Annotated in this window: 112 protein-coding genes, 1 tRNA gene, 4 pseudogenes, 1 riboswitch and 2 other annotated features (2 of these 120 cut by a window edge); of the genes and pseudogenes, 20 read left to right on the top strand and 97 right to left on the bottom strand. The window is 45.0% G+C overall.

Features of this window, described 5'->3' with window-relative positions; all coding sequences use genetic code 11:
• The 3 genes in view from ilvC to ilvB are tightly spaced (at most 23 nt apart) and all read right to left on the bottom strand, a layout consistent with a single transcriptional unit that may run on beyond the window.
• Window positions 1–59 carry the beginning of a ketol-acid reductoisomerase gene (gene ilvC / locus QA442_RS07725; RefSeq protein WP_095432376.1) on the bottom strand. Its footprint begins 970 nt before the window's first position, so the window shows 59 of its 1,029 coding nt (coding positions 1–59); it begins with the start codon at window positions 57–59; its stop codon lies off the left edge, out of view.
• A gap of 23 nt (window positions 60–82) precedes the next feature.
• Window positions 83–601, bottom strand: a complete 519-nt coding sequence (ilvN, locus tag QA442_RS07720) for an acetolactate synthase small subunit (protein ID WP_069150004.1) — start codon at window positions 599–601, stop codon at window positions 83–85.
• The gene (ilvB, locus tag QA442_RS07715) at window positions 598–2,322 is read right to left on the bottom strand and encodes an acetolactate synthase large subunit (RefSeq protein ID WP_069839666.1); all 1,725 of its coding nucleotides are present in this window, start codon (window positions 2,320–2,322) and stop codon (window positions 598–600) included. Before ilvB ends, ilvN begins: the two co-directional genes overlap by 4 nt.
• A 121-nt stretch (window positions 2,323–2,443) precedes the next feature.
• Window positions 2,444–2,688: a binding site (T-box leader), on the bottom strand.
• Window positions 2,689–3,134: 446 nt separating this feature from the next.
• Here ilvB and cotQ point away from each other — a divergent pair.
• The 3 genes from cotQ (at window position 3,135) to QA442_RS07700 (ending at window position 5,084) form a co-directional block, all read left to right on the top strand.
• Window positions 3,135–3,470 (top strand): inner spore coat protein CotQ, encoded by a 336-nt coding sequence (gene cotQ / locus QA442_RS07710; RefSeq protein ID WP_095432377.1) that lies wholly within the window; start codon window positions 3,135–3,137, stop codon window positions 3,468–3,470.
• 159 nt (window positions 3,471–3,629) lie between these two features.
• Window positions 3,630–4,091 carry a GNAT family N-acetyltransferase gene (locus tag QA442_RS07705; RefSeq protein ID WP_095432378.1) on the top strand — a complete coding sequence of 154 codons (462 nt, stop codon included), beginning with the start codon at window positions 3,630–3,632 and terminating at the stop codon, window positions 4,089–4,091.
• A gap of 168 nt (window positions 4,092–4,259) precedes the next feature.
• The gene (locus QA442_RS07700) at window positions 4,260–5,084 is read left to right on the top strand and encodes a YsnF/AvaK domain-containing protein (RefSeq protein ID WP_095432379.1); all 825 of its coding nucleotides are present in this window, start codon (window positions 4,260–4,262) and stop codon (window positions 5,082–5,084) included.
• A gap of 62 nt (window positions 5,085–5,146) precedes the next feature.
• On the opposite strand, the gene QA442_RS07695 is transcribed toward QA442_RS07700, so the two are convergent.
• The 12 genes from QA442_RS07695 to sdhC all read right to left on the bottom strand — a co-directional run bounded on the left by QA442_RS07695 (window position 5,147) and on the right by sdhC (window position 14,067).
• A tRNA-Arg gene (locus QA442_RS07695) sits at window positions 5,147–5,220 on the bottom strand.
• A gap of 129 nt (window positions 5,221–5,349) precedes the next feature.
• On the bottom strand, window positions 5,350–5,859 hold the full coding sequence (locus QA442_RS07690) for a metallophosphoesterase (RefSeq protein ID WP_095432380.1): 510 nt from the start codon (window positions 5,857–5,859) through the stop codon (window positions 5,350–5,352).
• A 15-nt stretch (window positions 5,860–5,874) separates the two neighbouring features.
• Window positions 5,875–6,471, bottom strand: a complete 597-nt coding sequence (locus QA442_RS07685; protein WP_080429044.1) for an XTP/dITP diphosphatase — start codon at window positions 6,469–6,471, stop codon at window positions 5,875–5,877.
• Window positions 6,472–6,483: 12 nt separating this feature from the next.
• A complete protein-coding gene (rph, locus tag QA442_RS07680) occupies window positions 6,484–7,221 on the bottom strand; it encodes a ribonuclease PH (protein ID WP_003246039.1) in 738 nt (245 codons plus the stop codon).
• A gap of 110 nt (window positions 7,222–7,331) precedes the next feature.
• Window positions 7,332–8,432, bottom strand: a complete 1,101-nt coding sequence (gerM, locus tag QA442_RS07675; RefSeq protein WP_014664884.1) for a spore germination protein GerM — start codon at window positions 8,430–8,432, stop codon at window positions 7,332–7,334.
• 113 nt (window positions 8,433–8,545) lie between these two features.
• A complete protein-coding gene (racE, locus tag QA442_RS07670; RefSeq protein WP_095432381.1) occupies window positions 8,546–9,364 on the bottom strand; it encodes a glutamate racemase in 819 nt (272 codons plus the stop codon).
• Window positions 9,365–9,371: 7 nt separating this feature from the next.
• The gene (locus QA442_RS07665; RefSeq protein ID WP_095432382.1) at window positions 9,372–9,812 is read right to left on the bottom strand and encodes a MarR family winged helix-turn-helix transcriptional regulator; all 441 of its coding nucleotides are present in this window, start codon (window positions 9,810–9,812) and stop codon (window positions 9,372–9,374) included.
• Between the two features lie 246 nt (window positions 9,813–10,058).
• Entirely contained in the window at window positions 10,059–10,283 is a 225-nt protein-coding gene (gerE, locus tag QA442_RS07660) for a spore germination transcription factor GerE (RefSeq protein ID WP_003184172.1), read from the bottom strand.
• 115 nt (window positions 10,284–10,398) lie between these two features.
• Entirely contained in the window at window positions 10,399–10,842 is a 444-nt protein-coding gene (locus QA442_RS07655) for an acyl-CoA thioesterase (protein ID WP_095432383.1), read from the bottom strand.
• Between the two features lie 58 nt (window positions 10,843–10,900).
• Window positions 10,901–11,662, bottom strand: coding sequence for a succinate dehydrogenase iron-sulfur subunit (sdhB, locus tag QA442_RS07650; RefSeq protein WP_003229569.1), 762 nt, complete (start codon window positions 11,660–11,662; stop codon window positions 10,901–10,903).
• A 2-nt stretch (window positions 11,663–11,664) separates the two neighbouring features.
• Window positions 11,665–13,425: a succinate dehydrogenase flavoprotein subunit gene (gene sdhA, locus QA442_RS07645; RefSeq protein WP_014664887.1), complete on the bottom strand. Its 1,761-nt coding sequence runs from the start codon at window positions 13,423–13,425 to the stop codon at window positions 11,665–11,667.
• A 33-nt stretch (window positions 13,426–13,458) separates the two neighbouring features.
• Window positions 13,459–14,067: a succinate dehydrogenase cytochrome B558 gene (gene sdhC / locus QA442_RS07640; protein ID WP_003222512.1), complete on the bottom strand. Its 609-nt coding sequence runs from the start codon at window positions 14,065–14,067 to the stop codon at window positions 13,459–13,461.
• A gap of 292 nt (window positions 14,068–14,359) precedes the next feature.
• On the opposite strand from sdhC, the gene QA442_RS07635 reads away from it, so the two are divergent.
• Entirely contained in the window at window positions 14,360–14,806 is a 447-nt protein-coding gene (locus QA442_RS07635) for a YslB family protein (protein WP_003222508.1), read from the top strand.
• Between the two features lie 43 nt (window positions 14,807–14,849).
• Here the strand turns inward: QA442_RS07635 and QA442_RS07630 are convergent, their stop codons facing one another.
• From QA442_RS07630 to zapA, 14 genes are all read right to left on the bottom strand, one after another.
• The gene (locus QA442_RS07630; protein WP_014664888.1) at window positions 14,850–16,076 is read right to left on the bottom strand and encodes an aspartate kinase; all 1,227 of its coding nucleotides are present in this window, start codon (window positions 16,074–16,076) and stop codon (window positions 14,850–14,852) included.
• A 125-nt stretch (window positions 16,077–16,201) separates the two neighbouring features.
• A riboswitch (Lysine riboswitch) is annotated at window positions 16,202–16,381 on the bottom strand.
• A gap of 64 nt (window positions 16,382–16,445) precedes the next feature.
• On the bottom strand, window positions 16,446–18,218 hold the full coding sequence (uvrC, locus tag QA442_RS07625) for an excinuclease ABC subunit UvrC (RefSeq protein ID WP_069150012.1): 1,773 nt from the start codon (window positions 18,216–18,218) through the stop codon (window positions 16,446–16,448).
• Between the two features lie 134 nt (window positions 18,219–18,352).
• The gene (trxA, locus tag QA442_RS07620) at window positions 18,353–18,667 is read right to left on the bottom strand and encodes a thioredoxin (RefSeq protein WP_014664890.1); all 315 of its coding nucleotides are present in this window, start codon (window positions 18,665–18,667) and stop codon (window positions 18,353–18,355) included.
• 305 nt (window positions 18,668–18,972) lie between these two features.
• The gene (gene abfB, locus QA442_RS07615) at window positions 18,973–20,460 is read right to left on the bottom strand and encodes an alpha-L-arabinofuranosidase AbfB (RefSeq protein ID WP_095432384.1); all 1,488 of its coding nucleotides are present in this window, start codon (window positions 20,458–20,460) and stop codon (window positions 18,973–18,975) included.
• Between the two features lie 214 nt (window positions 20,461–20,674).
• Window positions 20,675–21,652 (bottom strand): electron transfer flavoprotein subunit alpha, encoded by a 978-nt coding sequence (gene etfA / locus QA442_RS07610; protein WP_095432386.1) that lies wholly within the window; start codon window positions 21,650–21,652, stop codon window positions 20,675–20,677.
• A gap of 35 nt (window positions 21,653–21,687) precedes the next feature.
• A complete protein-coding gene (etfB, locus tag QA442_RS07605) occupies window positions 21,688–22,461 on the bottom strand; it encodes an electron transfer flavoprotein subunit beta (RefSeq protein ID WP_095432387.1) in 774 nt (257 codons plus the stop codon).
• Between the two features lie 14 nt (window positions 22,462–22,475).
• Complete coding sequence (locus tag QA442_RS07600; RefSeq protein ID WP_071581554.1) at window positions 22,476–23,252, bottom strand: enoyl-CoA hydratase; 777 nt, start codon at window positions 23,250–23,252, stop codon at window positions 22,476–22,478.
• Window positions 23,253–23,266: 14 nt separating this feature from the next.
• The gene (gene fadR, locus QA442_RS07595; RefSeq protein WP_095432388.1) at window positions 23,267–23,851 is read right to left on the bottom strand and encodes a fatty acid metabolism transcriptional regulator FadR; all 585 of its coding nucleotides are present in this window, start codon (window positions 23,849–23,851) and stop codon (window positions 23,267–23,269) included.
• 101 nt (window positions 23,852–23,952) lie between these two features.
• Window positions 23,953–25,632 carry a long-chain-fatty-acid--CoA ligase LcfA gene (lcfA, locus tag QA442_RS07590; RefSeq protein WP_095432389.1) on the bottom strand — a complete coding sequence of 560 codons (1,680 nt, stop codon included), beginning with the start codon at window positions 25,630–25,632 and terminating at the stop codon, window positions 23,953–23,955.
• 189 nt (window positions 25,633–25,821) lie between these two features.
• On the bottom strand, window positions 25,822–26,226 hold the full coding sequence (locus QA442_RS07585) for a DUF350 domain-containing protein (protein WP_003222485.1): 405 nt from the start codon (window positions 26,224–26,226) through the stop codon (window positions 25,822–25,824).
• 14 nt (window positions 26,227–26,240) lie between these two features.
• On the bottom strand, window positions 26,241–28,598 hold the full coding sequence (locus QA442_RS07580; protein ID WP_095432390.1) for an endonuclease MutS2: 2,358 nt from the start codon (window positions 28,596–28,598) through the stop codon (window positions 26,241–26,243).
• Between the two features lie 20 nt (window positions 28,599–28,618).
• Complete coding sequence (polX, locus tag QA442_RS07575; protein ID WP_095432391.1) at window positions 28,619–30,331, bottom strand: DNA polymerase/3'-5' exonuclease PolX; 1,713 nt, start codon at window positions 30,329–30,331, stop codon at window positions 28,619–28,621.
• 72 nt (window positions 30,332–30,403) lie between these two features.
• Window positions 30,404–30,937 carry a CvpA family protein gene (locus QA442_RS07570; protein ID WP_014664899.1) on the bottom strand — a complete coding sequence of 178 codons (534 nt, stop codon included), beginning with the start codon at window positions 30,935–30,937 and terminating at the stop codon, window positions 30,404–30,406.
• Window positions 30,938–30,943: 6 nt separating this feature from the next.
• Window positions 30,944–31,201: a cell division protein ZapA gene (zapA, locus tag QA442_RS07565; protein WP_003229534.1), complete on the bottom strand. Its 258-nt coding sequence runs from the start codon at window positions 31,199–31,201 to the stop codon at window positions 30,944–30,946.
• 133 nt (window positions 31,202–31,334) lie between these two features.
• Between zapA and rnhC the strand changes: the two genes are divergently transcribed.
• Window positions 31,335–32,276, top strand: a complete 942-nt coding sequence (gene rnhC, locus QA442_RS07560; protein WP_014664900.1) for a ribonuclease HIII — start codon at window positions 31,335–31,337, stop codon at window positions 32,274–32,276.
• Window positions 32,277–32,312: 36 nt separating this feature from the next.
• Here rnhC and pheT read toward each other — a convergent pair whose 3' ends face one another.
• Both pheT and pheS read right to left on the bottom strand, forming a co-directional pair.
• Window positions 32,313–34,727: a phenylalanine--tRNA ligase subunit beta gene (pheT, locus tag QA442_RS07555; RefSeq protein WP_095432392.1), complete on the bottom strand. Its 2,415-nt coding sequence runs from the start codon at window positions 34,725–34,727 to the stop codon at window positions 32,313–32,315.
• Between the two features lie 15 nt (window positions 34,728–34,742).
• Window positions 34,743–35,777, bottom strand: a complete 1,035-nt coding sequence (pheS, locus tag QA442_RS07550; protein WP_071581560.1) for a phenylalanine--tRNA ligase subunit alpha — start codon at window positions 35,775–35,777, stop codon at window positions 34,743–34,745.
• A gap of 81 nt (window positions 35,778–35,858) precedes the next feature.
• Between pheS and QA442_RS07545 the strand changes: the two are divergent.
• Window positions 35,859–36,066: pseudogene (locus QA442_RS07545) on the top strand (hypothetical protein).
• Window positions 36,067–36,132: 66 nt separating this feature from the next.
• Here the strand turns inward: QA442_RS07545 and QA442_RS07540 are convergent.
• Window positions 36,133–36,879 carry a TrmH family RNA methyltransferase gene (locus tag QA442_RS07540; protein WP_095432393.1) on the bottom strand — a complete coding sequence of 249 codons (747 nt, stop codon included), beginning with the start codon at window positions 36,877–36,879 and terminating at the stop codon, window positions 36,133–36,135.
• 118 nt (window positions 36,880–36,997) lie between these two features.
• On the opposite strand from QA442_RS07540, the gene sspI reads away from it, so the two are divergent.
• The 4 genes from sspI to QA442_RS07520 all read left to right on the top strand — a co-directional run bounded on the left by sspI (window position 36,998) and on the right by QA442_RS07520 (window position 41,234).
• Window positions 36,998–37,213 (top strand): small acid-soluble spore protein SspI, encoded by a 216-nt coding sequence (sspI, locus tag QA442_RS07535; protein ID WP_003222464.1) that lies wholly within the window; start codon window positions 36,998–37,000, stop codon window positions 37,211–37,213.
• A gap of 68 nt (window positions 37,214–37,281) precedes the next feature.
• The gene (locus QA442_RS07530) at window positions 37,282–38,388 is read left to right on the top strand and encodes a CdaR family transcriptional regulator (protein ID WP_095432394.1); all 1,107 of its coding nucleotides are present in this window, start codon (window positions 37,282–37,284) and stop codon (window positions 38,386–38,388) included.
• A gap of 102 nt (window positions 38,389–38,490) precedes the next feature.
• Window positions 38,491–39,903: a glycolate oxidase subunit GlcD gene (gene glcD / locus QA442_RS07525; RefSeq protein ID WP_095432395.1), complete on the top strand. Its 1,413-nt coding sequence runs from the start codon at window positions 38,491–38,493 to the stop codon at window positions 39,901–39,903.
• Window positions 39,900–41,234, top strand: a complete 1,335-nt coding sequence (locus tag QA442_RS07520) for a (Fe-S)-binding protein (protein ID WP_095432396.1) — start codon at window positions 39,900–39,902, stop codon at window positions 41,232–41,234. Before glcD ends, QA442_RS07520 begins: the two co-directional genes overlap by 4 nt.
• Before the next feature lie 38 nt (window positions 41,235–41,272).
• Here QA442_RS07520 and QA442_RS07515 read toward each other — a convergent pair whose 3' ends face one another.
• The 17 genes and pseudogenes from QA442_RS07515 to QA442_RS07435 form a co-directional block, all read right to left on the bottom strand.
• Window positions 41,273–41,641: a VOC family protein gene (locus QA442_RS07515; protein ID WP_250628924.1), complete on the bottom strand. Its 369-nt coding sequence runs from the start codon at window positions 41,639–41,641 to the stop codon at window positions 41,273–41,275.
• Window positions 41,556–41,743 (bottom strand): annotated as a pseudogene (locus tag QA442_RS07510) (hypothetical protein). Before QA442_RS07510 ends, QA442_RS07515 begins: the two are co-directional and overlap by 86 nt.
• Complete coding sequence (gene cstA, locus QA442_RS07505; protein ID WP_095432398.1) at window positions 41,686–43,482, bottom strand: carbon starvation protein CstA; 1,797 nt, start codon at window positions 43,480–43,482, stop codon at window positions 41,686–41,688. Before cstA ends, QA442_RS07510 begins: the two are co-directional and overlap by 58 nt.
• Before the next feature lie 111 nt (window positions 43,483–43,593).
• Window positions 43,594–44,484 (bottom strand): DUF4097 family beta strand repeat-containing protein, encoded by an 891-nt coding sequence (locus QA442_RS07500; RefSeq protein ID WP_095432399.1) that lies wholly within the window; start codon window positions 44,482–44,484, stop codon window positions 43,594–43,596.
• Complete coding sequence (locus QA442_RS07495; protein ID WP_095432400.1) at window positions 44,481–45,035, bottom strand: HAAS signaling domain-containing protein; 555 nt, start codon at window positions 45,033–45,035, stop codon at window positions 44,481–44,483. Before QA442_RS07495 ends, QA442_RS07500 begins: the two co-directional genes overlap by 4 nt.
• Window positions 45,032–45,358, bottom strand: coding sequence for a PadR family transcriptional regulator (locus tag QA442_RS07490; protein WP_095432401.1), 327 nt, complete (start codon window positions 45,356–45,358; stop codon window positions 45,032–45,034). The genes QA442_RS07495 and QA442_RS07490 overlap by 4 nt, the downstream gene beginning before the upstream one ends.
• Before the next feature lie 151 nt (window positions 45,359–45,509).
• Window positions 45,510–47,012 carry an alpha-L-arabinofuranosidase AbfA gene (gene abfA, locus QA442_RS07485; protein WP_095432402.1) on the bottom strand — a complete coding sequence of 501 codons (1,503 nt, stop codon included), beginning with the start codon at window positions 47,010–47,012 and terminating at the stop codon, window positions 45,510–45,512.
• A gap of 18 nt (window positions 47,013–47,030) precedes the next feature.
• A complete protein-coding gene (araQ, locus tag QA442_RS07480) occupies window positions 47,031–47,876 on the bottom strand; it encodes an arabinooligosaccharides ABC transporter permease AraQ (protein ID WP_040082200.1) in 846 nt (281 codons plus the stop codon).
• Window positions 47,877–48,818 (bottom strand): arabinooligosaccharides ABC transporter permease AraP, encoded by a 942-nt coding sequence (gene araP, locus QA442_RS07475; protein WP_095432403.1) that lies wholly within the window; start codon window positions 48,816–48,818, stop codon window positions 47,877–47,879. It abuts the gene before it with no gap.
• A gap of 35 nt (window positions 48,819–48,853) precedes the next feature.
• Window positions 48,854–50,155 (bottom strand): arabinooligosaccharides ABC transporter substrate-binding protein AraN, encoded by a 1,302-nt coding sequence (araN, locus tag QA442_RS07470; RefSeq protein ID WP_069150032.1) that lies wholly within the window; start codon window positions 50,153–50,155, stop codon window positions 48,854–48,856.
• A gap of 30 nt (window positions 50,156–50,185) precedes the next feature.
• Window positions 50,186–51,370, bottom strand: a complete 1,185-nt coding sequence (egsA, locus tag QA442_RS07465; protein WP_095432404.1) for a sn-glycerol-1-phosphate dehydrogenase — start codon at window positions 51,368–51,370, stop codon at window positions 50,186–50,188.
• Entirely contained in the window at window positions 51,367–52,185 is an 819-nt protein-coding gene (araL, locus tag QA442_RS07460) for a sugar-phosphatase AraL (protein WP_095432506.1), read from the bottom strand. Before araL ends, egsA begins: the two co-directional genes overlap by 4 nt.
• Window positions 52,163–52,852 carry an L-ribulose-5-phosphate 4-epimerase gene (gene araD / locus QA442_RS07455; RefSeq protein ID WP_069839697.1) on the bottom strand — a complete coding sequence of 230 codons (690 nt, stop codon included), beginning with the start codon at window positions 52,850–52,852 and terminating at the stop codon, window positions 52,163–52,165. Before araD ends, araL begins: the two co-directional genes overlap by 23 nt.
• A gap of 16 nt (window positions 52,853–52,868) precedes the next feature.
• Window positions 52,869–54,551: a ribulokinase gene (araB, locus tag QA442_RS07450; RefSeq protein WP_040082188.1), complete on the bottom strand. Its 1,683-nt coding sequence runs from the start codon at window positions 54,549–54,551 to the stop codon at window positions 52,869–52,871.
• Between the two features lie 13 nt (window positions 54,552–54,564).
• Window positions 54,565–56,055, bottom strand: a complete 1,491-nt coding sequence (gene araA / locus QA442_RS07445; protein WP_095432405.1) for an L-arabinose isomerase — start codon at window positions 56,053–56,055, stop codon at window positions 54,565–54,567.
• 179 nt (window positions 56,056–56,234) lie between these two features.
• Window positions 56,235–57,206 (bottom strand): arabinan endo-1,5-alpha-L-arabinosidase AbnA, encoded by a 972-nt coding sequence (abnA, locus tag QA442_RS07440; RefSeq protein ID WP_095432507.1) that lies wholly within the window; start codon window positions 57,204–57,206, stop codon window positions 56,235–56,237.
• A 195-nt stretch (window positions 57,207–57,401) separates the two neighbouring features.
• Complete coding sequence (locus tag QA442_RS07435) at window positions 57,402–58,487, bottom strand: M42 family metallopeptidase (protein ID WP_014664922.1); 1,086 nt, start codon at window positions 58,485–58,487, stop codon at window positions 57,402–57,404.
• 183 nt (window positions 58,488–58,670) lie between these two features.
• On the opposite strand from QA442_RS07435, the gene ysdB reads away from it, so the two are divergent.
• Window positions 58,671–59,063: a sigma W pathway protein YsdB gene (gene ysdB / locus QA442_RS07430; RefSeq protein WP_003229493.1), complete on the top strand. Its 393-nt coding sequence runs from the start codon at window positions 58,671–58,673 to the stop codon at window positions 59,061–59,063.
• Window positions 59,064–59,079: 16 nt separating this feature from the next.
• On the opposite strand, the gene QA442_RS07425 is transcribed toward ysdB, so the two are convergent.
• The 4 genes from QA442_RS07425 to infC are packed head-to-tail and all read right to left on the bottom strand — an operon-like array spanning window position 59,080 to window position 60,530.
• Window positions 59,080–59,349, bottom strand: a complete 270-nt coding sequence (locus QA442_RS07425) for a DUF1294 domain-containing protein (RefSeq protein ID WP_014664923.1) — start codon at window positions 59,347–59,349, stop codon at window positions 59,080–59,082.
• Window positions 59,350–59,404: 55 nt separating this feature from the next.
• Window positions 59,405–59,764, bottom strand: a complete 360-nt coding sequence (gene rplT, locus QA442_RS07420; RefSeq protein ID WP_014114727.1) for a 50S ribosomal protein L20 — start codon at window positions 59,762–59,764, stop codon at window positions 59,405–59,407.
• A gap of 31 nt (window positions 59,765–59,795) precedes the next feature.
• The gene (rpmI, locus tag QA442_RS07415) at window positions 59,796–59,996 is read right to left on the bottom strand and encodes a 50S ribosomal protein L35 (RefSeq protein WP_003222418.1); all 201 of its coding nucleotides are present in this window, start codon (window positions 59,994–59,996) and stop codon (window positions 59,796–59,798) included.
• 12 nt (window positions 59,997–60,008) lie between these two features.
• Window positions 60,009–60,530 carry a translation initiation factor IF-3 gene (gene infC, locus QA442_RS07410; RefSeq protein WP_010886591.1) on the bottom strand — a complete coding sequence of 174 codons (522 nt, stop codon included), beginning with the start codon at window positions 60,528–60,530 and terminating at the stop codon, window positions 60,009–60,011.
• A gap of 58 nt (window positions 60,531–60,588) precedes the next feature.
• Window positions 60,589–60,719: a sequence feature (ribosomal protein L20 leader region), on the bottom strand.
• 267 nt (window positions 60,720–60,986) lie between these two features.
• On the opposite strand from infC, the gene QA442_RS07405 reads away from it, so the two are divergent.
• Window positions 60,987–61,634: a hypothetical protein gene (locus tag QA442_RS07405; RefSeq protein ID WP_095432406.1), complete on the top strand. Its 648-nt coding sequence runs from the start codon at window positions 60,987–60,989 to the stop codon at window positions 61,632–61,634.
• A 31-nt stretch (window positions 61,635–61,665) separates the two neighbouring features.
• Here QA442_RS07405 and lrgB read toward each other — a convergent pair whose 3' ends face one another.
• The 4 genes from lrgB to lytS form a co-directional block, all read right to left on the bottom strand.
• On the bottom strand, window positions 61,666–62,361 hold the full coding sequence (gene lrgB / locus QA442_RS07400) for an antiholin-like protein LrgB (protein ID WP_003229482.1): 696 nt from the start codon (window positions 62,359–62,361) through the stop codon (window positions 61,666–61,668).
• A gap of 20 nt (window positions 62,362–62,381) precedes the next feature.
• The gene (lrgA, locus tag QA442_RS07395) at window positions 62,382–62,822 is read right to left on the bottom strand and encodes an antiholin-like murein hydrolase modulator LrgA (protein WP_069839702.1); all 441 of its coding nucleotides are present in this window, start codon (window positions 62,820–62,822) and stop codon (window positions 62,382–62,384) included.
• Window positions 62,823–62,955: 133 nt separating this feature from the next.
• Window positions 62,956–63,681, bottom strand: a complete 726-nt coding sequence (gene lytT, locus QA442_RS07390) for a two-component system response regulator LytT (RefSeq protein WP_014664926.1) — start codon at window positions 63,679–63,681, stop codon at window positions 62,956–62,958.
• Window positions 63,659–65,440 (bottom strand): two-component system sensor histidine kinase LytS, encoded by a 1,782-nt coding sequence (gene lytS / locus QA442_RS07385; protein ID WP_095432407.1) that lies wholly within the window; start codon window positions 65,438–65,440, stop codon window positions 63,659–63,661. Before lytS ends, lytT begins: the two co-directional genes overlap by 23 nt.
• A gap of 166 nt (window positions 65,441–65,606) precedes the next feature.
• Between lytS and QA442_RS07380 the strand changes: the two genes are divergently transcribed.
• The gene (locus QA442_RS07380) at window positions 65,607–66,389 is read left to right on the top strand and encodes an HAD family hydrolase (RefSeq protein ID WP_095432408.1); all 783 of its coding nucleotides are present in this window, start codon (window positions 65,607–65,609) and stop codon (window positions 66,387–66,389) included.
• A 39-nt stretch (window positions 66,390–66,428) separates the two neighbouring features.
• On the opposite strand, the gene thrS is transcribed toward QA442_RS07380, so the two are convergent.
• The 9 genes from thrS to QA442_RS07335 form a co-directional block, all read right to left on the bottom strand.
• The gene (gene thrS, locus QA442_RS07375; RefSeq protein ID WP_014480529.1) at window positions 66,429–68,360 is read right to left on the bottom strand and encodes a threonine--tRNA ligase; all 1,932 of its coding nucleotides are present in this window, start codon (window positions 68,358–68,360) and stop codon (window positions 66,429–66,431) included.
• A 394-nt stretch (window positions 68,361–68,754) separates the two neighbouring features.
• Complete coding sequence (gene ytxC, locus QA442_RS07370) at window positions 68,755–69,600, bottom strand: putative sporulation protein YtxC (RefSeq protein ID WP_069150044.1); 846 nt, start codon at window positions 69,598–69,600, stop codon at window positions 68,755–68,757.
• Window positions 69,601–69,678: 78 nt separating this feature from the next.
• Entirely contained in the window at window positions 69,679–70,320 is a 642-nt protein-coding gene (locus QA442_RS07365; RefSeq protein WP_095432409.1) for a TVP38/TMEM64 family protein, read from the bottom strand.
• Window positions 70,321–70,353: 33 nt separating this feature from the next.
• The gene (gene dnaI, locus QA442_RS07360) at window positions 70,354–71,289 is read right to left on the bottom strand and encodes a primosomal protein DnaI (protein ID WP_095432410.1); all 936 of its coding nucleotides are present in this window, start codon (window positions 71,287–71,289) and stop codon (window positions 70,354–70,356) included.
• Between the two features lie 26 nt (window positions 71,290–71,315).
• Window positions 71,316–72,734: a replicative helicase loading/DNA remodeling protein DnaB gene (gene dnaB, locus QA442_RS07355; protein WP_069839707.1), complete on the bottom strand. Its 1,419-nt coding sequence runs from the start codon at window positions 72,732–72,734 to the stop codon at window positions 71,316–71,318.
• Between the two features lie 114 nt (window positions 72,735–72,848).
• Window positions 72,849–73,307, bottom strand: a complete 459-nt coding sequence (gene nrdR, locus QA442_RS07350; RefSeq protein WP_040082169.1) for a transcriptional regulator NrdR — start codon at window positions 73,305–73,307, stop codon at window positions 72,849–72,851.
• A gap of 263 nt (window positions 73,308–73,570) precedes the next feature.
• Window positions 73,571–73,951: an adenosylmethionine decarboxylase gene (speD, locus tag QA442_RS07345; RefSeq protein ID WP_003223584.1), complete on the bottom strand. Its 381-nt coding sequence runs from the start codon at window positions 73,949–73,951 to the stop codon at window positions 73,571–73,573.
• Between the two features lie 238 nt (window positions 73,952–74,189).
• Window positions 74,190–75,212, bottom strand: coding sequence for a glyceraldehyde-3-phosphate dehydrogenase (locus QA442_RS07340; protein WP_095432411.1), 1,023 nt, complete (start codon window positions 75,210–75,212; stop codon window positions 74,190–74,192).
• Between the two features lie 204 nt (window positions 75,213–75,416).
• Window positions 75,417–75,797 (bottom strand): winged helix-turn-helix transcriptional regulator, encoded by a 381-nt coding sequence (locus QA442_RS07335; RefSeq protein ID WP_040082166.1) that lies wholly within the window; start codon window positions 75,795–75,797, stop codon window positions 75,417–75,419.
• A gap of 182 nt (window positions 75,798–75,979) precedes the next feature.
• Here QA442_RS07335 and QA442_RS07330 point away from each other — a divergent pair, with 182 nt between their 5' ends.
• Window positions 75,980–77,170 (top strand): MFS transporter, encoded by a 1,191-nt coding sequence (locus tag QA442_RS07330; protein WP_014664935.1) that lies wholly within the window; start codon window positions 75,980–75,982, stop codon window positions 77,168–77,170.
• Between the two features lie 23 nt (window positions 77,171–77,193).
• Window positions 77,194–78,036: an aldo/keto reductase YtbE gene (ytbE, locus tag QA442_RS07325; RefSeq protein ID WP_095432412.1), complete on the top strand. Its 843-nt coding sequence runs from the start codon at window positions 77,194–77,196 to the stop codon at window positions 78,034–78,036.
• 39 nt (window positions 78,037–78,075) lie between these two features.
• Here the strand turns inward: ytbE and coaE are convergent, their stop codons facing one another.
• From coaE to QA442_RS07275, 10 genes are all read right to left on the bottom strand, one after another.
• Complete coding sequence (gene coaE, locus QA442_RS07320) at window positions 78,076–78,669, bottom strand: dephospho-CoA kinase (protein WP_095432413.1); 594 nt, start codon at window positions 78,667–78,669, stop codon at window positions 78,076–78,078.
• Window positions 78,670–78,684: 15 nt separating this feature from the next.
• On the bottom strand, window positions 78,685–79,317 hold the full coding sequence (gene ytaF / locus QA442_RS07315; RefSeq protein ID WP_003229449.1) for a sporulation membrane protein YtaF: 633 nt from the start codon (window positions 79,315–79,317) through the stop codon (window positions 78,685–78,687).
• 166 nt (window positions 79,318–79,483) lie between these two features.
• Window positions 79,484–80,314 carry a DNA-formamidopyrimidine glycosylase gene (gene mutM, locus QA442_RS07310; RefSeq protein ID WP_095432414.1) on the bottom strand — a complete coding sequence of 277 codons (831 nt, stop codon included), beginning with the start codon at window positions 80,312–80,314 and terminating at the stop codon, window positions 79,484–79,486.
• A 22-nt stretch (window positions 80,315–80,336) separates the two neighbouring features.
• Entirely contained in the window at window positions 80,337–82,979 is a 2,643-nt protein-coding gene (polA, locus tag QA442_RS07305) for a DNA polymerase I (RefSeq protein ID WP_095432415.1), read from the bottom strand.
• A gap of 243 nt (window positions 82,980–83,222) precedes the next feature.
• Window positions 83,223–84,962, bottom strand: a complete 1,740-nt coding sequence (phoR, locus tag QA442_RS07300) for a sensory box histidine kinase PhoR (protein WP_095432416.1) — start codon at window positions 84,960–84,962, stop codon at window positions 83,223–83,225.
• A complete protein-coding gene (gene phoP / locus QA442_RS07295) occupies window positions 84,955–85,677 on the bottom strand; it encodes a two-component system response regulator PhoP (RefSeq protein WP_014664941.1) in 723 nt (240 codons plus the stop codon). Before phoP ends, phoR begins: the two co-directional genes overlap by 8 nt.
• Window positions 85,678–85,888: 211 nt before the next feature.
• Window positions 85,889–86,827, bottom strand: coding sequence for a malate dehydrogenase (mdh, locus tag QA442_RS07290; RefSeq protein WP_003237775.1), 939 nt, complete (start codon window positions 86,825–86,827; stop codon window positions 85,889–85,891).
• A 43-nt stretch (window positions 86,828–86,870) separates the two neighbouring features.
• Window positions 86,871–88,142: an NADP-dependent isocitrate dehydrogenase gene (icd, locus tag QA442_RS07285; RefSeq protein WP_003229433.1), complete on the bottom strand. Its 1,272-nt coding sequence runs from the start codon at window positions 88,140–88,142 to the stop codon at window positions 86,871–86,873.
• A gap of 164 nt (window positions 88,143–88,306) precedes the next feature.
• A complete protein-coding gene (gene citZ, locus QA442_RS07280; protein WP_014664943.1) occupies window positions 88,307–89,425 on the bottom strand; it encodes a citrate synthase in 1,119 nt (372 codons plus the stop codon).
• A gap of 333 nt (window positions 89,426–89,758) precedes the next feature.
• Window positions 89,759–90,223 carry a DUF441 domain-containing protein gene (locus QA442_RS07275; RefSeq protein ID WP_004398695.1) on the bottom strand — a complete coding sequence of 155 codons (465 nt, stop codon included), beginning with the start codon at window positions 90,221–90,223 and terminating at the stop codon, window positions 89,759–89,761.
• A gap of 96 nt (window positions 90,224–90,319) precedes the next feature.
• On the opposite strand from QA442_RS07275, the gene ytvI reads away from it, so the two are divergent.
• Window positions 90,320–91,435: a sporulation integral membrane protein YtvI gene (gene ytvI, locus QA442_RS07270; protein WP_069840114.1), complete on the top strand. Its 1,116-nt coding sequence runs from the start codon at window positions 90,320–90,322 to the stop codon at window positions 91,433–91,435.
• 31 nt (window positions 91,436–91,466) lie between these two features.
• Here ytvI and QA442_RS07265 read toward each other — a convergent pair whose 3' ends face one another.
• The 7 genes from QA442_RS07265 to dnaE form a co-directional block, all read right to left on the bottom strand.
• Window positions 91,467–91,850, bottom strand: a complete 384-nt coding sequence (locus QA442_RS07265; protein ID WP_095432417.1) for an FxsA family protein — start codon at window positions 91,848–91,850, stop codon at window positions 91,467–91,469.
• A gap of 93 nt (window positions 91,851–91,943) precedes the next feature.
• A complete protein-coding gene (gene pyk / locus QA442_RS07260) occupies window positions 91,944–93,701 on the bottom strand; it encodes a pyruvate kinase (RefSeq protein WP_040082156.1) in 1,758 nt (585 codons plus the stop codon).
• Window positions 93,702–93,743: 42 nt separating this feature from the next.
• Complete coding sequence (gene pfkA, locus QA442_RS07255; protein ID WP_003229420.1) at window positions 93,744–94,703, bottom strand: 6-phosphofructokinase; 960 nt, start codon at window positions 94,701–94,703, stop codon at window positions 93,744–93,746.
• Between the two features lie 183 nt (window positions 94,704–94,886).
• Window positions 94,887–95,864: an acetyl-CoA carboxylase carboxyl transferase subunit alpha gene (gene accA / locus QA442_RS07250; protein ID WP_014664949.1), complete on the bottom strand. Its 978-nt coding sequence runs from the start codon at window positions 95,862–95,864 to the stop codon at window positions 94,887–94,889.
• Window positions 95,849–96,721, bottom strand: a complete 873-nt coding sequence (gene accD / locus QA442_RS07245; RefSeq protein ID WP_095432418.1) for an acetyl-CoA carboxylase, carboxyltransferase subunit beta — start codon at window positions 96,719–96,721, stop codon at window positions 95,849–95,851. Before accD ends, accA begins: the two co-directional genes overlap by 16 nt.
• A gap of 334 nt (window positions 96,722–97,055) precedes the next feature.
• The gene (gene ystJ, locus QA442_RS07240; protein ID WP_014664951.1) at window positions 97,056–98,288 is read right to left on the bottom strand and encodes an NADP-dependent malic enzyme; all 1,233 of its coding nucleotides are present in this window, start codon (window positions 98,286–98,288) and stop codon (window positions 97,056–97,058) included.
• A 137-nt stretch (window positions 98,289–98,425) separates the two neighbouring features.
• On the bottom strand, window positions 98,426–101,773 hold the full coding sequence (dnaE, locus tag QA442_RS07235; protein ID WP_095432419.1) for a DNA polymerase III subunit alpha: 3,348 nt from the start codon (window positions 101,771–101,773) through the stop codon (window positions 98,426–98,428).
• A 139-nt stretch (window positions 101,774–101,912) separates the two neighbouring features.
• Between dnaE and ytrH the strand changes: the two genes are divergently transcribed.
• From ytrH to QA442_RS07220, 3 genes are all read left to right on the top strand, one after another.
• Window positions 101,913–102,254 carry a sporulation membrane protein YtrH gene (gene ytrH / locus QA442_RS07230; RefSeq protein ID WP_003229410.1) on the top strand — a complete coding sequence of 114 codons (342 nt, stop codon included), beginning with the start codon at window positions 101,913–101,915 and terminating at the stop codon, window positions 102,252–102,254.
• Window positions 102,251–102,754 carry a sporulation membrane protein YtrI gene (gene ytrI, locus QA442_RS07225; RefSeq protein ID WP_003229408.1) on the top strand — a complete coding sequence of 168 codons (504 nt, stop codon included), beginning with the start codon at window positions 102,251–102,253 and terminating at the stop codon, window positions 102,752–102,754. The genes ytrH and ytrI overlap by 4 nt, the downstream gene beginning before the upstream one ends.
• 102 nt (window positions 102,755–102,856) lie before the next feature.
• Window positions 102,857–103,048, top strand: a complete 192-nt coding sequence (locus tag QA442_RS07220) for a YtzJ family protein (protein WP_003229407.1) — start codon at window positions 102,857–102,859, stop codon at window positions 103,046–103,048.
• A 17-nt stretch (window positions 103,049–103,065) separates the two neighbouring features.
• Here QA442_RS07220 and nrnA read toward each other — a convergent pair whose 3' ends face one another.
• A complete protein-coding gene (gene nrnA, locus QA442_RS07215) occupies window positions 103,066–104,007 on the bottom strand; it encodes a bifunctional oligoribonuclease/PAP phosphatase NrnA (protein ID WP_095432420.1) in 942 nt (313 codons plus the stop codon).
• 130 nt (window positions 104,008–104,137) lie between these two features.
• Here nrnA and QA442_RS07210 point away from each other — a divergent pair, with 130 nt between their 5' ends.
• Window positions 104,138–104,440, top strand: coding sequence for a YtpI family protein (locus QA442_RS07210; RefSeq protein WP_095432421.1), 303 nt, complete (start codon window positions 104,138–104,140; stop codon window positions 104,438–104,440).
• An 18-nt stretch (window positions 104,441–104,458) separates the two neighbouring features.
• Here QA442_RS07210 and QA442_RS07205 read toward each other — a convergent pair whose 3' ends face one another.
• The 13 genes and pseudogenes from QA442_RS07205 to QA442_RS07145 all read right to left on the bottom strand — a co-directional run.
• Complete coding sequence (locus QA442_RS07205; RefSeq protein ID WP_040082153.1) at window positions 104,459–105,778, bottom strand: CBS domain-containing protein; 1,320 nt, start codon at window positions 105,776–105,778, stop codon at window positions 104,459–104,461.
• Between the two features lie 119 nt (window positions 105,779–105,897).
• Window positions 105,898–106,582 (bottom strand): annotated as a pseudogene (locus QA442_RS07200) (metal-dependent hydrolase).
• A gap of 62 nt (window positions 106,583–106,644) precedes the next feature.
• Complete coding sequence (locus tag QA442_RS07195) at window positions 106,645–107,412, bottom strand: SDR family oxidoreductase (protein WP_069840119.1); 768 nt, start codon at window positions 107,410–107,412, stop codon at window positions 106,645–106,647.
• Between the two features lie 126 nt (window positions 107,413–107,538).
• Entirely contained in the window at window positions 107,539–107,670 is a 132-nt protein-coding gene (locus tag QA442_RS07190) for a hypothetical protein (RefSeq protein ID WP_041521399.1), read from the bottom strand.
• A 64-nt stretch (window positions 107,671–107,734) separates the two neighbouring features.
• Window positions 107,735–109,120 carry an argininosuccinate lyase gene (gene argH / locus QA442_RS07185; protein ID WP_095432422.1) on the bottom strand — a complete coding sequence of 462 codons (1,386 nt, stop codon included), beginning with the start codon at window positions 109,118–109,120 and terminating at the stop codon, window positions 107,735–107,737.
• Window positions 109,117–110,328, bottom strand: a complete 1,212-nt coding sequence (locus tag QA442_RS07180) for an argininosuccinate synthase (RefSeq protein ID WP_071581151.1) — start codon at window positions 110,326–110,328, stop codon at window positions 109,117–109,119. The genes argH and QA442_RS07180 overlap by 4 nt, the downstream gene beginning before the upstream one ends.
• Before the next feature lie 169 nt (window positions 110,329–110,497).
• A complete protein-coding gene (locus QA442_RS07175; RefSeq protein WP_095432423.1) occupies window positions 110,498–111,010 on the bottom strand; it encodes a MogA/MoaB family molybdenum cofactor biosynthesis protein in 513 nt (170 codons plus the stop codon).
• An 84-nt stretch (window positions 111,011–111,094) separates the two neighbouring features.
• Entirely contained in the window at window positions 111,095–112,282 is a 1,188-nt protein-coding gene (locus QA442_RS07170; RefSeq protein WP_003223511.1) for an acetate kinase, read from the bottom strand.
• Window positions 112,283–112,454: 172 nt separating this feature from the next.
• Window positions 112,455–112,657, bottom strand: a pseudogene (locus tag QA442_RS07165) (hypothetical protein).
• On the bottom strand, window positions 112,629–113,618 hold the full coding sequence (locus QA442_RS07160) for a class I SAM-dependent methyltransferase (RefSeq protein WP_095432424.1): 990 nt from the start codon (window positions 113,616–113,618) through the stop codon (window positions 112,629–112,631). The pseudogene QA442_RS07165 and the gene QA442_RS07160 overlap by 29 nt, the downstream one beginning before the upstream one ends.
• Before the next feature lie 59 nt (window positions 113,619–113,677).
• A complete protein-coding gene (tpx, locus tag QA442_RS07155; protein ID WP_003223506.1) occupies window positions 113,678–114,181 on the bottom strand; it encodes a thiol peroxidase in 504 nt (167 codons plus the stop codon).
• 108 nt (window positions 114,182–114,289) lie between these two features.
• Window positions 114,290–114,745 (bottom strand): GerW family sporulation protein, encoded by a 456-nt coding sequence (gene ytfJ / locus QA442_RS07150; RefSeq protein ID WP_003223504.1) that lies wholly within the window; start codon window positions 114,743–114,745, stop codon window positions 114,290–114,292.
• Between the two features lie 13 nt (window positions 114,746–114,758).
• On the bottom strand, window positions 114,759–115,343 hold the 3' portion of the coding sequence (locus tag QA442_RS07145) for a DUF2953 domain-containing protein (protein WP_095432425.1). 96 nt of this gene lie beyond the right edge of the window; only the last 585 of its 681 coding nucleotides appear in the window; its start codon lies beyond the right edge, outside the window; the stop codon is at window positions 114,759–114,761.

Genomic DNA, 115,343 nt, shown 5'->3' with positions numbered 1-115,343 from the left:
ACTGTTTTGTCTGCCAATACGTTCTCTTTGATATCACCGTTATAATATACTTTTACCATTTCAATCTCTCCCTTGTTATGTTTTATACAATAGATATTGTTTTATTGGATGACGCCTTTTGCTGGGTACCCCTCGCAAAAGCCGTTGTACCTGTTCTCGCGATTTCTTTAATGCCATAAGGTTTCAACAATTCAATAAGCGCTTCAACTTTGTTAGATTCGCCTGTCACCTGAACAACGATGCTGTCTCTGCTGACATCGACGACAGAGGCTCTGAACGGTTCTATGATTCCATTAATCTCTGTTCTCGTTGAAGGTGCGGAGACGACCTTGATTAAGGCCAGCTCCCTCTGGACAATCGATTGATTTGTGATGTCTGTGACTTTCAGCACATCAATCTGTTTGTTGAGCTGTTTTGTTAACTGTTCAACATCATTTTCACCTTCAACGTGAACGACAAAGGTGATTCTGGAAACGCCTGCTGTTTCTGTGTGTCCGACTGTAATGCTTTCAATGTTGTAATGCCTTTTTGTAAATAGACCGGTGATCCGGTTTAACACGCCTGAGCGGTTCACCACAGTCAATGTGATAATTCTTTTCAAGGTTTCACCCCCACCATTTCATGCAGCCCTTTTCCCGGAGCCACCATCGGGAATACTTTTTCTTCGCTGGCAACCCGCACATCAATGACAACAGGTTCTCTAGACGTTAATGCCTCTTCCAGCTTTTCCTTCGCTTCCGCTTCTGATGAAATTCTGATGCCTTTAATGCCGTATGCTTCGGACAATTTGACGAAGTCAGGCTGAGAAGCGAATTTAGATTCTGAATAGCGTTCTTCATAGAAAATTTCCTGCCACTGTCTGACCATTCCGAGACAAGCGTTATTTAAAATCACTACCTTGACCGGAAGATTTAATTCGCGAATGACATCGAGTTCTTGAAGCGTCATTTGGAAACCGCCGTCTCCGACAACCGCGACGACAGTGGCATCTTTATCAGCCAGCTGTGCACCGATCGCCGCCGGAAGGCCGAATCCCATCGTCCCAAGTCCGCCTGACGTAACCCATTTATCTGCTTTTTGGAACGGATAAAATTGCGCTGACCACATTTGATGCTGGCCTACATCCGTGGCGACAATGGCTTCTCCTTTTGTAAATTGATGAATATATTCAATCAATTTCTGAGGTTTAAAACCCTCTTCTTCATTCTCTTCATACCAAAGCGGATACTCTTCTTTCCATTCGGCGAGCTGTTTTTTCCATTCGCTTGAATCACTTGGTTTGCCATCTTGTTTGATCAGCTCCTGCAGGACAATTTTGCTGTCTCCCACTACAGGAATCTGTGTTTTCATGATTTTTCCGATTTCAGCTGGATCAATATCGATGTGGGCAATCTTTGCGTTTCTGGCAAAGTGTTTCAGGTTTCCTGTGACACGGTCATCAAAACGGGCGCCGATGCTGATTAAAAGATCACAATCATGAAGAGCCATATTGGCTGTATACGTACCGTGCATTCCCGCCATCCCCAGGAAAAGCGGATGGTCAGCCGGGAAGCCTCCGAGCCCCAAAAGGGTGTGCGCCACAGGGATTTGCTGCTGTTCGACATAATTTTTTAATTCTTCTGACGCTTTTCCGTGCAGTACGCCCGCACCCGCCAGGATAACCGGTTTCTTCGCACTGCTCACGGCTTCTACTAACTTGCGGATCTGCAAGTAATTCGGCTCTGTTGTCGGCTGGTATCCCGGGAGATTCATCTCATGATCGTAGCTGAATTCTCCTTCAATAGTTGCTACATCTTTCGGAATATCAATCAATACTGGGCCGGGTCTTCCAGTTGTTGCAATATGGAACGCTTCTTTAATGATGCGCGGCAGATCTTCCGGCTGGCGAACCTGGTAGCTGTGTTTTGTCACCGGCATCGTAATCCCTAGAATGTCTGCTTCCTGAAATGCATCACTCCCGATAACAGAGGTTGCCACCTGCCCTGTAAAGACAACTAACGGCAATGAATCAATCATGGCATCAGCAAGGCCTGTAACAAGGTTTGTCGCTCCCGGTCCTGATGTGGCGATGACGACACCCGGTTTTCCAGTGACTCTTGCGTATCCTTCCGCTGCATGAATCGCGCCTTGTTCGTGACGGGGTAGGATATGTACCAACCCTGAATTGTATAGCTTATCGTAAATCGGAAGCACAGCCCCGCCCGGATAACCGAAAATCATTTCTACTTTCTCTTTTTTTAATGATTCAATCAGCATTAATGCTCCGCTCATCGTCTGTGTACATTTGGCAGATGCTGAATCCACCTGTACATTAGTCCTCATTTTAGTTCCTCCTTTTGGATTTTCATCCTTTAAAGATCATCTTTTCATTAGCTAGATAGCTGATTATTCAATAAAAAAAGCCCTTCCACCCACAATCAGCCGCGCAGTAACTGCGATAGCTAAAAGGGGCGAAAAGGCTTTTCTTTCCGCGGTACCACCCTTGTTTACGGCCTTAGTCGGCCGTCTCATGGATATTTCTATCCGCTTTAGTAACGAGTGAATCAAATTCACCCGGCCAAGTCCTACTGTCATTTCAGACTGGCACTCTGAGGCGAGTTCACCTTGTAAAGCTTCGCCGGTTCTCAGCTAACCCGGTTCTCTGTGGAAAGCTTTATCAAGGCTACTTATCCTCATCTGCGCTTTTCATATTCACCCTTCAGAACGGCTTGCAAGCAGTTCAATGAAGGTCGATTGTTTTTCATTTTTTCAGAATCATATTGCGATCATTTTCGCTTGTGAAGCTTGCGTTATCTTTTGTTGAACTCATATTACGCCGCTTTGGACGCAGTGTCAACAGCATTTTTTAAAATTATTAGACAATTTTGATTAATCAATCTATATTGTATACGCTTTCATTATTGGTACAAAAGGAATTGCAAATGTTAAAAGTTTTTATAATTTTTTTATTAATCTATCAAGGATACACCAGAATAATTCATTTTTACATAAACGTGTAAGATTTTATAACACGCTATGATTCGTGTAGGAATTGAGTCTGACAGATCATCTTGCAAACCATTTCATTTCGGATAGGCACTCCTCTTGTTCCCTCGGCATACATTAATGGTATCTTGCAAAGAAAAGGTGATACGATGAATAAATCATTTGCAGACATGCAAGGATTTCCTGCGGGCTTTCCAAGCTTCCCCAGCTTTCCGCAGCAGCATTATCCTGCTACCCCTGCCTTTTACCAGCAAAGCCAGCAGCCATTTGGAGGCTACGGATACGGACAGCCGTTCAGCCAGGCATACAGCCCGTTGACCACTCCCTCTGCTATGTACTCCTCTTATCCATACACTTCAGATTTTTTCGGGCAGCAATTTTCAGGCACTGGCTTCAGCGGCCATAGCGGCGGGTTCAGTATTCCGGCGACACATGTCGGTGGTTTTAGCGGAACAGCCGGTGTGCATGGTGGCTTTAGATATTAAAGAATACTACAAGTGCCGAACAACGATTTCGGCCTCTTTTTTTGCTTTCAAGCATCTTCTGCAACTCATACATTGGCTTCAATACTGTCAGATTTTCTGTCTTTATAGTTGGAAACAGGATGAAATATGATTAAGATCAAAGTTTGAGGAGGAATAAAATTGCATATAAAAATAGACGATTTAACTGGACGTCAGGTGGTCTCACTTGTGAATGAGCATTTACATAGCATGACGCTTATGTCTCCGCCAGAAAGCATTCATGCCTTAGGTTTGGAAAAACTAAGAGAGCCTGAAATAACATTTTGGAGCGCATGGGAGGGCGATGAACTAGCCGGCTGCGGAGCGCTAAAAGAACTGGACAGCCGGCATGGACAAATCAAATCAATGCGAACTTCTGCTTCACATTTAAGAAAAGGCGTTGCCAAACAAGTTCTCCAGCACATCATTGAAGAAGCCGAGAAGCGAGGTTATGAGCGACTAAGCTTAGAAACGGGTTCAATGACTTCATTTGAGCCGGCAAGAAAATTGTATGAAAGCTTCGGTTTCCAGTATTGCGAACCGTTTGCAGACTATGTTGAAGATCCGAACAGTGTGTTTATGACAAAGGAGCTGCAACTATGAAGATAGATAAGACAGGGGAAAGTCTGTCTTATCTATTTTTTTGTATTCACACACTTTTCACCCTTTTGATACCCGCCCAATGTTTTCAATTTTGTTTAATTCAAAGAACAGCGGGAATTACAAACGACATGAACGATATCATGCAAATTCATAAAGGAGGAGATTGATATGAAAAGCATAGTTGGTGTATTCGAAACTCCGCAGGAAACCATCGCAGCGATTGAAGGCTTACTCACAAAAGGCTATGATTCTGACGACATCTCTGTTGTAACAAGCCGGCGAGATACAGATTATTTGGAGTCACGTACAGGAACAGAGGTCAATCAAGCCATCGATGCACATCAGGGCGAATCTGAATCTTTTTTCGATAAACTGAAAGATTATTTCACAATGGATGATACTGCTGCACACAGCAAAGCATTATCCGATTTGGATATTAAAACGGATGAAATAGACAAGTATCAAGAAGATTTGGATGACGGAAAACTCCTGGTAGCCGTCGATACAGATGCAGATGTAAATGCTCCTCTTGATAACGGCAGTGCCCTTTCAGGCGGCTTTTCAAGCACAAATGAAATGGCGGATTATACAACGAAGGAAGAAAAAACGATGCCACTCCGGGAAGAACAGCTGAAAGTCGATAAGGAAGACGTTCAAACCGGTGAAGTAGAGATAGGAAAAGAAGTAAAAACAGAAAAAAGAGATATGGATATCCCGGTGAGACATGATGAAATTTATGTCGAACGCCGGCCAGTGGATGAAAATAAAACGGATGCTTCTCCCGTCAACGATTCGGAAGAAATTAGAGTGCCAATCGTTGAGGAAAAGCTGGAAGTGACTAAAAAACCGGTTGTCACTGATGAAGTGGTTGTCGGCAAACGCACTGTTGAAGAAAATGAGCACATTTCTGAAACCGTGAAGAAAGAAGAGCCTCGCCTGAATAAAGAGGGAAAAGTTGATGGCTTGGATGATGATCCGTTAAATAACAAATGAAAATCATAAGACGACAACAAAAAACCTCAAATCCAATTAGGATTTGAGGTTTTTCTTTGGTACGTCCCAGGAGAGATTCGAACTCCCGACCGACGGCTTAGAAGGCCGTTGCTCTATCCAGCTGAGCTACTGGGACACGTTTTGTTTTTTGTTTTTCGCTTTAACTATCAGCGACAAGATTTATTATATATGGGATGCAACAATAAGTCAACGGTTTTTTAGAATTTTTTTCATGAGGAAGAAAATTTTCTTCCTCATGACATTTTCATAGTGAGACTCGGTTTTGCAGATCCTCAATTTCATTGCCTGCTTGGTCGTAAAAACGGACTGTCGCAGCATCATTTTCTAATGTCAGTATAGCATAGCTTTCTGTCCTGCGCACCCTTGGAAGCCGGATGCTGCCTGGGTTAATCATCAGTTTTCCGCGCAGCACTTCGCTTCCTGCGATGTGCGAATGCCCGAAGCAGATAATATCCGCTCCGAGCTCTTCTGCACGATAGTATACGTTTAACAAGGTCTGTTTTATACCGTGAAGGTGGCCGTGTGTGACCAGTATTTTTCTTGAACCGGCAGTTAGAAGAAGCTCGTCCTTAAAATCGTCGGCAAAATCGCAATTGCCTTTTACAACCGCATAAGGCTCCAATGCAGGATGCCCTGTTTCAAGCTCAGAGTCTCCGCAATGAATCATAAGGTCAACTTCTGCTTCATGCCGTTTCGCAATGGTCTGGAGTTCTTCTTCAAGCCCATGGCTGTCACTGATAATCAGCACGTTCATGTACGAGCTCCCTCCTTATGCCTCCAAAAGCTTAGACAGCTTTTTAAGCGCGTCAGCCCTATGGCTGATTTTATTTTTTTCATCACTGGTCAGTTCAGCCATTGTCTTATCTTTATCTTTCACGATAAAGATTGGGTCATAGCCAAAGCCGTATTCTCCTCTCGGTTCTTCAGCAATATACCCTTCAACATGGCCTTCGACTGTTTTTGTTTCCTCTCCAGGAATACTCACGGCCAATGCGCAGCGGAAACGGGCGGTGCGCTGTTCTTTTTCGATTCCTTTCAGCTCGCTGAGCACTTTATCGATATTTGCCTGGTCGTCTTTCTGTTCCCCTGCATAGCGGGCTGAATAAACCCCGGGTCTGCCGCCAAGATTATCGATGGATAGGCCTGAGTCGTCCGCAATCACCATTTTGTTCACTGCTTTGGCAACAGCTTCTGCTTTCAGAATGGCATTCTCTTCAAATGTATGGCCTGTTTCTTCAATTTCTTCTGTGAATCCAATTTCAGCTAACGATTTGACATCATAGCCTTTTGGCTCAAGAATTTCTTTAAATTCCTTCACTTTTCCCGGATTATGTGTCGCAATAATTGCTTCTTTCATGATGATCAAGCCTTTCTGTCTTTATTTCAGTTCTGGCAGAGAATCCCCCAGCACTTCTTTTTGCTTGTCAATCAGCTCTTGAATTCCTTTTTCCGCAAGACCGAGAAGACCATTCAGATCCTCCCTTGAAAAAGTCGCCTCTTCGCCGGTTCCCTGCAGTTCCACGAAACGGCCGCTGCCTGTCATGATGACATTCATGTCAACTTCAGCAGAGGAATCTTCTTCATAATTTAAATCTAACAAAATTCCCTGTTCCTTATCAATTCCAACAGAGATCGCAGCAAGAAAGTCAGTGATCGGATTTGTCTTGATTGTTCCTGCTTTGATCAGCTTGCCAATCGCAATCGCCATCGCAAGAAATGCACCTGTAATGGAAGCTGTTCTTGTTCCGCCATCAGCCTGAATAACATCACAGTCAATCCAAATCGTCCGTTCACCGAGTTTTTCCAGATCTACAACAGCCCGAAGCGCACGGCCGATCAGGCGTTGGATCTCCATTGTTCTGCCGGAAATTTTCCCTTTAGAAGATTCTCTTATTGTTCTTTGGTTTGTTGCCCGCGGCAGCATGCTGTACTCTGCTGTAATCCATCCTTTTCCTCCGCCCCGCAAAAACGGCGGTACGCGGTCCTCAACAGACGCGTTGCAGATTACCTTTGTATTTCCCGCTGTTATTAGAACAGAACCTTCCGGATGGCTGATAAAATCCAAATCGAATGTGATTGGACGCAGCTCATCGTGTTGTCTTCCGTCATGTCTCATGTTTTACCTCCGATTGTATGTACATAAACCATTTTTGTCCCGGAATTGAATAAAGAAAGAGGCAGCCGGAACGCTAACCTCTTTCTTTCTAGTATATCAAAAATCCCAATTTAAAAACTACCCGTATTCACTTGAGAAGGTCTGGAGACCGGTTCTGTGAGCTTTTCGCCTTTTTCGTTTACAAGCTCTGATTTTCCATTCACTTTAACAGAGACGCCTTTTACATCCGGCTGTTCCGTTAACGTCAGCACAATGCTGTTCAGCACTTCTGAAGAAATCATTTTCGTCTTCTCATCGGCGCTGCCGAATATAGATTGATTGAAATCCAACGTCACGCGCCCGTCTTTCATTTTCGGTTTGCTGACCAGCTTTACATCTTCATTGAAGTCTGTTAACAGCCCGCTCACCTTGCTTGGGCCTTTAGCCAATTCATTGATGGCTGCTGTAATGTCGTCTTTTTCCGAATTGTCGATTCGTTTCGTCACAGGCACGTAGTACTCACTGTCTTCGTTTTCCGCCAAATAGTAGACTGTCAGCGGGTGGGTAGCAGTGAGATCATTTACACCGGCTGTTTCCAAATTAATGCCGTCTTTGCGGCTTAAATCATCTGAGATCGGCGTCCCTCCTACAGGCATCTCCTTCAGTTCATGCCCGTTTATTCTCAGCTTCACTTTATCTATCGAACTGAATTGCGTCAGCGTCCACGTCACAGATTGAACGATTTTCTGTTCGTCCTCTTTCTTATAATTTTTGAACTCATTAGAGAAATCAGCTATCGCGGTTCCATCTTTTTTGATGTCAACGTTAACGGTTGTGTCAGCCGGCAATACCGCTCTGAAGCCATTCGGAAGAATTTCAGACACAGGCCCGCCCTGTACGAGGTATTCAAGCGCCTGCTTAGCCGTGCTCTCACTTTTAGGAAGAGGCAGCGTTTGCGCGACGACATACCCGTTTTTATCAATAAGATATAGCTCCCTCATAACAGCAGATGAGGCTTGATCCGTTTTTGCGGTATCACTCTTTTTATTCTCTGTTTTTTCGGCTGCTGTAGTATTTGACTTAGCCCCCGCTTCATCGTTCACGTATGTAACGTCTTGAGGCGGATCAATTTCCTTGGCTGCCTTATCAGATTGAAACAAACCGCATCCGGATAAAAGCAAGGCAGAGGTGAGACAAGTCGCACCAATGACTGCAGGTCCTTTTTTCAGCATACTTTTCCCTCCTAAGGATGTTTGTACTATTATGTATACGAGCCTCTTTAGGAAATAGACCGAAGAATTCCGGCAAAACAGAAAAAACCCGCAACATTCCGTTGCGGGAAAAACTATCTTTTAATCGGTTCTTGCAGTGAGATACATTCCACATGCCCCACTTCATGGCCAAACCAATCGTCTGCGATTTTTGCAAACTGATCACGCGCCCCTGTTGTCAGGAACTGATGATTCGGGGCAATCGGAGACTGGTTCAGCAGCCCTTTATAAGAGAGAATTGTGCTGACTTCCCGGGCTGTTTCATCGCCGGACGAAATAATGTTTACGTGCTCTCCCATATATCTTTGAATGGCTTCTTTTAAAATAGGGTAATGGGTGCAGCCTAAAATCAACGAATCAATCGATGTGTCTTTTAACGGGTACAGCGAGGTTTTGACAATCTCATCTGCTGTTTTGTCGAGAAACTTCCCGCTTTCCACAAAAGGCACAAGCAACGGGCAGGCAAGGTTTTCAACCTTCAAATCAGGATTTAATGCCAAAAGCGCCTCTTCGTATGCATTGCTCTTAATCGTATTCTCTGTGCCGATGACACCGATATGCTGATTATCCGTCACTTTTATCGCTGCTCTCGCACCAGGCTGGATCACTCCAACCACCGGTATACCGACGCTGCGCTGGATGTCATCCAAAGCGATCGCTGTGGCTGTGTTACAGGCGATCACGAGCATTTTGATGTGGTGGTTTTCGAGTAAATAATTCGTCAGCTCCCACGTATATTGAAGCACCTCTTCTTCAGGGCGCGGCCCGTAAGGACACCGTTTCGTATCCCCGACGTAGATAATATTTTCTTTAGGTAGCTGTCTCATGATTTCCTTCGCAACGGTTAAACCGCCAACCCCGGAATCAATGACCCCTATTGGTTGTTCCAACAAAATCGCCTCATTTTCTCTTCATTTCATGCTGCAGTTTCATCAAAGACTTTTCGAAGATGGCTATTTCTTCATCTGTAAACGATTCGAACATATCACGCAAATATTCCTGCCTTTTTGTAATGACCTCTTGGATAATACGTTCTCCTTCAGGCAGCAGATGTATCCGGACAACACGTCTGTCCGCCGGGTCCTTGACCCGCTCAACAAGCTCATTTTTTTGCATGCGGTCGATTAAGTCCGTTGTCGTGCTGCATGCCAGATACATTTTGCCCGATAGTTCGCCGATTGTCATATCTCCCATTTCATAAAGCCATTGCAGGCCGACAAATTGCGGCGGCGTAATTGCATATTGGTTAAGGATTTCTCGTCCTTTTTGCTTAATGATCGCGGCAATGTGGCGGAGAGACTTTTCAATATCCGCAACATGCTCCAAATGTTTTGATGTCATTTGTCCATCCCTCACTCAAGGATCTCTTACGCACAAAAGCGTTCCGTGTCTATTTTCCTTCTTTTTTGAAGAAAATGCAAGACTCGCAGGAGAGAAATAGAGGACTTTAGTCAAACAACATCAAGCAAAAAAATTCATTTTATGACTTGCCTACGTTTTGCACAGCATTCAGAAATATGGTTTCGAATGTTCCAAACAAACAGCAATAACCGGCTCCTTCCTGAAAAGAAGGAATACCGGCAAGAATTAAAGCTCTAGCTCACCCATTCTAAGAAGCTCAACAACGGCTTGCGAACGCCCTTTCACACCCAATTTCTGCATGGCATTTGAAATATGGTTTCGAACGGTTTTCTCACTGATAAATAGCTCGCTTGCAATCTCCTTTGTTGTCTTATCTTGAACGAGCAATTCGAACACTTCTCTTTCTCTTTTCGTTAGCAGCGGCTTCGATTGAAATTCTTTCTCCTTCAAGTATTGTAACCCTCCTTGCTAAGGTGAGAGCGAATCAGAAACGAATGGGTTTTGATATAGTCGAGATATCATATGTAAGAAGGGCGCAGGAGGTGACGTTTACAAGAGAATTAGTTTATCGTGTATGGAGAAGCGTTTCTTTCTCATCATCCGTCCAGCTGACAGCCTTGCCGCTTTCCTTCGAGACTTGAACCATCACGACTGCTCCGGTGAAGCAAGGTTCGCCTTTGTAGTTCTCTCCGAGATAATGCAAGGTAAGAGATGAACTGCCGACAGCACTTGTTTTCACATAGATACGCAGCTCTTCATAAGGCATGACTTGGCGCAAATAATCGCACTGCTGGCTTGCCACAACTGTCATGGTCTGTTTGTTTTCACTCATCATATTCAGCTTTTTAAAATAAGAAATACGCGCCTCCTCAAAATATATAAAAGGGGTTACATTATTCATATGCCCAAACATGTCCGTCTCGGAAAATCTTACGGATACCTCATTAAAAAAAGAAAAGGATCTTTTCCATTCTGGAAACGGCATATCAATATAAGCGGGAAGCTTCATTTTTTCATCTCCTTCTTGTTTAAAAAAACCTCTCCCATGCGGAAGAGGTTTTTTCTTCTTATACTCTGTCGCTTCCAAAGAAATTGCGGAACGCTTGTAAGTTTGTGTCTCTATTTAAGGCTGCAATCGAAGTGGTAAGTGGAATGCCCTTCGGACAGGATTGGACACAGTTTTGCGAGTTGCCGCAATCTGCAAGGCCGCCTTCATCCATTAATGCTTCTAATCGTTCAGATTTATTCATGGCGCCTGTCGGATGTGCGTTAAACAGGCGGACTTGCGACATCGGTGCCGGCCCCATGAACTTCGATTTGCTGTTCACATTCGGGCAGGCCTCGAGGCAGACGCCGCACGTCATGCATTTAGATAATTCATATGCCCATTGACGGCGTTTTTCCGGCATTCTCGGCCCCGGTCCTAGATCGTACGTGCCGTCAATCGGTATCCACGCTTTTACCTTTTTCAATGAATCAAACATTCTGCTGCGGTCAACCTGCAAATCACGAACGACTGGGAATGTTTTCATTGGTTTTAAACGAATCGGCTGCTCAAGCTGGTCGATAAGAGCCGTACAAGACTGGCGGGGTTTTCCGTTTATGACCATTGAACATGCGCCGCATACTTCCTCAAGACAGTTCATATCCCATGTGACAGGGGTTGTCTTTTCACCTTTGACATTAACCGGATTCCGACGGATTTCCATCAGAGCGGAAATGACGTTCAGATTCGGGCGGTATGGAATCTCAAATTCTTCATCGTAAGGCGTGCTGTCGGCTGTATCTTGACGTGTGATAATAAATCGTATGGTTTTTTGTTCACTCATGATTATTTCGCCACCTTCTTCTTCGAGTAATCCCGTTTCCGAGGCGTTATCAGTGATACATCGACATCCTGATACTCAAATTCCGGCGCTTCATACGGGCTTACATGTTTAGCCATTGTTGTTTTGAGCCATTCATCATCATTACGTTCAGGATAATCCGGTTTATAATGGGCGCCCCGGCTTTCATTACGGTTGTAAGCGCCAAGGGTAATCACCCTTGCAAGCTGGAGCATGTTCGAGAACTGGCGTGTGAACATCGCCCCCTGGTTGCTCCATTTTGTCGTGTCATTGATGTTGATCTTTTTAAAGCGCTCCATTAATTCCTGAATTTTGTCGTCCGTTTTCAAAAGCTTGTCATTATGGCGGACAACCGTTACGTTCGCCGTCATCCACTCACCGAGCTCTCTGTGAAGAACATAGGCATTTTCGGTTCCGTCCATGCTCATAATATCAGCCCATTTTTCTTCTTCTTTTTTAACGTGAGCGTCGAATAAAGAAGAAGACATGTCTTCCGCTGAAGATTCTAAGCCGTTTACATATTTCACCGCGTTCGGTCCGGCCACCATGCCTCCATAAATCGCAGACAGCAGGGAGTTCGCTCCCAAGCGGTTGCCTCCATGCATAGAGTAATCACATTCCCCAGCCGCAAACAGTCCAGGGATGTTTGTCATTTGATCGTAATCCACCCATAAACCGCCCATAGAATAATGGACCGCCGGGAAGATTTTCATTGGAAGCTTGCGCGGGTCGTCTCCCATGAATTTCTCATAAATTTCAATGATGCCGCCAAGCTTAATATCCAGCTCTTTCGGATCTTTATGAGACAGATCGAGATAGACCATGTTTTCACCGTTAATGCCAAGCTTCTGATTCACACACACATCAAATATTTCACGTGTCGCAATATCACGCGGCACCAGGTTTCCGTATGCCGGATATTTTTCCTCCAGGAAATACCACGGTTTGCCGTCTTTATATGTCCACACGCGGCCGCCTTCACCACGCGCTGATTCACTCATCAGTCTTAGTTTGTCATCGCCCGGGATGGCTGTCGGGTGGATTTGAATGAATTCTCCGTTTGCATAGTACGCTCCCTGCTGATAAACGATTGAAGCAGCAGATCCTGTATTAATCATGGAGTTCGTTGATTTTCCAAAAATGATCCCCGGTCCGCCGGTCGCCATAATGACCGCGTCAGAACGGAAGGATTCAATTTGCATGTTTGTCAGGTTTTGCGCAACAATTCCGCGGCAGGTTCTGTCATCATCTAATACAGCGCCAAGGAATTCCCAGCCTTCGTATTTTGTGACCAGACCCGCAACTTCGTATCTGCGCACTTGCTCGTCCAGTGCATAAAGCAGCTGCTGTCCCGTCGTCGCACCCGCATAAGCCGTTCTGTGATGCTGTGTACCCCCGAATCGACGGAAATCAAGCAGGCCTTCAGGCGTCCGGTTAAACATAACACCCATCCGGTCTAATAAGTGGATGATCGAAGGCGCTGCTTCACACATTGCCTTGACCGGCGGCTGGTTGGCAAGAAAGTCTCCCCCGTATACCGTGTCATCAAAATGTTCCCACGGAGAGTCACCTTCCCCTTTTGTATTGACCGCTCCGTTTATGCCGCCTTGCGCACAAACTGAATGAGAACGTTTGACAGGAACGATGGAAAACAGCTTAACCGCCATTCCTGATTCCGCTGCTTTAATTGTCGCCATGAGGCCGGCAAGACCTCCGCCGACTACGATAATGCTTGATTGACTCATGATAGCCCCTCTCCCTCTAGTAATCTAGTACTCTTAAACAAATGCAAAAATCGCTTTTAAGCCTACGTATGACAGTGCAACAAAAATAATCAGCGTAACGTATGTCGAAATTCTTTGAGAACGAGGCGTGACCGTGATGCCCCATGTAACAGCGAAAGACCATAAACCGTTCGAGAAGTGGAAAATTGTTGATAAAACACCGACAATGTAAAAGCCAAGCATAGCCGGAGAGCTCAAAATATTCGCCATCATGTCGAAATTGACCTCAGCGCCCATTTGTGCGGCAATGCGGGTCTCCCACACGTGCCAGCTGACGAAAATAAGAGTGATGATACCGGTTACACGTTGCAGGACAAATAGCCAGTTTCTCATATAGCTGTATTGGCCTGCGTTATTTTTCGCAGTAAACGCTATGTACACACCATAAACTGCATGATAAATTAATGGTAAGAAGATAATAAAAATTTCCAAGGCATACCTGAAAGGCAGGCTATCCATAAAATGAGCAGCGCTATTGAATGCTTCAGCGCCCCTTGCGGCAAACTGGTTGACGACTAAATGCTGAATGAGAAAGATGCCGACCGGTATGACGCCAAGCAAGGAATGCAATCTTCGAAAATAAAACTCTCTGTTCCCAGACATTATTTTACCCCCTGTTTGATAAGTGCGAAATGTGCTAAATCTCTTCCTCCACTTCTTTCAATTGTAAGCACTTTATTAAGATTTATTGACAATTTCATTTTACTCCTCCCTCAAAAGGGCGTCAAGAAAACGCGTACATAAATTATAATTTTCCGAATTGATTAGTTGATTGAAAAATTTTATTTTATCAATATATATTTCCCGCTTAATTTTTCATAAGAATTACAGGATCATTCTGTAATCCTTCCCCCTGTTTGAGCTATAATATACGCAGGAGAGAGGGGAGACAAATATGAAGTCTAAATTTGAAGCATCTATTGACAACCTAAAAGAAATTGAAATGAACGCCTATGCCTACGAACTAATACGAGAGATCGTTCTCCCAGATATGCTTGGCCAAGATTACTCTTCCATGATGTATTGGGCAGGAAAACATCTCGCCCGTAAGTTTCCTCTTGAATCATGGGAGGAATTTCCGGCCTTCTTTGAAGAAGCGGGCTGGGGAACCCTCACCAACGTAAGCGCTAAAAAACAGGAGCTTGAATTTGAACTCGAAGGGCCGATCATTTCCAACCGGCTTAAACATCAGAAAGAACCTTGCTTTCAGCTGGAAGCTGGTTTTATCGCTGAACAAATTCAATTGATGAATGATCAGATTGCCGAATCATACGAACAAGTGAAAAAGAGAGCCGATAAAGTGGTTCTGACTGTGAAATGGGATATGAAAGACCCAGTGTAATCAAAAAGGCGGTGACTGCATAGTCCCGCCTTTTTGATTGTCATTACACAGCTGAAGGGTGTTTTGAAAGCTCGAATGCATCGTGAAGCGATTCGACTGCTTTCACCATATCGTTTTCGCTTACGACGGTTGACACTTTGATTTCAGATGTGCTGACCATTTTGATTAAAATGTTTTTTTGCGCCAGTACAGCAAACATTTCAGCCGCTACACCGGGATTTGAGACCATGCCGGATCCGACAATGGATACTTTGGCCAATTTGCTTTCTGTCTCGATTTTCTCGAATTCCAGCGCGTCTTTATACTCTTCAAGCACCGCAACGGTTTGGTCTGCATCTTCTGTTTTGACAGAGAAGGAAATTCCAGTCTTGTCCTCGGCCTGCGTTTGGATAATGATATCCACGTTTATGTTTCTTTTGGCAAGTGTCGTAAAAATAGTAGACAACGTTGTCAGGCCGCTAGTCAGCCCGTAAATGGTTACCCTTGTGATTTGATCTTCAAATGCAATGCCTCTGACAATTAAATTCTGTTCCATGGATGATTCCTCCTCAATTAATGTTCCCGCTTCGGTTTCTGTACTTGATCGCACTTCTAACGGCACTTGGTAATTTTTCGCGAACTCAACAGCTCTCGGATGAAGAACGCCGGCGCCTAAATTGGCAAGCTCAAGCATTTCATCGTATGAGATGCCGGCAAGTTTTCTCGCTGATTTCACATAGCGCGGATCGGTTGTAAACACGCCGGGCACGTCTGTATATATGTCACATTTATCAGCTTTTAAAGCGGCAGCCAAAGCTACTGCTGTTGTATCTGAACCGCCACGGCCCAATGTCGTAATTTCACAATCCTCTGTCATGCCTTGAAATCCTGCAACAATGACGATTTTTCCTTCTTCAAGCCGGTCTGCTAAAACCGATGTGTCGATATCTGTAATTCTGGCGTTTCCGTGAACGGCCTCCGTACGGATTCCCGCCTGCCAGCCAGTATAAGATACGGCGTCATAGCCTTTTTCCTGCAATGCCATTGAGAGGAGTGAAATCGTGACCTGTTCGCCTGTCGCCAGCAGCATGTCCATTTCGCGTTTGCTCGGCTGGTCAGAAATGGCTTTTGCAAGACTGACCAGTTCGTCAGTGGATTTTCCCATAGCTGACACGACAACAACGACTTGATGGCCTTTCTGTTTTTCTGCAATCGCGCGGTTTGCCGCATTTTGAATTTTTTCGACTGAGCCGACGGAAGTACCTCCGAATTTTTGTACAATAAGACCCATGTATTACCACCCTTTACATTTTGGTTCGTGCGGGTGAGGAGAAAGAGCGCTTTGTCCACAATAAAAAAAGCAATGAGAGGAATACTCTCATTGCTTATCAATTAATCATCATGAATGATTATGAACAACGAGATAGCCCTCCAAGAAAATGATTTCTTGACAGCCTTACATTTATTCAATGCACGGCCAGCAAATAATACCGATGGGGTTTTATTTGCTTCGGCGACGCTCCCCTTTCAGCCTTTTTCACAGAATCCATCTTTCTCCAAAGGCATACTCTTGAAGTTCGCACCTCTATCTTCACCATATAACACGATCTAACTATGAAATTAGTTCACATTTTATCAGATCTTATTGAAAAGGACAACATTATTTTTGCAATTTATCGTAAAGGAGCTGAGCCGCCGCAGCGGGAACACCCGCTTTTTTGATGTCCTCAAGGCTTGCTTCCTTCATTTTTTTAACGGAACCGAAATGCTTTAACAGCATTTTCTTTCTTTTCTCTCCGATACCCGGGATATCATCCAATACGGATTGAAACGCGCTTTTTCCGCGGATTTGCCTGTGAAAACTGATTGCAAAACGGTGCACCTCGTCCTGAATGCGCTGTAGGAGATAAAATTCCTGGCTGTTTCGCTCCAGATACACCACCTCCAGCGGCTCCCCGATCAGTAAGTTTGAGGTTCTGTGCTTTTCGTCTTTCGCTAAACCGGCGATCGGGATATCCAAGCCGAGTTCATTTTCAATGACATCCCTTGCAGCGTTGATCTGCCCTTTTCCTCCGTCAATGATGATCAGATCAGGCAGCGGCAGATTTTCACGAAGCACTCTCGTGTAGCGTCTTCTGACGACCTCTCTCATAGAACCGTAATCATCCGGTCCTGTAACGGTTTTGATTTTATATTTGCGGTATTCCTTTTTGTACGGTTTGCCGTCGATAAACACGATCATCGCGGAAACCGGGTTTGTCCCCTGTATGTTTGAGTTATCAAACGCTTCAATTCTGTGCGGCGTATAAATATTCAATGCCTCACCGAGTTTCTGCACAGCCCCGATTGAACGCTCCTCGTCCCGTTCGATTAAGGAGAATTTTTCTTTCAGTGCAATTTTCGCATTTTTATGGGCCAGCATGAGCAGTTCTTTTTTCTGGCCCTTCTTCGGCTGGTGAACGTTTGTTTCCAGCAGCTGCTCGATCATGGATTGATCTACGCTGTCCGGAACTAAAATCTCCTTCGGAAGGAAGTGGTTGTTTTTTGAATAGAACTGTCCGATGAATGTAAGGAACTCTTCATCCGCTTCCTGATAAAGCGGGAACATGCTGACATCGCGCTCAATGAGCTTCCCTTGGCGGATGAAAAAGACCTGCACGCACATCCAGCCCTTGTCATATGCGTACGCAAATACGTCCCGGTCGACTAGATCGTTCATCGTCATTTTTTGTTTTTCCATCGTTGATTCAATATGGGCGATCTGGTCACGAAGCTCTTTTGCCCGTTCAAACTCAAGATTCTCAGCGGCTTCGTGCATTTTTTCTTCGAGCTCTTTTTTGACCTCATTATAGCCGCCCCTTAAGAAACGGGTAATGCTTTCAACCAGCTCTCTGTTCGTCTCTTCGGAAATGTCCTTTACACACGGAGCAAGACATTGGCCCAGATGATAGTAAAGGCAAACTCTGTCCGGCAGCTTGGAGCATTTTCTGAGAGGGTACAGACGGTCGAGCAGTTTTTTTGTTTCCCTTGCTGCCTGTACATTCGGGTACGGCCCAAAATATCGCCCTTTGTCTTTTTTGACATTGCGGGTGACAATCAGCCTTGGGTGGCGTTCATGGGTGAGTTTTATGAAAGGATAGGTTTTGTCGTCTTTGAGCATGACGTTGTATTTCGGATCATACTTTTTGATCAGATTCATTTCTAAAATAAGCGCTTCAAGATTGGAGGACGTCACGATATATTCAAAATCCTCGATTTCCGTCACAAGCCTTTGGGTTTTCGCGTCGTGAGAACCGGTGAAGTAGGAGCGCACTCTGTTTTTCAGCACCTTTGCTTTTCCTACGTAGATCACAGTCTGCTGCCGGTCCTTCATGAGATAACAACCCGGTTGATCGGGAAGGAGGGCGAGTTTTTCTTTCAGTTGTTTGTTCATATAATACCCTTCCTTATATTTAATCCTTTGTTTCCAGTTTAACACGAACGTTTGTTTTTCTCTATGATTCACAATTGGCGAATAAAAAAAGCGATCCCTCATCGGAATCGCTCTGGCATGTAAGCAGCCGAAAATTAAAGATGTTTGTTTACAAGCTCTTGAAGCGCTTCTTTCGGTTTGAAACCGACTGAAGTTTCAACTACTTCTCCGTCTTTTAAGATAAGAAGTGTCGGGATGCTCATAACGCCGTATTTTCCAGCTGTTTCTTGGTTTTCGTCTACATCGATTTTTACGATTTTCAGTTTGTCGCCCATTTCTTGATCCAGTTCTTCAAGAACAGGTGCAATCATTTTACAAGGTCCGCACCAAGGAGCCCAGAAGTCTGCCAGTACGACGCCTTCGCTTGTTTCAGCTGAGAAAGATTGATCAGTTGCTTTTACGATAGCCATTATTGAATTCCTCCAATGTGAAATGATGATTTTTAGTATAGCATCTCCCATTCGTTCACGCTATCTTAATGCTTACAAATATTTTTTCCTGATCATAACCGGTTTACTCATTTTTATCCGGGTTGAATGGGATGTGTCACTTTTATTAAAACACGAATCTGATAATGGCCCCGATTACTACAATAGCCCCGATAATCATTAGAATAGTACGAAGCATGGGATAACATCTCCTCTTCACTGTCATGTACTTTACCATGCCCTTTTGATGCTGTTTTAAAACATGAAAAAGCGCCGGCGTCTCGCGATTACGAATCAGCACGCACCGTAAGCAAGACGACTGACATTGGCGGGAGTTTTACTTTCAGTTTGTTTTTGCTGAGCGTGTATTGTCTGAACGCTTCCGGTTTGACGTGATGAGGATCGTCAAACGTGTTATGTGCATTCATTTTTTCTGCCGTAAGAATGATTCCGGAATGATCCGCTTGCTTGTGCAGGCCTCTCAGCTCGATCTCAGCCTCTGCTTGGTTTTGGTGATCGATGTTGCAAATCGTGATATTGATATCGCCTCCAGCTTGTTTTGACGCTGACATGCTGATTTGCGGGAGCGTTTCACCCTTCCATTCATAGTCGGCACACAATACCTCTGTATCTAAAAGAGAAGCATCCTGGTGCACCTTAAACATATCAAACACATGGTACGTCGGTGTCAAAAGCATCCGCTCTCTCTCAGTCAAAATCATCGCTTGAAGAACGTTTACTGTTTGAGCGATGTTGGCCATTTGCACCCGGCGGCAATGCTGATGGAAAATGTGAAAATGGGAAGCCGCCACCAGTGCATCACGTATGGTGTTTTGCTGATAAAGGAAACCTGGATTCGTGCCTGACTCAGGATCAAACCACGTGCCCCATTCATCAATAATCAGCCCGACCCGCTGCTCCGGATCGTACCGGTCCATAATCGTGCCGTGTTTTTGAATCAATTCATCGATGTATTTGGCTTTTTTCATTGTAATGAACCATTCATCCTCCGTGAATTCTGTGGCTGATCCTTTGCCCTTCCAGAAATCACCCGGAATCGTGTAATAATGAAGACTCAACCCGTCCATCAGGCCAGCGGCTTTTTTCATAAGCACGTCCGTCCAGTTAAAATCATCGACATTTGCGCCGCCTGCAATTTTATAAATTTCATTCCCGCTGTAATTGCGGACATAAGTCTGAAAACGGCGGTACAAATCTGCGTAGTATTCGGGATGCATGTTGCCGCCGCAGCCCCAGTTTTCATTGCCTACGCCAAAATATTTCAGCTTCCAAGGCTCTTCTCTTCCATTTTGTTTTCTCCAGTCTGACATGGGCGTGCCTTCTTCAAATGTCATGTACTCAATCCATTCCGCCATTTCCTGAACGGTTCCGCTTCCGACATTGCCGCAAATATATGGCTCGCATTCAAGCAGCTCGCAAAGCATCATAAATTCATGCGTTCCGAATTCATTTGATTCAATTGTACCGCCCCAGTGAGTGTTAAGCATTGTTTTACGGTCACCGACACCGTTTGCCCAATGGTATTCGTCCGCAAAACACCCGCCCGGCCACCTGAGAACAGGAATATGCAGCTGTTTGAGCGCTTCCAGCACGTCCTTTCGTATTCCGTTGATATTGGGAATGTCTGAGTCCGTCCCGACCCATATCCCCTCATAAATCCCTCTTCCTAAATGCTCAGCAAAATGACCGTATATATTTTTGTTAATGGTTCCTTTTACGATATCTGTTTGAATCACTGCTTGATGCTCAGACATATCTCTGATCATTCCTTTCATACGAATATGAAAAGCACCACAGTCAAATATGTGATCTGTCGTTTGCCTGAGGAGTCAGCATGAATGTAAGCGCTTTTAAAGTAACCATATTATATATGTTCGTACATGTCAACGATATTTTCTATATTATTTATATTTGTACGTATGTATTTATAAATGTAAAAAACCCGGACTTTAAAAGTCCGGGTTTTCTTTATGAGTGTATATTCAACTGTTTGAATTCCTCAGTTAATAACGGGACGACTTCAAATAAATCTCCGATAATGCCGTAATCGGCTATTTTAAAGATGTCGGCTTCAGGGTCTTTATTGATGGCGACGATCACCTTGCTGTTTGACATGCCGGCCAAATGCTGAATGGCGCCGGAAATGCCGCATGCAATGTACAAATCCGGGGTGACGACTTTCCCGGTCTGCCCGATTTGGAGAGCGTAATCGCAATAATCAGCGTCACATGCACCGCGAGAAGCCCCGACTGCGGCTCCCAGGACCTCAGCAAGCTCCTCCAGCGGCTGAAATCCTTCCTTGCTTTTGACTCCGCGGCCGCCCGCAACGATAATTTTCGCTTCAGAGAGATCGACACCGTCGGCCGTTTTTTTCACGACCTCTTGGATCACGGTACGGAGGTCAGTTAGAGAAACATCAACGCTTTCGATGCTTCCCGACCTGCTTGTGTCTTTTTCTGAGGCTTGAATGTTATTAGGGCGAATCGTTGCAACAATCATCGGATCGGTGGAAATGACCCTTTCAAAAGCTTTCCCCGAGTAAATCGGGCGTGTGAACACAACATTCCCTCCGGTAACGCTTACATCTGTAGCATCAGAAATTAAGCCTGTTTGCAGCCGGGCAGCAAGCTTCGGCGAAAGGTCCTTCCCCATTGCCGTATGCCCGAATATGACTGAATCAGGCTTTTCTTGCTCAATCACACCTCTCATGACCTGGCTGTATCCGTCTGCCGTGTATGATTTCAGCTTCGGATCCTCGGCGGTGAGAACTTTATCTGCTCCGTAATGGATAAGTTCTTGTGCAATGCTTTGTACATTTTCGCCGATCAGAACACCGATAACTTCCCCATCGCCTGAAATGGTCCTTCCTGCAGCTATTGCTTCAAAGGTGACATTTCGTAATTCTCCGTCGCGTATTTCTCCGAGTACGATCACTTTTTTTCCCATTCTAACATCCCCCTGTTTCTTTGAATGTCCAAGCTTTAAATGACTTTAGCTTCGCTGCGGAGCAATGAGACAAGCTCTTTTGCCTGTTCGGCAGGCTCTCCCTGCAGAAGCTTCCCGGCTTCTTTTTTCGGCGGCAGAAAACGTTCAATGGTTTTCAGCTTTGGTTCGGCGTCCTCCTCGTCCAGTTCAAGATCATCAAGCTCAAGCTCTTCAAGCGGCTTTTTCTTAGCCTTCATAATTCCCGGAAGTGAAGGATAGCGCGGCTCGTTTAAGCCCTGCTGAGCTGTGACAAGCAATGGAAGCGTCGTTTTGATTTTTTCAACATCCCCTTCGACATCCCTTTCTGCTTCTGCATCAGTTCCGTTGATGTCGAGTTTGGTGATCGTAGTGATACACGGAATGTCCAGGAGCTCGGCAAGCCTAGGCGCCACTTGTCCTGAGCCTCCGTCAATGGCAACATTTCCGCCGAGAATCAAGTCAAACTCCTGATCCTTCATATAATGGTATAAAACTTGAGAAATGGAGTATTGGTCGGGTTCTTCGAGATCATCTTCTATGTTGATTAAAACGGCTTGGTCACATCCCATGGCAAGCGCAGTACGCAACTCTTTCTCCGCTTCTTCACCGCCGACCGTGACGGCGGTGATCGAACCGCCGTGCTTTTCCTTCAGCTGGATGGCTTCCTCTATTGCATATTCGTCGTATGGATTAATGATCCATTCCGCTCCGTCATCCTGAATCTTTCCTGCTTCAATGACGATTTTTTCCTCTGTGTCAAACGTCCGTTTCATCAGTACAAATAGATTCATGATCATATCCCCTTTTATTCGCCTTTGAACTGAGGCTTTCTTTTTTCGAGAAATGCCTGGATGCCTTCCTTGGCGTCCTCTGACTCAAATGCTTCCCCAAATCGTTTTGCTTCAAGCTTTAAGCTTCCTTCGTAGGAATACACCTTGTTGGAATAAAGAAGCTCAAGCAAAGACGCAAGCGTTTGCGGGCTTTTCTCTGCAAACTTACCGGCAAGTGCTTTTGCTTTTTCAAGCACTTCTGCTTCATCTTTTGCTCCAATTGAGACAAGTCCGAGATCAAGCGCTTCTTTTCCGGATATCGGTTCTCCTGAGCCGATGAGCTCTAGTGCCTTGGCTGTACCGACATATTTCGGAAGACGCTGTGTTCCTGCAAAACCCGGGATGATACCAAGGTTAAGCTCTGGGAGCCCCAGCTTAGCATCTTCTGCCGCGATTCTGATGTGACAGGCCATTGCAAGCTCCAGCCCGCCTCCGAGAGCAGCGCCGTGAATCGCTGCGATAATCGGTTTTGGAAAGCTTTCGATTCTCTCCATTAACTGCTGGCCGCGCTCAGCGAGCAATGAGGAATCCTCATTGCCTTTAAACGATGTGAATTCTTTAATATCAGCGCCGGCTGAGAAAAATCTTCCCTCGCCGTGAATGATAATGCTTCGTACGCCTGCATCTGTCTCACATTGATCAAGACAGGAAGACAGCTCTTCTAATATCTGGCTGGAAAGCGCGTTTGCCGGCGGATTGTGAATCGTCAAGACTGCCACAAATTGATCCACCGCAAGTGAAATTGCATTCATAGGACAGAACTCCTTTACTTATTGTGAATTCCGGATACCAATAATTCTAAAACGCTGTTTGAAAGCGCAACGAGATCGTACTTTTGGTCATTCATCACCCAAGTTGTCACGGTTTCGTCAATCGTTCCAAAAATCATCTGCCGGGCGAGGCGGACATCGAGGCCTTCTTTTATTTCGCCTGATTGTATGCCTTCCGTCAAAATGCCATCTAAAATATTCAAGTAGCCTTTTAATATTTCGTTGATTTTCTGGCGCAGCTCCAAGTTGGATTGGCGTAGTTCAAGCTGAGTGACAATCGCGAGATCATGGTCACCAGCTAAAAGGGAAAAATGCTTTGAAATCACAAGCGCCAATTTCTCCTTCGCTGTTGTTTTTTCTTTAATGTCCTCTTCCATCCGCTCAATAAATTGGCCCATTTTTTCTTTGAAAAGAGAAATTAAAATATCTTCTTTGTTTTTAAAATAGAGATAGATGGTGCCGTCCGCTACTCCGGCTTGTTTGGCAATTTTGGATACCTGTGACTGGTGGTAGCCGTTTTCCGCAATGACTTCTACTGCTGCATCAATAATCTGCATATACTTTGGCCGTTTTTGCTTCAATGTTCATCGTTCCTTCCTATAGAAATGAATGACTATTCATTCATAATTTCATGATAAGAAGGATTTTCGGGTTTGTCAAGTTTATTCATAGACGTTCTTTTTTATTTGATATGATGATTTTCGGCTTCTTCAAGTAAACGCCTTCTTAAAATTTTTCCGACCGCCGTTTTCGGCAGCTCTTCTCTGAACTCATAGGCTTTGGGCACCTTGTATGGCGCCAGTCGGGATCTCGCAAAGGCGTCCAGTTCTTCTGCATCGGCATTTGCGCCTTTCTTTAATACGACAAATGCTTTTACTGTTTCTCCCCTGTAGGAGTCGGGCACACCTGCGACGACAATTTCCTGGACGGCTTCATGTTCATAAAGCGCTTCTTCTACTTCACGCGGGTAAATATTGTAACCTCCGGCAATGATGATATCCTTTTTCCTGTCAGCAATATAGAAAAAACCTTCTTCATCCATATAGCCCATGTCCCCGGTGAACAGCCAGCCATCTCTCAGAACAGCGGCGGTTTCCTCTGGTTTGTTCCAATATCCTTTCATGACCTGCGGACCTTTTACAATGATTTCTCCATGCTCATACGGAGCGGCAAGCTCACCCGTCTCTTCAGAATAGATCGCGGCGTCCGTACTCGGCCAAGGACAGCCGATACTGCCCGGCTTGTTTTTCCCCCAGATAAAGTTGGCGTGCGTCACTGGGGATGCCTCAGACAAACCATAGCCTTCCACAAGTTTTCCGCCAGTCACCTTTTCAAATTTCTGCTTTACCTCCACAGGGAGCGCGGCTGATCCGCTAAGACAGCTTTTAATGGATGACAGATCATAATGCTGCAATTCGGGGTGATGCAAAAGGCCAATGTAAATTGTCGGTGCCCCTGGAAAGAGCGTCGGTCTGTGTTTGTCGATGATTTTAAGTGTTTCAAGCGGATCAAACTTAGGAAGAAGAATCATTTCGAAGCCTAGTTTAATCGAATAGTTCATGACTGCCGTCAGTCCGTAGACATGAAAAAACGGGACAATGCCCAGCACTTTTTCAGCGCCTTCCTTCACATCGAACATCCAAGCGGCGCACATTTCAGTATTGGCCAAAATATTTTGGTGCGTAAGCATGACCCCTTTGGGATCTCCGGTTGTTCCCCCGGTATACTGGAGGACAGCGATATCATGCTCAGGATCGATCTTCGGGATTGTCAGGAGTTCAGTTTTTTCCTGCTTCAAACTGGAAGCGAACGTGTGAATGTTAGCTGTTTTGTCAAAGTCGATATGCACTTTTTGTTTTTGCGTGAGCGGGTAAAGAACATTTTTCGGAAAAGGCAAATAGTCTTTTACGCTGGTGATCAAAATCTGTTCGACTATTGATAACGTTTTCATTTTTATTGCCTTCGGGAAAAGCAAATCTAAGGTGATGATCACACTTACTTCAGCGTCTCTGAGCTGATATTCAAGCTCATGCTCGGTATAAAGCGGGTTCGTCTGCACCACGATGCCGCCAGCAAACAAGACACCATAATAAGAAATCACTGTTTGTGGGCAATTGGGCAGCATAACAGCCACTCTGTCTCCTTTTTGCAGGCCATTGTACTGCAAAAAAGCTGCGAGTTTAAGAGCATCCGTCAGAATGTCATGAAAGGTGAGTTTTTTTCCATAAAAAGATATTGCGGTTTTGTCAGGGAATCGTGCGGCGGAGTCTGTCAGGATGGATTGCAGGGTTTTATTCGGCAACGGAAGCTCATGCGGGATATCGTCGGGATACTCGGCAAGCCACGGCTTTTGAGACTGCATAAAACCTCCCCCTTTCGATTTTAGAGTTCCACCCTATCATTATAGCAGATGGACGGCAAAAAAAAGAAAAAGAAAGGTAAATCTTTCTTTTTCTCATCATACGAACAGATATATAAGACCAATTAATAAAAAGATTCCCGCCGCGGCGAGCAGTACTTTTGCAAGCTTTTCCATCTATTCTCCGTCCCCTTATATTCCGGCTGCCACCACAAATGAAAGCCCGACAGAAATGACAAATGAAATAAAGCCGACAGCCCGATTATCATTTTCGATTTCCTTATCAATTTTAAACCGTGGAGTCAAAAACTCAAAAATAAAGTAGCTTAAAAGAAGCATAACAAATCCGTAAACGCCCCAGCCGATCATTTGCAGCAGCGAATTGTGCTGGGAGATGGAATGCTGGAATACGTTTGCGATTCCTAAAATTTTTCCGCCGGTTGCCATTGCCACCGCAAGATTTCCTTTTTGAATCTCTTCCCAGTTTTTATAAGCCGTCACCAGCTCAAACACAGTCAAAAAGAGGACGAGGCAGAGAACCGCGACACTGTAATACGCCGCGATTTCCACAAGCTCGTTTTCCCAAAAATCACTCATGGCCATACTCCCTTTTATTTTAGTTCAACAACCGTAACGCCTGATCCTCCCTCGCCTGCTTCACCGAAACGGGAGCTTTTGACGCTGCGGTGGTTCTTCAGAAGATCCTGCACGCCTTTTCTTAAAGCGCCGGTTCCTTTTCCGTGAATGATTGACACTCTAGGATATCCGGCTAACACTGCATCGTCCAAATATTTTTCAACACGGCTGAGGGCATTTTCATAGCGTTCGCCGCGAAGATCAAGCTCAAGCGATACATGATAATCCTTTCCCTTGACCGCCGTAATGATTTTTTCTTTTTTTGGCTCCGGAGCTGATTTGATAAACTCCAGATCTTTTTCCTTTACTTTCATTTTCAATATGCCGATTTGTACATTCCATTCATTGCCGCCGGTTTTTTCAAGCAATGTTCCTTTTTGCCCGAAGGTGAGGACTTTCACCTCATCACCTGGCTTGAAGTCACGTTTTTGCGTTTTCGTTTTTTCCGGTTTTTTGGACTTTTCAAAGGTAGGAACTGCGCCTTCTAACCGTTTCTTCGCGTTGATCAGCTCGTGATCCTTGAAGGATTTATGTTCTTCTTTTATGGAGCGCAATTCATGAATAATATCTTCGGCTTCTTTCATTGCCGCTTTTACTTTATCAGCCGCTTGCTCTTCAGCCTCCTCGAGCATTTTGTCTTTTTTGCTGTTAAGCTCGATGATTTGCTGCTGCAGCTCTTTGTGCAGTTTTTCCGCTTCTTTTCTGATCGATTCTGTCTCAGAAAGCTCTTCTTCCGCACGTTTTTTGCTTTGTTCCAGCGACGCAATCATTGTATCAACTTCGTTATGCTCGGCCGTCATTTCTGACTTCGCCTGCCCGATGATATGGTCTGGAAGTCCAAGGCGTTTTGAAATTTCGAAAGCGTTGCTTCGTCCCGGCACACCAATTAAAAGTTTATAGGTCGGTGACAGCGTTTCGATATCAAATTCAACGCTCGCATTCATGACGCCTTCTCTGTTATATCCGTACGCCTTCAATTCCGGATAATGCGTCGTAGCTAACACTCGTGCATTGGTGCGATGCACGTCATCCAGGATGCTCATGGCGAGGGCCGCCCCCTCCTGCGGATCTGTCCCTGCACCAAGTTCATCGAAAAGCACAAGGCTGTTTTCATTGACCTGTTCTAAAATGCCGACAATGTTCACCATATGGGATGAGAACGTACTTAAGCTTTGCTCAATCGACTGTTCATCACCGATATCAGCGAATACGTGCTCAAATACCGCCGCTTCTGACCCTTCATCTGCCGGGATATGAAGACCTGATTGTGCCATTAAGGTTAACAGGCCTAACGTTTTAAGGGTGACTGTTTTCCCCCCGGTGTTTGGCCCTGTAATGACAATGGTTGAAAAATCGCCGCCAAGCTCAATGTCATTGGCAACAACCTGATCAGGCGGAAGCAATGGATGGCGGGCTTTTTTTAAACGGATAAAGCCAGTGTCGTTCATCATCGGTTTTGTCGCTTTGACCGCTTTTGCATATCTTGCTTTTGCAAAAATAAAGTCAAGCCTCTGCAGCACTTGCAAATCTAGAAATAGCTCTTCTGTATGCTCTGCCGTTTTCTCTGTCAGCACACGCAAAATCCGTTCGATTTCTTGCTTTTCTTTCACTTTTGCCTGCTGAAGGGAATTGTTCATATCTACAATTGCCTGCGGTTCAATGAATAGTGTTGCGCCGGAGGACGAAGTATCATGCACAATTCCGCCGTAGCTTGATCTGTACTCCTGTTTGACCGGGATTACAAAGCGGTCATTCCGAATCGTAACAATCGTATCAGACAACATTTTTGAAGCGGAAGAGGAACGCAGCATTGACTCTAACCGGTCTCTGATTCTCGATTCGAGGGTTCTGAGCTGCGTGCGGATTCCTCTCAATTTTTCCGATGCATGATCAAGCACTTCTCCGTGATCATCGATGCAGGAATTAATGTCCCGTTCTAAATCGGACAGCGTGATAAGCTGTTCAGCGTGCTGATGGATCAGCGGAATGTCAACACCGTCTTCAGCCATTTGGGTGATAAAATGTTTCATTTGTTTAACTGCATAAAGCAGTCCAGAGATTTCAGTGAATTCTGAAGGACTGAGAACGCTGCCGATTTCCGCTCGTCTTAATGCTCCTCTGATATCAACAAGACCGCCAAACGGCGCTCGGCCTCTCAGCCGGATAATGGCAGAAGCTTCGTCTACTTCATCCAGCTGTTTTTTGATTTCGTCTATAGAAGCAGAAGGCTTAAGCTGGAGAAGCATTTCTTTTCCGAGCGATGAAGCGGCATGCTCAATAACCTGTTCTTTCACTTTATGAAATTCAAGAGCTGATAATACTTTTTGCTGCACGATTGTGTGAGCCTCCTTACTTAATCGTTGCGCTTCAGGAATGCCTCTACGTCTTCAAGCGACCGGGCATTCAGAACGTTTTTCGTTTCCGTCCATCCTTTGCGCGCGGCAGTAACGCCAGTTTTCATATCGTCTAACATCTCAATGTTATGGGCATCAGTATTAATCACCAATGTAACCCCTTGTTCGTTTGCTTTCAGTAAATGCTCTGTGCGCAGATCGAGGCGCGCAGGGTTAGCGTTGAGTTCAAGCGCCGTATTTGTTTTTTTCGCAAGATCAATCAGCTTATCAATATCGATTTCATAACCGGCCCGTCTGCCGATCAGGCGTCCGGTCGGGTGTGCGATAATGTCAACATGTTTGTTTGTCAGTGCCGTCTCAAGCCGCTTCATAATCACGTGTTCCGGCTGATTAAAACTGGAATGAATCGATGCAATAACGATATCCATTTCCGCCAGCACATCGTCATCATAATCGAGCGTACCGTCAGGCAGGATATCCATCTCGACACCTTTTAAGATACGGAAGTTTTCGAACTCAGCATTCAGCGCGTCAATTTCTTTTGCCTGCTGTTTAAGTCTTTCTGCAGTAAGCCCGTTGGCGACCTTTAAATATTGTGAGTGATCGGTGATCGCCATGTATTGATAGCCTTTTTTGATGCATGCTTCAGCCATCTCTCTGATCGAAAACGCACCATCGCTCCACGTTGAGTGCATGTGGAGATCTCCCTTGATTTGCCCGAGCTCTATCAGCTCAATGCTATCGCTGTAGGTTTCCACTTCCTGTCCGCTTTCACGAATTTCCGGCGGAATCAGCGGCAGGCCGAAGTGCGCATAAAATTCACGTTCGCTCGGAAATGTTTTGATCTCTCCGGTTTCAACTGTCTCAACGCCGTATTCACTGATCCGCTCGCCGCGTTCTTTTGCGATTTGGCGCATCTTAATGTTGTGATCCTTTGATCCCGTAAAATGATGGAGTGTTGTCGGAAACTGCTCTTCCGTCACAAGACGGAAATCGACGCTCGTTTCATATTCAAAGGAAAGGATGACGGATACCTTCGTATCTCCGCTCGCGATCACGCTTTTGATGTTTGGCAGTGCAAGAAGCTGCTCTCTTACTTCAGCCGGCTGATCTGTAGCAATGATATAGTCCAAATCCTTCACCGTTTCCCGCGCTCTGCGAAGACTTCCGGCACGAGAAAATTTGATGATATGCGTAAATTGAGAAAGATGCTCCTCAATATCCCGCGCGATCCGGAGGGCATATCCGATCGGGAACCGCTCAGGCTGTTTTCCGGCTTCTCCGAGCGCCTGTAATATTTTTTCTTCTGATTTTTTGCCAAAACCCGCAAGGCCTTGCACTTTTTGCTGTTCACAGGCTTCCTTCAGAGATTCTGCATCATGTACGCCGAGCTCTTTATACAGCTTTGCGATTTTTTTGCCGCCGAGCCCCGGCAGCTTCAATAAAGGCACGAGTCCTTCCGGGACTTCTTTCTGCAACGATTCGAGCGTGCTTGACTTTCCTTCATCTATATACTCCTTAATGACGCTGTACGTTCCTTTTCCAATGCCGGACAGCGACATCATATCGTCCATTTCTGATAAGCTTCGGTCGTCCTGTTCCAGGGCTGCCGCTGCTTTTCGGAATGCGGACACTTTAAACGGGTTGTCCCCCTTTAGTTCCATATAGACTGCAATGGTTTCAAGCAGCCGGATAATATCTTTTTTATGCATACAATAACCCCCAGACGTTCACATATGTTTCCATCATACTCGAAAAAAACTTCTCCGGACAAGAGAAGTTTTTTATGCCCCGTACTGTGTCCACAGCTCTTCTAAAAGCCCTGACAAGTACGGTGTATGGTTAATGATCACATTTGCGAGAGACGATTGCCCCATCATTTGCTGCAACGCATCTACCGGCAGAACGGATGCGACATACAACAGCACAAATGTAAATAAATAGACTTCTAGAAAACCGAGAACGGCGCCCAGCAACTGGTTGATTTGTTTGATCACCGGAATGCCGGCGACAATACTCAAGAACGAGCCGATGATTCTCAGTAAGATTTTAGCGATGATAAATAAAACGATGAACGCAATCGCATTATAATAGGCCGCTTCTAAATTTCCCGTAAAAAAAGAAAGAGCCGGCTGTCCCGCTGAAAAGTCGGGTGCGGGAATCCACTTTAAATGCGGCGCCACATTTTTATAGAATAAAGCCGCAAAGGCGATCGATAAAATAAAGCTCGTCAAGCGGATAAACTGCAGGATAAAACCGCGTTTTAACCCCAGTAAAGTCCCCATCAGGAGCAAGATTAAGATGATGATATCCAGCATAGTTGTTCAATCCTTTTCTTTAAGCTGACGCTCCAGTTTTTCACATTTCTCTTGTAACTTAACATAATCGTGCACCACATTTACCGCTGTCAGCACTGCAAGTTTATTTATATCAAGGTATGGATTTTTTTCATTGATTTCTCTCATTTTATCATCAACAATTCCGGCGACATACCTCATATGGGCTCTGCTTTCTTCACCGACAATCGTGAAGTGCTGGCCGTAAATGTCAACGGTTGTTTTTGTTTTTTTGCCGTCAGACAACGTTTCTCCTCCATTCCGCGAGAATCCTAGTTCTTATCATAACACGTTTATTAAATGAATGGAAAGACGAGCCTCCCGCTGTTATGATACACTGGTATATACAGTGAAAAGTGTAAAAAAAGGAGATTATTACGTGTCCCATTCAGTGATAAAAGTATCGTTGTCTGCTATTGACCAAATGAAAATGACGTACAGCGGTTCGCTTACCGCCTCTGTTCCACAGGGAGCCGTTTTTCAGGCGAAACCGCCCGGCTGTACCATTACAGCATATCAATCAGGCAAGGTCCTGTTTCAAGGTAAAAACGCAGCGGCAGAATCCGCGCGCTGGGGAACAGCTGAGCCTCAGGAAAAGAAGAAACCGGCCAAAAAGCCGGCTGATCCCCGCTATGCCCCTCCGGCAGATATCGCCGGAATGTCTGTTATCGGTTCTGACGAAGTCGGAACCGGAGATTACTTTGGCCCAATGACGGTTGTATGCGCGTACGTCGACAAAACCATGCTTCCTTTAATGAAGGAACTCGGTGTTAAGGATTCTAAAGATTTAAAAGATCCGCAAATCATCGAGATTGCCCGAAACCTGATCAAAACTATTCCATATAGCCTGCTGGTGTTAAAAAATGAAAAGTATAACAGCATGCAGGAAAAAGGCATGAGCCAAGGGAAAATGAAAGCTTTGCTGCACAATCAGGCGATCACCCATTTATTAAGGAAAATGGATGGAATAAAGCCTGAGGCCATTTTGATTGACCAATTCGCTGAGCCAGGCGTCTACTTCAATCATTTAAAGGGCAGAGACATTGTGAAGGAGCGGACCTATTTTAGCACAAAAGCTGAAGGTATTCACCTGGCTGTCGCCGCTGCTTCAATCATTGCAAGATATTCATTTTTAATGGAAATGGATAAACTATCACGCGAGGCAGGAATGACGCTGCCGAAAGGAGCCGGTCCGCACGTCGATGAAGCGGCAGCCAAGCTGATCCTCAAAAAAGGGGCATCCGCACTCAGAGCCTTTACAAAACTCCATTTCGCCAATACGCAAAAAGCGCAGCGCCTTGCTGATAAAAAACGTTCATAGAAAAAAGCTTGCAGATTGCTCTGCAAGCTTTTTTTATCAGCCTCTTAAAACAGCTTGATATGTGTCTTCTAACGCCTTCAGCACTTTACTGTGCGCTTTTGTCACTTCTTCTTCAGTCAGTGTTTGTTCAGGGTTAACATACTGGAGTGAGAAAGCGACTGACTTCTTGCCTTCCTCCATATGCTCTCCTTCGTATACGTCAAATACGGTTACCTCTTTCAGAAGCTTGCCGCCGGCCTCTTTAATGACGCTCTCGAGCTGGCCGCTTGTGACGGTTTTATCTGTTACAAGAGCGATATCACGTGTCACAGACGGATATTTCGGAATCGCCGTGTAAACAAGCGGTGCTGTTTCTGCTGCAAGTAACGCATGAAGATCAATCTCAAATACGTATGTTTCCTTTATATCCAGTTCTTTTTCCAATGAAGGGTGGACTTGGCCGATGAAGCCGATCAGAGAGCCATTCAGTAAAATGTTCGCTGTTCTGCCCGGGTGCAGCTGTTTGCGTTCAGACTGTACAAATTCAATGCTGTCTAGGACGTTGAGTTTGTCTAACAGCCCTTCGACAATACCTTTGACAACAAAGAAATCAACTGGTTTCTTCTCACCCTGCCATAGCTGCTTGCGCCATAATCCGGTAACAGCTCCTGCCACACGTTCTGTTTCAACAGGTTTTGTGTCCTCTTCCTTCCTCAGGAAAACGGAGCCGACTTCGTACAGTGCAACTGAGTCAGTCTGTCTCGCGAGGTTGTAAGAAACAGAATCAAGCAGATTCGGAACAAGACTGTGTCTGAGAATGCTTCTTTCTTCACTCATAGGAAGCGCAAGCACAGTGTTCAGTGATTTTTCAATCGCAAACGCTGCCGCTTTCTTCTCATTTGTCAATGAGTAAGTGATGGCTTGGGATAAGCCTGCGCCTTCAAGGAAACGTCTGACTTTACGGCGTTTTGCCTGATATGGCGTTAATCCGCCTGTTGTTCCCGCTGTCTCAGGAAGCGTAGACGGAATGTTATCGTAGCCGTACAGTCTTGCCGCTTCTTCGATTAAATCCTCTTCTATTGTAATGTCGCCGCGGCGTGATGGGACGGTCACAACGAGAAGATCATCCGCTTCACCAACCGTAAAACCAAGACGTTTATAAATGCTGATCAGTTCTTCCTTGCTGATCGTCATGCCTAGAACGCTGCTCACTCTGTCAGCAGACACGTGAATGTTATTTGCTTCGATTGTCAGGTGATCTTCCTCAACCGTTCCAGCAAGCACCTCACCGCCGGCATACAGATGAATCAGCTGTGCAGCCCGTTCTGCTGCAAGTCGTACGCGCGCAGGATCAATTCCTTTTTCAAATCTTACGCTTGATTCACTTCTCAAACCAAGGTCTTTGGAAGCCTTGCGAACCGTCTGCCCGTTGAAATAAGCAGCCTCAAGCAAAATCGTTTTCGTATCTTCCTGAACCTCTGACGCTGCTCCTCCCATGACACCGGCAACGGCCTGCGCTTTCGTTCCGTTTGTAATGACAAGGTGATCGGCAGACAGCTTACGTTCTTGATCATCAAGAGTGACGATCATTTCATTCTCAGCTGCTTTTCTTACTACGACTTCCTTAGAGCCAAATCTGTCATAATCAAACGCGTGAAGCGGCTGTCCGTATTCCAACAGGACAAAGTTTGTGATGTCAACAACGTTGTTGTGCGGACGAATGCCTGCATTCATCAGCTTTGTTTGCATCCAAAGCGGTGACGGAGCAATCGTGACATTTTTAATGATTTTTGCAGCATACAGCGGGTTCGCTTCTTGATCTTCGATTTTGACAGCAATGTAATCAGACGCTTGTTCTGAAACAGCCGGGTAATCCGTTTGCGGAAGCTTTACCTCAGTGTCTAAAATCGCCGCAACCTCGTAAGCAACACCAAGCATGTTCATGGCATCCGCGCGGTTTGGTGTTAAGCCAAGCTCAAGAATCGCGTCGTCAAGCTGTAAAGCCGCTAAAGCATCGCTTCCTGTTTCAGCGTCATTCGGGAATACGAAAATGCCTTCCGCATACTCCTTCGCCACAAGTTTGCTTTCAATCCCAAGCTCCTGTAAAGAACAGATCATGCCGTTTGATTCTTCACCGCGAAGCTTGGCTTTTTTGATTTTGAAATTGCCCGGCAGCACCGCTCCGACTGTTGCAACTGCGACTTTTTGTCCCTTATCCACATTCGGCGCGCCGCAAATAATTTGTACAGGGGCTTCCGCTCCGATATCCACAAGGCACTTATTCAGCTTATCAGCATTCGGGTGCTGCTCGCGCTCCAGCACATGGCCGATGACAACGCCTTTGATGCCTTCTCCTTTGTATTCAATTCCTTCAACCTCAATACCGGCTCTTGTAATTTTTTCAGCAAGAACAGCCGGGTCCATGCCTTTTAAATCAACATAATCCTCTAACCATTTATAAGAAACAAACATCCTTGCATCCTCCTCTTACGCCTGTTTAAACTGCGAAATAAATCTGACATCGTTTGTATAGAAGTGGCGGATATCATCAATGCCGTATTTCAGCATCGCGATACGCTCAACACCCATTCCGAATGCAAAGCCCTGATATTCCTTCGGATCAAAGCCAGCCATTTTAAGCACATTCGGGTGAACCATGCCGGCGCCGAGGATTTCGATCCAGCCTGTTCCTTTACATACTGAGCAGCCGTTCCCACCGCATTTAAAGCATGTCACATCCACTTCTACTGAAGGCTCAGTAAACGGGAAGAAGCTTGGGCGGAGTCTGATTTCGCGGTCTTGCCCGAACATTTTTTTCGCAACGAGTTCAAGCGTTCCTTTTAAATCACTCATGCTGATGTTTTTGTCAACGACAAGCCCTTCAATTTGCATAAATTGATGAGAGTGCGTCGCGTCATCGTTATCACGGCGATAAACTTTACCCGGGCAAATGATTTTAACAGGCCCTTTGCCTTCATGCTTTTCCATCGTCCGTGTTTGGACAGGAGAAGTTTGCGTTCTCATCAAAGTTTCCTCTGTGATGTAAAAGCTGTCCTGCATATCGCGCGCAGGGTGTTCTTTTGGCAGGTTGAGCGATTCGAAATTGTAGTAATCCGTTTCAACCTCTGGCCCTTCCTCGACTGTGTAGCCCATCCCGATAAATAAATCTTCAATTTCTTCAATGACAACAGTGAGCGGATGGCGGCCGCCGACTGCAACAGGATTCCCAGGCAGCGTGACGTCAATTGTCTGTCCCGCAAGCTTCTGCTTCATTTCCTCTTCTTCAAGCTTCTCGTTTTTGTCAGCAATCGCATTAGCGATACGCTCTCTTACTTCGTTCGCGAGCGCCCCCATTTTTGGACGTTCCTCAGCAGAAAGCTTGCCCATTCCGCGCAGCACTTCTGTAATCGGCCCTTTTTTTCCGAGATATTGCACCCGAATATCATTGACAACCTTTAATGAGCTTGCTGCTTCTACTTGTTCTATGGCTTCTTGTTCCAGCTGTTTTAGCTTTTCTTCCATTTTGCATCCTCCTTTTATGTAAACAAACCGTCATATGTCTTTAGAAAATAAAAAAAACCCGTCCCTTGTACAAGGGACGAGTTGTGGCCGCGGTACCACCCTTATTTCAGACAGACTGATGCTGTCGTCAGCTTCATTGACATAACGGAATCAGATTCCGGTTCACCTTTACGCGCAGTGTGGCGCGGTCCCGGCGACAACTCAAGAGGTGAAGCCAACTTCCGGCTGCGTTAAAAATGCTCTCAGTCAGCGGCATTTTCTCCCTGGAAAGCAGTTGATCAGAAATTGAGGTCCTCTGTCACGGTTTTTGAAATATTATGTTCTATTATAGAGAAATCCAACGCTTGGCGCAACACTATCCTCGCAAGTGATACACGAGGATGGCAGCCGCAACTGCGACGTTTAGTGATTCAGCCTGTCCGTAAAGCGGCACGTACAGGTTCAAATCCGTTTTTTCCAGCAATGCAGCATCCACCCCTGCGCCTTCATTTCCTACAATGAGCGCAAAGGATTCAGACTGAGGGATCTGCCGGTAAGGCGCTCCGTTTTGCAGCGCCGTGCCGTACACTTTTACGCCCTCTGCCTTCAATTCGTCCACATATGACTGCAGGTTTTTTCTCACAACAGGAATATGAAAGTGAGATCCTTGCGCAGATCGCAGTGTTTTTCCGTTAAAGGCGTCGGCCGTGCCGTCACCGAGTACAACTGCATCCAAACCGGCCGCATCAGCCGTTCGAATCATTGTGCCTAGGTTTCCCGGATCTTGAACGGCATCAATCAGCAGCATCTTACGTGCCGTTGCCAGCTGTTCTTCAGGCATATGGCATACGGCGGCAATCTGCTGCGGCGTTTCGGTTTCAGTCACAGCTGAGAACGCATCTTCGCTCAGCACATAGCACTGGATACCCGCCTCAAGATCTGAAGGAATCTTTGTTTCATCCTTTACAAGAATTTCTTTCACCGTACCCGGGCTTTTCAGCGCCTCTTCAACGAGGTGTTCTCCCTCTATCAGAAATGTATTTGTTTTTGTTCGTTCTTTTTTTGTGTGAAGCTTTTTCCAATCCTTCACTTTTTGGTTTTTTGCTGATTCTATATGTTTCACTGTCTGTGTGGCGCTCCTTTTTTTAACATGATGTTATTATATCGCAAGAACAGCACATAATAAACCAGATGCAGGGTTAGAATATACGTATTACATTTTAGGAAAAGGAGCGTTTTACATGGATCTTAATTTACGTCATGCCGTCATTGCCAACGTAACCGGCAATAATCAGGAACAGCTTGAGCATACAATTGTAGATGCGATTCAAAGCGGTGAAGAAAAAATGCTTCCAGGGCTCGGCGTTTTATTTGAAGTCATTTGGCAGCACGCATCCGAAAGTGAGAAAAACGAAATGCTGAAAACGCTTGAAGGCGGATTAAAACCCGCCCAATAAGACATGAAACCGGGTGACTGCGCCCGGTTTTTTTCTTATATAATAAAAGCATGATGAGGGGGAACGCCATGTTTTTACAGCCATTATTAGCGAAAAAAATTATTGCTGAAGTCAAAAAAATGTACGAACGTGAGGTCATTATCGCAAACACGGATGGCCTTATTATGGCGAGCACAAACGATGAGCGGGTCGGACAATTTCATGAGGGAGCGCTTCTCTGTGCAAAAGAAAAACGCAGCGTCATTATTACAAAGGAAGATGAAAAAAGGTTAAAAGGAGTAAAGGCGGGCATCAACCTCCCAGTATTTTCTGATCATGATGTGATCGCTGTCTTCGGGCTGACAGGTGAGCCCGCTGAGATTCAGCCTTACGGGGAGCTGCTTCGAAAAATGACAGAGCTGTTCATTAAGGAATCATGGCATTTAGAGCAGTCCCAGTGGCGTGAAAGAATGCTGGAATCTTTTATGATCGATTGGCTGCAATTAAAAGAGTGGTCTTCGGGTTTTCTTGAGAAAGCTCAGCTTCTTGGTGTGGACCTTGCCTCCCGGCGTCAAATGATTCTGATTCAGGGGTATGAGTGGTCACCTCATGATATTGAGCAAATGGCACGTATTTGGAAATCCTCGTACCCTGCGGATTTGTTCATCAGGTGGGGAAATGAACGGATTTTGATTAATCACGAAGTGCCACAGCATGAACAAAGAGATCGGCTTTTACGGCAGATCCTTCACATTTGTTCGTTTGCCAATACCGCAAACAGCCAATTGGCAGCAGCTGGCGCTGGAAGGACTGTCGCAAGCTCCAGCCTGACAGAATCATACGGGCAAGCGGAAAAAGCGCTGGCTGTCAGCCTTAAGCGAAAAACGCCCATATTCGAAGAGGATCTGAAGCTTGATATGTGTCTGACGGAAATCAGTCCGGGGACCAGAAACGAATTTCCGCATAGAGTATTCGGAGAGACGCTTCGGCATCAGGAATTAATGAGAACGATACGGACCTTCTTTCTACATGATTTGTCTTTAAAACAAACCGCAGAAGATATGCATATTCATATCAATACATTGCGTTATCGTCTGGCTAAGGCTGAACAGCTGACCGGTTTGCATTTTGACCGCACCGAGGACATCGTCACGATGTACGTCGCACTCTATTTTTTAGATCAAGATACAAAATAGAAAGAGTTTTAGTTTCATTTTTTGTATGTTTCTCCATGGAAAGCTTTTCTTTTTTTCTTTTACAATAGATTGAAAGCGTTTTTCAACAGGGGGATTGGTGAAATGATCACAAAGGATGTAAAAGGACAGCTGATTCAAATCGTCGGACCCGAAAACTTTGATGACTCAAAAGCCGGCCGGCTCGTTTATTCTTATGATGCGACGCCGCAGTTTCAATCTATGCCTGATGCCGTGATTGCGCCTAGGAATACAGATGAAGTTTCACAAATTTTAACGATTTGCAGAGAACATCGCGTGCCGATCGTTCCGAGAGGATCAGGGACAAACCTTTGCGGCGGCACGTGCCCGACTGAAGGCGGCCTTGTGCTTCTCTTTAAGCACATGAACAAGATTCTTGAGATTGATGAAGAAAATTTAACTGCCACAGTTCAGCCGGGCGTCATTACGTTGGATATGATCCGCGCGGTTGAAAGCAAAGGTTTGTTTTATCCGCCCGATCCGAGTTCTATGAAAATATCAACCATCGGCGGAAACATCAATGAAAATTCCGGCGGGCTCCGCGGATTAAAATACGGCGTCACCCGCGACTATGTGATTGGTCTGGAGGTTGTGCTCGCAAATGGAGACATCATCCGCACCGGAGGAAAACTCGCGAAGGATGTGGCCGGATACGATCTGACGCGTCTTTTTGTCGGTTCAGAAGGAACACTCGGCATTGTGACAGAAGCCATCGTCAAACTTGTTCCAAAACCGGAAACCAAGAAGACGCTGCTTGCCCTTTATGAAAGCATCGATGCCGCTGCTCAAACGGTATCGAATATTATTGCCGCGAAAATGATACCCGCAACGCTTGAATTTCTCGACCAGCCTACACTATTGGTAATTGAGGATTATGCCAAAATCGGACTTCCGACAAGCGCAAAAGCAGTTCTGTTAATTGAACAAGACGGGCCGCTTGAAACCGTTGAACGGGATATGAAAAAGATTGAGGCGATCTGCAAAAAAGGCGACGCCGTTTCCGTTCAGACCGCACAAACGGAGGAGGAGGCATTCGCCCTGACTGAAGCACGGCGCTCCGCCCTTTCTGCCCTTGCACGCCTCAAGCCGACGACGATTTTAGAGGATGCGACTGTTCCTCGCTCAGAAATCGCCAATATGGTCAAAGCGATTAATCATATTGCTGCTAAATACGATATTTCCATTTGCACCTTCGGCCATGCAGGAGACGGGAACCTCCATCCGACATGCACGACAGATATACGCAATGAAGATGAGATGGAGCGTGTTGAACAGGCTTTTGCCGAGATTTTTGAGAAAGCGATTGAACTTGGCGGCACGATAACCGGAGAGCACGGAGTCGGGGCCATGAAAGCGCCTTACTTGGAAATGAAGCTGAAAAAAGAAGGCATTGATGCGATGAAAGCGTTGAAAGCGGCATTTGATCCCCAGAACATATTAAATCCGGGCAAGGTGTTTGCAAAAGATGCCAGAAAACGTGTGGTGGCACAAAGATGACAACAGAAAAAGAAATGAAACAGATCCAAAATGAATTTAAAGAGCGTATGGATGAAGGTGAGTTATTAAATTGTATGCGCTGCGGATTTTGTCTCCCTTCCTGTCCGACCTATATCGAATCAGGATTTCAGGAAACACACTCCCCGCGCGGGCGTATCGCCTTAATGAAAGCCGTGGCGGACGGTATGATTGAACCGGATGATGATGTCGAACGTTCGCTGTCACTTTGCCTCGGCTGCCGAGCCTGTGAACCCGTATGCCCATCCGGCGTGAAATACGGTCAACTGCTGGAGGAAGCCAGAGATATTATCCACCAAAATAAAAAACACTCGCTTGGCGCACGTGTCATGCGAAAGACGGCTTTTCACGAGCTGTTTCCGCACCAAAACCGCATGCGCTCAGCTGTAAGCCTTATCGGTTTGTATCAGCGGTCAGGACTGCAAACCGCTGTGCGAAAAACCGGTATGCTTCGCGTCCTGCCTGAGCATTTGCGGACGATGGAGGCTGTTCTTCCTGATGTTCCAAAAAGCAAAGAAATGAACAATCGGCCGCGTTTCCTGCCGTCCATTAGCCCCATGAAAAAACGGGTCGCCTTTTTTTCGGGCTGCTTAATGGATACGATGTTTTTACCGACTAACAATGCCACATTGAAGCTGCTGCAGCTAGCAGGCTGCGACATTGTCATCCCGCCTGAACAGGCTTGCTGCGGGGCACTGCATGGGCATAGCGGTGAAAAAAACGCAGGGAAACAGCTCGCGAAACAAAATATCGCTGCTTTCGAAGCGTTAGACGTGGATGCTGTCATCACAAACGCAGGAGGATGCGGAGCCTTTCTTACTGAATATGATCATTTGCTGAAGGATGAACCGGAGTGGTCGGAGCGTGCCGCCGCTTTTGTTCAAAAGCTGAAGGATTTTTCTTCTGTTTTGGTTGAACTCGATTTCCATCAAATGGACTTAGCGCTCAGGACGCCTCAGGTCGTTACCTATCAAGATTCATGCCACCTAAGAAATGTAATGCATACGTCGCTTGAGCCCCGCCAGCTGCTCCAGAGCATCAAAGGAGCTGAATTCAGAGAAATGGAGAAAGCAGACAGCTGCTGTGGATCAGCGGGAATTTACAACATCGTCGAAGCTGAAATGTCTATGAAAATACTGGACAGTAAAATGGCTGCCGTCAAAGCAACCGAAGCGATCCTCATTGTAACAGCAAACCCGGGCTGCCTGCTGCAGATGAAGCTCGGGATTGAACGCGAAGGACTAAGCGGTAAAGTCAGAGCCGTTCACCTGGCTGATTTGCTATTAGAAGCAACCGGTCACAAAACAACATGAGAAAGCCCAAAACAGAAATTGTTTTGGGCTTTTGTTCGTTATTCCATCGGACTGCAAATTTCGATATAATGTCCATCCGGATCTGCGATATAGGCGACCGTCTGCCCCCATGGTTTCACTTTCGGCTCCCCGATAATCGAGACACCTTGATCTCTCATCCTTTTGATGACAGTTTCTACATTTTCTGTAACAAACCCGATTTCAAATGTGTTTGAAGCAGATGTTTCCGGAATATCCAGCGCTGTGATATCTCTGGCGCTTTCCCTCGTATTAAGGGCCAATATCGTCGATCCTGTTTCAAATTCGACATACGTGCCGTGTTCAGCACGAATCGGCAGCCCTAAAATATCCCGATAAAAATGAATAGCCCGCTTGCTGTCCGATACGTATAGAATAAGATATTTCATTGATAGGTTCATTGCCACGCCCCCTCAGCATTTCAATAGTCCTCCTAGCCCGGTATAGATGCTTCCATCCTTAAACTCGGATCTCTCCACATCTGCGCCCACTTTTTCACGGCCGCCACAATAATGATGAAGCCTAACACCAGCATGATGATAGATAATACGCCATTCAATACACTATATCCTGCTGCTTCAGGATTAAGATATACATGGCGCACCATCCAATAGCCCGCATAGTTGACAGTGACATATAAATAGGCAAGCGGGATAAGACATGTCAAAATGTATCGGCGTTTATCGGCGATTTTCAACACGATGGTCGCTCCGATAATCAGCCCTACTGACGCCATCAGCTGATTGGAAACGCCGAACAGCGCCCAAATGGAACCGATATCTCCTGAATACAGCAAGTACCCCCACATCAAACAGGCAAGCGCGCTGGCAAATACAGAGCCCGGAATCCAGTCTGTTTTCTTCAGCGGTTTATACACCTCTCCGAAGAAATCCTGGATCAAATAACGGGCAACACGTGTACCGGCGTCAATAGCTGTTAAAATAAATACCGCTTCAAACATAATGACAAATTGGAAAAAGTATGAGGCCAAATGGCTGAAAAATGGCATTCCGGTAAAAATATAAGTCATACCCACCGCAAGCGTGACGGCTCCCCCAGTTCTCCCTTCTAAGTCCAAGCCGATTTCCCTGCTCAATTCAGGCAGATGGACGACATTCATGCCAAGCGTACGGAAAACCTCCGGCGTGCTGTTAATCGCAAAGTAATCAGCAGGCTGTAAGGCGGTTGCCGCAATCAGTGCCATGATGCCGACAAGACACTCAACAAGCATTGCGCCAAACGCCACCGGCTTCATATCACTCCATTTATTCAGCATTTTCGGTGTCGTTCCTGAGCCGACAAAGGCATGGAACCCAGAGATCGCCCCGCAGGCAATGGTTATTGAGATGAACGGCCAGACAGGTCCTGCCAGCACAGGCCCGCCGCCTTTTACGAATTCTGTAAACGCAGGAAACGGAATGGACGGATTGACGACAAACACACCAACAATCAAAGCGATAAAAACACCGATTTTCATAAAGCTGCTTAAATAATCACGCGGTGCGAGAAGCAGCCAAACAGGAAGCGCAGCGGCAAAAAACGCATAAACAGGAAGCGCGATTGCAAGCGTTTTCGTATCTAGTGTTAAAAAGTCACCGAGCGTGGTAGTCTGTACCCATGGGCCGATAAAGACTCCTGTCATTAAAAAGAGAAAACCGACCGTTGACGCGAGCTTTAAATTTCCCGTTTTCTTATAAAATAAGCCCACGCCCATCGCAATCGGAATCGTAATCCCTACCGCAAATGTCCCCCACGGATTGCGTTCAAGCGCGTGCAGCACGACCATCGAGAGACCTGCCATCGTAATCGTGATAATAAACAGCATGGACAGTCCCGTACAAAAGCCGGCAACAGGGCCAAGCTCATCCTTCGCCACTTCCGACAGCGATTTTCCGTTTTTGCGCATTGATGCAAACAGCACAACAATATCATGGACGGCTCCCCCTATTACCGCCCCGATTAACAGCCACAATAACCCCGGCAAATAGCCAAACTGCGCCGCCAGAATTGGTCCGACCAGCGGCCCGGCCGCTGCGATCGCGGCAAAATGGTGGCCGAACGAAACCCATTTATTTGTAGGCACATAGTCTTTCCCATCCTCAAGCGTGTGAGCGGGTGTCGGCTTGTCATCATTCACTTTGAGAACCTTCACCATCATAAATGTTCCGTATAAACGATAGGCAATAGCCAAAATACACATTGACGCTATCACAATTGTAACCGCATTCATTTTCTCCCATCCCCTTTGCTGTTTTTCATAAATATATCATAATTTCATGGGGAAAAGCGGTCATTTTTTCCTATACAAAAAAGCCGGCTGGGATGGGCCGGCTCGTGGCAGTTAGTTTAGTTCAATGTCTCCAGATGTTGTACGAACTTTTAAATGGTTAGAGGGGCTATCACCTACATAACCTACAATACGGTGCTCTGATTTTTCTTTATACAAGATGTGATCGAGATTGGCCGCGGCATCACCTGAGTCAGCCTGAAAATCCACTGCCAAAGATGCAGGTTCTTTCTGATACTCTACTGACACACTTCCGCTCGTAGTGACGATGTCGATCTCTTCGTTCTGATGATCCTGAAGAAGATCAATATCCCCGGAAGTTGTCTTATAGTTCACCTTTTCAGCTGTTGTGCGGCTGCTTTTTATTGATCCGCTTGTTGTCTTTACTTCACCTTGGCCGAATGAATTTTGGTCAGTTTGAATTTCTCCACTCGTTGTTTTTAGCGTCAGCTCGTTTTCGATGCGTGTATGCTTCAGCTCAATATTTCCTGATGTAGAGTCAGCAGCTGATTGATCTGTTTGCGTATTTTCTATCAGAATATCGCCAGAGGTTGTCGTTACGGTTATCTCATCATACTTCTTTTCCGGAATCGTGATTGTGATTTTCATATCCTTTTCGCTGCCCCACGGTATAAAAGAGATGATATTCTCGCGTGCTATTTGATTGATTGTTAATGAATTGCCATCTTGGCTCACATCGAACAGCTTTTTGCTTTTATCACTGACTTGCCCTTCAGCAGCTACCTGAATATCATCCGTTTGCCCGCTTTTGACCTCTGCATGCATCGAGCTCGTTGTTACCTCAATTTTTTTAATATCTGCAGGATCATATGTTTCGGCAGCTTTCACCTCTTCTTTTGTAAAATCCGAGGTAGCAGCAGAGATGACAGCCCCGATTACCCCGACTGCAAATACTGCGATCAATCCTATTATGATTTTTTTCATGTCTGCGCCCCCGTCACCAGCTTTAAATTATATCTGATATATCGCAAACTCATGCCATACAGCAGCTTGCCTAAATGCCACAGCCCTATACACAAGAGCAGCCCCAGACTGCCAAACACGAGTGATAAAAAGAACTCCAGCATCATGTGCGTATTCATTTGAAACATCACCATGCCGACAAACATAATTGGTGATACAGAAAGTGCAAGCGCCACCCCGCATAAACCCACGTACACTCCAAAAATGCCAATAGCTGGTCCCAGCACAAAAATCAAATTTAAGATGCTTATCGCTGCTGCTGAACATGCCATCTGAAAGAGGTTCTTCTTAGGGCGCTGCACTGCTGGAGCAGTTCCCGTGACATCTGGCACCAATTCCTTTGCTATTTGTTTTGGGGAGCCGAGTTCCCTGATGATGTCCGCTTCCGGCCTGCCTTCTTTCATCCCTTCTGTAATATGTTCTTCAAAATCAAATAAGACCTCATTCCGCTCTTCTTTAGAAAGCGGCTGTAACGCTTTACTTAACTCCTGTAAAAACTGTTCTTGATTCATCGTTCTCCTCCCCTTGCCTCATCAATGATTTGATTGACAGATGCTGTGAACTGATTCCATTCTGCCAGCAGCAGTTTCATTCGCATGAAACCAAGCTTTGACATCGTGTAATATTTTCTGGCAGGCCCTTCGGAAGACGGCGCCATATATGTTTCTAAATACTCTTCTTTCGTCAGTCTCCTGAGAAGAGGATATAAGGTGCCTTCAGCTATCGCCATGTGTCTGGAAATGTTTTGAGAAAGCTCATATCCGTATTGGTCTTTTTCGGATATTAATACAAGCACACATAGCTCTAATGCTCCCTTTTTGAATTGAGCATTCATCATAAGATCCTCCCTGCGGCTGGTCATTTTTGTTTATTTTTCCCATCACTTATCCATATGGTAACATCCACTACTGAACATTACAAGGTACTGAATGATATCTACTGAGAAAAAAAGAAAAACCGGAGAGAGATCTCCGGCTTTGCTTCTCTTATGACTGTTTTTCCAGGCGGATCACATTCCAGGAAAGCGGCGTGAAATGAGCAGTTAAGCCGTTTTCGCTGACAGACGATGTTCCGTTGGAATGCGGGACGACATTTTTTCTGTTATGCTGGTTTGTCGCTTTGATATCCTGATGCTCAAGCACGATGTGCTCTGCGATTTGGTAGGATTCAAAGCCTCTGAGCGAAATCTCCGTCTCCATCTGATCCTCAGCCTTGTTTACCGCAAAAATAGTGAGGGTTTCTTCCTCTTCAGAGTACACAGCAGCAGCATCAACATATGGCACATCAGTAAAATCAGAACAGTCGTACTTCGGAGAAGAAATAAGCGGTTTCAGTGACTCGCCCCTTCCGTAAACAGAAGCATGCATGTATGGATAGAAAATCGGCTGTCTCCATGCTTCTCCGCCTTTTTCCGTCATGATCGGCGCGATGACATTGACAAGCTGCGCAAGACACGCGATTTTCACGCGATCTGCGTGCTGCAGCATCGTAATGAGGAGAGAGCCGACTAATAAGGCATCTTCAAAATTGTAAATATCCTCTAAAATCGGACGCGCAGTGATCCACGGCTCGACTTTTTTATCAGCCTCATTTGAGTGATACCATACGTTCCATTCATCCAGAGAGAGATTGATTGTTTTCTTGCTGCGTGTTTTTGCTTTTACATAGTCACAGGTTGCGGCGACAGATTTAATGAAATGATCCAGATCCATGGAACGGGCCAAGTAGTTTGGCAGATTGTTATCCCGGTTTCCGTAGTAGGTGTGAAGAGAGATATAGTCAACATGCTCGTACGTATGCTCAAGCACCTTCGCTTCCCAATCGATAAAGGTCGGCATACCGCTGTTTGAGCTGCCGCAGGCAACAAGTTCAATTGATGGGTCAACCCATTTCATGACCTTTGCTGTCTCTGCGGCTAGCCGTCCGTATTCATCAGCTGTTTTGTGGCCGATCTGCCACGGTCCATCCATTTCGTTTCCTAAGCACCATGTTTTGATGCCGTACGGCTGTTCATAGCCATGTGATCTTCTTAAATCACTCCAATAAGAGCCTTTCGGATGGTTGCAATATTCAACGAGATTACGGGCGGCATCTATGCCTCTTGTGCCGAGATTGACGGCCATATTGACCTCGGTGTTCACCTTTTTTGCCCAAGTTAAAAATTCATTTGTTCCCACTTCATTGGTTTCTGTCGTTTGCCATGCCAAGTCAAGCCGTCTCGGGCGATTTTCAACTGGTCCGACACCGTCCTCCCAGTTGTATCCGGATAAAAAGTTTCCGCCCGGATAGCGGATGATCGGAACCTGTAATTCTTTGATCAGCGACTGGACATCTTTTCTAAACCCATCTTCATCCGCTTCAGGGTGATCAGGCTCATATATGCCTTCGTATACCGCACGCCCCATATGTTCGATAAACGATCCGTAAATCCGTTTATCTACTTCACCGATTTTATATTCTTTGTCTACAATCATTCGTGCTTTTTTCATCACACGTTTCCTCCTTCATTAACCTTTGACTCCCCCTACCGTCAGGCCGGAGATAAAGTATTTTTGGAAAAACAAGAAAATGATAATGACAGGCAAAATCGCAAATACCGAGCCAGATATAAGCATGTCATAGTTGTTGCCATAAGGGCTCAGCAAGCTGGACAGACCAATTGGAAGCGTAAACATTTCTTTCGACCGAAGCACAATCAGCGGCCACAAGAAATTGTTCCAGCTGTTTAAGGACTGAAGGATGATCATCGCGCCGAAAGCCGGTTTCATCAGCGGTGCCATAATCCTGAAAAAGATGCCAAATTCCGTACAGCCGTCCATTCTTGCAGAATCCAACAGATCCCTTGGAAGACCAAGCGCATATTGCCTAAAAAAGAATACGGCAACAGGTGAAACGATAAACGGCAATATGACACCCGTATACGAATCGATCAAGTGCAGTCCGACGGTAAGCTTAAACAGAGGAAGCATCATGACCTCCAGCGGAACCATCATGATAATCAGCACAAGAACAAAGATGATACTTCTGCCCTTAAAATCATAAACCGCAAGCCCGTACCCGATCATCGAAGAAAAAAACAGGGTGAGCACGGTTGTGAAAAGCCCAAGCACAAGGCTGTTAAAGAACCATTTGAAATAAATGCTGCCGCCGTTAAACAGAAATGTATAATTATCAAGACTCATTACTTTAGGATCAATGTCAAGATTCAGCCCCACACGCAAAAGCTCAGATGACGGCTTTAAGGATCCTAAAAGCAAACAGAAAATCGGAAAAATATACAATAGGCTCAGCATCATAAAAAACAGAGTCAGCGCAATTCTGTAAACGCTAAACTGAGGACTGTTCCGCAACATTTATCCCTCCCCCTTAAACGAGCCTGACAGCTTTAATGAAATCAGGCTGACAACAAGTATCACAATCAAAAGCACAATGCCGATGGCCGCTCCGTACCCCATTTCGTTGTAGGCAAGCCCCTGCTGATACAAATATCCGACAAGAGTCAGACCAATATTACCCGGGGAATTATTCTGCCAAAGCACGTAGCTTTCCTCAAACATTCTGAAGCCGCCGATAATGCTGATGGTCAGCACATATACGGTAACAGGCTTGAGAAACGGCAGCGTAATGTGTCGGAATTTTTTCGTCGTATTCGCCCCGTCTATATCAGCAGCTTCGTACAGCTCTTTCGGCACATTTTGCAGGCCTGCTAAAAAGTAAAGGATGTTGATTCCCATCCATCTCCACGAAGCAAGCAGCACCATCAAAAACATGCCGGTATGTTCATTGTTCATCCAGTTCTGAGGTGATAAGCCGAGTTTGAGTAGGATGGAGTTAGCCAGAGACGTTTCCATTTCTCCGAAGATCAGCCGAAAAATGATCCCCGCGACAATGGTGGAGGTCAATGCCGGTATGAATAGCGCTGATTTAAATATATTTCGAAATTTGACCAGCTTTGAATTCAGGAATATGGCCAGAAGCAATGGGACAGGAATCAGCACGATCAGCGTCCAAAAGGTGTATTCCAGCGTATTCCAAAGGGCGGTATAGAACGTCGGGTTGTTTAGCGCTGTATAATTAGAAAATCCGACAAACGACACCTCTCCCGGCAAAATTCTTTGAAAGCTCATGATGAAGACACTAATGATGGGGTATAGAAAAAATACGAGAAAGGATAAAACGAATGGCGCTGTAAACAGATAGGGCGCCGCTTTTTTCGAATAAAATAGATCTCGCCAGCCTGATTGTTTCGCAACTGAAGGAACGGGATGAACCGTTCCCGTTTTCACAGGTTTCATGAGAACCTCCCCGCTTTCACTTTTTGAATGGGATTCTATTTCTGTTTCAGTTCACCTGCTGCTCTGTCCAAGGCTTGTTTAGGCGTTTTTTGCTGAGATTTAAGCGCGTCGAACAATACGCTTCTGTTGACAAGGTCTGAAGCCTTGGCAAAATCCTCATGTAAATAAATTGGATTGATTTCATCCTTGATATCGAGCAGCACAGAAAAAATGCCTGTTCCGTTTTGGAAGTAATCCGTGTATTTGTTTTTCTCTTTCAATTCCTTGGAGCTCCAAACATCCCAGCGAAGCGGGTCAAACCCGAGTACGCTCCAGAGTTTTTTATTTCCTTCTTTAGAGCCCTTCGCAAAGGCCAAAAACTCTTTTGCTAACTCAACATGCTTGGATTGCTTCGGTACAACGGTTGCCGTACCGCCCAAGCCTGCCGAGCGGTCGCCCCCCTCTTTCCATGCCGGGAGCGGTCTGATGGCAATCTTCCCTTTCAGATCAGGCATATAATCGATAAATCTTCCCATATACCAAATCGGCATGAGGACTGAAGCAGCTCCTCCTTGGTTCATAAAACCGTAGTATTCTTCACTGTGATGCCCCCCGCCTGGAGCAGGAATCATCGTTTTATCATTGATCATGTCTTTTAAATATTGAAGTGTTTTTACGTTGGTGTCATTATTGAGGATCAGCTTGCCGTTTTTATCAAAATAGCCTGAGTTTTGCTGTGAAATCATAGATAAGAAGGTTCCGGAATCATTTGTTTCCACCGTTCCCATCGGCTTCCCGGTCACTTTGCGCACTTTCTGTCCGGCTTTATGGTAATCATCCCATGTTTTAATATCGTCAGGATTGACGCCGGCTTTTTTCATCACATCCATGTTATAAAACATGACTGTTGTCCCTACATGCGTATCGAGTCCGTAAAGCTTTCCGTTTTTGCTGTACAAGGTCAGCCGCGCCTCTACGAATTTATCGCGGTCCTTTTCAATCAGTGGAGTCAAGTCGGCAAGCGGTATGTCAGAGCCCTTCAAAAAGTTTGAAAAACGGGCCAATTCGACATCGGCAATATCAGGGACGCCTTCTCCCGCTATTAAGGAGATAGATAAGTTATCGTGCATTTGCCCATACGGATAAACGACCGTATTCAGCTTAATTTTGCGGTCAGGATATTTTTTGTTCCATTCCTTCACCATTTCCACATAGAACTGCTCATGAAGCCCGTTAAATGTCCAAAAGGTCAGCTCAGTTTCACCCGATTTGCCGGATGATTTTTCTGCTGAACACCCGGCAATGAGTAATGTCAGCAGCATCATGAGCACAAGAAAACAGACAGTCATTTTTTTCATCTGCGTTACCCCTTCCATTCGAGGTGCGGGCTATTCATATAGACCATGATTGATCAGCGTTTTGTTTTCATTGATCATTCTTAATCCGGTGCAGCGGTCTCTTAAGGTGTGCGCGTGTCTGAAGGCATTTTTGACGGAATCCTGCCCGACACCGATTTCGTCAAAATACGCAGGGCCTCCGGCTGATCTCAGCCAATCAGCGAGCACTTTTCCTTCCGGGAGTGTTTGATAAGCCGATTGAATGGCTTGCCGCCGGCTTGGTGAAAATTCGTTCAATCCCTCATCCTTTGCGAGCTTTCTGTATGTGTCAGTTAATAAAACAGCGGCACAGCCCACCTTTGCCCCATGAAGAATCTGAGGCCGTTTTTTCTCAATTAATTCCATCTCAATCCAATGTGAAATATGATGCTCGCCGCCTGATGCCGGACGGGAATGATCTAAGGCCAGCATGACAAGCCCAGATACGATTAAAGACTCCATCAAAACCCGTATGCCAGTTTCCGTTTTCAGCGCGATGTCTTCTGTGTGTGCGATACAGGCGTCAAGCGCCTCCTGAACGATCTTAGCTCCTGCTGGCGAATAAGGCTCGCCGGCAAGATGCCGGGATATTTCCCAATCTGCTAAAGATGTTATTTTACCGAGCATGTCACCAAACCCAGCCGCCACCATTGATTGCGGTGCCGCTTTTAATAGATCCAGATCAGCGAACAGCGCAGATGGGGCCTTCGTTTGAATGGTTGTTTTCGTGCCGTATAAAATAATCGGCGCCCCGGCTGACGTAAAACCGTCTACAGATGGAGCAGTCGGATAAGAAATAAACGGCAACTCTCTCTGAAACGCCGCAAAGCGGACGATATCATGAATCGTGCCCGAACCGACTGCAATCATGACATCCATTGTTTGTTTCGTATGGATCAGCGCATGAATGAGTGATCGTTCATCAGCTGTCACATCTCCGGCTTCATTTTTTGGAATGATCAGGCACTCGGCCTGAAATCCTGCTTGATTCAGTCGGTTTTCCAAATCAATTCCTGCAATGCGGTGTGTATTCGCGTCGCAAAGAAGGACAATATGTTTGTAGTTTTTTCGTTTTACATAATCCAAAAGCGAATCAGCTGCTTGTTTACCGAGGACAATTTCTTCAACTTCTATAGGAGACGTCTCTTCTCCGGCGTGTTCAAAAGCACGCTGAACGTCAGCTGCGATACGATTCATATCAGAATCCCCTCCTCAGCCAATTTGGTTACATCCTCTATGGACTCCAGCACATAATCCGGCGTATACAAACGCTGTTCTCCCGGTTTCGCAGAACCAGTAAGCACTAAGGCGCTTTTCATGCCATAAAGCTTTCCCATTGCAATGTCAGATTCAATGCTGTCTCCTATAATCATGCATTCATGTGCGGACAGCCCCATTGCTGTATAGGCAGCCTCAGCCATCAGCCAAGACGGCTTTCCGACAACAAGTTCAGTCTTCGCTTGAGCGGAAGCCTCTATCGCCCCAATCATTCCGGCCACATCAATAGCATTTCCATCTTCGTTCGGAAAAGAGCGGTCTTTGTTTGTAGCAATGATACGAGCGCCGCCGGCAGCCGCTTGAAAGGCTTGATTTAAATCTTTGTACGTAAGTGTTTCGTGAAGGGAGATGACGAGCCAATCCGCTTCCTTCGGTTCGTTCGCACGCTGCACACCGGCCAGTTTCAGCTCGTCAACCAAACCTTGTTCTCCAAGCACCCATACCTTTGAAAAACGATAATGTTTATTCAGAAAGGCCGCCGTTACACTCGACGACAGAACAATGTCGTTTACATCCGCTTCAATCCCCGCTCCAAGAAGTTTTTTTCTGCACATGGCACGGGAGATATTCCCCCGATTGCTTAAAAAGACGATTTTCTTCCCCATTCCCCGAAGTGTATGGATCGCTTCTCTTGCCCCTTCAATCAATTCATTTCCTCTGAATACAGTACCGTCCAAGTCAATCAGAATGCCAGCCGGTGACACAGGCGTATCATGACTGGCCATAATACGCATTTGCTCCGTGTTTTCGATAAAAATGCTTTTCATGCAGGACTGTATTAATTGGGGTTACATCCTTGTTCAGCATAATGGAGTGATAGGCCATTTCGGCAACCGTTTCTAATACAACTGCGTTATGAATGGCATTTAAGGCATCCGTTCCCCAGCAGAACGGTCCGTGATTATTCACGAGCACACCCGGAATCTGTTCGTAGTTATGATGCTGAAAGGTTTCCGCTATGACTTTTCCTGTATTCAATTCGTACTCATGAATGATTTCTTCATCGTACATTTCTCTAGTACACGGAATCGCACTGTCAAAATAATCAGCATGAGTCGTGCCTAAAGGCGGAATGTCTCTGCCTGATTGCGCCCAGCTTGTCGCCCATTGAGAATGGGTATGAACTATTCCCCCGATATTCGGAAAAGCTTTATATAAATAAACATGGGTAGGTGTATCTGAAGAAGGCTTAAGCGAGCCTTCGACGACTTCTCCTTCAAGGTTCAAAACAACCAAGTCCTCTGCTGTCAGGTCGCTGTATTCGACTCCGCTAGGTTTGATGACAATTCTTTCTTTTTCACGGTCAATGCCGCTGACATTTCCCCACGTAAAGGTTACCAGCTGATGCTCTTGAAGCTTCAGGTTGGCAGCCAGCACTTCTTTTTTTAATGTTTCAAGCATGCTCCATCACCCTTTATCAATTCTTTTTGGCGGCAGATGAAAATTGAAGATTTTTGATGGTTTTCAGACGCTTCATGACATGGTTTTCTTTTCCGAAATAATGAACCAGCTCTTTATATTCAGCGTACAATTTTTCATAGACCGCGGCATTTTCGGCATTTGGCGTATAAGATATATCTTTCAGTTTTCCCATGTTCGCCGCTGCGTCTTTGATGTCGTCGTATCCGCCTTTTTCTTTGCCTGCTGCAAGCGCGCCGAAAATGGCAGATCCTAAGGCTGGGGCTTGCGGTGAACCAGAGATTTTAATGTCCATGTTTGTCACATCCGCATAAATCTGCATGACAAACGGGTTTTTCTCAGCAATTCCGCCGGCTGCGAACAGCTCCTCAATCGGAACCCCGCTTTCTTTGAACGTTTCGATAATCATCCGTGTTCCGTAGGCTGTCGCTTCAACTAACGCTCTATAAATCTCTTCAGGCTTCGTCAGCAGGGTCATGCCAAGCAGCATCCCTGTTAAATCTGCATCAACAAGAGTTGAACGGTTGCCATTCCACCAATCTAAAGCAAGCAGGCCGCTTTCACCCGGCGCTTGATGGTTTGCTTTCTCACTCAGCAGCTCATGAATGCCAATGTTTTTTTCCTTTGCTTCCTCTTGATACGCTTGCGGAACACACGTTTTCACAAACCAGTCAAAATGATCGCCAACACAGGACTGTCCGGCTTCATATCCCGCATAGCCCGGGAGAATTCCGTTGTCCACAACGCCGCACATCCCTGGAACGATATGCACCTCTTCACCAAGAAGAACATGGCACGTTGAGGTTCCCATAATCATCAGCATTTTCCCTGGCTCTGTGATGCCGACCGCCGGCACGGAAACATGAGCATCCACATTGGCAACCGCAACAGCCGTTCCCGGAAGAAGCCCTGTCAGCTTTGCCATTTTGTCAGTCAGGCCGCCGGCTTTTTCCCCTACTGAATGAATCGGCCCTGCCAATTTATCTCTTGTAATCGTTTTCATTGAAGGGTTTAATTTCTCAAAGAAACCATCTGACGGATATCCCGCTTTTTCACTCCAAATCGCTTTATACCCTGCAGTACAGTTGCTTCGCTTGAGCGAGCCGCACAGCTGGTACACGATCCAGTCCGCAGCCTCGATGATCCGGTCAGCCGCTTCATAAATGTGAGGCGCTTCCTCAGCTATTTGCATGACCTTTGGAATCATCCATTCTGATGAAATTTTTCCTCCGTACCGCTGTAAAAAAGCCTCTCCTTCTTCTTCCGCGATTTGATTGAGCCGATCAGCATGTTTTTGTGCCGCATGATGCTTCCAGAGCTTCACATAGCTGTGCGGCTCCTCTTCATATTCAGGCAGCATGCACAACGGCTGTCCGCTGCTGTCAATAGGAAGGATTGTACATGCCGTGAAATCAATCCCAATTCCGATAATGTCTTTTGGTTCAACGCCCGTCTGTTCAAGTAAAGACGGAATGGTTGTTTCCAAGACTTCGAGATAATCAGCAGGGTGCTGCAGCGCCCAGTCGCGCGGCAGCTTTTGGCCCGTTTTGGGCAGGACGGTATCAATGACAGCATGCCTGTATTCTTTTACAGCAGACGCAAGTTCCTCCCCTGTTTGGACATGAACCAGCACTGCTCTTCCAGATAAAGTTCCAAAATCAACCCCTATAGTGTAAGCCATGTGACATCCCCCTCTACTTTTGAAGCCGGTAAAGCGCCTCGTTCCATTTTAACTCGTGTTTCAGTTTATGAATTGTCGTATCACGGGAAATGAGAACACTTTCGATCCCCGCCATTTCCGCCCAATCAAGCATTTGCTCAGCTGTCAGTTCATAAGACAGGCAGGTATGGTGTGCACCGCCGGCTAAAATCCATGCCTCCGCTGCTGTTTTCAATGACGGCTCCGGCTTCCAGAGAACTCGGGCCACCGGCAGATTCGGCATGTCTTTTTCAATTTCCTGGCCGTTGACTTCATTCAGCACAAGGCGGAAACGCCCGCCAATATCAACAATGCTGGCTTGAATGGCCGAACCGCTGATGCCGTTAAATACAAAACGCGCAGGGTCCTCCTTGCCGCCGATCGAAAGCGGGTGAACCTCGATTTTCGGCTGTTCCAAAGCGACAGTCGGACACACTTCAAGCATGTGAGAGCCCAGAATCATTTCATTTCCCGGTTCAAAATGGTACGTGTAATCTTCCATGAAGGAAGTTCTTTTTCCTTTGGCCATGATTTTCATCATCCGTACAAGGGCCGCTGTCTTCCAATCCCCTTCACCGGCGAAACCGTAACCTTTCTCCATCAGGCGCTGAACGGCAAGTCCCGGCAGCTGTTTCATTCCGTGCAGCACTTCAAACGATGTCGTAAACGCTGTGTATCCGCCTTGTTCAAGAAAAGCGGTTAAGCCTAGTTCAATTTTCGCCTGCTCTTTAATGGATGCTACCCTTGCTTCGTCACGTTTTGTTTCCTCGCTGATCACATATAATCTGTCATATTCCGCATAAAGCGTGTCAACCTCGTCGTCCGTAATGCGATTCATCACTTCAACAAGATCTCCGATGCCATATCCGTCAACCTGCCAGCCAAATTGAATATGCGCTCCGACCTTGTCTCCGTCGGTTACCGCGACATGACGCATGTTATCTCCAAATCTGGCAACCTTAATATGTCTGCTTTCATTTAATGCAGCCGCCGTATCCATCCACTGGGACATTTCTTTTTTCACTTCTTCATCATCCCAATAGCCGGCAATGACTTTTCGGCTAAGCCTCATTCGCGAGTTGATGTAACCGTACTCTCGATCGCCATGCGCGGATTGGTTGCTGTTCATAAAATCCATGTCAATCGTACCCCACGGAATATCGCGATTATATTGGGTATGCAAATGCAAAAGCGGTTTTTGATAAGAGGAAAGGCCTTCTATCCACATTTTTGCAGGGGAAAATGTGTGCATCCATGTAATGATGCCAGCGCACGTCTCACTGTACTCCGCTTCTCTTAACAGCTCTCTAATCGTTTCCGGTGAAGTGACGACGGGCTTATGAACCATTTTATATCTGGAAGAAACCCCGCTGAGCCCCTCACAAATGCTTTTCGCATGCTGATCCACCAGTTCCAGCGTCTCTTCCCCGTATAGGTGCTGGCTTCCTGTCACAAACCAGAATTCATAATCCTTTGTCTGAAGCATGTAAACTGCCCCTTTCTCATAAAATAAAACGCTTTCAAACATACAAAAAGATACGTACTAATGATAGAAAACAAACCTATAAATAATAATTTGTACGAACAACTTTATTATAGTAATTGACTATTACACTGTCAATCTTTTCTTTTAAAAAAGCCGGGCTCTGCCCCCGGCTTTTTGATTCAATAGGACGGCCAGCCCGAGCTCCAATTCAAATCATTGATAAGAAGCTTTGGAATGCCGTTGTTATTGGCATCATAGGCATGGCGAACAAGAATGTTTCCATTTACAATATCCTGGCCTCCAGGTCCTTTCCACTGGTCATTGCCCGAATCCAAAATGGTGCCTCCGCCTTCGAGCATGCTTTTTCCGCTTTTATCAAGATAAGGCCCTGTAATGTTTTTAGATCTTCCGTAAGCAATTTTGTACGTACTGTTTACGCCGGCACAGCATTTATCAAATGAAACCATTAAATAGTAGTAACCATTTTGATACGTAAGAGTAGGGGCTTCCAGCGCACCGCCATTATTCGGTCTGGCTGCAATCGAATAGAGCGAGCCTGTAGGCTTCATCGTATTCTTATCAAGCTTGGTCAGCTTAATGCCGGTCCAAAACGAGCCGAACGCGAGCCATGGGTTGCCATCCTTGTCGAATGTCAGCTCCGGATCAATGGCGTTATAATTATTTGAGCTTGTCGAACGAATCACCAAGCCCTCGTCCTTCCAACTCCCCGAACTGATGCTTGTGGAAGATGCCAGGCCAATGGCAGATGTATTGCTTCCAAAAGAAGAGACAGAATAATACAGCCAGTACTTTCCGTTATAGTATTGGATGTCCGGCGCCCATTGGTTTGGCTCGTAATTCGGCACATAATTGGACCACCACGATAGCGGTGTGCTGAAAATAGATTTTTGTACGGTCCAATTTTTAGCGTCTGAAGACTTCAACACCCGCAGTCCCCGTTCTTCCGTAAGCCCTGTGCCGAGCGCATACCATGAGCTCCCCTCTTTAATCATAGTCGAGTCATGAAGCAGTTCATTGGATGCACCCCAAAACGCGGCCTCTGCGGGAGCAGCGGAAGTGAATAACAAACCTGCAGCCAGAGCGGCACTCGAAAAGTGAAAGAAACGTTTCCATGTTTTTTTGTTTTCAATTTTGTTCATCCTCCCTTAAATTAGAAAGCGCTTACAAAATAGATTGTTTACCCTCCCTTCCTTTCAAATGAGCTGGGTATCGTAGATCTTCATGTTCAGGACATTTTCGGTATCCTCTTTATTGTAGTCACTCCGCTGTAATTTGTACAGACAAAAAAATAGAATCCGCCTGTTGAGACGGATTCCTCCGTATCTTTATTGGTACGTAATTTCATCAACCGTTTTACGATCTAGCTTCTTAATGACTTCTGTAATTAACTTAACGGCGTTTTCATAATCATCACGATGGAGCATGGCTGCGTGCGTATGAATGTAGCGCGTTGCAATGGTAATGGACAGCGCAGGAACGCCATTTGCCGTCAAATGGATGGCTCCCGAATCAGTTCCGCCGCCGGCAATCGAATCAAACTGGTACGGAATGCCTGCTTCTTCCGCGGTAGCAACAACTGCATCGCGCAAACCTTTGTGAGAAACCATAGATGCATCGTAAACGATAATCTGCGGGCCTTTACCCATTTTGCTTTGCGCTTCCTTCTCGGAAATGCCAGGCGTGTCTCCTGCGATTCCTACATCGACCCCAAACGCAATATCAGGCTGAATGGTGTGTGCAGCCGTTTTCGCTCCCCTCAGGCCGACTTCCTCCTGCACGGTTCCGACGCCATACACAATGTTTGGATGATCAGTGTTTTGTAAGTTTCTTAACACATCAATTGCAATTGCACAGCCGATGCGGTTGTCCCAAGCCTTTGCGAGCAGGAATTTTTCATTGTTCATGACCGTAAATTCAAAATGCGGAACAATCATATCTCCCGGAAGCACGCCCCACTCCAAGGCTTCTTCCCGGCTTGAAGCTCCGATATCAATAAACATGTCTTTTATTTCCACTGATTTTTTTCTTGCTTCAGGAGACAAAATATGAGGCGGCTTAGATCCGATAACCCCTGTGATTTCTCCTTTTTTTGTGACGATGGTGACGCGCTGGGCAAGCATAACCTGAGCCCACCAGCCGCCAACGGTTTGAAAACGGATAAAGCCTTTATCTGTGATTTGTGTCACCATAAAGCCGACTTCATCCAAATGTCCGGCGATCATAATTTTCGGGCCGTTTTCTGCACCAGTTTTTTTAGCAATTAAACTGCCCAGGCGATCTGTTGTCACCTCATCAGCAAATGGTTCTATGTATGATTTCATCACTTGCCTTACTTCTCTTTCATTGCCCGGTATGCCTTTTGCATCTGTTAAATCTTTCAGCATGGTCAATGTTTTATCTAATTTTTCCATGTTCCAAACCCTCCTTCATCAGTCCTGCATTCTTATTATACAAAACATGGCGCTAACCATACGACTATTTCACTTGAAAATCGGGTATATGTTTTTAGAACTTTCTTTTAGAAAAAGTGAAACTTTTTTCTATGCTCTTCGTATTACATCAGATCATCACAATAAGGGAGGTGCCTTCACACAATGTTTGTCATGGTTCTAAGGATTATTTTGCTTGCACTTTTTGCTTATTGTATTTATGCCGTGGTCAAATATGTCGCGAATCCAAAGAGAAGGCTTAAGCTGGCCCAATCAAAAGAACATTTTTATATTATCGATGAACAGAACAATACCCGAAAGAACTTTCAGCTGACGTATAAAGGCGTGCTTTTTGAAGGAGAAAAGCATATTCCTTCCAAGGATCATCCTCTGTTTATCCACACCATCTTTGTCTGGACAGAATCTCCTGAGAAGCTGAAGCATTTCTCTGCAAAAGATTTTGAGAACATTGAAGAAAAAGTGCTGGAACGATATCCAAATTGTAAAATTGACTGGGACCAGCCCATTAAACTTGCAAAAAAAGCAGAAGAGCGTTAAAACGCTTTTCTGCTTTTTATAAATCAAACGGACTGTAGTAAATACCGATGAGAATCGCTTCTATTACCAGAAGAAGCGGTACTCCGTACTTAAAAGAAGCGTGTTTCGTTTTATGTCTGAAGGTTTGCATGCCAAGCCAGATACCGAGCGCTCCAAACACGATGGCTATCAGCCACAGCCGGTCTTCAGAAATTCTCCATTTGTGCTGCTGCGCTTTGCGTTTGTCAACGCCCATCACCCAAAAACCGCACAGATTCATCAACACCAAATAGACTGCAATAACCATGTTGCCTCATCCTTTATATAAAAAAGCCGCTCTGCTGGAGAGCGGCTCTATATGATTACTTGTTTAATTGAGCTTTAGCAGCATCAGCAAGCTGATTGAATGCAGTAAGATCGTTTACAGCAAGATCAGCAAGCATTTTACGGTTTACTTCGATACCAGAAAGCTTAAGACCGTGCATTAAACGGCTGTAAGAAAGGCCGTTCATGCGAGCAGCTGCGTTGATACGAGTGATCCAAAGTTTACGGAAATCACGTTTTTTCTGACGACGGTCACGGAAAGCATAGTTTCCAGATTTCATGACCTGCTGGTTAGCTACTTTGTATAATGTATGTTTTGAACCGAAATAACCTTTTGCTAATTTAAGAACCTTTTTACGACGCTTACGCGCAACAGTTCCGCCTTTTACTCTTGGCATTAAATTTCCCTCCTAATTGTTCCTTATCCGATTACTTGATGTTAGCAAGCATTTGTTTGATACGTTTGAAGTCTCCTGCACTTACAACAGCACTCTTGCGAAGCTTACGCTTTTGCTTTTGAGATTTGTTAGCGAATAAGTGACTTGTATACGCGTGAGAACGTTTTAACTTCCCAGAACCTGTCTTTTTAAAACGTTTAGCAGATCCGCGGTGAGTTTTCATTTTTGGCATGGGATTTCCTCCTTATTGCTTTTCGTTTTTCGGCGCGAGCATTAAGAACATGCTGCGGCCGTCCATTTTTGGTTTTGTTTCGACAGTCGCAACCTCAGCACATGCTTCAGAAAAACGGTCTAACACACGCTGACCGATTTCTTTATGAGTGATTGCGCGTCCTTTAAAGCGGATAGAAGCTTTCACTTTATCGCCTTTTTCAAGGAATTTAATCGCATTGCGCAATTTCGTGTTAAAGTCATGCTCATCGATTGTCGGACTTAACCGAACTTCTTTTAAGTTAATGATTTTTTGATTCTTGCGTGCTTCTTTTTCCTTTTTCTGTTGCTCAAATCGGAACTTACCGTAGTCCATGATTCGGCAGACAGGCGGTTTTGCATTCGCTGCAACTAACACAAGGTCAAGATTTGCGCGGCCGGCGATTTCAAGTGCTTCCTGACGGGACTTGATGCCAAGCTGGTCGCCATTTTGTCCGATTAAACGGACCTCACGTGCACGGATACCCTCATTAACCAATTGATCTTTGCTAATAATGAGCCACCTCCATAGTTTCTTCGAATTGATTCACAACTCATTTTGACTGCATTCTGCAGGCAAACAAAAAGTGTGGGCATTATAAAACACCCACACTACGAACATCTGTATCAATAAAAATGTACGGTCAACCTGCCAACTACATGCATGTGTCAATCAGGTGAGAAGCGGGTGCTTCTGCTTGTGATTTATATTCAATTCAATAACTATTCTACACAATACCGGATCTTTAGTCAAGGACGACTTATCCGGAACAACTTTTACATTGTAACATGGGTTTTCTATGAGCGCAAGAGAGAAAAAGAAAATCTTTCATCCTCAACCAGAATGTGAAGAACCAACAATTCCCCCCATCCTGCTCCTTATTTCGCAATTTACAACAAAACCACCGACAGGAAGAAATGTAAAACAAAGTTAATCTCTGACCGATATAAGAAGCAGAAGGGAGCCTGACACATGAACAAACTGATACAGCTTGCTTTATTTTTCACATTGATATTAACCGGTTGTTCGAATAGCAGCACATCTTCCGAACCAAAGGTCGAAACTGTTAAGACAACTGCAACATTTCCTCAAAAGGAGCTGGAGAAAGAGCTAAAAAAACTAAAACCCGTTTCATTAGACATGAAGTTCGAGAGTCCACTCGCTACTGAGTTAGGAAAGCGGAAGGCAAAAGAAGAAGCTGAAAAGCAAAGACAAATCGCCGCCGAGAAAAAGCTTAAAAAAGAGCGGGAGGCGAAACGAAAGAAACAGCAGAAGGAAGCAGCGGAGAGACAGCGATTGGCAGAGCAGCAGGCTGCAGAGAGACAGCGATTAGCGGAAGCAGAAAGACAAGCTGAACTTGAAAGACAGCGGCAGGCAGCAATCCAAAAAGAGCAGAAAGCGAGTGCTGAAAAAAAGCGACAATCGCAGGCACAACGGCAGCAGACCGAGGCACCCTCATCTAATTCTTCCTCGAGCCAGACAGATAAAACCATTCAACAGCCAGCTTCAGAGCTTCCTGATGACGATGGTTATGGTTATGAAGAACGAAAAAAGTGGCATGACGATCAAGTAGAATGGGGCATTAAACAAGGGTATATCGATCCCGAAGACGCACCATAAAATAAAAAAAGCCAAGGCATTCAGCCTTGGCTTAACCTCCGATCAGCTGCACGAACACTGGGATGACAAGAACCGTTACCACTCCTACTACGACAACCGCAATACTCGCCATCGCAGCTTCAACTTCTCCCATCTCAATCCCGACCGCTACACCAAGTGCATGTCCGGATGTTCCGAGAGCCAATCCTTTAGAAATCGGATTCTTTACTTTAAACACCTTCAAGAACAATGCTCCGAGCGCATATACGATGACAGCGTTAAAGATGACCGCAAAGGCTGTGATGTCGCTGATGCCACCGATGCCTTTTGATAAAGGAAGCGCAATTGCCGTTGTAGCTGCCTGCGGAAGCATGCTTTTCATTACGGCCGAATCGAGATGAATGCCTTTTGCGAGCAAATAAACAATCGTGACAGAGCAAATAGAGCCGGCAATAATGGAGGCCATGATTTGCCACCAGTATTTTTTAAGCTTATCTCTTTGTTTGTACAAAGGAATGGCAAAAGCAATCGTTGCCGGTTCTAGGAAAAACTTAATGATTTCTCCCCCGTTATTATAGTCTGCGTAGGAAAAACCGCCGATTTTTAAAAATGCGATCCCAAGCACCATGGCAACAAACAAAGGAGTGAAAAGAAAGAAGCCTTTTGTTTTCTTAAATAAAAAGGTGCCGATGCCGAATGCAGCAAGTGATACGACAATCCCAAAATAAGGACTCATTGTGCTTTCCATGTGATGAACCTCCTGTTTCTTTAATGGTGAACAAGTTCGTTATTGTTCTGCGGGCTTTGCACTGTTTTTGTTTTCATGTCCGCTGCGGTTTTGCGTTTTCCGCCCAGCGAGAGAATCAGCTGAGAAAACAATCCCGTAGCCCCCAGCAAAATAATCGTTGCGAGCAGAATGACAAGAACAATTTGCAGGCCGTATTGCTGCATCACACCAAGCGAATTCATAACAGATATACCTGACGGAACAAATAAAAATCCGATCAGAGAGGTTAAAGACGTTCCGAGCGTTTCCACTTGTTCCAGTTTAATGACTTTCAAACATAATAGGAGAAATAATAAGACCAACCCTACGACCGATGCGGGGATAGGTATTGGGACAATAGCGGCAATCATATTCGAAACCAGCATAATGACGGCAAAAATAAATGCTTGTGTTAAAAACCCATACACTTTTTTAGCACTCATTTTCTTCACCTCTTTCTCTTTGGTACCCTCATTATAAATAAGAATCTCCCATTATGAAGCGCTTACAAGATAACATGCCGAATAGCGGGCCTGAGTTGCAGAATCAAATGGCTGAAATGCAAAAAGCCGCCCATCAAATATGGAGCAGCTTTTTTAATTCTTTCGCATATGTCCGGCTGACCGGTATTTTCGATCCGTCTTTCATGATCAGATTATACGTAGAATTAAACCATGGCTGAATTTCTTTAATATATTCGGTATTGACGACGAAGCTCCGATGGACGCGGATAAAATCAGAATCCGGAAGCTTTTTCTCTATCACAACAAGCGTCTCGCTGACCGTATAAGAATGATCGAAGGTTTTTACATTAACATGGCCATCCTCTGTTCCGGCATAGATAATGTCCTTCGTATCCACGATCACAATCGATTCTCCCACAGATAGCGCGAGCTTATGCTGCCCGGCATGGCTGTTTTGATCTGTTTCGACAATATCCCGATTGACTTTTTTATATTTTTTCAGCGTTTGCTGAATTCTTTCCTCATCGAAAGGTTTGGTTAAATAATCAAGAGCATCTACCTCAAACGCTTTGAGCGCATACTGGTCATACGCTGTCGCGAACACAACAGCAGGAGGATGCTTCATTTTCTTCAATCGCTTTGCGATATCAAAACCGTTCTCTCCGGATAAATCAACGTCTAAAAACAGCAAATCAGGTTTTTGATCCATCATTTGGTCAAAAGCGGATTCGATATTTTCCGCTTCATTGATTTCCATTTCCTCATTGGTCCGCTTAAGCAAGTAAGCCAGTTCATCCCTTGCCAGCATCTCATCATCAACTATTAACACCCTGAGCATGTTCTTCTCCCTCTTTCATCTGTTGCATTGGCACTTGAAAGGAAACCTCTGTCCCTTTATGAACCTCACTGCCGATATGCAGTGCAGCCTGCTGTCCGAATAAACCGATCAGCCGCTGATTTAGGTTATAAAGCGCTGTCCCGGTTCCCTCCTTAGACGGAAATGGCTTCTTCCCCAGTTCCTGCAGGACGTCCGGCGGTATTCCGCGTCCGTTATCCGTCACCTTCATATAGACGGACGCATTATCAGATATGACACAGACTGTAACCTTGCACATGTCTTGTTTTTTCGGAAACGCGTGCCGAAGCGCGTTCTCGACTAGCACCTGCAAAACAAACGGAGGGATTTCAATCTGCTCTAGTCTGCTCTCGATATTGAGCTCAATTTTATATTTCCCGGGAAAACGCGCCTGTTCTAATGACAAATAGGCGTTAAGATGGTTTAACTCTTTTGAGAGCGGGATCAGCAGCTGTCTCGCTCCTTGAAGGTTTGAACGAAAATAAACACTGAGCTGCAATAGGAGTTTACGAGTTTTTTCAACATCTGTGCGGCAGAGCGCAGAAATCGTGTTGATCGCATTAAATAAAAAATGCGGATTCACCTGTGCTTGAAGCGCCTTGATTTCAGCATCCTTGAGAAGCTTGCTTTGCAGCTCTGCTTCCCCAAGCTCAAGCTGTGTCGAAAACAGCATGGCCAGCCCCTCAGCAAGCTCCTCCTCTACCTGGCTAAGGCCTGCCGGGCTTTTAAAATACATTTTTAAGGTGCCGATTGTGTTGCCGTTCGATGTCAGCGGCAGGACAATTGCGGCGTGCAAAGGGCATTCAGCATGCGTGCATTCAATCTCTTCCTTCGAAATCGCCTTCATGATATGCCCTGTTTTAATTACCTTTTTAGACAGGCCGGTGATCAAGCTTTTTGATGGAATGTGGTGATCCATGCCCGCGCCGACATGCGCAAGGATCTTTTCTTTATCAGTGAGAGACACCGCATCTGTTCCAGTCAGCTTATGGATAATAGCCGCCACACTTTTACAGGAGTTTTCATTTAATCCTTGGCGAAAAAATGGAAGTGTCTGATCAGCAATCGTCAGCACTCGATGCGTTTCGAGAGCCCTCGCCTGCTCTTCCTTGCGAATGATTGCTTGAATAATCGACAGAAAAATAAAACTGCCTGTACCATTGATTAGGATCATCGGAATCCCGATCATGCTGACAAGCTCCCAAGCGTCACTGAACGGCTTTGCCATCAGCAAAATAATGAGCATTTGCAGGGACTCCATGCCAATTCCCACAAGAGCGGCGATACGCGGTGTCGGCATTCGATATCTCTTCGTAAAATACCTGCCGATCAAACCTGCAAGAACACCCGCTAAAATAGATGATACGGCACAGCTTAAGGCCGTGCTGCCACCGAGTGAAAAACGATGCAGGCCCGCCAGTATGCCGATCCCAGCCCCTACAAACGGACCTCCGAGAAGGCCCCCAATTTCCACGCCCAAAATACGGGTATTCGCGATAGAGCCCGATGGATCTATCGTAAACACCCAGTCATTGTTTACAATCATATTTCTTTGAATTTCGATGCCTGTATAATTGCTGATGATGCTGAAAAGAGAAAAAATAGAAATTAAAATCGCTTTTCCTTTATAGCCGTCCTGATTCTGAAGAGCTTGTCTGAAAAGTTTCGTATGGGCGAGAATGAACCCTAATATAACAATAATCCCTACCCTCTCAAGCATCATAATCATCAAATGAATCATTCATGTCACCTGTTCTTTCCGTTTTCATTCTAGCATGTTTTCGTTTTACGGCTGACTGTTTTTTTAAAATCATCTGAAAACATATTTCACAAGGCTTTTATCTATTGTAAAATAAAACATGAGCCTTTTGGCAGAAAGATTTGAATCTGAAGCAGAGGAGAAGATCATGAAAGCCATATTTTTTGATTTAGATGATACACTACTTTGGGACGAAAAAAGCGTCAGAACAACATTTGCAGAAACTTGCTCACAGGCAGAGAAAAAATATGGCCTTGCCCCGGAGGAATTCGAAGCAGCTGTTCGCGAAGCGGCGAGAGAATTGTACATGTCATATGAGACGTATCCATATACAGTGATGATCGGCATTAACCCGTTTGAAGGACTGTGGTCCAATTTCTCAGAGCCTATCAGTGAGGGCTTTCAAAAGCTGAACAAGATTGTGCCGGAGTATAGAAGAAACGCATGGACAAACGGACTGAAAGCTCTTGGGATCAATGATCCTGCATATGGCGAATACTTAGGAGAGTTTTTTGCGGCAGAGCGCAGAAAACGCCCGTTTGTATATGATGAAACATTTGCTGTACTCGATCAATTAAAAGGCAAATATGAATTATTGCTTTTGACTAATGGCGATCCGAGTCTGCAAAAGGAGAAGCTTGCCGGTGTGCCTGAGCTCGCTCCTTACTTCAATGAAATCGTCATCTCGGGCGCATTCGGCAAGGGCAAGCCGGATGTTTCCATTTTTGAACATTGCCTTAAGCTGATGAATATTGAAAAAGACGATGCCATCATGGTCGGCGATAATTTGAATACTGATATTTTAGGCGCTTCAAGAGCCGGAATCAAAACCGTTTGGATCAACCGGACGGATAAGAAAAACGAAACTGACGTATCGCCTGATTACATCATCAGCAGCCTTCATGATTTGTTTCCTATATTAGAGAAATAAAAAAGCATGATCTCTTCAATGAGATCATGCTTTTTTATTTTATTTTTTCGCTTCAGCTACTGCCTTTTTCACAAACTCATCAAGAGAAATCGTTTCAGAGTTCTGTTCACCGTATTTCCGCACGTTTACCGCGCCGTTTTCTGCTTCTTGGTCACCGACCACCAGCATGTACGGGATTTTTTGCATTTGCGCTTCACGGATTTTGTAGCCGATTTTTTCATCGCGGCTGTCGACTTCAACACGCAGGCCTTCACGCTGCAGGCGTTCCTGCACTTTTTTCGCGTAGTCTAAATGCACAGCCGGAGAAACCGGGATGACTTGGAACTGAACCGGTGCAAGCCATGTCGGCAGCGCGCCTTTGTGTTCTTCGATTAAGAAGGCGACAAAGCGTTCCATTGTGGAGACGACGCCTCTGTGAATGACAACCGGGCGGTGCTGCTTGCCGTCTTCACCGATGTATGTCAGATCGAAACGTTCCGGCAATAAGAAATCAAGCTGAACCGTAGACAATGTTTCTTCTTTGCCGATTGCAGTTTTTACTTGAACATCAAGTTTAGGGCCGTAGAATGCCGCTTCACCTTCTGCTTCGTAATAGTCATGGCCGATTTCGTCCATTGCCTCTTTCAGCATGGATTGCGCTTTGTTCCACATTTCATCGTCATCAAAATATTTCTCTGTATCTTCCGGATCGCGGTAAGACAGACGGAATGTGTAATCACTTAAACCGAAATCCTCATATACATCCTGGATTAAACGAACTGTACGGATAAACTCATCCTTAATTTGATCCGGGCGCACAAAGATGTGTGCATCGTTTAACGTCATTCCGCGTACGCGTTGAAGCCCTGACAGCGCACCTGACATTTCATAGCGGTGCATCGTTCCCAGCTCCGCAATCCGAATCGGAAGCTCGCGGTAGCTGTGAATGTCTTGTTTGTAAATCATCATATGGTGCGGGCAGTTCATCGGACGCAATACAAGTGTTTCATTGTCCATTTCCATCGGAGGGAACATGCCTTCCTGATAATGGTCCCAATGTCCTGATGTTTCATACAGCTCTTTGCTGCCGAGCACAGGTGTGTATACATGCTCATAGCCGAGGCTGATTTCTTTATCGACAATGTAGCGCTCGATGACGCGGCGGATTGTTGCGCCCTTTGGCAGCCAAAGCGGCAGGCCTTGTCCGACTTTTTGAGAGTTCGCAAACAGCTTTAATTCTTTGCCGAGTTTTCTGTGGTCGCGTTCTTTCGCTTCTTCTAGCATACGAAGATGCTCTTCAAGATCAGCCTTTTTGAAGAAAGCTGTACCATATACGCGCTGAAGCATTTGATTTTTGCTGTCACCGCGCCAGTATGCGCCTGCAAGGCTTAACAGCTTAAATTCTTTGATTTTCCCAGTTGAAGGAACGTGGACGCCGCGGCACAGGTCAAAGAATTCGCCTTGCTCATAGATCGAAACGGTTTCTCCTTCAGGAATCGCATCCAATAGTTCAAGCTTCAGGTCATCACCGATTTCCGCAAAACGGGCTTTCGCTTCTTCACGGCTGACTTCTTTTCGAACGATCGGAAGGTTCGCATTAACGATTTTTTTCATTTCTTTCTCGATTTTCGGCAGATCCTCCGGTGTAATCGCTTCGTCCATTTCTACATCGTAGTAAAACCCGTTTTCGATAACCGGACCGACGCCGAATTTAACATCCTTGTAGATGCGTTTAATCGCTTGAGCCAGCAAGTGAGCCGTACTGTGGCGCATAATTTGAAGACCTTCTTCTGAGCCTTCTGTAATGATTTCCACTGTACCGTCTTCATTGATCGGCGTTCTCAAATCGATTTCTTTTCCGTTCAGTTTTCCGGCTAATGATTTTTTCTTTAATCCCGGACTGATGGATGCCGCGATATCTTCTGTTGTTGTTCCTTTCGCAAACTCCTTGACTGCTCCATCAGGAAATGTGATTTTTACCATATCTGACATCTTTGTCACTCCTTTTTTTGCATATAAAAACCCCGCCCCCTATGAAAGGGACGAGGTTGAATAAACGGAATCGTGGTTCCACCCTTTTTTCCGCAAAGCCAATACGGCACCTGCGGCTCTAAGCTCTGTAACGGGAGTTCCCGTCAGCCATTACTGTTCCTTTTCAAGGGGTTCACAGCTGAAGTTCAAAGGCGGTAAAGCGAATGGTCCTTAGCTGGGAAGCTTGCAGCCGGGGCTTCCCTCTCTTTGAGCCGGTATCATTCCTTCGTGTCCTTATCAATACGTGTGTCTTTCTTAATCTCCTATGTATTATAAATTGTTCAATCCAAAAAATCAACACGGCCGCGTTTCCTTTTTTTAAACCGACAGCCTTATATATACAGGCTGCCGGCCCTTATCCTTCCGATTGCTTCACCGTTGTTTCTGCATCTGAAAAAGCGTGCAGCGGAAGCATTTCCACTCTTTCTTGAAACACGTTTTGAATGGTCCTTGCCATCATGTGCTCGGGCTGGTCGGTATAAAGCACGACTTCATCAGGCGCAATGGAAATCAGAGGCGCGAGCAAATGAGAATCAATATACATAGGATGATCCCGGACAAACCGCCTGTCTATGTATTTCATTTTTTCCCGTTCCGGCACATAGCGCAGCTCCCATAATGTAAAGGAACCATCATGGACAATATGCACTTTTTTGATACGCGGCTGTTTGGCGTTTACATAGTCTCTGAGTGTTTGAATAAAGTTTTGATATTCCTGTTCCATCTTATATTCATCAATCGCTGCTTCTGTAATATCTCTCAGCTGCTTATAGTATGATCCAAGCCGGAAGGTCTGAAAGGAGCGAATGTAAAATACGCCTTCCTCTAAACAGATCGTTTGGAGTTCATCCAAAATAGATTGTTTCCGTGAAAGCTTCAGCGGCTCAAACTGAAGATCGTCTGCTTCACCTTCAATAATACTGTGTGCGAGCTGAAGAATTTGCTGCTGTTCATCCTGGTCAGTGAAACAATATGTTTCCTCAATCAATGACAGCATATGCTCGTCTTCTTTGCATTCCAAAAAAAATTTGACCAGAATCGGCTCCATAAAACGTTGAATAGAGAAAGCCCGCTTCGCTTTTTTAATCCCGATTTTTCGTATGCCTTCACGGACAATGATATTGTTCCGATCGTCCGAATGCTGAATGAGATGTAAAAAAGCGGCTGCATCATGGTCATCTTCAAAGATTATTTCAAGCATGTTTGTCCCCCCTTACGGCATCTGTTACAAGTATATGGGGGATGTTTTTAAAATAGACGTAAAGGTCACTGGCAAATCTTAATTTGATTCCTGGAACAAGTTTTGCATTTTCTTTCTGAAGATGAATGGCAGCGAAATAAACACGATATACAGAGCGAGAACAAGAAAGAAAGCTGGCAGATTACCAGACAAAAAGCTCGCTCCCAGAACATTCAGCGCAATGGTCCCAGGGATGATTCCCACAGCCGTCGCCGCAAAATACGGCATCGCTTTGACATTGGAAAGGCCTGCAGCATAGCTGACGAAATCAAAATTGATCGGCAGGATTCTTAAAAGGAAGATATAGAAAAATCCGTTATCCTCCATTTGCTTCTGGATGGCTTCAAGCTTTTCATAATAGCCGTTCTTTTTCGCCGCAAACAAACCGGCCGCAAAAAACGAAACAGCTGAAGCGCACATTGAACCGACTAACGTATAAAACGTGCCGAGAAGCGGACCAAACGCAAGTCCGCCCGCTATTGAAATAACAGACACCGGAAATAAAACGAGCGGCCTGACGATGGATATCCCGATAAACATCAGCGGAGCAAAAACACCGAACGACAATACCCATACCCTGATCTCTTTCGGCGATACATTCAAATATCTTTTATTTCCCCAAAAGATTAAACCTGCACCTGCCAGCACTGCCAGCCATTTAAAAGCGGTTTTTCGTTTCATACCCTCAGTTCCTTCCCCTTTGAACCGCAGCAGTTACGGATGGCGGCGGTTTTCTCCGTCAAGGCGGATCGGAGCAGCCAAATATAATATCCGCTCCATTAATCTTGCCGCTTTTACTTCTTCCTTTTCTCCTCTTTGCGAATACGTAAAATGATGCTTCAGCTCGTCAGGTGAGAAATTAGAAGAAAAGAAAGTGGGCAGCTGCTGGGACATTCTGTGTTGAAGCACCGTTCCGATGACTTCATCCCTTACCCAGCTTGTCATTGATTCAGCTCCGATGTCATCTAGCATCAATACGGGTGTGGTCTTTACCATATTGAGCTTCTCTTCTAATGTTTGGTCTTGCAGCGAATTTTTAAGCTCTCTCACAAATTCGGGCACATAGACAATCATGGATGAATACTCTTTTTCAGCCAGCTCATTGGCAATCGCAGCGAGCATAAACGTTTTTCCCACCCCGAATTTCCCGTATAAATATAGTCCTTTGCCTTTTCCCGTCTCGTTATAGCTTTTCAGAAAATCTGTAACATGCTGGAACATCGCGAGCCTGCTCGGGTCACTGATATCGACCTGCTGGAACGTCGCACCGAGAAGATCCTGCTGGATATACATGCTTTTCATAAGAGACTTTTGTTTTTTCTGCTGATCGAGCTTCCGTTTAACTGGGCATTCATAATATTCGATATCAATAGACCGCCCATTGACAACAAGCTTCGGATGGTAGCCCTCCAACAAATTGTTGCAATTTTCGTCTTCCGAACAATAGGAGCAATTCTTGCTTTGTTCGATATATTCATAAAGCTTATTTAAGCTCTTTTCGATCATTTTTTGGTCAATCACTTCTTCGTTTTCCTTCAAAAACGTTTGAACATCTTGATCTTTCATGACCTTTTCCTTCATTTGTTCAAGACGTTTTTGAAAATCCGGCCTGCCGGTTACGCCCTGCAGGGAACGGCCGATTGGTTCCATCTATTCCTCACCCCGCATCTCTGTCTTTAATAGGCAGAGTATTTTTTCAGTTTTTGCATTTCTTCCATCATCTTTTTCTTCTGTTCTTCCAAATCTTGCGGATGCAGCTTCTGCTGTCCGGATTCTGAATCGGACGCTGTTTCTTTTTCTTTCATCCAGTCAGGAAGCTTTTCTTCGCGAATCACTTTTTGGTTTCGTTTCGAAGACTTTGTTTTTCCCTCAGCCCATTCAAGGTATTGGCGGTTCTCTTCTATCGCGAGTTTCATCGCTTCCCTGACCGTTTTCACCTTTTTTCGTGCCCAATGCGACGCGATTTTTTGAATATAGTTTTTCGACAGCTTCATGTCGGTTTTCAGCATGACATAATAAATTAACACATTTGTGACGCCTGGCTCGAGTTTCTGTTCGAACATAATTTCTTCTATGATTTTCAGATCCGCTTTTGACGGCTCTGTTCCGTCAGCAATGTCCTGCAGAAGCTTCTTCGGAGAAATCGTCTCCAGCAATGCGATCAGCTTCCCGTCCAGAGAATCCTCTTCTGCCGGTTTTTCGCCTTCACGCAGATGCACCGGCTGTGTTTTTTCCACTAAATCGGGCAGCTGTCCGTTTCTTTCGATTTGATACCAGTCGCTGGCCGCTTTTCTTAATGCCTCCGTCGTAATGACATCATGCTCATCAATTGCGCTCATCACGACATTTTGCATCTGCAATGGGTCAATTCCGTACAGATAAGAAAGCTTTTTGATTGTGTCCCGCACCTGCTGGGTCATCGCTTTTCTCGGAATCATCGTCTCAGAAAGTCCCGCTAAAAACAAATCAAAATCAAACACATCCTCCGTTATGGTGTAGGACGGAGCCTGTCCGACAGAAGTATACTCGTTCCCCTCGGCAAGTCTTACCGTTTCCTCCATATCAGATGTGAGCTTCCATTCACTCGGCTGCAGCGATTCAAACGCGTGATTAAACGGCCGCGTAATGTCCTTCGCATCTTCTGAAATGGCCGGGTGCGTAAAAAATTGTTTTAATTGCTGATATTTCGTTTTTCCGACCCTATTGTACAGAAAAACATTCAGCATTCCGTCTTCAAAAAATTCATTTGGCCTGAGCGGCGGAAGAAGTTCATATATAAAGAGGCGCTCCTGCCGCTCGGATTCTTTCATATATACTTTCAGTAATCCGATGCCCTCGAGCTTCCCCTGTTCCTGATGGATCGTTTTTAAGTTGGACTGTGTCATCCCCATCAGCTGTCTATGTGTGGACTCTCCGCCCCACAGACGGTTTTGTTCAAGCTCTCCCCACAATGTCATATAAAGAGAGAATGCAACAGGGCCGATTAAGGGCTGGTACAGTTGTGTAATAATTTGTCTGTCAATATCCTGCAGCATCGATCTGCTTTTAACCACATACGGGTCTACAGGCAGTACATCTTTCCAATAGTCAGCCATACATTCTCAAACCTTCCGAATTTGTTTCTACCTTTCATTTTACACCGTTTCTTATATCTATCAAATGCCAATTTTGCACATGAGAAAAGAGCTAGAAGAATCCTCTTAGCTCTTTTAACGCTCTTTCTTTATTAAGTCTTTTAATTCGTCGATAAAGACGTTTATATCTTTAAACTGTCGATAGACGGACGCGAACCGCACATATGCGACTTCATCAATCTTAGCCAGCCGGTCCATGACCATTTCTCCGACGAACTCGCTCTTCACCTCAGAGCAGCCTTGATTGCGAAGTTCTTTTTCAATATCAAAGCACATGTCTTCAAGCGTTTTGAGTGAAACAGGCCTTTTTTCGCATGCTTTTATGAGGCCGCGCAGCATTTTTTCTCTGCTGAACTCCTCACGCACACCTTCTTTTTTCACAACGATGAGCGGGGTTTCCTCCACTTTCTCAAAGGTCGTAAACCGGTAGTGGCAGGATTCACACTCGCGTCTTCGGCGAATCGATTTCCCGTCATCCACAGGCCGTGAATCAAGGACTCGCGTTCCGTTATGCTGGCATGAAGGACATTTCAATAAAATCAGCTCCCAACTATATCGTTCCCTGCAATGTATTTTCGGCAGCCTCCGCCTTTTGTGACAGCATCTGTCGGGAGAGCCGTTGTTAAATTTGTTTCTATGGCATTAGGTGGTTTGTGAAAATCTCCTTCTTATTTTACAAAAAAAATGAAAAAAGAAAAAGCTGACACTCTCGTTTCTTTATAAAAAATAAAAGGAGCATAAGCTAAAAAGCGCATAATGGCCTTCTAGCTTCAGCTCCCTTTGTGTTCGCATTTACTTTATAGTACTTTTGCTTGCGCCTGTTTAATTTGCACAGGCCCCATTCCTCTCGGTATTTCAATGTTTTCTCTTGTATCAGCATGTAATGCTTCTGCGATGTAATCAGCAGCAACATTAGGATCTAAGTCTCCACAAGTATAAACATCAATGCTCGCATATCCGTGCTCAGGAAAACTGTGAATCGTTAAGTGTGATTCAGAAATAATCACAACTCCGCTTACGCCTTGCGGTGCAAATTTGTGAAATGCAACCTCGCGCACCTCAGCACCTGATTTTAGAGCAGCATTTACAAACGTTTTTTCAATAAAATCCATGTCATTCAGCTTATCAAAATCGCATCCCCATAGCTCGGAGATAACGTGACGCCCCATTGTTTCCATAGTCATGGACCCCCCTTAACAAGAATTAAAAAGTGAAATTCCAACAACTGGGTCGGCCATTTACCACGGGGGAAAGTTAGTCCGGAGAGGTCCTAACCCTTTAAGTAATTCCGAAACAGTCTCAAGCAAGAAGTTCACGAAAAATAGTATACTGTGTTTAAGTCTAATTTGCAAGGTGCGTTTTTTTAGAAATATGCTGTTAAGGGTTTTTTCTTTAAAATGTGTCCATGACCTTATTTTATACAGCAGACGGATGTTTCATTCGTGCCGCTACATGGCGGATCAAATCAACAACTCTGCAGGAGTAGCCCCATTCGTTGTCATACCACGCCAGCACCTTAACTTTTCTGTCTTCCATTACCATTGTTGTAAGCCCGTCAATGACCGCTGAATGCGAATTTGTATTATAATCAGTCGATACAAGCGGTTCATCTGAATAATCAAGTACACCGTACATCGACGTTTTGGCAGCGCGTTTAAATGCCTCGTTTACGTCTTCAGCCGTAACATCTGATTTCAGATCAACTACGAGATCAACCAATGAGACGTTCGGAACAGGGACACGCAAGGCGAGGCCGTGAAGCTTTCCTTTCAGATGCGGCAGCACAAGCGAAAGCGCCTTTGCCGCTCCTGTTGTTGTCGGAATGATGGATTCACCGCAAGCCCGCGCCCGGCGCAAATCTTTGTGCGGGTTATCAATATTTTTTTGGTCATTCGTATACGCATGGACTGTAGTCATCAGCCCGCTCTCAATGCCAAACTCTTCATCCAGCACTTTTACAACAGGCGCAAGGCAGTTTGTCGTGCATGACGCATTTGAAATAATCACATGGCGCTCAGCGTCGAATTGGTCTTCATTTACCCCCATCACAATGGTAACGTCTTCATTTTTTCCCGGAGCAGTCAAAATGACTTTTTTTGCGCCCGCTTCTATATGGCCCATCGCTTTATCTTTTGAATTAAACTTCCCTGTTGCTTCGACGACTATGTCAATATCATATTCCCGCCAAGGCAGCTGTTTTGGGTCACGGCTGTTTAACAAAAGCACTTTCTTTCCATTTACGATCAGGCTGTCTTCACCAGCCACAACCTCTTTATCGTATCTGCCGTGAATTGTGTCATACTTTATTAAATGAGCCAGCGTTTCTGCGGAATAGCTGGCGTTAATGGCCACTATTTGAATTTGATCGTCTAACATCGCTTTTCTGAAAACCATTCTTCCGATTCTTCCAAACCCGTTGATCGCTACTTTTACCTTCATGTTGGACACCCCTTATCAATTATGCCATCCTAATATGTTACTATCTAAAATTAGTATAACACATTAAAACAAATTCGCCAGTACATATTGATAAAAATCAACGATTATAACGCTAATTTATGATACATCATATGTTTTCTTGCACAAAATATCAGTCGTAAAGCCAAAAAGCAGCCAGCGCTCTGCACTGACTGCCCTCATGCTTTATAATTCCTGTTTCAACTTATCATTGAGCACACTTTCTTCTAACACAGAAAAAGTATCTCCGTACACTCTGTTAATATGATTCGCTCCCCAAGCACACAGCATATCTAAAATCCCTTCTAAGCTGCGCCCGTATTCGCTGAGCTCGTATTCCACTTTTGGAGGAACCTGATTATAAACGATCCGGTTAATGACACCGTCCGCTTCCAGCTCACGCAGTTGCTGGGTCAGCATCTTTTGCGTGATGTTGGGCATCAGGCGCTTTAATTCACTCGTGCGTTTTTTTCCGTGCGTCAGATGGCATAAAATCACGCATTTCCACTTCCCGCCAATCACTTCGAGAGTCGCTTCAACAGAAATGTTATATTTTTTCTTCTCCATACAATCCATTCTCCTTACAGGCACCAAAAAGTGACTATAGCACTTAAAAGTACGTACTTTTCTTTCCTTACGATATGTTTCATAATCACATTTGCCGGCTGATTTGAATCTGCTCTTTTTTATTTATATAGCTTACTCAGCAGAATTTCAATCATACAACACACATACAAAGGAGGAACATCATGACTTCAGCCAATAAAAGCAGTATTCCTGCACTCCTGGCTTTGGCCGTAAGTGCATTCGCGATAGGGACAACCGAATTTATCAGTGTCGGCCTTTTGCCGCTCATTGCTGATGACCTGCATATTCCAGTCACAACAGCGGGATTGACTGTTTCCCTTTATGCACTCGGCGTTACATTTGGAGCACCTATATTAACTTCATTGACCTCAAGCATGTCTCGTAAGACACTATTGCTTTGGATCATGTTTATTTTTATTGCCGGTAATACGATGGCAGCAACCGCTTCAAGCATCGGGATTTTATTAGCAGCCCGTGTGATATCGGCATTTTCACACGGTGTATTTATGTCAATCGGTTCGACAATCGCAGCGGATATTGTCCCGGAGAATAAAAGGGCCAGCGCGATTTCGATTATGTTTACCGGTCTTACTGTGGCAACTGTAACCGGAGTTCCTTTCGGCACGTTTATCGGCCAGCAGTTCGGCTGGCGTTTTGCCTTTATGGTCATTATCGCCGTCGGAATCATTGCTTTTATTACCAATGGCATTCTTGTACCGTCCAAATTACGAAAAGGGACAAAAACAACGATGCGGGATCAATTGAAGCTTGTGACAAACGGCCGGTTATTGCTTTTATTTGTCATTACAGCTCTTGGGTACGGAGGAACATTCGTTGTATTCACATATCTGTCTCCCCTGCTTCAGGAAGTAACAGGCTTCAAAGCCGGAACTGTTGCAGTGATTCTGCTCGGATATGGAATCGCTATCGCTATCGGAAATATGATTGGCGGAAAGCTGTCTAACCGAAATCCGATTGCCGCTTTATTCTATATGTTTATCGTACAGGCAATCGTTCTATTTGTACTGACATTTACGGCCTCATATCAAGCAGCAGGACTCATCACCATTCTCTGTATGGGATTGCTGGCCTTTATGAACGTGCCCGGCCTTCAGGTGTATGTCGTCATGCTGGCTGAGCGTTTTGTCCCGAGTGCAGTTGACGTCGCATCCGCGATGAATATCGCTGCCTTTAATGCAGGGATCGCGCTTGGCTCATACCTTGGTGGTGTGATCACCGATTCAATCGGATTGATTCATACCGCTTGGATAGGCGGATTAATGGTGGCCGGAGCAGTTATTTTAACAGGCTGGAGCCGCTTGATGGAAAAACGCGATCGGCAGGAAGCCTGACAATTTTAAAGGAGGAAATAAACATGACAACACATTTACAAGCAACAGCAACACTTCATAATGGGGTAAAAATGCCTTGGTTCGGCCTCGGCGTCTTCCAAGTGGAGGAAGGATCTGAACTGGTAAACGCAGTTAAAACTGCCATTGCCCACGGGTACCGCAGTATTGATACTGCAGCTATCTATGGAAATGAAGCTGGAGTCGGAGAAGGGATTCGGCAGGGCATTGAAGAAGCAGGCATTTCAAGAGAGGATCTATTTATTACATCGAAAGTATGGAATGCTGATTTAGGCTACGAGGAAACACTCGCAGCATTTGAAACAAGCCTGTCAAAACTCGGTCTGGATTATTTAGATCTATACCTCATCCACTGGCCTGTAGAAGGAAAGTATAAAGATGCTTGGAGAGCGCTTGAAACGTTGTATAAAGAAGGACGTATCAAAGCAATCGGCGTAAGCAACTTCCAAATTCACCATCTTGAAGATCTGATGACGGCAGCTGAAATTAAGCCTATGATTAACCAAGTGGAATTTCACCCGCGCCTCACACAAAAAGAATTGATAAGTTACTGCCAAAATCAAGGCATCCAGATGGAGGCTTGGTCACCTTTGATGCAGGGGCAGCTGCTGGATCACCCTGTATTGGCTGACATCGCTCAAACATATAACAAATCTGTCGCACAAATTATTTTGCGCTGGGATCTGCAGCATGGCATCATCACGATTCCAAAATCAACGAAGGAACACCGCATTAAAGAAAATGCAAGTGTCTTTGACTTTGAATTAACACAGGATGACATGAACCGAATCGATGCCCTGAATGAAAACTTGCGCGTCGGTCCTGATCCGGACAACTTTGATTTTTAATGGCAAAAAACACCGTTCATATTGAACGGTGTTTTTGTATTATGCCCAGCTGTTGATGATGTCATCAAGCTGCCTTTTGGTCTCTTCGAGCGTTCCGCTGTTATCGATGACTTGATCTGCTCTTGCTGTTTTTTCCTCTAAGGGCATTTGAGAGCGGATACGGCTGACTGCTTCTTCTTCCGTCAGCTGATTGCGCTTCATCAGACGTTCCAGTTGGAGCTCTTTTGTCACACTGATCACAATAATTTTATCAACCAATGATTCCAATTTGCTTTCGAACAAAAGCGGGATATCCAATACAACAAATGCCTCCTGATTTGCAATGGCCTCATCACGACGCTTGAGCATTTTCTGCCTGACTGCGGGATGAACAATTGCATTTAAGGCGAGACGCTTTTGTTCATTTGTAAATACCAGCGCCCCAAGCTTTTTTCGATCTATATCGCCATTTGAGAGCAGGATGTCTTCACCGAATTCGTCAATGATTTGCCGGTAGGCCGGCATCCCTTTTTCTACCGCTTGTTTTGCAATGATATCTGCATCTATAACTGTTATTCCTTTTTCAATCAGCATATTGGCTACCGTGCTTTTGCCGCTAGCTATTCCTCCCGTTAAACCAATGACTAAGGTCAAGAGATCCACTCCTTTTTACAATTTCCAGAGCCCAATCGTGATCAGCAGAAGCCCTGGCAAAAACGCCATTTTATCGATCCATTTCCACTTAGACAAAAAATGGCCAGCATTGATTCCGATTGATACAAACAGTGAGCTCATGATTGCCACGGCGATGCTCATCACAATCGGTGAAAAACCGAGAATGGCTGCGCCTATACCTGCCCCAAAGGCATCAATCGATAAGGCAAATCCCAATAGGACCGCCTCAATTCCATTGATCACACCCGATTTGTCGATATCCGCACTCATCGGTTTTCTCAAAATATGAATCACAATCCCTAATGACCGAACCTCTAAATTAAGCAGCGTTTTTTCATGCAAGAGGTATTCTTTATCTTTTGCCGGTTTGAAGAATTGGTACAGAACCCACGCACCGATTCCAACCAATATCAAACCGCCAAGCTTCTCCGTCACATATACAGGAAAAAACTTTGTGAGAAAGCTTCCGATCAGCATGGATATAAACATGACAGCACCGGAACAGCAGGCGATAACCAAAATCGCTTTAAACGGTATTTTCATTTTTCTCAATCCGTACGTAAACCCGACTGAAAAACTGTCCAAGCTGACAGCCAACGCCAGCAGCAGTATAGAAACCATTTGCATATCCGTTTCTTCCTTTCTGTTGGTGCTCTTGTATCAGATGTGAAATGCCCGGGATTCATCACAATCATATATATGGGAAAGTGAAAAATCCGTGTTTCGAAAATGGCATCCTCCATTACAGAGTTACTGATATATGCACCGACAGCTTGGACGATGAAGCATTATGCTACTTTTTTTTCTGGCACTTTGCGCAAAAATGCGTGCCTCTTCCTCCAACGACAATTTTCGAAATCATCGTTCCGCAATTTTTGCATGGCTCGTCTTTTTTTCCGTACACAAAATGCTGCAGCTGGAACATTCCGATTTCCCCTTGGGAGTTGATATAAGAACGGACTGTACTTCCGCCCGCATCAATCGCCTCCTGCAGAGTGTTTTTGATTTCAGCGTGAAGGGTTTTGATTGTTTTATCTGATAATTGATTTGCTTTTGTCTCGGGATGGACACCCGCTCTGAAAAGAGCCTCGTCCACATAAATGTTCCCTAGTCCGACGACCGTTTTTTGATCCAGCAGGGCAGTTTTGACAGCGCGGTTTGTTTTGGCAAGCCGTTCTTTTAAATATGCACTCGTAAATTCTTCTGCATCCGGCTCCGGACCTAACTGAGAAAGCGGGAGCTCGCCCGCCTCTTCTCCCGGTTTAAATAAGTGCATGGTTCCAAACTTCCGAACATCTCTGTAACGGAGCTGGGTTCCATCCGTCATCGTAAATATGACATGCACATGTTTATCGTCTGGCTCCTTCGCTTGATGAAGCCCGTATTTCCCTTCCATTCGCAGGTGGGAAACCATGACATAATGATCTAAATGAAACAGCAAAAACTTTCCCCGTCTTCCGATAGACTGTATCGTTTCTCCTGCTAGATTTCGCGCAAATTCCTCCGGTTCGGCAGGCCGTTTGATGATATTCGGCCATCTGATCTCTACCGATTTGATTGTTTTTCCCTTTACAAGCCCGGTCAGAGTGCGCCGGACCGTCTCAACCTCTGGTAATTCCGGCACATCCATCACTTCCTATCTCTGTTTATTTCGCATCGTACCAAGATGGGCCTGATGCAAAGTCCACCTTTAACGGCACATCTAATGCAAGCGCATGCTCCATTACTTCAGGAACAAGCTTTTCAAGAATTTCAATTTCTTCCTGCGGCGCTTCAAAAATCAATTCATCGTGTACTTGAAGCAGCAGCCTTGCTTTCAGCTGTTTTTCTTTCAGCTTGGCAGCCATGTCAATCATAGCTTTTTTGATGATATCAGCGGCGCTTCCTTGAATCGGTGTATTCATGGCCGTCCGCTCCGCAAAACTGCGACTATTAAAGTTTCGGCTCGTCAGCTCAGGAATGTAGCGGCGTCGATGCATAAGTGTTGTTACGTACCCTTTTTGCTTCGCGTCCTGAACTGAATCTTCCATGTACGCTTTTACGCCTTGGAAGCTTTCCAGATAGCGGTCGATAAATGCACCGGCTTCCTTTCTGGTGATGCCGAGGTTCTGTGACAGACCGTAATCGCTGATGCCGTAAACAATGCCAAAGTTGACCGCTTTCGCCTGGCGTCTCATCGCAGATGTTACTTCATCCTCAGCAACATGGAACACATCCATTGCCGTTTTCGTATGAATATCCATATCGTTTGTAAAAGCTTCGATAAGATTTTCATCCTTTGAAATATGGGCAAGCACCCGCAGCTCGATTTGTGAATAATCGGCTGCAAAAATGAGCCAGTCTTTTTCAGACGGCACAAAAGCTTGGCGAATTTTCCGTCCTTCCTCAAGCCTGATCGGAATGTTTTGCAGATTCGGATCAGTCGAGCTGAGACGGCCAGTTTGCGTTAAGGCCTGATTAAAGCGCGTGTGCACTTTATGCGAATCAGGTCTCGTCACCTTTAAAAGCCCTTCAATATATGTTGATTGGAGCTTGCCAATTTGTCTGTACTGCAAAATATAGTCGACAATATCATGCTTGTCAGCCAGCTTTTCAAGCACATCGGCAGACGTAGAATAACCTGTTTTCGTTTTCTTTACGACAGGAAGGCCAATTTTTTCAAACAAGATGACGCCGAGCTGTTTCGGCGAATTGATGTTAAACGGCTCTCCCGCGATCTCATGGATTTTTTCTTCATATTCCTTCAGCTTCGCACCCAGTTCTTCACCCATCCGTTTTAAACGGTCAACATCGACCTTGACGCCAGTTGATTCCATTTCTCCAAGAATAAGCGCAAGAGGCATTTCAAGCTCTTCAAACAGCTCAAGCTGATCATTGTTTTCCAGCTCCTGAACAAGCTTTTCCCGAAGGCTTTGAATCGCTAACGCTTTTCGGCCAAGGTGCTCAGACAGTACGTCTTCTGACGGCACTGCCCGTTTTGCCCCTTTGCCGTAAACTGATTCATCGCTCGAAACGATATGCAGGCCATAATCCTTGGCCACACTCGCCACGTCGTCATATGAATTGCCCGGGTTGATGATATAGGCCGCAAGGAGCGTATCAAACTCGGCACCCTTTAGCTCAATGCCCTGCCAGCGCAAGGCAACAACAGCCCGCTTGCTGTCGAAGACCCATTTCTTCTGCTCGTTATTTTCCACCCATTCTTTAAACACCTCAGACTCAACGGCAATGTCTTTCGGAATGAAATAAGCTCCCGTTTCATTTACGATCGAAAATCCGAGAATCGGCTCTTCATGATAATTATCGCCAATCTGTTCAACGACAAATGCAGATGGAGAAACCAATATGCCGCTGGTTACGTCTGTAACGATTTCGACATTAATGTCTTCTAACGACTGATCCTGCTCCGCTTCTGCACTGTCTCCCCCAAGCCGTTCAAGAAGCGTGTTGAAGCCAAGATCTTTAAAGATGGCAATGACCTGTTCACGGTTAAAGCCTTGATATTCCAGGCCGGAAACAGATACCTCAATCGGAGCATCCGTCATAATCGTCGCAAGCTCCTTGCTCATCAATGCTTGATCCTTAAATTCCTCAAGCTTTTCCTTCAATTTCTTTCCGCTCACCTCGTCAATGGACTCCAGCAGCTTTTCAACGGAATCAAATTGTTTTAAAAGCTTAATCGCAGTCTTTTCTCCGACGCCGGGCACACCCGGGATATTATCTGAGGAATCGCCCATCAGACCCTTCATGTCAATGATTTGTTCAGGCGTAAGCCCGTATTTCTCTTTGACATGCTCCGGTGTGTAAAATTCAACATCGGTAATTCCCTTTCTCGTAATGGCAACTGTCGTGTTGTCCGTTGCCAGCTGAGTTAAATCCTTATCTCCTGAGAAAACCTTTACTTCAAACCCGTCTTTTTCAGCCGATTTGGCCAGTGTACCGATAATATCATCCGCTTCATATTGGTCCAGTTCATAGCGGCTGATCTGATAGGCATCAAGCAGCTCGCGGATAAAAGGCATTTGTTCGGAAAGCTCAGGCGGGGTTTTCTGTCTGCCGCCTTTATATTCTTTAAATGTGCCGTGACGAAATGTTGTTTTCCCGGCATCGAACGCAACCAGCATATGCGTCGGTTTTTCATCCTCAAGCATTTTCATCAAAATCATCGCAAAGCCGTATACAGCATTTGTATGAACACCTTTGTCATTGCTTAACAGCGGCAATGCAAAAAACGCCCGGTAAGCCAGACTGTTTCCGTCTACAAGCACTAATTTTTTTCGTTCCGTCATTCAATTTCCTCCTAAGAAGCCTCACGCTTCCATTCATCTCTTACATAGTCATTAGCTCCTCTTATTTTAACAAAGTTCAATTTGAAAGGAAAATACGTGAACTATAAGAGAACACACAAAAAAGGACGGGAACACAAATAGGTTCCCGCCGTCAAAATTGGCTCCTTGGATGAAGGGGTTCTACTACATCCTACCAGCATAGGTTTAACAGTGCATGAAGATATTGTTAAACCTTTGTAAACATTAGGCGGACTTTTCAGCGGCCCGTTTCAGCGTCACGGTAAAGACAGTTCCCCGTCCAGGCTCGCTTGTGACATCAATTTTCCCTTCATGAGCCTCTATTAAATGCTTCACAATCGCAAGGCCCAGCCCGGTTCCCCCCGAATTCCTGCTTCTGTCTTTATCTACGCGGTAAAAGCGTTCAAAGATGCGCGGAATTTCTTCTTTCTGAATTCCGATTCCGGAATCGGCGACCTCAATCTGAATGTCTTTTTCTCTGGGCTTTACATTGATAGCCACTGAGCCTCCCTCAGGCGTGTAGGTTAACGCATTGTTTACGAGATTAAGAAATACCTGTTTCAGCCTGTACGGATCACCTGACACATATTGAGGGTCTTTCGGAATATTCAGTTGCAGGGAGATGCCTTTCTCATCCGCCTTATGCTTCAGAAGCGTTTCAATCTCACCAAGCATTTTGGCCGGCTCAAACGTATCGATACTAAGCGTGAAATTTTGCTGCTCGATTTTTGAGAGATCGAGCAAATCCTGAACCAAAGACTGAAGTCTTTCGCTTTCCTTAAGAATAATAGAGAGAAATTCAGAAAGCGCCTCTTTGTCCTCCATCGCCCCATCCAATAACGTCTCCGTAAACCCTTTTATGGACGTAATCGGCGTTTTCAGCTCATGAGAAACATTGGCCACAAAATCCTTCCTCATCTGCTCTAATTTCTTCGTTTCTGTCATGTCATGGAAAACGAGCACAATTCCTTTCCATTCATCGTCCGGCCCCATAATCGGAACGCCGTCCACTTCAAAATAACGCCGTTCTATTTTGATCGGAAGTCTTAACAGCTTGCATTTCTTTGTCTCCGTCATAAAAATATCTTCGACTAGCTGGATCACTTCTTCATGTTCAAATGCATCGTGATAAAGACGGCGCAGCATCTGATTCGGATTGATATGAAACTGCTTGGCGTAAGACCTGTTTACAAGATTAATAAAGCCTCTTCCGTCGATCATAATCAGTCCGGAGCCAATGTTTTCAATGACTGTCAGCAGCCGATCCCGCTGCATTTCCTGTGTTCGGGTCATTTCCATCAGATCAATGGCAAGGCTGTTCATCGCACGTCCAAGCTTATCAGAGCGTCTGATATAGCCGCCGTACGTCCGTGCATCATAGTTCCCCTTGGAAAGCTCTGTGGCTACATTTGTCGCTGCTTCTATTGACTTTTTATAACGTGAGGTCATGCTGGAATAAAAATAAACAATGACGATAAATGCGGTACAAAGACTGGCCGTCAGCATCCCCCACAATTCGCCTTTCAAGCCGTCGCTTTTTTCAGAGGCGGAAAGCAGCACATATCCTGTTTTTTCACCTTCGCTTCTAAGTGAAAGTCCGTAATAAAGCTTGTTATCTGCTGTTGAAAGAATCCCCTCATGGCCAGAAACAACCGCCTGCACCTTTTGGGAATCTGCCGCTCTCCCGTTTGACCCATACAGCACCTTGCCGTCTGTATCAATAACGGCTGCACTCACATCAAGCGCCTCGCCTGCATCTTTAATGATTTTCTCGTTTGCTCGATCATTTAGATTGCCGGCATCAAGTAGCGAAGCCATGTATTTTGCTTCTTTTTCAATGTGTTCCTCTGCTTTCCTTTGACCAGATGTTTCAAAGAGCTGCTGTAAAAACAGCCCGAGGACACAAAACACCAGAATCAAACAGACAACGAATACAGAAAAAAGGCGCACACGGTTTTTATTCATTCATTTTTGGCTCCTCCAGTTTATACCCCAATCCCCTAATCGTTTTAATATAGATCGGTTTTTTGGTATTATATTCAATTTTGTCGCGAAGATGGCTGATATGCACATCAACTATTCTCGTATCTCCGGCAAAATCATAATTCCAGACTGCGCTCAGCAGCAGATCTCTTGTCAGAACTCTGCCTTTATGTCTGCCTAAATAAAGCAGCAGTTCGAATTCTTTCGGTGTCAGTTCAAGCTGATTTTCTTTAAAGTACGCTTCATAATGATCAGGCAGGATTTTCAGATCGCCAATTACGATCTGGCCTTCCATGTCATCGTTCTTCATTTCACTAGAGGGCGCAGCCATTTCCGAACGCCTTAAAATCGCTTTGACTCTCGCATTTACTTCCCTTGGACTGAACGGCTTGGTCATATAATCGTCAGCACCAAGCTCAAGCCCTAATACTTTATCGAATTCCTCATCCTTCGCTGTCAGCATTAAAATGGGAAACATCAGTTTTTGCTGTCTCAGCTGCTTGCATACTTCGATTCCGTCCAATTTTGGAAGCATTACATCAAGCACAATCAAATCAGGTTTCTCTGTTTCCGCTTTTTTGAGTGCTTCTTCCCCATCCGAGGCGGTAATAACATCATAGCCTGACCGTTCCAAATTGTACTGTAAAAGAGTAACAATAGATTCTTCATCATCCACAACTAAAATTTTCTTGTTCATGCTGTGCCTCCAGTATTATAATTCCCCGACATCCTATTTCTCTATTTTATGTCATCTTAACATGTTTCATGATTTTATTTTAGCGAAAGCAGGACATTCCGACAATTCGCCTTTTACATCATTTTTAAAAGAAATACAAACAATAATGGTAGCGCTTTCATATATAGTAAAAAGAGAAAGGCTGTATCAAGCAAGCCTTTCTCTCTTTTTATTAGGATAATACTTTCATGACATTTTTGACAGATTCAACTGATTTATTCAGCTGCGCTCTTTCATAGTCTGTCAGTTCAAGTTCAATGATTTGTTCAAGTCCGTTGCCGCCTACAATTGTTGGCACGCCAAGGTAGATGCCTTCATAGCCGTATTCCCCTTCAAGATAAGCAATTGTAGGAAGGACGCGGCGCTGATCTTTCAAGATCGCTTCGACCATTTCTGTCAGAGAAGCCGCAGGCGCATAATACGCGCTTCCGTTTCCAAGAAGATTCACGATTTCGCCTCCGCCTTTTCTAGTGCGCTCCACAATTGCGTCAATCCGTTCTTTCGGAATGAGAGTTTCTAGCGGGATACCGCCGGCATAAGAATAACGCACAAGCGGCACCATATCGTCACCGTGTCCGCCGAGTACGAAACCAGTCACATCTTTCACTGACAGGTTTAATTCCTCTGCCACAAATGTTCTGAATCTCGCCGTATCAAGCACACCGGACTGGCCGATTACACGCTCTTTAGGGAAGCCGGATTCTTTGTACACCGCGTATGTCATTGCATCAACAGGATTTGTCAGCACCACAATAATAGAGTCAGGAGAATATTTCACGATTTCCCGTGTAACGCTTCTCATAATCTTTTCGTTTGTAGAGACCAGATCATCCCTGCTCATACCAGGTTTTCTTGCGATACCGGCTGTAATGACAACAATGTCAGAGCCAGCTGTATCCTCGTAATTGGATGTTCCCGTAATTTTTGCATCAAAGCCTTGAACCGGGCTTGCTTCAAGCATATCAAGCGCTTTTCCCTTTGTCGGGTTCTCCAATTGCGGAATGTCAACAAGAACAACGTCTGCCAGCTCTTTTTGAGCGATTAAAAATGCAGTTGTAGCTCCGGTAAAACCTGCTCCGATAACAGAAACTTTTTTACGAGTATTTCCCATGTCTCTCTTCTCCTTTATGGCTAGTTTTAGGCTTTTTCCTTGCTTAGTCCATGTTTTTGATCAGTTCTTCTCCGAACTCTGAACATTTCACTTCAGTCGCGCCATCCATTAATCTGGCAAAATCGTAAGTTACGACTTTAGAAGCGATTGTTTTTTCCATAGATTTGATAACCAAATCAGCCGCTTCGTTCCATCCTAAATGCTCAAGAAGCAGAACGCCTGAAAGAATAACTGAAGATGGATTTACTTTATCAAGGCCTGCATATTTAGGAGCCGTTCCGTGCGTCGCCTCGAAAATCGCATGTCCTGTTTCATAGTTGATGTTCGCTCCAGGAGCAATGCCGATTCCGCCGACTTGCGCAGCAAGGGCATCAGAAATGTAATCTCCGTTCAAGTTCATTGTCGCAACGACATCAAACTCGTTTGGACGCGTTAAGATCTGTTGAAGGAAAATGTCAGCAATGCTGTCTTTGATAATGATTTTTCCTGCTGCTTCCGCTTCGCTTTGCGCTTTGTTGGCAGCGTCTTTTCCTTGTTCTTCAGCAATGCGGTCATATTGAGCCCATGTGAAGACTTTATCTCCGTACTCTTTTTCAGCAAGTTCATAGCCCCAGTTTTTGAAGGCGCCTTCAGTGAACTTCATGATGTTTCCTTTATGAACAAGCGTTACGGATTTGCGGCCATGCTCGATTGCATAATCAATGGCAGCTCTGACTAAACGGCTTGTTCCTTCCTCGGAAACAGGCTTAATGCCAATACCTGATGTCTCAGGGAAACGGATCTTGTTGACGTTTAACTCATTTTGAAGGAAGCTGATAAGCTTTTGTACTTCTTCTGAGCCTTTTGCATACTCGATGCCTGCGTAAATATCTTCTGTATTTTCACGGAAGATAACCATATCAGTATCTTCAGGTCGTTTTACCGGTGACGGCACTCCAGTAAAGTATCTTACAGGTCTTAAGCAGACGAATAGGTCAAGCTCTTGTCTGAGTGCTACGTTCAAAGAACGGATACCGCCGCCGACAGGTGTCGTTAACGGGCCTTTAATCGCGATAAAATATTCGCGGATCACATCTAATGTTTCAGCAGGGAGCCACTCACCTGTTTTATTATAAGCCTTTTCTCCGGCATAAACTTCTTTCCACGTAATTTTCTTTTCGCCTTTGTATGCTTTTTCTACTGCTGCTTCCAAAACCTTCGAAGCCGCGTTCCAAATATCAGGACCGGTTCCGTCTCCTTCGATAAACGGGATAATCGGGTTGTTTGGTACGTTTAATACTCCGTTAGAGACTGTAATTTTTTCACCTTGTGCCACAATAAAAACCTCCCAGTATGTAATTCATATTTAGAAAACATTTTATTTTTCTTATATAGAAAACAAAATGATTTTTCTCAACATTCAATTTAAAGTGTAACTCAAATTTGATGTTCTGAACAAGAGGCTAACCTCATTGACGCAAGCCAGCCTCCAATGGTTCTTTAGGCTCTTTCTTCAATTGGAACGAATTTTTGTTTGTCAGGGCCTGTGTAATCTGCCCGCGGGCGGATTAGACGGTTGTTGTCATACTGCTCAAGAATATGGGCGAGCCACCCGGACATTCTGCTTATAGCAAAAATCGGTGTAAACAAATCATGGTCAATGCCGAGACTGTGATATACAGAAGCCGAATAGAAATCAACGTTAGGTGGAAGCTTTTTCTCTGATGTAACGATGTCTTCTATACGAATCGACATCTCATACCATTTGCTTTCACCCGTCAGGTTGGTCAGGCGCTTGCTCATTTCTTTCAGATGCTTCGCGCGCGGATCACCATGCTTATACACTCGGTGGCCGAATCCCATGATTTTTTCTTTCTTTTCAAGTTTAGCGCGGATGTACGGCTCAGCGTTTTCCACTTCACCGATTTCTGTCAGCATTTTCATAACGCCTTCATTCGCCCCGCCGTGCAGAGGCCCTTTAAGCGCACCGATTGCTGCAGTAATGCCTGAATAGATATCAGAAAGTGTCGCGACGCAGACCCTCGCTGTGAACGTTGACGCGTTCAGCTCGTGGTCAGCATGTAAAATCAATGCTTTGTTGAAGGCTTCAACCTCAATTGGTGAAGGCTCTTCACCGTTTAATGTGTAAAGAAAATTCTCCGCAATACCGTAATCTTCTCTCGGTTCTACAGGCTCAAGACCCTTGCGAATTCTGGAAAACGCTGCAACCAGGCCAGGCACCTTTGCCTGAAGGCGGATCGCCTTTCTGTAGTTGGCTTCCGGGTTCATGGTATCAGCCTCGCTGTCAAGCAGGCCTAATAATGAAATTGCTGTCCTAAGAGCAGCCATGGGATGAACATTTTCGAGGGAATAAGATTTGAAGTGCTCAATAATTTCTTGCGGAACGGCAGCTTCCTTTGCAAGCTGCTGCTTTAACTCTTCAAGCTCTTTTTTGTTTGGCAGCCTTAGATGCCAAAGCAAGTAGATGATTTCTTCAAAACTTGCATTCTCTGTCAAATCATCGATATCATACCCCACATATGTAAGGGTATCGTCAATAATAGAACTAACAGATGATGTTGTTGCTACAACCCCTTCAAGACCGCGTGTCGCTGTCATATATAACATCTCCTTTTCAATAAATTTCCCCTTTAAGAGTGTTGTAAAAACATGAGGCTTACTTAAAAAGCACGATGCAAGTATTTCTCTCCCCCAAAAAGAAAATGCTTACATTTTACTGGCTGCTAGTACTAAAACCCTTTGCTTATGAAAGAACATAACAAATTCTTATAAGCTTATTTAAGTTTAAGCCTATTCTCATTATAAACAATAATCAGACATTTGTTAAATGTTTACCTATAATTTTTTTTTTCATTCTGTGATTTCCCCGAAAAAACGCCTTTATTTGCGGGTTTTTGCATACAAAAAAAAGCGGCTTTAAGGCCGCTTTTTTCATGAAGTGAACAGTTTTACGATCTGCATGGCTAAATAAGCAATCCCCGCTCCGATCAGCGGGCCCACTGCTACTCCGCCAAAAAGCGCGACTGCGAGAATGGTCCCGATCACAAGGGCAGTTGTAATATGCGGGTCATTTTCCAGCAGAGTCAGGCCGTTTTTGGCAATCAGCGCCACTGCGATTCCCGCTCCCAAGGCGATCCATGCGTAGGAAGACCGCATTGCCTCTCCAAGCTGCTTAAATCCGATTTCTCCCGTGGCAATCGGGACAAGAACGGCGATAGTAATAATGGTCACACCCCAGTTAATGCCTTTTGACTGGATAGTTGGAAATAACTTCTGATCAAGTCCAACGATTTTGATGATCAAAAGGACGGATACAGCAAAAAGCAATGATTGGTTTTTTGCGATAAGTGCGATGGCCAAGAGTAAAATTAAAAATAAATTCGCTTGTGTAAACACATGCCATCCCTCCTTTAAGGTGAATGTATTCATATTCAGCCGCAGCGTGAATACATATAAAAAATAGGACATGCTGACGAGAGGAGGACCGTTTTCGTGAATCAATCTTATATTACTATTTTTTTCAGAACCCTCTTTGTCATATCAATTACCGCAGGGTCGATAGCTGCGGCCTATTATTCGTTTCCGTTAACTTATCCGTTCCTGATCGCCCTTATTCTTTCATCAGTGATTCATCCTGTTGTCGATTATTTGGACAAAGTGACAGGATTCCCCCGAACGATAAATGTTCTGGGCGTGCTTGCTTTTTTTCTGCTCGCAGCCTTCGGCGTTCTCACCATTCTGGTAGCCGAAATCGTAACGGGTACAGCCTATCTAGCAAAAACGCTGCCTCCGCATATCAGCACGTTTATTTCCTATTGCGAAAAATTGTTTACAACTCATATTCAGCCGCTCTATAACGAGTTAACTCTTTTGTTTCAAGAATTGGAAACGAACCAGCAGGCTTCCATCGTCACCCACATCCAGACACTCGGTGATTCAGCCGCTAAAAATGCCGGGCTGCTGCTGTCCCACATTCTAGAAATGATCCCGAGGTTTTTCGCGCTTCTTCCCAATACGGCGGCGGTTCTGATTTTTTCTCTTCTGGCAACATTTTTTATGACAAAGGATTGGCATAAGCTGAAAGCCATGCTTGTTTTGCTTCTGCCGGATCGTGTGGCAGCTAATAGTAAAGCGATCAGCAGCGAATTAAAAAAAGCAATGACTGGTTTTATCAAAGCACAAGCCGTCCTCGTTTTCATCACGATGGTGATTGTGTTTATCGGCCTTTCTCTCTTACAGGTTGAACATGCCGCAACAATCGCTTTTTTAATCGGGCTTGTTGATCTTCTCCCTTACTTGGGTGCGGGCTCCGTATTTGTGCCGTGGATCTTGTATTTATCGATTACAGGCCAGCTGCCCCAAGCGATCGGAATCGGCATACTGTATCTCGTCGTTCTTGTTCAGCGGCAGCTGACAGAACCTAAAATACTCAGTAAATCTATCGGGATCGATCCGCTGGCAACGCTCATCGCCCTGTTTGCCGGCTTTAAATTATTCGGGTTTTTAGGACTGATTGCCGGGCCGGCTGTTCTCGTCATTATCCAAGCTTTCATTACGACAGGCGCATTAAAGGAAGTATGGTCCTATATCACCGTTCAGCAAAAATAAAACAGCAGCCCATGTTACATGGCTGCCGTTTTTATTTGATGATGATCCGCTTATTCTTTGACATTCCTCTCAGCCATTTGAACAGAATTGGCTTACACCAGCCGCGGGTAAACGGGATAAGAAGACAGGCGCCGGCCAAATCTGATAAAAAGCCCGGAAGCATCAACAATAGGCCGCCAATGAAAATGCATAGGCCGTCAGCAATCGCTTCTCCCGGCATTTTGCCATATTGAAAATCACGCTGAACCTTATAATACACTTCGGTTCCTTGTTTTTTTGCAGCTGCTGCTCCGATAATGCCTGTCAGAATCATTAAAAGAACTGTCGGCAAAATGCCAATCAGCTTGCCTGAAAAGAGGAATATGCCGATTTCTATTGCCGGAAACACAATAAAAAGCAAAAATAAAAATCTCATATCCAAGCCCCCCACACGTGTAACACGCCTCTGTTCAACATAAGGCAAGATAAAGAGAAAAGGAAGGGATTCCCCTTCCGTTTTCACCTGTGATTAAAGAACGCTCGCACGGCCTTGGTAGACTGCGCCTCTGGAAGCGTCAACGGTAATATCCTGTCCTTCTGTCAAAATAGATGTCGCATTTTCCAGACCAACGATAACCGGAATGCCGAGGCTCAATCCGACTACCGCAGCATGGCTTGTCAAGCCGCCTTCTTCTGTAATAAGAGCAGACGCTTTTTCAAGAGATGCAATCATATCACGGTCAGTGCTTTTGGTAACAAGTACCGCACCGTCAGTCATTTTTTGCTCAGCTTCTTTTGCATTTTGGGCAACGACAACCGTACCGTAAGCTGATTTGCGTCCAATGCCTTGGCCTTTAGCGATGATATCGCCGACAGTATAAACTTTCATTAAGTTCGTAGTGCCAGACTCACCGACAGAACCTGCCGTAATGACGATAAGGTCACCGTGTTTTACAATTCCGCTGTTCAATGATTTTTGGACAGCATCCTCAAGCATCTCATCTGTTGAGCTTGCATTTTGGCCGCTTTCCGCGAATACGCCAGATACGAGGGCAAGCTTTCTGGAAATAGAGTCATTTACAGTAACCGCAACAATCGGTGCCTGCGGACGGTATTTTGCAATCATGCGTGCTGTATGGCCGCTTTCTGTCGGCGTTACGATCGCAGCAGCGCTCAGGTTAATCGCCGTATGCGCGACAGATTGTCCAATTGCGTCTGTAATTGTCATGCCTACCTGGTCTCTGCGTTTTGAGAGAATTTCTTTATAATTCAAAGCTTCTTCAGAACGGGACGCGATGTTATGCATGGTTTGAACGGCTTCAACCGGATAGCTTCCTGCAGCTGTTTCACCAGAAAGCATGATCGCATCTGTGCCGTCGAAGATCGCGTTTGCAACGTCACTTGCTTCCGCACGAGTCGGACGCGGGTTGCGCTGCATGCTGTCAAGCATTTGTGTCGCTGTGATAACAGGTTTGCCCAACGCGTTGCATTTTTTGATCAGTTCTTTTTGCACAAGCGGCACTTCTTCAGCTGGAATTTCCACGCCTAAGTCTCCGCGCGCAACCATTAAGCCGTCAGACACTTCGAGAATCGCATCGATGTTGTCAACGCCCTCTTGGTTTTCGATTTTAGGGATGATTTGAATATCCTGAGCGTTGTGCTCTTCAAGAAGCTCACGGATTTCAAGCACGTCCGTGGAACGTCGAATGAAAGATGGCGCGATGAAGTCTACTCCTTGCTCAATACCGAAAACGATGTCTCGCGCATCCTTCTCAGTAATACCCGGAAGATTGACACTTACGCCCGGTACGTTAACACCTTTTTTATTTTTCAGTGTTCCGTTGTTTAATACTTTTGTTTTGATTTCGCGTTTAGCGGCATCTACATCAAGTACCTCAAGACCGATAAGGCCGTCATCTAACAGAATCGTTGAACCTTGTGCAACGTCATCGACTAAACCTTCATATGTCACTGAAATTTTATCTGTTGTTCCTACAACCTCGTCCATTGAAATGATAAGCTCTTTGCCTGTTTCAAGCTCAATGCCGCCGTTTTCCATTGTATGTGTGCGGATTTCAGGACCTTTTGTATCAAGCAGAATTCCAACGTTCTTGCCAAGTTTTTTGCTTGCTTCACGGATATTTTTAATTCTTGCACCGTGCTCCTCAAAATCTCCGTGAGAAAAGTTTAATCGAGCCACGTTCATTCCTGACTCCATTAATTTCGTAAGCATTTCAATACTTTCACTTGCTGGACCGATGGTACAAACAATTTTCGTTTTTCTCATTTGGTTCACTTCCTTCTGAAATCTTCAGCCTTCAGCTGCACATTAGATAGACAGTTCTTTTGAAAGCTGATACATGTTTTGCTCAACTGTGTGTTTTGTCTCCAATATTTCTATAATATCATGGTCTACAAGCTTATTGTTTTGTATACCTACACAGCGTCCGCCTTTTCCTTCAAGCAGCAGTTCAACTGCATATGCGCCGAGACGGCTTGCCAACACACGGTCAGCAGCACTCGGAGAACCTCCGCGCTGGATATGGCCCAATACAGATACCCTAGTTTCAAGATTTGTTTCTTCTTCAATGCGTTTCCCGAATTCAACCCCGCTGCCTACACCTTCGGCAACAATGATAATGCTGTGCTTCTTGCCGCGTTCGTGGCCGCGTTTTAAGCGGGCAATGATTTCGTGCATGTCATAGTCTGCCTCAGGGATTAAGATCGATTCCGCGCCCCCTGCAAGACCGGCCCACAACGCGATATCGCCGGCATGACGGCCCATTACTTCGATCACATATGTACGTTCATGAGAAGTCGCTGTATCTCGAATCTTATCAATTGCGTCAATTACTGTATTTAAAGCTGTATCGAAACCGATGGTAAAATCCGTGCCCGGAATATCATTATCAATTGTACCCGGTACACCTACACATGGAAACCCGTGTTCCGTTAATTTTTTCGCACCCATATAGGAACCGTCTCCGCCAATAACAACAAGGCCTTCAATACCAAGCTTCTTCAAGTTTGCTATCCCTTTTTCACGGCCTTCAACTGTTTTGAATTCTGGACATCTTGCCGTATAAAGCTTTGTGCCTCCGCGATGTATAATATCGCCTACTGACCCGAGTTCAAGCTTTTCAATCTTTCCGCTGATTAATCCCGCGTATCCGTTGTAAATACCGTAAACTTCAACGTCATGATAAATCGCTTTTCTGACTACTGCGCGAACTGCTGCGTTCATTCCCGGGGAATCCCCGCCGCTCGTTAATACCCCTATACGTTTCATTCTCCATTCACCTCAGCAACATATATGATTAAACATAACATGATCATTGCCCTAAAAACAATGAAAAGGGATCTCCATCCTCCCTATGAAACCTTACCTATTATACAATTAAATAAATCGTTTTTAAATAAAATTTAAGGAATGTCACAAAAAATAAACGTGAGCCAAAGGCTTCACGTTTATTTAGTTTACCCCGATATATTGATCTTCAACCGAGACTTTGCCAATCGCTTTATATTTTTCATAGCGCTGCTGAATTAATTCTTCTTCGCTCAGCTTCAACAAAGTTTTTAACGATTGTTTAAGGGTTTCGTCCATATAACTTGCCTGCAGCTTTACATCGTGATGCGCTCCGCCTTTTACTTCTTTAATCATATGATCTATAATACCTAATTCTTTTAAATCCGGCGCAGTGATTTTCATGGTTTCTGCTGCTTTTTTAGCAAGACTGGAGTCCTTCCATAAAAGTGCCGCGGCACCTTCTGGAGAAATAACAGAATAAGTAGAGTTTTCCAGCATATGCAAGTGGTTGCCTACCCCCAGACCAAGGGCTCCGCCGCTTCCGCCTTCACCAATGACGATGCAGATAACAGGTACTCGGAGGCCGGCCATCTCAAATAGGTTTTTGGCAATGGCTTCGCTTTGTCCTCTTTCTTCCGCTGCTCGTCCAGGGTATGCCCCCTTCGTATCAATAAAACAGATAATCGGTCTATTAAATTTGTCAGCCTGTTTCATCAGACGCAGCGCTTTTCTGTAGCCTTCAGGATGCGGCATCCCAAAATTGCGGACAAGGTTCTCCTTCGTATCTTTCCCGCGCTGATGCCCGATTACCGTTACAGGAAGGCCGTGGAACTTCGCAATCCCGCCGACAATGGCTTCATCGTCACCGTATGCTCTGTCTCCATGACATTCAAAAAAGTCAGTAAACAGGTGTTCGATATAATCAAGCGTTGTCGGACGGTCAGCCAGACGTGCGATTTGGACCCGGTCCCATGGTTTCAGATTTTTGTAAATATCATCCTGAAGCTTAGCGAGACGGTCTTCCAGCCGTTCAATTTCCGCACTTAGATCCATATCGGAATCTTGGGTGAATTTTTTTAGTTCGGTGATTTTGTTTTGCAGTTCGATCACCGGTTTTTCAAATTCTAATCTTGGAGCCACTCAATGTCACCTCCTGTTTGATGCATATCCAGCAGATTTTCTAACGTTTTTTTCATATCGTCACGATGAATAACCGAATCAAGCTGTCCATGTTTTAATAAAAATTCAGCCGTTTGAAAGTCCTCAGGCAGTTTTTCTCCTATTGTCTGTTCAATAATCCGTCTTCCGGCAAAACCGATCAGCGCGCCAGGCTCAGCGAAATTGTAATCGCCAAGAGATGCAAAGCTTGCTGATACGCCTCCAGTAGTCGGATGCGTCATCACAGAAATGATAAGACCCTGTTCATCGCTGAACAGTTTTAACGCAGAGCTTGTCTTAGCCATCTGCATCAAACTTAATATGCCTTCCTGCATTCTAGCGCCGCCTGAAGCCGTAAAAATAATAAACGGAACTTTATCAGCTTTTGCTTTTTCAATCGCAAGCGTGATTTTTTCACCGACGACTGAACCCATGCTGCCCATTCTGAATGAAGAATCCATGACGGCGACAACAGCCGGGTGTCCTCCGATGGTGCCCTTACCTGTCACAACAGCCTCGTTTAAGGATGTTTTCTCGCGATCTTTTTCAAGCTTTTCCAGATATCCCGGGAAACCAAGCGGATTTTCCGACAGCATTCCCTGATTGAATTCCTCAAAGGATTGTTCATCCATCAAGCTTTCGATACGCTGTTTTGCGTTCATTGGGAAATGATAATCGCAGTTCATGCATACCCGCATATTTTTATCCAACTCTTTAGTGAGCATGATTTTTTTACACTTAGGACATTTTGTCATAATGCCTTCCGGAACATCGTGCTTCGCTTGATCAGATGGTACGGAAGCATACTTTTTCTTTTTCGTGAATATATCCTTTAACAAATGATTACCTCCCTTTTGTGAAGGGTTCTCTTCACCGCATGTCATCAAACAGATAGACTTGCTAATAACTTTACCGAAACTATTGTACTTTTTTTGTCAAACGCTGTCATCCTCAATTCGACAACTTTTTATTCAATGACGTGCTCGGAAAGGCTGGGATGAAATCAGATAAGGTGTTGAAACGACAAGGTTGACAGCGTATTCAAAAATAATGTTAAACGCGGCTGAAATTTTTTTAAGGCCAACCCCCTAAAAAAATTTCAGCCGACAGTTTAACTTGAGAACAGCGCGCTGGTCTCCGCCAACGCGCTGCCATTTTTGGAACGAATTAAAATTATTCGCCAATAATCGTAAGTTTTCTTGTTTTTTCTGCGACTTCCTCAGGGTCAACAGTGATTCTTGCTACACCTGTTTCCATCGCGGCTTTTGCCACAGCCTTCGCAACAGCAGGCGCAACACGTTTATCAAACGGTGCAGGGATGACATAGTCTGCGCTAAGCTCATCTTCTGAAACCAGTGAAGCAATGGCTTCAACCGCTGCGATTTTCATTTCTTCGTTAATATGAGTGGCACGCACGTCAAGCGCTCCGCGGAAAATACCAGGGAATGCAAGGACATTGTTTACTTGGTTCGGGAAGTCAGAACGCCCTGTTCCGATAACGCTTGCGCCGGCTTCACGCGCATCTTCCGGCATGATTTCCGGATTTGGATTTGCCATTGCAAAGATAATCGGATCTTTTGCCATGCTTTGAACCATTTCTTTTGTTAACGCACCCGCTACAGAAACACCGATAAATACGTCAGCATCAACGATGACATCTTTCAGAGAACCGTCTTTGCGGTCTTGGTTCGTGAATTTCGCCACTTCGTTTTTGACATCGTTCATGCCGTTCGGGCGCCCTTCATAAATGGCCCCTTTAGAATCGCACATCACAATGTCACGAACGCCGTAATGGTGAAGAAGCTTGATAATCGCTATGCCAGCCGCACCCGCGCCGTTTGCGACAACCTTAATGGATGACATTGATTTTCCAGACAGTTTCAGTGCGTTTACAAGACCTGCTACCGTTACAATAGCTGTACCGTGCTGATCATCATGGAAAACAGGGATGTTTGTTTCTTTTTTGAGGCGCTCTTCAATGATAAAGCAGTTTGGCGCTGCAATGTCTTCAAGGTTGACGCCGCCAAATGTCGGCTCAAGCAATTTAACAGTTTCTACGATTTTATCAACATCGTTTGTGTTTAAAGCAATCGGAAACGCATCTACGCCCGCAAAGCTTTTGAATAGAACGGCTTTTCCTTCCATAACAGGAAGCGCGGCTTCAGGGCCGATGTTTCCAAGGCCAAGCACAGCTGTACCGTCAGTTACAACTGCTACCATGTTCCCCTTCATTGTATAATCATATACTTTGTTAATGTCTTCATGAATATCCTTACACGGTTCTGCAACACCCGGAGAATACGCGAGGCTTAAATCTTTCGCGTTTCTGACCTCTACTTTTGATTTAGACTCCAGTTTCCCCTGGTTGACTTTATGCAGGTGTAATGCTTCTTCTCTTAATGACATTCTCTTAAACACTCCTTATGGATATTTTTTGATTCGTATACTGCTGCTTTGTTTGCTGCATTCTGCGGAGTAAAATCTATCTGAATATTTAAACAGGATCACATAATTGCTCCAATTGTATAACAAAAAGTGACTCGTTACCACTGTTTTAAAACGACGTTTTTTTGACCCAACAGCTCTTTTAAGCGATATAACACCTGGTGATCCGCATTGATATGAAACGACTCAGGAAGCTTAATCGTCTGTTTCTGCCTTTCATAATAGAGATAAACGCCTGTTTCCCCTTTATGCTCCAGCAAAATGCGCTTAATCTTCGCCAGGATCTCCTGGCTGTGCTGACTGCTTTCTATTTTTATATAAACCGATGGCGCTTTTTCTGCATCCATATTTTCTAATAATTCTGCCCGGGACATGATGAATTGGATCTTATCTTGTCTTACTTCGCATTTCCCCGCTGTGAACAAAAGAGCGCCTTCTCTTAAAACGGGTGAAAGCTGTCTGAATTGTTCAGGGAAGACTACGGCTTCCATCTCGCCGGTTTCATCACTGAGCGTTAAAAACGCCATGTTTTGACCTGTTTTCGTCCGAATCGTTTTGATTTTCGACAGCAAAACGCCTAGCGAAAGCTGCCTTTTGACTGTCCGCTGAGCCTGCAGAATGGAGACTGCTCCGTGCGCAGCGAGCTGTTTTCGGAAGGCGGAGAGCGGATGATTTGAAAAATAAATGCCGAGCGTTTCCTTTTCAAATGCAAGTAAATCCACTAGCGGAAGCTCTTCCGTTTCCACATACTTCGGCTTAATTGAAAACGATTCCTCTAAAAACAATCCCATTTGGTCATCGTCCGCGGCGAATAGCTCAGCATGTTCCAAAGCAACATCAATGGATGCGAGCAGCGTGGCCCGGTTTTGGCCAAATTCGTCCATCGCACCAGAAAAAATAAGTGCTTCAAGCACTTTGCGATTTACGCTTTTTGACGGCACGCGAAAGCAGAAATCAAAAAGATCTTCAAATGGTTTCTCTTTCCTTGCTTTATATATATCTTTGACTGCTGAGACGCCTACACTTTTTATGGCGCGGAGGCTGTACCTGACAGATCCGTCTTCAACTGTAAACGGAAAACTGCTTTTATTCACTGACGGAGGAAGGATACGAATCCCGCTCCCCTTTGCTTCGTAAAGATATTGAGAAATTTTATCCTCATTGCCAATGACGCTTGTCAGCAATCCGCACATAAAATATAACGGATAATGAGCTTTCAAATACGCAAGCTGGCACCCGATCATGCTGTATGCCACCGCATGGCTTCGGTTAAAGCCATAGTTTGCGAATTTGACGATTAAATCGTAGACTTCATTTGCAGTGTCTACAGAATACTCCTTTTTTAAGCACCCTTCAACAAAATGGCTTCGCTCTCTGTCTAAGATTTCTTTTTTCTTTTTGCTGACAGCCCTTCTCAATAGGTCTGCTTCGCCTAAAGAAAACCCCGCCATGCGGGAAGCAATCATCATAATTTGTTCCTGATACACTATAACGCCATATGTATCTTCCAAAATGCTCCTTAAATCCTCATGAGGATAATGGACAGGCGCCCGTCCGTGTTTACGGTCAATAAATAACGGAATATTTTCCATCGGGCCGGGCCGGTACAGCGCATTGACCGCCACAATATCCTCGAGGCCTGAAGGTTTTAGCCGCTTCAGGACGCTTCTCATCCCTGCAGATTCGAGCTGGAAAATCCCTGTCGTATCCCCTTTGGACAGCAAGGAGAACGTTTTATCATCGCTGTAGGAAATACTTGAAAGATCTATTTTGATGTTTTCTTCTTTTTCAATCATTGAAGTGATGGATTCAATCAGCGTCAGATTCCTCAAGCCTAAGAAATCCATTTTTAAAAGGCCTAAGTCTTCAAGATGATCCATCGCATATTGCGTTAAATAGATCCCTTCATGCCCTTCCTGAAGCGGAACAACATCTGTTAATGGTTCTTCACTCAGGACAACGCCTGCTGCGTGGGTGGATGTATGCCTTGGCAGCCCTTCTATTTTTCGGGCAATTGTATAGACTTGCTGAAGCAGGCTTGACTCCCGAAGCCGTTTATCCAGCTGCGGTGACTGCTGTCTCGCTTCATCCAGCGTCATGCCCGGTCTTGAAGGAATGAGTTTTGCAAGCTGATCTGCCTCCTTCGGGCTGACGCCAAATACTCTGCCGACGTCCCGAAGCGCCGCCTTTGCCGCAAGTGTTCCAAAGGTGATAATCTGTGCGACGTGCATCGCACCGTATTTCTGCTGAACATATTGAATGACTTCATCCCTTCTTGTATCGGGAAAATCAATATCAATATCCGGCATGCTGATGCGTTCGGGATTTAAAAATCTCTCAAACAGAAGGTGATGCTTAATCGGGTCTACATCTGTTATATACAGCACATATGCCACAAGAGAGCCAGCCGCAGAACCCCGTCCCGGTCCTGTAACAATCCCTTTTTCATGGGCGTGCTTCATAAAATCCCACACGATCAGAAAGTAATCGCTGAACTTCATCCGCTTGATGACATCAAGCTCATATTGAAGACGGCGAAGGTATCGTTCATCAGGCGTGCCGAAACGGCTGCGGAGTCCCTCCATACAGATATCCGTTAAATAATCATCAGCGGACGTTCCGTCTGGGGTCGGAAAAGACGGTAGACGGGTCTGCCCGAGGCTGACGTCAACCCGGCATTGTTCCGCGATCTCCACAGAAGCTTGCAATGCCTCGGGATGCTCTCGATAAATGTTTTGCATTTCTTCAATTGGTTTCAAATCGAGATCAGGCAGAACTTCAGCAGGTGCATCCGTCAGCTTTTCCCCCGCTTTAATCGCTTTCAGACAACGGTAGGCAGCCTTATCTTCCTTCTTTATGTAGTGCACGTCGCCTGTGGCCGTAACAGGGATACCCGTGTCTTCTGACAGCTTTAGAATTTGCTCAGACAGAACTTGATTCCCTTTAAAAGGCTGATAGGAGAAATAAAAGGCTCCCTTTCCGAATATAGACTGAAACTCCAGCGAAGCTTGAGCGGCCTGTTCGAACAAGCCTCCTTCAAGAAGCGTCTCAATATATCCTTTTTCGCCGGGCGTTATTGCGATAATGCCTTCTCGATAACTGTGAAGCCATTTCGGCTTCAGCCCGCCTTTTGATTTAGATTGCAGAACGCTGCTGATTTTCAGCAGGTTTTGATAGCCTGTATTTGATTTTGCCAGCAGGACGAGCGGGTAGGCTTCAAGCTCGCTGTCATCTGTAAAAACGGAAGCTGTCAAACCGATTATCGGGTTGATCCCTCTCGCCTTGCAAGCTTTATAAAATTGAATAGCTCCGTACATGACATGATCATCTGTCAGCGCCAAAGACGCATATCCGAGCCTGTCAGCTTCACTGACGAGCTCTTCCACAGCCGCGGCGCTGTTTAGCAGGCTGTACCCGCTATGTACTTGCAGGTGAACAAAAGACATGCTATCACCTCTTTCTCATTACGATCCATTTCTTTCTTCATTATAAGGCCGGTTTCCAAAAGAAACAAATGTTCTTTTTTGACTCATCATCATACTTGTCCTGAAAGCTCAATATGATATAAAAGGTGAGGTGATAAAGATGGATCAGGAAGCAGGATTTATGGTGAATTTTATCAATAGCTACTTCATTGCGTTAGGGGTGCTGATCGGGGGCGCACTCATCGGAGGGCTCGGAGCATATTTGGCGGGCGAACCCCCGCTTACAGCCATTACAAAGCTTGCGAATCGGTTAAAAATTTGGGCGCTTGTTGCAGCTATCGGAGGCACCTTTGATGCAGTATACAGCTTTGAACGCGGCATACTCGAAGGCAATACGAGAGATATCTTTAAGCAGCTTCTTTTGATTATTTCCGCCATGGGAGGCGCGCAAAGCGGCTGGCTCATTATATCATGGCTGACCCAGGAGCATCTTTCTTCATGAGGGTCCCTCAGCATTACAAAAAACCGGGATGGCAGCGCTTTTTCGCGGGAATGATGTGCGGAGCCGTAATCAGCTGGTTCTTTTTCCTGTTTACTTACGGAACATTTCAAGAGGAGCAGGTCAGCCTCATCGAAAAACAAAAAGAGCATGTAAAAGACTTGAACAATCAAATTTCGATCTATCAGGAAGACCTCCATAAACTGAATGAAGATAATAAAAGAAAACTGCTGATTCAAAGCGTCAGCGTTAAGTTGCTGAATGGGGATAAATATAAAATATCGCAGCCGGATAAAACGAAATTCGAGGAGCATGTAAAGGATGATATTTCAGAGGTCATTACCAAAGACATAGAAAGCGTCTATCAAACAAAGGATCTTTTGAAAAGGACAATTGAAAATAAAGTCTATATGATCAATGAAAAAAAATACGAGGCAACCGTCAGAGAATTGATTATTTATACGAGGCTGACAGTAGAACTTGAAATATCATTCGCCACATAATTATGGATTTTTTTTAAATTCTCCAAACTTCTGTCGCTTTTTCCCATTCTTTTTTATAAACTATATGTGAGGCTTAATGGCGAAAGGAAGGAGGAAAGGGAAATGGAGGTTTACAGTGACCGTCAGTTAGCAAAAGATCAAGCAGCCCGTCTCAGACAAGGTTTTTCTGCATATGCCGAAACAAACTCACTCGCTTCCCTCATTAAAAAAGAACTTCAATCTCACAATCTCCAAGTCTACGAGGACCTTACTGATTTTGGCTGCTGGTTCATCCCCGTCACAGATGAACACTAAGAGAGAGGGTCTCCCCTCTACTCGTGTTCTTTACATACTGTTTCCAGATCAGCTAAAATCCGATCGGCTTCATCCCAGCTGTAAATAGAGGCGCCGGCAGCAAACGGATGCCCTCCGCCGTTATATTTGCGGGCAAGTCCGTTAATGACAGGCCCCTTCGAACGGAATCTGACTCTGATTTGATCGTCTTCTTCTACGAAAAACACCCAAGCGCGGATACCTGAGATATTGCCAAGCGTCCCGACAAGCTGCGACGCTTCAGAAGCTGTTGTGCCGAATTTTTCAAGCGTATCCTTTTTGATGAAAACAGAAGCGGCGCCGTTTTCGGACAAAGACACATTTTGAAAGATAAAGCCGTTAAGCTTCACCACATTCAGTTTTGTTTCATACAATTGATTAAACAACTCTGAGGAAGAGAATGGATACTGAATGAGCTCGCCTGCATATTTTAATGTTTTTTCCGTGGTATTCGGAAATAAAAAGCGTCCGGTATCTCCGACAATGCCGGCATAGATCAGCTCTGCCGCTTTCGTATTCAGCTTCCAGCCGTGCTCTTTTCCTTCTAAATACAGCTCGTAAATCATTTCACTTACTGAGCTGGCGCTTGTATCGACCCAAAGAAGGTCACCGTATGGATCTTCGTTCGGATGGTGGTCGATTTTCATCAGTTTGGCGCCTGAAGGATAACGCTGATCGTCGATTCTTTCCTGATTTGCCGTATCGCAGACAATGACAAGTGCGCCTTCATATGTTTCATTGTCCACCTCATCAAGGGAATATAAGAAGGAAAGGGACGGTTCAGGCGTGCCAACCGCAAAAATATTTTTTTCAGGATATGTTTCACGCAAGATTTCCGTAAGCCCGCACTGTGATCCGTAGGCATCTGGATCAGGACGCACATGTCTATGTAAGATAATCGTGTCATATAATGATATGGTTCTGATTAGTTCTGTTTTCATTTGATTCTCCTTTATTGTTTTTATTCATTAAATCACATTCTCTGCCGACGGAAAAGAAAAATAACGTCAAAACCAAGCCCGTTTTTGTATAGAATGGGTTTGTAAACTTTTACGATGGAGGATTTCATTTATGCTGGTTCTTGTTTTTTTGATTGGGCTTTCAGCCTGCTTTTATGTGTACTATAAAGTAAAAGGCGTACGGGCAAAGCCATCTTTGGCAAAGGAAATCTATTCAGCAAAATCAAGCGTGGCCTTAGGGTCACTAGTCCTGTTCTACGGGCTCAACCAAATGATATTATTCCATTCAGTATTAACGTTAGTAATCGGCGGTATCTTTATCGTCATAGGAGCAGGAAGCGCTTGGGCAGGTTATAAAGCCTACAGGCATTACAATCCCCTTCACGCCAAAGAAGCTGAAAGAGATCACGCGTAAGGGGCGCCTGAACGTCCCTTAGCTTCTTTCCATCAGCTGAACCATCAGCATCGCTTTCGACACGATATGGCCTTGGCTGTGCACTTCCACTTCCATTTTCCCGAACTTTCTGCCGGCCTCCAAGATACGCGGTTTGACTTCGATGACCGATTCCATCTGCACAGGCTTCAAAAAGAAAATGGTGATGCTCTCGATTACGAGTTCGCCGCGTTTTTTCGAGCGCAAAAATCGGTTTGCCGCCTGCGTCAATATGGTTGTAAATACACCATATGAAATGGTTCCAAGCTGATTTGTCATTTGCGGCGTGACTTCATACTCGTAAACCGTTTGATCCTCTTTATCATCACCCTCGTCTTTAAACCCTCTTGAAACAATATCATCAAGCTTCTCCCCGACCTGCGGCTGCTTTTGAATCATTTGAAGGGCTTTCAACACATCTTGGCGGCTGATCATCCCGATCAGTTTTTGGTGGCCGTCAGTGACGGGAAGCACTTCGATTCCTTCCCATACCATCATTTGCGCCGCTGAGGCGACAGATGTTTTCCCAATCACCGTAACGGGATTTTTGGTCATGACTTTTTCTATGGATGCATTTCGGTCATGGCCGGCAATATCTTTTGATGTCAGAATGCCGTGGATTTTCATTTGATCGTCGACAACCGGGAAGCGGCCGTGGCCCGTTTCAAAATTTTTCTCATACCATTTTTCAAGTTTATCCTTGGGCGAAAGATATACCGTGCGGTCAGCGGGTGTTAGGATGTCCTCCACCAAAACAATTTCTTTTTTGATCAGCTGGTCATAAATTGCCCTGTTAATCATCGCAGCGACTGTAAAGGTGTCATAGCTCGTGGATAAAATCGGCAGTTCAAGCTCATCTGCCAGCTGTACAATGCTTTCATCCGTGTTAAAGCCCCCAGTCACCAATACGGCCGCGCCCGCTTCAAGCGCCTGCCTGTGTGCATTGATTCTGTTTCCGACAATCAAAAGATTCCCCGCTGCGGTATAACGCATCATCGCGTCCAGTTCCATCGCGCCGATGACGAATTTATTCAATGTCTTATGGAGCCCCGCCCGGCCTCCGAGCACTTGTCCGTCTATAACATTTACAACCTCTGCATATGTAAGCTTTTCAATGTTCTCTTTTTTCTTTTGTTCAATTCTGATTGTGCCCACACGTTCAATCGTGCTGACAAACCCTTTATTTTCTGCTTCCTTGATCGCTCTGTACGCGGTTCCTTCGCTTACTTTCATTTCCTTTGCAATTCTTCGCACAGAAATTTTTTCGCCGACAGGCAGTGAATCGATATACGTTAAAATTTGTTCATGCTTCGTTGCCAAGCCTTTCACCTCTAAGGACAGTCTTCTTGTTTTTATTATAAGGTTTCAAAGGATTTATACGCAATGAGGCTGGAAAATAAAAAACCATCTCCTGATAAATCAGGAGATGGTTTCATCGTTTAAAGCTCGATCGTCTCACCGACCGCCATGACTTTGCCGACTCCGCCCGGAAGGCTGTCAGCGAATGCTTCAGGGTCTTGCTCGATGACCGGGAATGTATTGTAATGCACCTAAGACGACCTGTTTTGCGCGCAGCCATTCAGCTGCAAGCTTGGCGTCCTCAGGCCCCATTGTAAAGTTATCGCCAATCGGCAGGAAAGCAAGATCAATATGATTCAACTCGCCAATGAGCTTCATATCAGAGAATAGAGCCGTATCACCCGCATGGAAAATCGTTTTACCTTCTACAGTCAGCAAAATACCGGCTGGCATGCCTGTGTAAGTGATCGTTTTGTTTTCTTCATCTGTGATGGCTGATCCATGAAAGGCCTGTGTGAGCTTCACTTTTCCAAAATCGAACTGGCGGGAGCCCCCGATGTGCATCGGATGAACATTCAAGCCTTTCCAGCCTAAGTACACAGCGAGCTCGTTCGGTGCTATAACCAGCGCGTTATTTTGCTTGGCGATTTGTTCAGTATCACCGACATGGTCATTGTGGCCGTGCGTTAATAAGATGACATCCGCCTTTACATCCTCCGGCTTGATATCCGTTAACGAATTCCCTGTTAAAAACGGATCAAATATAATATGGTGGTCCTTCGTTTCCACTGTAATTACAGAATGTCCGTGATATGTCACTTTCATTTCTTTCACCTCGTCACGTGATTTTGATTTTTTTATTTTCCCTTTTTCAAAAGCTGAAAAACTTAGGTTGTTTGATTCTTGTTAATAACATTGAGGCCTCCGGTGGCTTCAATGACAGTCCCAGTCACAAGGTCTGAGTTCTCCTCACACAAGAAAGCGATAATCCGGGCGATATCCTCGCCTGTTCCGGACCTTCCTATCGGCGTTTTTTCTTTGCCGATTCTCATTCTGGCTTCCTCTATCGATGCTTCTTTCATGTCGCCGACAATGTCTCCCGGGCAAACCATGTTGGCGGTTATGCCGAATTCGGCTTCTTCAATGGCGATTGTCTTTGTCAAAGAAGCCAAGCCCACTTTCGCAGCGCCAAATGCCGAGCGATGAAGCCAGCCTGGCGCGTGAGCCGCACCTTGGAATCCGTACGTAATGATGCGCCCAAATTGTTGTTTTCTCATAATAGGAATAACCGCTTTGAATAAATGAAAAACGGCGCTTAAATTTCCTTCCAGCATGCCGTACCATTCATCATCAGTATAATCGGCTAACTTTTTACGTTCAAATATGTATGGTCCCGCGTTGTTAATCAAAAAGTCGATCCTTCCGAAGCGGTTTAAGGCAGTGTCTGCAATACGCAGCAGATCTTCTTTTTTGGTGACATCACCTTTTACAAATTGCAGCCGGTCAAGACAATCGGGACAGGCTTTCTTCAGGCGGCTGACTGCCTCCTCATCCTGTCTGTAATTGACTGTTACTGAATACCCCTTTGCAAGCAACGTTTCAGTCACTTTGCGGCCTAAACCCTTCGAACCGGCAGTAATTAAAGCATGTCGCACATGAATACCTCCCAAAGCAACGTCGCCGCTTTCAATAAAGTGTTTCTTCTTCTACTTTACTATAAAAGGCTTGCAATATCACTTTTTACACTTTAGCATACAAAAAAAGCTGCCTGTATAGACAGCTTATTCTGCAGAAGATGAAGACTCCTGATCAGGCATATCGACATAACCGCTTTGATATGCTTCTGAAATGAGCCTTGTTGTCTCCTGGCTTTCTTGTTCATCATAAATATAGCGTTCCGTTTCTTTTTTCATCATTCTGCCTCCCATCATTATAGAGGTAGGTTGGCTATAATGACGGGATTTTATGAAGGAAATTTTAACAAACTCCTGCTGCGACGCAAGCTTTCGCTTTCTCAAGCGCTTGCTCCACCTGTTTGAATCCGGTGCCCCCGGCGCTCATTCTTTTTTCAACTGCGTAGTAAGGGTCTAACACAGTGTAAATATCTTCTTCGAATAGTGTGCTCGCCTGCTGAAACTCGCCAAACGGCATATCGCTTAAATAGATTCCTCTTTCGATGCAGGTGTACACAAGTTTTCCGACCACTTCATGCGCTTCTCTGAACGGCATTCCTTTCTTGGCTAAATAATCGGCCAGTTCCGTCGCATTTGAAAAGTCTTGTTTTGTCGCTTGCTTCATGACGTCTTTGTTTACAATCATTGTTTGGATCATGCCTGTGAAGATTTGCAGGCTGCCCTCCACCGTTTTCACTGTGTCAAACATGCCCTCTTTGTCTTCCTGCAGATCTTTGTTGTAAGCAAGCGGAAGTCCTTTCATAATCGTAAACAGCCCCATCATATCGCCGTATACGCGCCCTGTTTTGCCACGGATCAGCTCCGCCATATCAGGGTTTTTCTTTTGCGGCATCATGCTGCTTCCTGTTGCGTACGTATCGTCAAGCTCGATGAATTTAAACTCCTGCGAGCACCATAAAATGATTTCTTCAGAGAAACGGGATAGGTGCATCATCAGCATACTGCTGTTGCTTAAAAACTCCAAAATGAAGTCTCTGTCGCTGACGCCATCCAAGCTGTTTTCATAAATAGAATCAAAGCCGAGCAGTTCCGCTGAATAATCACGGTCGATTGGGAAGGTTGTTCCCGCGAGCGCCCCGCAGCCGAGCGGAGATTTGTTAATCCGTTTCATTGAATCCTGAAAACGCTCCTTGTCGCGCTCTAGCATCCAGAAATACGCAAGCAGATGGTGAGCGAATGAAATCGGCTGGGCGCGCTGCAGATGTGTGTAGCCCGGCAGAATCGTTTCAACGTTCGCTTCTGCCTTTTCAATCAGCGCACTTTGGAATGCCTCAATCAGCTCGATGATGTGGCCGACATGATTCTTCAAGTATAAATGCATGTCAGTCGCCACCTGGTCATTCCGGCTTCTGCCGGTATGCAGCTTGCCGCCGAGCGGGCCGATTTCGTCAATCAGCATTTTCTCTATGTTCAAATGAATATCTTCATAATCGACTGAGAATTCCAATGCTCCCTCCTCTGCTTTTTGCAAAAGGGTATTCAGTCCTTCGCGGATTTTCAGCTCTTCTTCCGCTGTCAGGATACCGCATTTTTTCAGCATGGCAGCATGTGCGAGAGACCCTGTTATGTCTTCAGTGACTAAATTTTGGTCAAATGATATGGATGCGCCGAACTCGTCGACCCATTTTTCCGGTGTTTTTTGAAACCGGCCTCCCCAAAGCTTCTTCATGCTTTAATCTGCTCCTTCTTTTTCACGATGCTGTTCACTTTTGTCGGAAGGCCCCAAAGCTCAATAAAGCCAATTGCCGCATGGTGATCAAACGCATCGTCTTTTGTATATGTTGCAAGTTTTTCATCATATAGAGAATATTCTGATTTACGCCCTTCTACGATTGCATGGCCTTTAAACAGCTTCACGCGGACGATGCCTGTGACATGCTTTTGCGTTTCTTTTAGGAAAGCGTGCAGCGCGTCTTTTAACGGTGAAAACCATAAGCCGTTGTAAATGATTTCTGACATTTTTTGCTCGATGATCGGTTTAAAGTGTGCAACCTCTTTCACCAGGGTCAAATCTTCTAATTCTTTATGCGCTTTGATCAGTGTGATCGCACCAGGGCATTCATATACTTCCCGGGATTTAATGCCGACAAGGCGGTTTTCCACGTGGTCGATACGTCCGACACCGTGTGCGCCTGCCATTTCATTCAGTTTCAAAATCAGTTCAGAAAGCGTGTAAGATACGCCGTCAATGGAGACAGGCACACCTTGCTCAAATGCAATTTCAATCACTTCCGGCGTGTCCGGCGTTTTTTCCAGCGGAGCTGTTAAATCGTATGCACCTTCTGGCGGCGCCGCCCATGGATCTTCTAAAATGCCGCACTCATTCGCGCGTCCCCAGAGGTTTTGGTCGATAGAATACGGGCTGTCAAGATTGATCGGAATCGGAATGCCGCGGCTTGCCGCATATTCAATTTCTTCTTCACGTGACCACTGCCATTCGCGAACCGGCGCGATGACTTCAAGGTCAGGGTTTAATGATTTAATGGAGACTTCGAAACGAACCTGGTCATTTCCTTTCCCCGTGCATCCGTGAGCAATCGCCTGTGCATCTTCTTTTTCCGCAATTTCAACCAGCTTTTTCGCAATCAGCGGCCGAGATAATGCCGACACGAGCGGGTATTTTCCTTCATACATCGTGTGGGCCTGCAAAGAGATAAGCGCGTAGTCCTGTGCAAATTCCTCTTTTGCATCGATCACGTAGGAGTTTGTCGCGCCGACTTCAAGCGCTTTCTGCTGAACAAAGGCCAAATCTTTGCCTTCACCGACATCCAGACAGCAGGCGATGACATTGTATCCTTGCTCCTGAAGCCATTTTATTGCGACGGAAGTATCAAGGCCCCCTGAGTATGCTAATACGACTTTTTTCTGTTCTGACATGATAAAAATCCCCTCTCAACTGTGTTTCTATTTTGTATAAAAATAAATTATTTTTAATAAAAATGCATTTTGTATGTATACACTTTAACAAGTACGTTTCGTTTTTTCAAGCCTTTTATCAAAAAAACTTCACCTAAATTTCAGGTGAAGTTTCGTAGTATTTATTCATTTACTTGTCTTTTCTGATTTCTCTGACCACATGTGCAAGTTCGGGAATAATCAGCTTATTCATTGCCAGCTTAACCGCACCACTTGAGCCTGGCGTTGAGAAAACAGCGGTATGCTGAATGACACCGGCTGTTGCTCTCGACATGATTGCGGCAGAGCCGATATCCTCTGTATAACTCAGCATCCTGAATATTTCTCCAAAACCGGGCAGCTCTTTCGAAAACAGCGGCGTTAGGGCTTCAATTGTGACATCCCGATCTGCTATGCCTGTCCCTCCGTTTAAGAGTACCGCGTCTGTCTGTTCATCCATGCAGCCCGCAAGCACTGACCGCTGCAAAGCATCCTTTTCGTCTTTTACGATTTCATATGCAGCAATATGATGACCGGCTTCTTCTAAAAATGAGATCATCAGCTTGCCGCTTTTATCGGTTTCCTCTGTCCTCGTGTCACTGACAGTAATCACTTTACACCGAACGATATCGGGAGCTTCTTGTTTATGCTCTTGAACGCTCATTGGCCCACCTCTTTTATGTTTTCTGTCTGTCACTATCATGCATCAACAAAAAAGCACATTCAAGAGAATGTGCTTTCATGCGATTTATTTTGCTAAACGAACAACGTCGCGCGCAATCATGACTTCTTCATCAGTCGGAATGATCATGACTTTTACTGGAGAATGCGGATAGCTGATGAAAGCTTCCTCGCCGCGCACGTTATTAAGCGCAGGATCCCAGTATACGCCCATGAATTCTAAACCGCGAAGCACGCGTTCTCTGACTTCCACACTGTTTTCACCGATACCGGCAGTAAAGATGATCGCATCTACACCGCTCATTCTAGCAGCATAAGAACCGATGTATTTGTGGATTCTGCTTGCGAATACTTCAAGAGCCGTTTCCGCGCGCTCATTTCCTTCTTTCGTTGCTTCAACGATGTCACGAAGATCGCTAGAGAAGCCGGAAATGCCGAGCAGTCCGCTTTTTTTGTTTAATGTATTCAGTACTTCGTCAGCCGTTTGGCCTGTTTTCTCCATGATGTATGGGATCAGGGCAGGGTCGATGTTTCCAGAGCGCGTACCCATTGCAACACCGGCAAGCGGCGTAAAGCCCATTGAAGTATCAATTGATTTTCCGCCTTCAACAGCAGCAATACTTGCTCCGTTTCCAAGGTGGCAGGAAATCAGGCGCAGGTCTTTTAACGGACGGCCAAGAAGCTCTGCCGCACGCTCAGTTACATATTTATGTGAAGTGCCGTGGAAGCCGTATTTACGGATGCCGAATTTTTCATAGTATTCATACGGCAGGCTGTAAAGGTAAGACTGCTCAGGCATTGTTTGGTGGAATGCCGTATCAAAAACAGCTACCGCAGGAACATTTGGAAGCACTTCTTTGAACGCTTTAATTCCAACGATATTTGCCGGGTTGTGAAGCGGTGCCAATTCAGAAATATCTTCGATTTCCTTAATGGTTTCATCCGTTAATAAAACAGAATCGCTGAATTTTTCTCCGCCGTGAACGACACGGTGGCCAATTCCGTCAATTTCATTCAAGTCTTTAATAATGCCAAATTCCGTTAACTTATTCAGCAGCATTTTAACAGCTACCGCATGATCCGGAATATCAGTTACTTCTGTATTTTTTTCGCCGTTCACAGAAATTGTGAATACGCTGTCGGCGATACCGATTCGTTCAACTAAACCCTTCGTTAAAACGGTTTCTGAAGGCATTTCGAAAAGCTGAAATTTCAAAGACGAGCTTCCTGCGTTAATTGCAATAATTTTGGACATGATTGACGCTCCTTTATACTCTGTATCAACAACTTCGTTTTTCGTACTTTTTTCCCGGAAAATATCAACATCTTCTCCGAAAAATATCTGACTTTTCCATTTAAACATTGTCATGTCGGCTTTTCAAGTCAACTTGCGTATTGATAACGCTTTCAAAAAGAAGTCGTTATTTTCAGACACATTCCCTATAGGTTTTGTATTGATGAACGCTTACAATTTGCGGTTTTTTCCTCTGTATTTTGTGTTTCAAAGCTGGATTCAATTCGTCAAGTCCGTCTTCAAAAGCATAAATAAAAGCAGCTTAGGCATCGACCACATACGGCTGCCTAAGCTGCTTTTAAAACACTTACTTTTCTTTTTTAAACCATTCATCAAATTGAGCCATCATATCAAGCATCGCCTTTTGATTGGAGAAAGACGGAAGATTCGCAAGGAGAATTTGCCCAGGCGCATTCGTCTTCTCTCCTTGTTTCTGAAGCACAAGGATGCTTTTGGCATGAGCTTCGTCTTTAAAAATAGATTTTGGCAGCTGCAACAGCGCGTTGATATGAACCTTATCTTTTAAAAACTGTTTCAGCTTGCCGCTTTGGGAGCTCTCAAACAAATGATTCGGAATCATAAAAAATAAGTAGCCGCCAGGTTTGGTATGCTTGACGCTCTGTTCAATAAACAGATGATGCGCGAAGGAATGGCCTTCGTCAGCTTTGAGCTCAAACGCTTCTGCTCCTTCGTCATTTGGATAATAGCCGACTGGCAAATCACAAATGACCGTGTCCACTGGATCGATAAACAACGGCTCAAGGCTGTCCTGATGGAAAAGCTCAAGCTCTTTTTTCAGAAGGTTCGCTTGGGCATACGCGATCTTCAAAAGCACATCATCAATTTCAATGCCAAAGCTGGTTGCCGTTTTTTCAGACAGCTGGTTCAGCACGGTAAACAGAAGGTTTCCGGTTCCCAAGGCTGGATCAAGAACGGTCAGTTCCTTTTTATCCGCCATAAACTTATTCACCAAATAGCTGATGAAAAGCCCGATCGTATCCGGCGTCATTTGTCTGTTCGGATGAGAGATATCCTTCATTCCTTTAAGGACGGCAAGCTGAAAAGCTTTGCGCACCCACTCATGCTCATATGTGCCGAATTCCGCTTTTTCAAGCAGAGCCTGAAGCTGTTTGGTTTTCTGATCAGCAGGCAGTTTCAGCTGATCTGTTTTTTCAAGAAAATACATTTCTCCTGCTTCGGCCAGGGCCTCTATATATGAAATCTGCAATTCATTCTTTATCATAATCGCGGCTTCGTCTAACAGCTCATACACCGCACCTACATGGTCTTTTTGCATATGTGTTCCTCCTTGCCATGAAAAAAGCTCCGGCGGCAGCCTGGAGCTTTTTTCCCTGCTTACTTCACTAATGCCTTAGCAGCCTCAATTGGCTTTTCATAGTTCGGGTGGTTTGTTGCTTCGCTTACATATTCAGCGTAAACGACTTTTCCGTTCTCATCAAGGACAAATACGGAACGCGCAAGCAGACGAAGTTCTTTAATATACACACCGAACGCTTCGCCAAATGACATATCTCTGTGGTCAGACAGTGTTTCCACTTTGTCGATTCCGTTAGCACCGCACCAGCGCGCTTGTGCAAATGGAAGGTCTGCACTGATTGTGTAGACGTTGACATCTCCAAGCTTTGCAGCTTCTTCGTTAAAACGGCGTGTTTGTGCATCACAAACACCTGTATCAATTGAAGGGATAACAGAAATAATCGTTACCTTTCCTTTCATGTCAGCTAACGATTTTTCTTCAAGGCTGTTAGTCAGCACTGTGAAATCAGGAGCTTGATCTCCTACCTTCACTTCTTGTCCGACAAGTGTAACCGGACCGCCTTTGAATGTAATTTCAGCCATTATAATTCCTCCCTTTTGTATGTATGTCTCTATCATAGTAAAGTTTCCTGCAAACTGCAAAGTTTATGCCAAAAAAAAGTTAACTGCGGCCGGCGCAGTTAACCTTTTTTAATAATTCATATTGTTCATTTGGTTTTGATTTTGGCCCTGGCCTTGGTTCTTGTTATTTTTCTTGAACATTTGCTGAATGCGTTCAAGTGTTTGAGGGGCTGCGTCTAAAATTTTCTCTATTAAATGAGTATTTTCATCTAAATGAAGCATTCTGATCCCTGTCGATCCGACAATTAAAAACGCGATCGGCGTAATGGACACACCGCCCCCGCTTCCGCCTCCGAAAGGAAGTTTCTGTTCTCTTGTCTCATCGTCTTCCGATTTCTTTTCTGCTGGCTTTCCGCCAAACTCGCTTCCGCCTGCGGCGAACCCGAATCCGACTTTAGAAACAGTTAAAATCACACTTCCATCAGGCGTTTCTACTGGATCTCCGATGATGGTGTTAACATCAATCATTTCCTTCAAGTTTTCCATTGCGGTTTTCATTAAACCTTGGATGGGATGGTCTGCCATATACGCTTCCTCCTTAAACTGATGAATCATTCTTTGAAGTCATTCGAGCCGACGGATTCTTCTTTAATACGGATAGCTCCCGTCCGTATTTGACGAATTTGAAAGCTGCAAGCATAGCATGTCCAAAGCGAAAAAAGAATATACACTGAAAATGGGTCTTGGAAACCGGGACTTGAAACGAAGGGATCACCTCATAAACAGGTTTATTTACAAAGTCCAGATGGTCGTAGAGCATCGCTGTGATACCGCCTTTCACACCCCATACAGCACCTGTTATCACACCTGTCACTGCCGCGTCCTGAATTCCGATAACTGTAATCCATTCCAGCTTTGTGATATGTAAATGCGCGAGAAAAGAGGCACTTATTTTCCGTAATCTGGTGACCTGATGCAAAAGCATTTCAATCTTACTAATGCTTTGCTGCACATCGTTTTGTGTGATTTTCTTCTTTCCGCTGCTTTTTTTCATTTTAGATTCAGTTTTTTGTTTGATATCCACTGTTCCGTCTTCTTTGTTCAGCTTAATCGTCGGGATTGTTTTTTTGATCCTTATCAGGCCAAACAGCGCCGTAATCTTCAATGTCAATTTGTCATTATC

The sequence above is a fragment of the Bacillus stercoris genome (genome assembly GCF_029772985.1).
In the GTDB taxonomy this organism is placed as follows: domain Bacteria; phylum Bacillota; class Bacilli; order Bacillales; family Bacillaceae; genus Bacillus; species Bacillus stercoris.
Note: the sequence above shows the minus strand (reverse complement) of the source record. Positions and strands in the feature narration are given on the sequence as shown.

Bases quoted from the DNA above. Each gene is read 5' to 3' on its own strand.
- ilvB (WP_069839666.1), bottom strand. From the start codon at position 2,322: ATGAGGACTAATGTACAGGTGGATTCAGCATCTGCCAAATGTACACAG.
- cotQ (WP_095432377.1), top strand. From the start codon at position 3,135: ATGAATAAATCATTTGCAGACATGCAAGGATTTCCTGCGGGCTTTCCA.
- QA442_RS07700 (WP_095432379.1), top strand. From the start codon at position 4,260: ATGAAAAGCATAGTTGGTGTATTCGAAACTCCGCAGGAAACCATCGCA.
- QA442_RS07690 (WP_095432380.1), bottom strand. From the start codon at position 5,859: ATGAACGTGCTGATTATCAGTGACAGCCATGGGCTTGAAGAAGAACTC.
- rph (WP_003246039.1), bottom strand. From the start codon at position 7,221: ATGAGACATGACGGAAGACAACACGATGAGCTGCGTCCAATCACATTC.
- gerM (WP_014664884.1), bottom strand. From the start codon at position 8,432: ATGCTGAAAAAAGGACCTGCAGTCATTGGTGCGACTTGTCTCACCTCT.
- QA442_RS07665 (WP_095432382.1), bottom strand. From the start codon at position 9,812: ATGACATCAAAACATTTGGAGCATGTTGCGGATATTGAAAAGTCTCTC.
- QA442_RS07655 (WP_095432383.1), bottom strand. From the start codon at position 10,842: ATGAAGCTTCCCGCTTATATTGATATGCCGTTTCCAGAATGGAAAAGA.
- sdhB (WP_003229569.1), bottom strand. From the start codon at position 11,662: ATGAGTGAACAAAAAACCATACGATTTATTATCACACGTCAAGATACA.
- sdhA (WP_014664887.1), bottom strand. From the start codon at position 13,425: ATGAGTCAATCAAGCATTATCGTAGTCGGCGGAGGTCTTGCCGGCCTC.
- sdhC (WP_003222512.1), bottom strand. From the start codon at position 14,067: ATGTCTGGGAACAGAGAGTTTTATTTTCGAAGATTGCATTCCTTGCTT.
- QA442_RS07635 (WP_003222508.1), top strand. From the start codon at position 14,360: ATGAAGTCTAAATTTGAAGCATCTATTGACAACCTAAAAGAAATTGAA.
- QA442_RS07630 (WP_014664888.1), bottom strand. From the start codon at position 16,076: ATGGGTCTTATTGTACAAAAATTCGGAGGTACTTCCGTCGGCTCAGTC.
- uvrC (WP_069150012.1), bottom strand. From the start codon at position 18,218: ATGAACAAACAACTGAAAGAAAAACTCGCCCTCCTTCCCGATCAACCG.
- trxA (WP_014664890.1), bottom strand. From the start codon at position 18,667: ATGGCTATCGTAAAAGCAACTGATCAATCTTTCTCAGCTGAAACAAGC.
- abfB (WP_095432384.1), bottom strand. From the start codon at position 20,460: ATGTCTGAGCATCAAGCAGTGATTCAAACAGATATCGTAAAAGGAACC.
- etfA (WP_095432386.1), bottom strand. From the start codon at position 21,652: ATGGGAAAAAAAGTGATCGTACTCGGAGAAATACGCGACGGAGAATTA.
- etfB (WP_095432387.1), bottom strand. From the start codon at position 22,461: ATGAATCTATTTGTACTGATGAAACGGACGTTTGACACAGAGGAAAAA.
- QA442_RS07600 (WP_071581554.1), bottom strand. From the start codon at position 23,252: ATGAATGCAATTTCACTTGCGGTGGATCAATTTGTGGCAGTCTTGACG.
- lcfA (WP_095432389.1), bottom strand. From the start codon at position 25,632: ATGCAGTCTCAAAAGCCGTGGCTTGCCGAGTATCCCGACGATATCCCG.
- QA442_RS07585 (WP_003222485.1), bottom strand. From the start codon at position 26,226: ATGAGTGATTTTTGGGAAAACGAGCTTGTGGAAATCGCGGCGTATTAC.
- polX (WP_095432391.1), bottom strand. From the start codon at position 30,331: ATGCATAAAAAAGATATTATCCGGCTGCTTGAAACCATTGCAGTCTAT.
- QA442_RS07570 (WP_014664899.1), bottom strand. From the start codon at position 30,937: ATGCTGGATATCATCATCTTAATCTTGCTCCTGATGGGGACTTTACTG.
- pheT (WP_095432392.1), bottom strand. From the start codon at position 34,727: ATGTTTGTTTCTTATAAATGGTTAGAGGATTATGTTGATTTAAAAGGC.
- pheS (WP_071581560.1), bottom strand. From the start codon at position 35,777: ATGGAAGAAAAGCTAAAACAGCTGGAACAAGAAGCCATAGAACAAGTA.
- sspI (WP_003222464.1), top strand. From the start codon at position 36,998: ATGGATCTTAATTTACGTCATGCCGTCATTGCCAACGTAACCGGCAAT.
- QA442_RS07530 (WP_095432394.1), top strand. From the start codon at position 37,282: ATGTTTTTACAGCCATTATTAGCGAAAAAAATTATTGCTGAAGTCAAA.
- glcD (WP_095432395.1), top strand. From the start codon at position 38,491: ATGATCACAAAGGATGTAAAAGGACAGCTGATTCAAATCGTCGGACCC.
- QA442_RS07520 (WP_095432396.1), top strand. From the start codon at position 39,900: ATGACAACAGAAAAAGAAATGAAACAGATCCAAAATGAATTTAAAGAG.
- QA442_RS07515 (WP_250628924.1), bottom strand. From the start codon at position 41,641: ATGAAATATCTTATTCTATACGTATCGGACAGCAAGCGGGCTATTCAT.
- cstA (WP_095432398.1), bottom strand. From the start codon at position 43,482: ATGAATGCGGTTACAATTGTGATAGCGTCAATGTGTATTTTGGCTATT.
- QA442_RS07500 (WP_095432399.1), bottom strand. From the start codon at position 44,484: ATGAAAAAAATCATAATAGGATTGATCGCAGTATTTGCAGTCGGGGTA.
- QA442_RS07495 (WP_095432400.1), bottom strand. From the start codon at position 45,035: ATGAATCAAGAACAGTTTTTACAGGAGTTAAGTAAAGCGTTACAGCCG.
- QA442_RS07490 (WP_095432401.1), bottom strand. From the start codon at position 45,358: ATGAATGCTCAATTCAAAAAGGGAGCATTAGAGCTATGTGTGCTTGTA.
- abfA (WP_095432402.1), bottom strand. From the start codon at position 47,012: ATGAAAAAAGCACGAATGATTGTAGACAAAGAATATAAAATCGGTGAA.
- araQ (WP_040082200.1), bottom strand. From the start codon at position 47,876: ATGTTGCGGAACAGTCCTCAGTTTAGCGTTTACAGAATTGCGCTGACT.
- araP (WP_095432403.1), bottom strand. From the start codon at position 48,818: ATGAAACCTGTGAAAACGGGAACGGTTCATCCCGTTCCTTCAGTTGCG.
- araN (WP_069150032.1), bottom strand. From the start codon at position 50,155: ATGAAAAAAATGACTGTCTGTTTTCTTGTGCTCATGATGCTGCTGACA.
- egsA (WP_095432404.1), bottom strand. From the start codon at position 51,370: ATGAATCGTATCGCAGCTGACGTTCAGCGTGCTTTTGAACACGCCGGA.
- araL (WP_095432506.1), bottom strand. From the start codon at position 52,185: ATGCGTATTATGGCCAGTCATGATACGCCTGTGTCACCGGCTGGCATT.
- araD (WP_069839697.1), bottom strand. From the start codon at position 52,852: ATGCTTGAAACATTAAAAAAAGAAGTGCTGGCTGCCAACCTGAAGCTT.
- araB (WP_040082188.1), bottom strand. From the start codon at position 54,551: ATGGCTTACACTATAGGGGTTGATTTTGGAACTTTATCTGGAAGAGCA.
- araA (WP_095432405.1), bottom strand. From the start codon at position 56,055: ATGCTTCAGACAAAGGATTATGAATTCTGGTTTGTGACAGGAAGCCAG.
- QA442_RS07435 (WP_014664922.1), bottom strand. From the start codon at position 58,487: ATGGAAAAATTAGATAAAACATTGACCATGCTGAAAGATTTAACAGAT.
- ysdB (WP_003229493.1), top strand. From the start codon at position 58,671: ATGTTTGTCATGGTTCTAAGGATTATTTTGCTTGCACTTTTTGCTTAT.
- QA442_RS07425 (WP_014664923.1), bottom strand. From the start codon at position 59,349: ATGGTTATTGCAGTCTATTTGGTGTTGATGAATCTGTGCGGTTTTTGG.
- rplT (WP_014114727.1), bottom strand. From the start codon at position 59,764: ATGCCAAGAGTAAAAGGCGGAACTGTTGCGCGTAAGCGTCGTAAAAAG.
- rpmI (WP_003222418.1), bottom strand. From the start codon at position 59,996: ATGCCAAAAATGAAAACTCACCGCGGATCTGCTAAACGTTTTAAAAAG.
- QA442_RS07405 (WP_095432406.1), top strand. From the start codon at position 60,987: ATGAACAAACTGATACAGCTTGCTTTATTTTTCACATTGATATTAACC.
- lrgB (WP_003229482.1), bottom strand. From the start codon at position 62,361: ATGGAAAGCACAATGAGTCCTTATTTTGGGATTGTCGTATCACTTGCT.
- lrgA (WP_069839702.1), bottom strand. From the start codon at position 62,822: ATGAGTGCTAAAAAAGTGTATGGGTTTTTAACACAAGCATTTATTTTT.
- lytT (WP_014664926.1), bottom strand. From the start codon at position 63,681: ATGCTCAGGGTGTTAATAGTTGATGATGAGATGCTGGCAAGGGATGAA.
- lytS (WP_095432407.1), bottom strand. From the start codon at position 65,440: ATGATTCATTTGATGATTATGATGCTTGAGAGGGTAGGGATTATTGTT.
- QA442_RS07380 (WP_095432408.1), top strand. From the start codon at position 65,607: ATGAAAGCCATATTTTTTGATTTAGATGATACACTACTTTGGGACGAA.
- thrS (WP_014480529.1), bottom strand. From the start codon at position 68,360: ATGTCAGATATGGTAAAAATCACATTTCCTGATGGAGCAGTCAAGGAG.
- ytxC (WP_069150044.1), bottom strand. From the start codon at position 69,600: ATGCTTGAAATAATCTTTGAAGATGACCATGATGCAGCCGCTTTTTTA.
- QA442_RS07365 (WP_095432409.1), bottom strand. From the start codon at position 70,320: ATGAAACGAAAAACCGCTTTTAAATGGCTGGCAGTGCTGGCAGGTGCA.
- dnaI (WP_095432410.1), bottom strand. From the start codon at position 71,289: ATGGAACCAATCGGCCGTTCCCTGCAGGGCGTAACCGGCAGGCCGGAT.
- dnaB (WP_069839707.1), bottom strand. From the start codon at position 72,734: ATGGCTGACTATTGGAAAGATGTACTGCCTGTAGACCCGTATGTGGTT.
- speD (WP_003223584.1), bottom strand. From the start codon at position 73,951: ATGGAAACAATGGGGCGTCACGTTATCTCCGAGCTATGGGGATGCGAT.
- QA442_RS07340 (WP_095432411.1), bottom strand. From the start codon at position 75,212: ATGAAGGTAAAAGTAGCGATCAACGGGTTTGGAAGAATCGGAAGAATG.
- QA442_RS07335 (WP_040082166.1), bottom strand. From the start codon at position 75,797: ATGGAGAAGAAAAAATATAACATTTCTGTTGAAGCGACTCTCGAAGTG.
- QA442_RS07330 (WP_014664935.1), top strand. From the start codon at position 75,980: ATGACTTCAGCCAATAAAAGCAGTATTCCTGCACTCCTGGCTTTGGCC.
- ytbE (WP_095432412.1), top strand. From the start codon at position 77,194: ATGACAACACATTTACAAGCAACAGCAACACTTCATAATGGGGTAAAA.
- ytaF (WP_003229449.1), bottom strand. From the start codon at position 79,317: ATGCAAATGGTTTCTATACTGCTGCTGGCGTTGGCTGTCAGCTTGGAC.
- polA (WP_095432415.1), bottom strand. From the start codon at position 82,979: ATGACGGAACGAAAAAAATTAGTGCTTGTAGACGGAAACAGTCTGGCT.
- phoR (WP_095432416.1), bottom strand. From the start codon at position 84,962: ATGAATAAAAACCGTGTGCGCCTTTTTTCTGTATTCGTTGTCTGTTTG.
- phoP (WP_014664941.1), bottom strand. From the start codon at position 85,677: ATGAACAAGAAAATTTTAGTTGTGGATGATGAAGAATCTATTGTTACT.
- mdh (WP_003237775.1), bottom strand. From the start codon at position 86,827: ATGGGAAATACTCGTAAAAAAGTTTCTGTTATCGGAGCAGGTTTTACC.
- citZ (WP_014664943.1), bottom strand. From the start codon at position 89,425: ATGACAGCGACACGCGGTCTTGAAGGGGTTGTAGCAACAACATCATCT.
- QA442_RS07265 (WP_095432417.1), bottom strand. From the start codon at position 91,850: ATGAGATTTTTATTTTTGCTTTTTATTGTGTTTCCGGCAATAGAAATC.
- pyk (WP_040082156.1), bottom strand. From the start codon at position 93,701: ATGAGAAAAACGAAAATTGTTTGTACCATCGGTCCAGCAAGTGAAAGT.
- pfkA (WP_003229420.1), bottom strand. From the start codon at position 94,703: ATGAAACGTATAGGGGTATTAACGAGCGGCGGGGATTCCCCGGGAATG.
- ystJ (WP_014664951.1), bottom strand. From the start codon at position 98,288: ATGTCATTAAGAGAAGAAGCATTACACCTGCATAAAGTCAACCAGGGG.
- dnaE (WP_095432419.1), bottom strand. From the start codon at position 101,773: ATGTCTTTTGTTCACCTGCAAGTACATAGCGGGTACAGCCTGCTAAAC.
- ytrH (WP_003229410.1), top strand. From the start codon at position 101,913: ATGGATCAGGAAGCAGGATTTATGGTGAATTTTATCAATAGCTACTTC.
- ytrI (WP_003229408.1), top strand. From the start codon at position 102,251: ATGAGGGTCCCTCAGCATTACAAAAAACCGGGATGGCAGCGCTTTTTC.
- QA442_RS07220 (WP_003229407.1), top strand. From the start codon at position 102,857: ATGGAGGTTTACAGTGACCGTCAGTTAGCAAAAGATCAAGCAGCCCGT.
- nrnA (WP_095432420.1), bottom strand. From the start codon at position 104,007: ATGAAAACAGAACTAATCAGAACCATATCATTATATGACACGATTATC.
- QA442_RS07210 (WP_095432421.1), top strand. From the start codon at position 104,138: ATGCTGGTTCTTGTTTTTTTGATTGGGCTTTCAGCCTGCTTTTATGTG.
- QA442_RS07190 (WP_041521399.1), bottom strand. From the start codon at position 107,670: ATGAAAAAAGAAACGGAACGCTATATTTATGATGAACAAGAAAGCCAG.
- argH (WP_095432422.1), bottom strand. From the start codon at position 109,120: ATGAAGAAGCTTTGGGGAGGCCGGTTTCAAAAAACACCGGAAAAATGG.
- QA442_RS07180 (WP_071581151.1), bottom strand. From the start codon at position 110,328: ATGTCAGAACAGAAAAAAGTCGTATTAGCATACTCAGGGGGCCTTGAT.
- QA442_RS07175 (WP_095432423.1), bottom strand. From the start codon at position 111,010: ATGAGCGTTCAAGAGCATAAACAAGAAGCTCCCGATATCGTTCGGTGT.
- QA442_RS07170 (WP_003223511.1), bottom strand. From the start codon at position 112,282: ATGTCCAAAATTATTGCAATTAACGCAGGAAGCTCGTCTTTGAAATTT.
- QA442_RS07160 (WP_095432424.1), bottom strand. From the start codon at position 113,618: ATGCAAAAAGACCATGTAGGTGCGGTGTATGAGCTGTTAGACGAAGCC.
- tpx (WP_003223506.1), bottom strand. From the start codon at position 114,181: ATGGCTGAAATTACATTCAAAGGCGGTCCGGTTACACTTGTCGGACAA.
- ytfJ (WP_003223504.1), bottom strand. From the start codon at position 114,745: ATGGCAGACCATCCCATCCAAGGTTTAATGAAAACCGCAATGGAAAAC.